Consider the following 93,029-nt stretch of genomic DNA (forward strand, 5'->3'; position numbering starts at 1 on the left):
CACCGCCTTCACCAGCTCGGCGAACCGATCCATCCGCAAGCCCGTGAACGTCTCCACCCAGACCGGCTCAGCCCGCAACACCCCACCCATACAGATAAAACGCCCAGAACTGAACCTTCTGCAACACCCTTTAGGCCGTGTACCGAAAGTGGATCTTGGGCAGTGAGCCTTTCCAACCTGACGGGTGGTTGGGCTGGCAGCCCCGGCGGAGGGCATGAAGAAAGCTCCTGGTAGACGGGTTCACGACCAAGATCACCAGTCCGCCAGGAGCTTTCGCGTGCTTGTCTACCCGTCCGGCATCGATCTGTCCAGCCGCACTCTGCGGCATCTTTCCGGTCTTCTCGCAGGTCACCGTCGTCGGATTGGTTCGCGCTGGCGTCGCCTGACCTGCGGCCGGCAGGCCTTGCTCGTCCTGGCCCACCTACGCTGCGGCGACACTTACGCCCGCCTTGCCGCGGGCTTCCGCATCGGGATCGCCACGGCCTACCGCTACATACGCGAGGCCGTCGACCTACTGGCCGCCCTCGCGCCCACGCTGCAACAGGCCATGACGACCGTCCGGAAGAAGGCGTACGTGATCCTCGACGGCACCGTGTGGCTTCGTTGATCTCTAGGAACAGCGTTTGTCGACCGGTTCCGGAGGCAAATGGTGACCGTCTGGCTCGCTGATGTCGATGACAAATGACGGCATTTTCGGGAAGGTTGCGGCTCAGGTGCTGCGTGCGCGGGTGGCGAGCAGGGCTGCCAGGGCGCACGGTGCGAGCAGCATTCCGAAGGCGACGCTGTATCCGACGGTGTCGGTCGAGCCGGCGCCGAGGCAGGCGTTGAGTAGGGCGGAGGAGAGGCCCAGCACTGTTATCTGTCCCAGGTTTTGGGTGGTCTGCATCGCGCTGCTGGCGTAACCCTGCCGACCGGGTGGGCTGTGGGTGAGTGACAGCACGGTGAGGGACGGGGCGTACATTCCCATGCCGACGGCCGCGACGACCATCGCCGATGCGGCGGTGTACGCGGGCGTCGCGGGGAGTGTCCCGGCAACCGCGAGCGCGACTGCCGCTGCCTGCACCAGTGCGCCCGCCACGACCAAACGGTGGCGAGGGCAGTCCTCCAGCAGACGGCCCTGCACCCAGGAGGAGCTGGCCCAGGCCAAGGCAGCTCCCGTGAAGGCCATACCGACTACTACGGGCGAAGCGCCCCGGTCGGTGATCAGCAGCAGGGGTACGTATGCCTCCAGTGTGAAGAACACGCCTGATCCCAGGCCGCACAGCAGCACCGTGGCCGGCAGGCCGCGCGCGGCACGCCAGGTACCCGGCGGCAGCAATCTTGACGCGAACACCACCAGCAGAGCGAATCCGCCCGCTGCGAAGAGCAGGTGGCGCATGTCCCAGCCCGAGACGCCGTATTGCCCCAACGCCGCGCCCAGGCTTACGGCTGTCGCGACCATCAGAGCGGGGCGCGGCAGTTTGTCTCCCGACCGTGCGGGCGCGGCCGCCCAGGAAGCGCCTCGCAGCACGGCCACCACCACCAGGGCGGGCAGCACGGTGAGAGCGGCCAGACCGAAGAACACCGCGCGCCAGGACCACCACTCGACCACCAGTCCCGCCAGCGGAGGACCGACCAGCGACGGGACAATCCAGCAGGCACTCATCAACGCCATTACGCGTGGCCGCAGATGCTCGGGGTAGGCCCGGCCGATGGCGGCGTTGATCGACACCGCGACCATCCCGCCCGCCAGCCCGTCTAGGAAGCGGCCGGCCGCCAGCTGCCAGATCGAGGTGCTGGCTCCCGAGACCAGCAGGGTGGCCACTGCCAGTACCACGCCCGCCGCGAGCGGACGTAGCGCCCCTGCGCGGTCTGCCCAATGACCACCGAGTACCCCACCGAGCAGACTCGCAGCTATGAAGCATCCCGCCACCAGGGGGAAGAGCGACACTCCATTCAGGTCTCGCGCTGCCGTCGGCAATGTGGGGACCACGGCCAGCGCGGCAAACCCGGTCAGGAACATCACCGCGGCGAAACTGGAGGTGGCGGCAGCGTATCGCCTGGAGAACAATCCCTCGGTGGGCCCGGGATGCGCCGGTAGACGATCGGCTGCCGTTGTCGAATCGTCGGAGACTGGCACGATCGGTTCCGTAGACGTTGCGGGCAAGCTACTTGGTACGCGCTTCGGATCACCAGTCACGGGCGCAAGGTAGACGGAGCGCACGGCTTCATGCCACCTGTTTGTTCGAGCTGACTCCCACCCCCCTTGGGTTCTCAACTAACCAAGCTGCCAAGGCAGGCCCAGGTTAGGTAGTAGTGACACCGACACGTTGAGGCGTTCTCACCGCCACCGGACTCAGCCGGCCTTGGCGGGTTCCTCGGCTCGTGCGCGGGTGCTGGCGAGGCGGTAGGAGTCGGTGCCGGTCTCGATGATGGTGCCGTTGAAGGTGAGGCGGTCCACGATGGCCGCGCAGAGGCGGGGGTCGGTGAAGGTCTTGGTCCAGCCGCCGAAGGACTCGTTGGAGGCGATGGCGACGCTGTTCTTCTCCTCGCGTTCGGTCAGGACCTGGAAGAGGAGTTCGGCGCCGCGGCGGTCGAGTTCCATGTAGCCCAGCTCATCGATGCAGAGGAGGTCGACTCGGCCGTAGCGGGCGATGGTCTTGTTCAGATGCTTCTCGTCGGCGGCCTCGACGAGCTCGTTCACCAGTTTCGTGGCGGGGGTGTAGCGGACGCGGTAGCCCTTCATGGCGGCTTCGGTGCCGAGGGCGATGAGCATGTGGGACTTGCCGGTGCCGGAGTCACCGATCAGGCAGAGCGGCTGACTCTTCTTGATCCATTCACAGCTGGCCAGGGTGTGGATGGTCGCGGCGTCGACGTTGGGGTTCGCGTCGAAGTCGAAGGCCCGCAGCGACTTCTCCCGCGGGAATCCTGCTGCCTTGATACGTCGCTCCGAGCGGCGGCGGGACCGGTCGTCGCACTCGGTCATCAGGAGTTCGGCAAGGAAGCCGCGGTAGGTCATCTGGTCCTTCAGCGCCCGGTCCGGCGATGTCAGAGAACTCGTTGCGGATCGACGGCAGCCGCAGAAGCCGGCAGGCGCTGTCGATGGCGGCGTCGGCGGCCTGCTCGGTCAAGCCTCGCTGGCGGAGCAGGGTCACTGTGCTTCTCCCTTACGGTGATCGCTGTCGCTGGTGCGGCGGCGTCGGAGCAGTTGGTCGTAGGGGGCCACCGAGGGCAGCGGTCTGGTGTCCGCAGGAAGGTGTGCGAGCCGCCACTCGTGCAGAGACATCACCGTCGCCGACGGTTCGCCGGAAACCAGCCGGTCCGCTGCGGGGGCGGGCTCGGTCTCCGCCTGGGCAGCCTTGCGGGCTTCCAGAGCGACGGCGTCTGCGGTCATCGCCCCTGCCCGCAGAGCCGCAGCCAAGCCGGCCACGACATGTTCATGAAGCAGGTGCCGACCCAGCAGGAGCACCTCGATCAGAGCCCGGGTGCCGTCCCGCTCACCGTGGATCTTGCGGGCCTGATCCCACCAGGCATCGTGGACCGGGGTGAATCTGCCTGCCGAGCGGGCCTGTTCGAGGGCTGTGGAGCCAGGGAAGGCGCCGGGCTTGCGGACCAAGACTTCCAGGTAGTGGTCCAGGTCTAGGCGGACGGCGCCTTTCGCGATCAGCCGTTCGTGCCGGGCGACTTCCACGTTCTGGTCATAAACCACCAGGTGAGAGGCGTGCAGCACGACGCGCACGCGTTTACCGATCAGCCGGGTCGGGACTGAGTAGCGGTTGGTGCGGACCGGGATCTGGCTGTAGCGGTCGACTCGAGGGATGAACAGTCGGCCCGTCTCGAACGGTTCCTCGGGCAGTGGCATCAGCAGCGGTTGTTCGAGTGCGAAGTACTCCGCGACCGTCTTGGGTCTGGAGCCGATGCGGCGGGCGTCGTCCTGCCGGTCCCACTGTTCGACCATCTCGTTCAGTTCGGCGAACGAGGCGACCTCGGGGACAGGGACGAAGTGGTTGCGTCGGAAGTAGCCGATCATCCCTTCGACTCCGCCCTTCTCGTGGGCGCCTTCGATGCCGGGTCGGCAGTAGAAACTTTCGATGCCGAAGGCGAGCGGAAGGCGACCCATCTGTCGGCCTCGACTCTTCCCCTGTTCTGCCCCAGCACCCTGGCGACGGCGGCCTTCAGGTTGTCGTATCGGACCTTGGTGCGTGGGACCACGCCCAGGGCCCGCAGTGCGTGGACGTAGCCTTCGAAGAAGGCTTCCTGGCCGCAGGAGGCGAATACGCGGTGGACTGCCTTGCCCGAGTACGACAGCCGGAAGGAGAACAGGCAGCAGGTCACCAGCTCGCCGCCCAGCCGCACAGTTACGTCACCGAAGTCGACCTCGGCTTCGTGACCGGGCAGGTGGGTCTGCGGGACGAACGCCTGCAGCGGTGCCTTGCCCGACTCGACCAGGATTTCGGGCTTCCGACTGGCGATGTAGTAGCGCACCACTCCGTAGGTGACGTCCGCCCCGTGCTCCTCGATCAGCCGGTGAAAGATCTGGGTGACCGTGTGCCGCTGCTTGCGCGGTGCGTCCAGATCTGCCCGCAGGATCCCGTCGATCACCGGCTTGTACGGGTCCAGCGTGGTGGCTCGGGGAGGCAACTTCTTACGAGGCTCGGGCCAGGACGAGTCCAATGCCTTCCGCACCGTTCGCCAGGTCACTCCGTGCTTGCGCTCAAGCTCCCGCATCGACATGCCGCCGCGATGGTCACGCCGGATCGCCGCGTACAGCTCGACCTTCGACATTCGCGGCATGACCAGGACCTTTCACCAGGAGCATCCCGATGCTGCCCTGGCAAGAACCCCAGTGCCTCCCGAACTCATCAACATCACCCGACCGTGGTTCTGGGCGCCTCCCAAACCCGTCGAGAAGTGACGTCACTACTGCTCGATAAAGCCAACCGTGCTACCCATCGACCGTATTGCCGCCGACCAGCCGTACTACTCCGGGAAGAAGAAGCACCACGGGATGAACGTGCAAGTCCTCGCCGATCCCGCCGGGCGCCTGATCTGGGCCTCGGACGCACTGCCGGGAGCCACACACGACCTGACCGCGGCCCGGAACCACGGCATACCCGCCGCCCTCGCCGTAGACGACATCAAGTGCTGGGCCGACAAGGCGTACCAGGGCGCCGACCCTGCGCTCCGTGTCCCGATCCGTGGCAAGCACCTCCGCGGCTGGCGCCGACACCACAACCGCGATCACGCCAAGATTCGCAGCCTCGGCGAACGCGCCATGGCCATACTCAAGTCCTGGCGGCTCTTGCGGAAGCTCCGCTGCAGCACCCCCCGGATCACAGCCGCCGTCCGTGCCGTCGTCGCCCTCGTACTCGCCACCTGATCAAGATGGAAAAGGCTCAGTGCCTTCTCTGTTGAGGCAGAGCCGGGTGATGGCCGTCTACTCGGGCCTCGGACGCCCACTATCCCAGGGACTTTTCAGGGACTTTCAGCTCTGCCGGAGGGACTTTTCAGGGACGATCCGCCAGCTAGACAGGAAAGACCGTGACAGAGCTGAAAGATGAGAAACCCCTGATCAGAGCAGGTTTCCTCAGCACTCGATGATGTTCACCGCGAGCCCGCCCCGGGCCGTCTCCTTGTACTTGACCGACATGTCGGCGCCGGTCTCCTTCATCGTCTTGATGACCTTGTCCAGGGAGACCTTGTGGCTGCCGTCCCCGCGCAGCGCCATCTTCGCCGCCGTGACCGCCTTCACCGCCGCCATGCCGTTGCGTTCGATGCACGGGATCTGGACCAGGCCGCCGACCGGGTCGCAGGTCAGGCCCAGGTTGTGTTCCATGCCGATCTCGGCCGCGTTCTCGACCTGTTCCGCGCTGCCGCCCAGGACCTCGGCGAGGGCGCCCGCCGCCATGGAGCAGGCCGAGCCGACCTCGCCCTGGCAGCCGACCTCGGCGCCGGAGATGGAGGCGTTCTCCTTGAAGAGCATGCCGATGGCGCCGGCCGCGAGGAGGAAGCGGATCACGTTCTCGTCCTTCTCCGCCGCCGTCGCGCCGCCCGCCGCGAAGTTCATGTAGTAGTGCAGGACGGCCGGGATGATGCCCGCCGCGCCGTTCGTCGGGGCGGTGACGACCCGGCCGCCCGCCGCGTTCTCCTCGTTCACGGCCATCGCGTACAGCGTGATCCACTCCATCGCGTGGGCCTGCTGGTCGCCCTCGGCGCGCAGTTGGCGGGCCGAGTGGGCGGCGCGGCGGCGGACCTTGAGGCCGCCGGGGAGGATGCCCTCGCGGGACATGCCCCGGGTGACGCACGCCTGCATGACCTGCCAGATCTCCAGCAGCCCGGCGCGGATCTCGTCCTCCGTGCGCCATGCCTTCTCGTTCTCCAGCATCAGCGCGGAGATCGACAGGCCCGTGTCGGCGGAGAGCCGCAGCAGTTCGTCCCCGGTGCGGAAGGGGTGTTTCAGTACGGTGTCGTCCAGTTTGATGCGGTCCTCGCCCGCAGCGCCTTCGTCGAGCAGGGACTCGTCGACGACGAAGCCGCCGCCCACCGAGTAGTACGTCTTCTCCAGCAGCGGGGCGCCCCCGGCGTCGTACGCGGACACCGTCATGCCGTTGGCGTGGTACGGCAGGGCCTTGCGGCGGTGCAGGACCAGGTCCGTGTCGCTGTCGAAGGCGATCTCGTGCACGCCGAGCAGGCTGAGCCGGCCGGCCTCGCGGATGCGGGCCACCTGGTCGTCGGCGTTCTCCACGTCGACGGTGCGCGGGGAGTTGCCCTCCAGGCCCAGGAGGACGGCCTTCGGGGTGCCGTGGCCGTGCCCGGTCGCGCCGAGCGAGCCGTACAGCTCGCACCGTACGGACGCCGTGTGGGCGAGCAGGCCCTCGTTCTTGAGGCGGCGCGCGAACAGGCCCGCCGCGCGCATCGGGCCGACCGTGTGGGAACTGGAGGGGCCGATGCCGACCGAGAACAGGTCGAAGACCGAGATGGCCACGGTGGTGACTCCTTACAAGGTGTCGTACGGCGAGGAGGCCGTACGTGGGACGGGGCACCGCGCCGCACGGACCGGGGGTGGTGGTCCGGTGTGCGCGGTGCCCCGGCGTACTCGGGACGGGATTACAGGCCCGGGTACAGCGGGTGCTTCGCGGCGAGCGCGGTGACCCGGCCCGCCAGTGCCTCGCGGTCGAACTCCGGCTTCAGCGCCGCCGCGATGATGTCGGCGACCTCGGTGAAGTCCTCCGCGGTGAAGCCGCGGGTGGCGAGCGCCGGGGTGCCGATCCGCAGGCCCGAGGTGACCATCGGGGGGCGCGGGTCGTTCGGGACGGCGTTGCGGTTGACGGTGATGCCGACCTCGTGGAGCCGGTCCTCGGCCTGCTGGCCGTCCAGCTCCGAGTTGCGCAGGTCGACCAGGACCAGGTGCACGTCCGTACCGCCGGAGAGGACGGAGACGCCCACCTCGGTCACGTCCGGCTGCACCAGCCGCTCGGCGAGGATCCGGGCGCCGTCCAGGGTGCGCTGCTGGCGCTCCTTGAACTCGTCCGTGGCCGCCACCTTGAAGGAGACCGCCTTGCCCGCGATGACATGCTCCAGCGGGCCGCCCTGCTGGCCGGGGAAGACCGCGGAGTTGATCTTCTTCGCCAGTTCCTTGGTGGAGAGGATCACGCCGCCGCGCGGACCGCCGAGGGTCTTGTGCGTGGTCGTGGTGACGACGTGGGCGTGCGGCACCGGGTTGGGGTGCAGCCCGGCGGCGACCAGACCGGCGAAGTGCGCCATGTCGACCATCAGGTAGGCGCCGACCTCGTCGGCGATCCGGCGGAAGGCCGCGAAGTCGAGCTGACGTGGGTACGCGGACCAGCCGGCCACGATCAGCTTCGGGCGGGACTCCTTGGCGAGCCGCTCGACCTCGGCCATGTCGATCTGGCCGGTCTCGCCGTCGACGTGGTACGCGACGACGTTGTAGAGCTTGCCGGAGAAGTTGATCTTCATGCCGTGGGTGAGGTGCCCGCCGTGCGCGAGGTTCAGACCCATGATCGTGTCGCCGGGGGAGAGCAGCGCGAACATCGCGGCGGCGTTCGCCTGGGCGCCCGAGTGCGGCTGTACGTTCGCGTGCTCGGCGCCGAAGAGCGCCTTCACCCGGTCGATGGCGATCTGCTCGACCACGTCGACGTGCTCACAGCCGCCGTAGTAACGGCGGCCCGGGTAGCCCTCGGCGTACTTGTTGGTCAGTACGGAGCCCTGGGCCTCCATGACCGCGACCGGGGCGAAGTTCTCCGAGGCGATCATTTCGAGGGTGGACTGCTGGCGGTGGAGTTCGGCGTCGACAGCGGCGGCGACGTCGGGGTCCAGCTCGTGGAGTGAGGCGTTCAGAAGCGACTTCGAAGACATCACGGTCCCTGGGGTGTCTTGGTGCGGGGTCGGCCGGGTGAGCTGCGTCACGTCAGTTGCCGGAGAACTCTGCGTATTCGTCCGCGGTGAGCAGGTCCTTCGGCTCCTCCGTGACGCGTACCTTGAACAGCCAGCCGCCCTCGAAGGGCGCGGAGTTCACCAGTGAGGGGTCGTCGACGACGTCCTGGTTCGTCTCGGTGACCTCGCCGGTCACCGGGGCGTACAGATCGCTGACGGACTTGGTGGACTCCAGCTCTCCACAGGTCTCGCCCGCGGTCACCGTCTCACCGACCTCGGGAAGCTGGGCGTACACGACATCGCCGAGGGCGTTGGCCGCGTACTCCGTGATACCGACCGTCGACACGCCGTTCTCGGCGGCCGTCAGCCACTCGTGCTCCTTGCTGTAGCGAAGCTGCTGGGGGTTGCTCATGACCTGAATTCTCCTGTACGCGGGGGTGTGGTGCGGAACCGCTGTCTTACGGATCGAGACGGTACGGACCGAGACGGTACGGAACGAACGGGCGGGGCGGGCGCCGTGGTGCCGAATGCCGTCCGTATCACTTCCGGCGCTTGTAGAACGGCAGCGCCACGACCTCGTACGGCTCCTGGGAGCCCCGGATGTCCACGCCGACCCCCGCCGTACCGGGCGCGGCGTGCGCGGCGTCCACGTACGCCATCGCGATCGGCCGGCCCAGCGTCGGCGACGGGGCGCCCGAGGTGACCTCGCCCACGACGGCGCCGCCGGCGACCACCGGGTACCCGGAGCGCGGGACGCGGCGGCCCTCGGCGATCAGGCCGACCAGCTTGCGCGGCGGGGCGGACGCGGCGCGCTCGGCCGCCGCCTCCAGCGCCGCGCGGCCGACGAAGTCGCCGCCGTTCGAGGTCTTGTCGAACTTCACGACCCGGCCGAGGCCCGCGTCGAACGGGGTCAGCGCGGTGGACAGCTCGTTCCCGTACAGCGGCATGCCCGCTTCGAGCCGGAGGGTGTCACGGCAGGAGAGCCCGCAGGGCACCAGCCCGACCCCCGCGCCGGCCTCGGTGAGCGCCTTCCACAGCTCCTCCGCGTGCCGGGGCTCGACGAAGAGCTCGAAGCCGTCCTCACCGGTGTAGCCGGTCCGCGCGATCAGGGCGGGAACCCCGGCGACGGTGCCCGGCAGGCCCGCGTAGTACTTGAGCCCGTCGAGGTCGGCGTCGGTCAGCGCCTTCAGGATGCCGGGGGACTCCGGGCCCTGGACGGCGAGCAGCGCGTACGCGTCGCGGTCGTCCCGTACGGCGGCGTCGAACCCCGTGGCGCGGGCGGTGAGCGCGTCCAGGACGGTCTCCGCGTTGGAGGCGTTGGCGACGACCATGTACGTGTCCTCGCCGAGGCGGTAGACGATCAGGTCGTCCAGGATGCCGCCGTCCTCCCGGCAGATCATCGTGTAGCGGGCCCGGCCCACGGCCACGGCGCCGATGTTGCCGACGAGCGCGTGGTCGAGGAACCGTCCGGCGTCCGGCCCCGTGACGGTGATCTCGCCCATGTGGGAGAGGTCGAAGAGCCCGGCGCGGGTGCGGACGGCGGTGTGCTCGTCGCGCTCACTGCCGTAGCGCAGCGGCATGTCCCAGCCCGCGAAGTCGGTCATGGTCGCGCCCAGCGCGCGGTGCGTGGCGTCGAGGGCGGTACGACGGGGGGTGCTGCTCGGGGGGACATGGCTCATCGGTGTGGCTCCCAGGGCATGACGGCGAGGACGATCCTCCCCATCTGTCATCGGAACCTGAGAGGTTCATCACGACCCCGCGTAAAGGAGGTCATGACTTGCACCTTGGGTGGAGCCGCGACAAGGCGGCCCGCTTTTCAGATCTGCCTCATCCACGCGGTACGGGGCCTGAGAGATTCAAGGGAGGTACTTGCTCCTTCGGCGCCCGGCGCACACGGTGACCGGGACTCTCCCGCGCGGATTCAAACGGCCGGTATGCAGTTGGCGGGCACATCATCGCACGGGCCGCCGCGGAGCGGTGCGGCCGGTCGGCACGCCGTCGCGCGGATGGCCGGGCGCGTCGCGGGTACGAGTGAGAAGCTTGCGGGACATTACCAAGTCTTTACACTTCATGGGCAAGAGTCATGGGCCAGACGCGCTGAGCTGATACGCACTGAGCTGACACGGACTGAGCTGACAGGGGGACGGCGATGATCTCGCAGGGGTCCGGCACATGTGCCACGACCGCGGGTGTGCCCGCACAGCAGGGCGTGAGCGCGGTCGGTGACGGCCCGGTGGGGGCGGGACCGCAGATCGCGTCGGCCGCGCCCGCCGCGCCGGGCCCGCAGATCGCGCCCGCCGCGCCGGCCGTGCGCGATCTGCGGGGGCTGGGGCAGGGCGGCGGGCCCGACGGGCTGGTCTTCGACACCGGGGACCTGGTGGTCGTCTCCGGGCTGCCCGGCAGCGGCAAGTCCACGCTGATCCGGCGGGCCGCGGAGGGCCGCGGCATCGACTCCCAGGACGCGCGGGACCGCTGGGCGCGGCTGATGCCGCCCGCGCTGCCCTACGCCGTCTACCGTCCCCTCGTACGGACGGCGCACTACGCGGGGCTCCGGCGCGCGCTGCGCTCCGGCGCGAGCCTTGTCGTGCACGACTGCGGTACGCAGACGTGGGTACGGCGCTGGCTCGCCCGGGAGGCCGTCGCGCGCGGACGCCGGCTGCACCTGCTCCTGCTGGACGTGGCGCCCGAGACCGCCCGGGAGGGCCAGCGTGAGCGCGGCCGGGGCGTCTCGGGGTACGCCTTCGCGCGCCACCGCGGCGCGGTCGGCCGGCTGCTCACGGACGCACAGGCGGGCCGGCTCCCGGAAGGGTGCGCCTCCACCGTGCTGCTGGACCGGGACGCGGCGGGCGCGCTGGAGCGGATCGCCTTCTTAGAGGCACCGGGCACGGAGTGACCCACGCACCGGAGCGACCGGCGCGGCGCACCCCGCGGCCTGCGGCGTTAGGGTGCTGCGGCAGGGTCCTGGGCGGACGGGGTGGAGAGGTGCACAGTGGTGAACACAGCATGGCCGGGCAACGAGCTGGAAGAGGTGCTCACCGCCTCGCTCGGCAATGACGCCGCGGGCGGACGGCTCGTCGAGGTGCTCGGACGCAGCGAGGTCTGGGTGCCGCTGCCCAACGGGGGCGGCCCCGACAGCCCCGACCTCGATCTGCCGACGGTGGAGATCGACGGCGCCGCGTACGTCCCGGTCTTCAGCTCGCACCAGCAGTTCCTCAGTTGCGTCGGCGACCACATGGCGTTCACCGTCGCGCCGGCCCGCGACTTCGCCCGCGGACTGCCCCCGCAGCTCGGCATCGCGATCAACCCCGGCGGCGCGGTCGGGGCGCCGCTGCCGCCGCTCGCCGTCGCCGAGCTGTGCCGGGTGGGGCGTACGCCGCTCGACGGACCGGCCAGCGGCGGCCGGGTCAGGCTCTTCCAGCCGGACTGGAAGGAGGACCCGGTCGACTTCCTCTCCGCCGCCGCCGCCGAGTTCGGGGCGACGGGCACGGTGGCCACCGCCCGCCGCGCGCTCGCCAGCGTCGAGGGCGAGCCGCCGGTGCTCTTCATCGGCGTCCAGCTCTCCTCCTGGGAGGCCGCCGACCGTAACGCGCCGATGGACGCGCTCGGCCGCGCGCTCGGCCGGGTACCGGTGGCCTGGCCGGTCAACCTCCTGCTGCTGGACCTGACCCAGGATCCGGTCGGCGAGTGGATGCTGGCGAAGGTCAGGCCCTTCTACGAGCGGGCGTAGACGGGACGGCCGGACGGGGGGTTCCTCCGTTCGGCCCCCGTTCGGCCCCCGTACGGCCCCCGTTCGGCCCCTGTACGGCCCCGGCCCCTGTACGGCCCTCCGTACGAACCCGCGTGCGAACCTCCGTGCGGCCGTCCGTCGTATCCCTCCGTCGTATCCCATCCGGGGGTACGACGGAGGGATACGACCGGCCGGGGCGGGTATGACCCGTAGTCGCGGGCATGTCGCCGCCACGGCGACGAGGCGGTTCGCGAGGCGTTTCACGGGGCGGAACAACGGGGCGGGCGCATTCCCGACACGGTCCGGCGCGCCACGGGTCAGGGCAGGGGGCATATGCGGCCGGAATCAGCCGTACCGCACCTCTCCGCCTATGCGGCACGCACACCGGCCGTCAAGTCGGTGTCAGGCCAGCCGCCTAAGCTGGTTTGATGGCCGGGCCGGCGCACCGCGCGGCGCCGGGGAGCGGGACGAGTGGTGGAACTAAGAGGGGCGGGACCCAGAGTGAGCGCGTCAGGCACCGCGGCGGCCGGGCAGGTCGAGCACATGCTGCGCCAGGTGACGCCGGGACGGTACGACGCGTACGAGGCGCTGCTCCAGGCCCTCGCCGACGACAGCGTCTGGATGCTGCTCTGGCACGGCCAGGCCGGTTCGCCCGACGCCCAGTACGGCAACATGGAGGTCGACGGGCTGGGCTACGCGCCCTGTGTCACCTCCGCGCAGGAGCTGTCCGCCAGCGGCTGGACCCGGGCGCACGAGGTGGTTTCCGGCCGTGACATCGCCCGCGCCCTCTACCCGGACCGCTGGGGGATCTGGCTCAATCCGCACGCCCCCGGCGGCGGCCTCGGCATCCCGTGGCTGGACCTGCGCCGGATCGCCACCGGCCTCGACCGGATGCCCGCGGGCCCGCTGCGGCTCTCCGAGCCCGCCATCCAACTCCCGCAGTTCTACGCCCTGCTCACCCAGAACGCGCACCGCACGCCCGCCGTGCGCTCGCTGCGCCGGGCGTGGGTGCAGCCGGCGCTGGGCGCCCCGTACCTGGCGATCGGCCTCGACCTGTACGACACGAGCCCGGCCTCCGTCGACTCCGTACGCGCGATGATGCGTCAGTCGATCGGCGCCGTCCCCGAGGGGCTGCCGGTCTCCACGGTCGCGATGTCCGACGAGTACGACCCGGTCACGATGTGGCTGCGCGTCAACTCCCGCCCGTTCTACGACCGGGAGGCGCACGCGGCGCAGGCGGCGCCCGTCCAGTCCACCGGATACGGCTATCCGCCCCCCGCCTCTCGCGCATACTGAACGTTCCACGGGGGAGGAACGGGTGTGTCAGGCATGCCCGTTCTGGTGGATTCTGACGGATTGGTGATCTGTCTCGTCCGTTGAGGCCAAAGTCGTGTCCGTATAACGGTAACCCTCTGATCGCATCACGGTTGAGCAAACATTCCCCGATGGGGCTGGCGGGTGATCGCGATAGGGCTGAAGACTCCCTCCAGCAGGTGGCATCGGCACGTATGTGCGACTGATGTGTGGGCGACGCGCTGACAGAAGCAGATCTCCCGAACCGGGGGGACCACCATGCGACATCAATGAAGCGAACGAGCCGCTACAGCGGCGGTCACAGGCCGGCCACCGTCGGCCGAGAGGGGTCTCCAGCGCAATGACGGCACCTATCGAGACCACCGGGTCGGCGGCGCAAGCGCAGCCGGAAGCGGTGCTGGAAGGCGCCGGGGGCAAGCAGATCGAGGGCCGTTCGCTCGGCCGGATCGCGTGGACGCGTTTCAAACGGGACAAGGTCGCCATGGCGGGCGGCGTCATCGTGATCCTGCTGGTCCTTGTCGCCGTACTCTCCAAACCGCTCCAGTCCTTCTTCGGTCTTGACCCCAACGCCTTCAACCAGGACCTGGTCGACCCCACCCTGCTCGCACCCAAGGGCAGTTTCGGCGGTATGAGCTGGGACCACCCCCTGGGCGTCGAACCGCAGACCGGCCGGGACATCCTGGCCCGCATCATCGAGGGCTCCTGGGTCTCCCTGGTCGTCGCGGCCGGGTCCACGCTGCTCTCCGTCGTCATCGGCGTCGTGATGGGCGTCGTGGCCGGCTTCTACGGCGGCTGGGTCGACAGCGCCATCAGCCGCATGATGGACACCTTCCTCGCCTTCCCTCTGCTCCTCTTCGCGATCTCCATCTCCGCGTCGCTCCAGGGCGAGGTGTTCGGGCTGGAAGGGCTCTCGCTGCGCATCGCCGTACTGATCTTCGTGATCGGCTTCTTCAGTTGGCCGTACATCGGCCGGATCGTGCGCGCGCAGACGCTCAGCCTGCGTGAGCGGGAGTTCGTGGAGGCGGCCAGGTCGCTGGGCGCCCGCGGTCCGTTCATCCTCTTCCGGGAGCTGCTGCCGAACCTGATCGCGCCGATCCTCGTCTACGCGACGCTGCTGATCCCCACCAACATCCTCTTCGAGGCTTCCCTGAGCTTCCTCGGCGTCGGTATCGCCCCGCCGCAGTCCTCGTGGGGCGGCATGCTGTCCACCGCGGTCGACCTGTACCAGGTTGACCCGATGTTCATGGTCATTCCTGGCATGGCGATCTTCATCACCGTGCTGGCCTTCAATCTGCTGGGGGACGGTCTGCGTGACGCACTCGACCCCCGTGGCAAGTAATCGCGGCCCGGCCGCACCATCGATCGAGGGGGCTTTCCTCAGGTGAACAGCAGAAAGACAGCATCGGCCATCGCCGCCACGCTGGCGTTGGCACTCGGTGCTACCGCCTGCGGCAGCGGCGACAGCGACAGCAAGGACGGCAGTGGGGGCGGCAACGCGAAGGCCGATGCCGGACTGAGCAGCATCGTCAACGCCAGCACCAAGAAGGGGGGGACGGTCACGTACGAGCACTCCAGTGGCCCGGACTCCCTGGACCCGGGCAACACGTACTACGGCTGGGTGCAGAACTTCTCCCGCATGTACGCCCGTTCCCTGGTGTCGTTCAAGCCCGCCGCCGGCAAGGAGGGCCTCACGGTCGTTCCCGACCTGGCGACCTCCCTCGGCAAGGCCAGCCCCGACGCCAAGACCTGGACGTACACGCTCCGTAAGGGCGTCAAGTTCCAGGACGGCACGGAGATCACCTCGGCGGACGTCAAGTACGCCATCGAGCGCTCCAACTTCGCGCCCGAGGCCATCTCCAACGGCCCGACGTACTTCAAGTCGTACCTGGAGGGTGGCGACAAGTACAAGGGTCCGTACAAGGACAAGTCGCCCGACGGTCTCAAGTCCATCGAGACGCCGGACAAGTACACGATCACGTTCAAGCTGAACAAGCCGTTCGCGGACATGGACTACCTGGCCGCGTTCTCGCAGACGGCCCCGGTCCCGCAGAAGGCCGACACGGGCGCCGAGTACGTCCAGAAGATCGTGTCCTCGGGCCCGTACAAGTTCGACTCGTACAGCGAGAGCCGCGGCGCGACGTTCTCCCGGAACCCCGAGTGGGACCCGGCGACGGACCCGATCCGCAAGGCGCTGCCGGACAAGATCGAGCTGAAGTTCAACGTCAACGCCTCGACGGTCGACGAGCACCTGCTCAGCGACACCATCACGGCGGACATCGCCGGCACCGGCCTGCAGTCGAAGACGCAGCCGAAGGTGCTCGTCAAGCCGGCCGAGAAGGCCCGGACGGACAACCCCTACGCCGGCGCGCTCGCCTACCTGGCGATGAACGTCAACGTGAAGCCGTTCGACAACATCGAGTGCCGCAAGGCCGTGCAGTACGCCGTGGACAAGGCCGGTGTGGTCGACGCCGTCGGCGGCTCGGTCAAGGGTGACCCCGCCTCCACGATGATCCCGCCGTCGGTCGCCGGCTACAAGAAGTTCGACCTGTACCCGACCGCGGGCAACAAGGGCGACGCGGCCAAGGCCAAGGAACAGCTCACCAAGTGCGGTCAGCCGAAGGGCTTCAAGACCTCGCTGACGGCGCGCTCCGACCGTCCCGACGAGGTCCAGGCCGCCACGCAGATCCAGCAGAGCCTGAAGGCGATCGGCATCGAGGCCGACATCAAGCAGTTCCCGGCCGACAAGTACTTCACGGACTTCGCGGGCTCCCCCAAGTGGGTCCACGACAACAAGGCCGGCCTGATGATGATGGCCTGGGGTGCTGACTGGCCCACGGGTTACGGCTTCCTCGACTCGATCGTGAACGGCTCGGCCATCAAGCCGTCCGGTGGCACGAACCTGATGGAGCTGAACGACCCGAAGATCAACAAGGCGCTGACCGACGGCATCGGCACCCTCGACGCCACCGCTCGCGGTGAGAAGTGGGCCGAGGTCGACAAGCTGGTCCTGGAGAACGCGTCCGCCGTGCCGCTCTTCTACAAGAAGAACCTGCTCTACCGCCCGGACTCGGCGACCAACGTCACCGTCGCCGAGTCGTACCTCGGTATGTACGACTACGTGCTGATGGGCTCGTCCAAGTAAGTCCGTAGGACCGTTCCGAGCGGGCTCGGCACAGACTCCGAGCCCGCTCGGCAACACATTCAGTAACACCTGTTACATCAATCAGCACCCCCCGAAAGGCAGGTGAAGGTGCCGGATCGTACGGGCGCACCCCGCCCGGACGCCCTGGCACCGTACGGCTGTGGCTGCGTACATCATCCGACGCGTATTCGCCGCGGTGTTGCTGCTGCTGGTGGTCAGCGCAGTCACGTTCGCGATCTTCTTCCTGGTGCCCCGGCTGGGCGGCCAGACGACCGACTCACTGGCCGCCCAGTACGTCGGTAAGGGCGCCGATCCCGCCGCCATCGCCGCGATCAAGGCGAACCTGGGACTCGACGACCCCCTCTACCTCCAGTACTGGCACTTCATCAAGGCCATCGTGGTCGGCGCCGAGTACAACCTCGGCCCCAACCCCTCGGTGTGCAACGCGCCGTGCTTCGGCTACTCCTTCAAGACGCACGTCGAGGTCTGGCCCGAGATCGTCCAGCGCATTCCGGTCACCTTCTCGCTGGCCATCGGCGCGGCGGTCATCTGGGTCGTCTCCGGTGTCGCCATCGGCGTCCTCTCCGCGCTCAAGCGGGGCTCGATCTTCGACCGTCTGACCATGGGCATCGCCCTGGCCGGCGTCTCGCTGCCGATGTTCTTCACCGGCCTGGTCTCCCTCGCGCTGTTCAGCTTCCACTGGACGATCTGGGAGGAGCTGGAGTTCGTGCCCTTCTCCGAGAGCCCCGGTGACTGGGCGTGGAACCTCATCCTTCCCTGGTGCACCCTCGCCTTCCTGTACTCCGCCCTCTACGCGCGGCTCACCCGCGCCGGGATGCTGGAGACCATGGGCGAGGACTACATCAGAACCGCGCGGGCCAAGGGTCTGCGGGAGCGCCAGGTGGTCGTCAAGCACGGCCTGCGCGCCGCGCTGACCCCGCTCATCACCATCTTCGGCATGGACTTCGCGCTGCTCCTGGGCGGCGCGGTCATCACGGAGCGCGTCTTCTCCTTCCAGGGGATGGGCGCGTACGCCATCCAGGGCGTGACCCGCAGCGACCTGCCCATCGTGATGGGTGTGACGCTGGTCGCCGCCTTCTTCATCGTTCTCTGCAATCTGCTGGTGGACCTCGTGTACGCCGCGATCGACCCCCGGGTGAGGCTCTCATGAGCGACGTGAGCAAGACGCAGGACGCGTTCCTCTCCGTACGGGACCTCCGTATCCACTTCGACACCGACGACGGCCTCGTGAAGTCCGTCGACGGCGTCAGCTTCGACCTCCAGGCGGGCAAGACCCTCGGCATCGTCGGCGAGTCCGGCTCCGGGAAGTCCGTGACCTCCCTGGGCATCATGGGGCTGCACAACTCCGAGCGCGCCCGGATCTCCGGCGAGATCTGGCTGGACGGCGAGGAGCTGATCGGCGCGGGCCCCGAGCGGGTGCGTGCGCTGCGCGGCCACAAGATGGCGATGATCTTCCAGGACCCGCTGTCCGCGCTGCACCCGTACTACAGCATCGGCGCGCAGATCGTGGAGGCGTACCGCGTCCACAACAAGGTCGACAAGAAGACCGCCAAGAAGCGGGCCGTCGAGATGCTCGACCGGGTCGGCATCCCCGAGCCGGCCCGCCGCTACAACGACTACCCGCACCAGTTCTCCGGCGGTATGCGCCAGCGCGCGATGATCGCGATGTCGCTGGTGAACAACCCCGAGCTGCTGATCGCCGACGAGCCGACGACCGCCCTCGACGTGACCGTCCAGGCGCAGATCCTCGACCTCATCCGGGACCTCCAGAAGGAGTTCCACTCGGCGGTCGTCATCATCACCCACGACCTCGGCGTCGTCGCCGAGATCGCGGACGAACTGCTCGTGATGTACGCGGGGCGCTGCATCGAGCGCGGCTCGTCGGAGAAGGTCTTCTACCAGCCGCAGCACCCCTACACCTGGGGCCTGCTGGGCTCGATGCCCCGTATCGACCGTGAGCAGACCGACCGGCTGGTGCCGGTCAAGGGGACCCCGCCCAGCCTGATCAACGTCCCGTCCGGCTGTGCCTTCAACCCGCGCTGCCCGTACGCCGACGTCCCCAAGGACGACCTCGCCCGTACGGTCCGTCCCGACCTGCGGGAGATCACCGACGGGCACTTCTCCGCCTGCCACATGTCGCGTGCGGAGCGGGAAAAGATCTGGACCGAAGAGATTGCGCCGAAGCTGTGACTGAGCTGACGAAGAAGATTCCGGAGCAGGTCGCGGCGGGTGGGGCCGCTACGGGCGGTCCGTCGGACGGTGTCGAGCCGATCCTCAGGGTCACCGGCCTGGTCAAGCACTTCCCGATCACCAAAGGGCTGCTGAAACGCAAGGTCGGCGCCGTCCAGGCGGTCGACGGGCTCTCCTTCGACGTACGTCCCGGGGAGACCCTGGGCGTCGTCGGCGAGTCCGGCTGCGGCAAGTCGACGATGGGCCGGCTGATCACACGGCTGCTCGAACCGACCGGTGGCAAGGTCGAGTTCGAGGGCAAGGACATCACCCACATGTCCGCGGGCGCGCTGCGCCCGATGCGCCGCGACATCCAGATGATCTTCCAGGACCCGTACGGGTCGCTGAACCCGCGCCACACCATCGGCGGGATCGTCTCCACCCCCTTCAAGCTCCAGGGCATCGAGCCCGAGGGCGGCGTGAAGAAGGAGGTGCAGCGGCTGCTGGAGCTGGTGGGCCTGAGCCCCGAGCACTACAACCGCTACCCGCACGAGTTCTCCGGCGGACAGCGCCAGCGCATCGGCATCGCGCGGGCGCTGGCCCTCAACCCGAAGCTGGTCGTCGCCGACGAGCCGGTCTCGGCGCTGGACGTGTCGATCCAGGCCCAGGTGGTGAACCTGCTGGACGACCTCCAGGAGGAGCTGGGGCTGACGTACGTGATCATCGCGCACGACCTCTCCGTCATCCGCCATGTGTCGGACCGGATCGCGGTGATGTACCTCGGCAAGATCGTCGAGCTGGCGGACCGCACGTCGCTGTACGAGTCGCCCAAGCACCCGTACACGAAGGCGCTGCTGTCGGCCGTGCCGGTGCCCGACCCGAGCCGGCGCGGCGGCAAGAGCGACCGGATCCTGCTCAAGGGCGATGTGCCGTCGCCGATCTCGCCGCCGAGCGGCTGCCGGTTCCACACCCGGTGCTGGAAGGCGACGGAGATCTGCAAGACGACCGAGCCGCCGCTGATCCAGCTCGGACCGGGCCACCAGGCGGCCTGCCACCACCCGGAGAACGCCCCGGACCAGCGTCCGCAGGACACGGTCTCGGTGGCGGCGCGGGAGACGATCGAGCTGGCGGACGGCGCGGGCGAGGCCGCGGCGAAGGCGGTCAAGGAGAGCGGCGGGACCGGCGGGGCTTCCAAGGAGTAGCCCGCGCTGGGCCGGGTTGGGCCACATCGGGTCGGGGTCGCGGCTGGGCCGTGGCACCGGCCCGGTGGCCGGGATCTGGTGGCTGGGGTCCGGCGGGCTTCCGCCGGAGCTCGGACGGATGCCCGGGACATCGGTCGGCCGCGGCCTCGGTCCGGTCCGGTGGCCGGGGTTCGCCCGTATGTGCGGATACCGGCACACTGTCCGGGTGCTCCACGACCTTTTCACGCCCTCCGTCCAGCATGCGCTCGACCTCGTCGGGATCTTCGTCTTCGCGATCTCCGGCGCCCTGCTCGCCGTACGGAAGAACTTCGACGTCTTCGGTATGGCGGTGCTGGCCGAGATCACCGCGCTGGGCGGAGGGCTGCTCCGTGATCTGATCATCGGGGCGGTGCCGCCCGCCGCCTTCACCGATCTCGGCTACTTCTCCATGCCGCTGGTGGCGACCGCGCTGGTCTTCTTCCTCCACCCCCACGTCGAGCGGATCCAGGGCGCGGTCAACGTCTTCGACGCGGCCGGGCTCGGCCTCTTCTGCGTCACGGGGACCACCAAGGCGTACGAGTACGGGCTCGGCCTGACCTCCTCGGTCGTCCTCGGCATGGCCACGGCCGTCGGCGGCGGTGTGCTGCGCGACGTCCTCGCCAACGAGGTGCCCTCGCTGCTGCGCTGGGACCGCGACCTCTACGCCGTGCCCGCCATCGTCGGCGCCACGATGGTGGCGCTCTGCATCCGCTTCGACGTGCTCAACGGCCTCACCAGCGGGGTCGCCGTACTGACGGCGTTCGTGCTGCGGCTGCTCGCGATGCGCTTCCACTGGCGGGCGCCGCGTGCCTGGAACCGCCGCTCGGCGGCGGAGGAGCCCGCGTGAGGGCCGTACGGCGGCTCCGGCCCCGGCCCCGGCCGCTGTGCCCATCTTCTTAAGCTACCGCTTAGTACGGACGTGTTGTACGGTTGCGTCCCATGGCACAGGTATCCATCGGTGACAGCGAGTTCGACCGCGAGACGGCCGTCTCCCTCCGCGCCCCCGGCGTCTACGACACCCGGCTCTTCCCGGGCTGGACCGTCATGAACATCGTCAACGGCGGCTATCTGCTGGCCGTCATGGGCCGCGCGCTCGGCGACGCACTGCCGCACTCCGACCCGTTCGCCGTGTCCGCCCACTACCTCACGCCCTCGGCGCCGGGCCCCGCCGTCGTACGGACCGAGACACTGCGCACCGGCCGTACGCTCTCCACCGGCCAGGCGTCCCTCTTCCAGACCGGGGAGGACGGCACCGAGGTGGAGCGGATCCGGTTCCTCGCCTCGTACGGCGACCTGGACGCCCTCCCCGACGACGTACGGACCGCCGCCAAGCCGCCCGAGATACCGCCGCGGGAGCGGTGCGTCGGCACCGCCGACGGACCGGCGCCGGAGGGCGACTTCACCATCCTCGACCGGCTCGCCATGCGGATCGACCCCGCCACGGTCGGCTGGGCGGTCGGTGAGCCCTCGGGGCGGGGCGAGATGCGCGCCTGGTTCGAGCTCGCGGACGGCCGCGCCCCCGACCCGCTCTCGCTGCTGTTCACCGTCGACGCGCTGCCGCCGACCTCCTTCGACCTGGGCCTGCGGGGCTGGACGCCGACCGTCGAACTGACCGTCCACGTCCGCTGCCGCCCGGCGCCGGGGCCGCTGCGGGTCGCCATCACCACCCGTAACCTGGCCGGCGGCTTCCTGGAGGAGGACGCGGAGGTCTGGGACAGCGCGGACCGGCTGGTGGCCCAGTCCCGTCAACTGGCCCGCGCGCCCCGCGACTGACGCCCGCGTCCAGCGGGGTGCCGTCACCGGCGCCCGTCCGCGCTCGTAGAATCGGGCCCACCATGGCTTACCTCGACCACGCCGCGACCACTCCGATGCTGCCGGAGGCGATCGAGGCGATGACCGCCCAGTTCGGCCTCGCCGGCAACGCCTCCTCGCTCCACGCCGCCGGGCGCCGGGCCCGCCGTACCGTCGAGGAGGCCCGTGAGACGTTCGCGGAGGCCCTCGGCGCGCGCCCCAGCGAGGTGGTCTTCACCTCGGGGGGTACGGAGGCCGACAACCTCGCAGTGAAGGGCCTGTACTGGTCCCGCCGCGACGCCGACCCGGCCAGGACCAGGGTGCTCGCCAGCCCCGTGGAGCACCACGCGGTCCTCGACGCCGTCGAATGGCTCGGCGCACATGAGGGCGCGACCGTCGAATACCTCCCCGTCGATCCCTACGGGCGGGTCCTGCCCGGCGCGCTGCGCGAGGCGATCGAACGGAACCCGCTCGATGTCGCCCTCGCCACCGTCATGTGGGCCAACAACGAGATCGGGACGATCCTGCCGGTCCCGGAACTGGCCGAGGTGGCGGCGGAGTTCGACATTCCGCTGCACTCCGACGCGGTCCAGGCGTTCGGCCAGACCGAGCTGGACTTCGGCGCCTCGGGGCTCGCCGCGATGACCGTCTCCAGCCACAAGATCGGCGGCCCTTACGGCATCGGCGCCCTGCTGCTCGGCCGCGAACACACCCCCGTGCCCGTGCTGCACGGCGGCGGCCAGGAGCGCCATGTCCGCTCGGGCACCCTCGACGTGCCCGCCGTCGCCGCCTTCGCCGTCGCGGGCCGGCTCGCCGCCGAACGGCGCGAGGAGTTCGCCCGCGAGATCGGCGCCCTGCGGGACGAACTGATCACGGCGGTACGGGCCGCCGTCCCCGACGCGATCCTCGGCGGCGACCCCGACCACCGCCTCGCCGCCAACGCGCACTTCAGCTTCCCCGGCTGCGAGGGCGACTCCCTGCTCCTGCTGCTCGACGCGCAGGGCATCGCGTGCTCGACCGGCTCCGCCTGTACGGCGGGGGTGGCCCAGCCCAGCCATGTCCTGCTGGCCACCGGCAGCGACCCGGACCTGGCCAGGGGCACCCTGCGCTTCTCGCTCGGCCACACGTCCACGGCGGAGGACGTGGCGGCGGTCGCCCGGGCCATCGGCCCGGCGGTCGACCGCGCGCGCCACGCCGGCCTGAGCTGACCGCTCACGCCGCGCGGGCCACCGCTCACGCCGCGCGGGCCACCGCTCACGCCGCGCGGGCCACCGCTCACGCCGCGCGGGCCACGGCCTCCGTCGCCGGGACGCGCAGGGCGCCGCGCGCCGTGCCCAGGGTGGTGAGCAGCGTCGCACCGGCGGCGACCGCCACGACCCCCAGCCAGATCCCGGGGCCCTGGTCCGGCAGCACCGCCTCGGTACGGACCAGGCTGAACGGCAGGATCCCGGCGAGCCCCGCGACCGTACCGAAGAACACGCCGGTCACCGTCAGCACCAGGGACTCCGCCCCGACCGTCCCGAGGACCTGCCCCGGCGTCGCCCCGGCGAGGCGCTGGGTGCCGAACTCGGCGCGCCGGTACGAGGTCGCCGCGTACAGGGTGTTGATCAGCGTCACGCAGGCGAAGGCCACGACGATCCCGACGACCACCAGGTTCACCGTCTCCAGATTCCGGTCCTCGACCGACCGGGCGAGGCCGGACGCCTCGATCGCGCCGGTCTCCAGGGTCTGCATGTAGAGCGTCCCCGTCGCGATCCCCGTGAACAGGGTCAGCGGCATCAGCACCGTCGCGAGCCGCGGCGCCCGCTCCCGCAGCGTGTGGACGGTCAGCCAGCCGCTCGCGCCCGCGACCGCGCCGACCGGCCGCGCCAGCCGCTCCAGCGCCCCGCGCAGCAGGTCCGGGGCGAGGAGCGCGAAGCCGACGGAGAGCAGGATCGCGCCGCAGGCCGGCGCCGCCATCAGCGCGGGCTCCGCCGCGTCGATCGCGAAGGTGGCGCACACCCCGGCCGTACCGGCGGCGAGCGCGGCGCAGGCGGCCACCCCCCGCAGCCGGCGGCGGGGAACGGGCGGCTTCGCCGACGCGGCGCGCGTCGCCCGCCGTACCGCGAGGAACGCCGCGCCCACCGAGGCCAGCAGCGTGACGCCCGCGCCCGCCCCCAGCCCCACAGGACCGAAGGCGTACGCCACTGACCCGGCGACCTGACCGGTGTCCTGGAACATCCCCAGCAGCACCCGCCCGCCCAGCATCGCGGGCCCCACCGCGAGCAGCGTGCCCAGCAGCCCCACGGCCACCGCCTCGCCCACCACCATCCGCGTGATCTGCGCCGGGGTGGCCCCCGTACTGCGCAGCAGGGCGATCTCGGCGCCGCGCTGCGTCACGTTCACGGTCAGGGTGGAGGCGACGGCGAAGAACACCAGCAGCGCCCCGTACCCGCCGACCACCCCGCCCACCAGACCGAGGGTCTCCGCGTCGGCGGGGCCGACGTCGTTCGCGCCCGCCGTGTCGTGCAGCGAGTTGAACGCCATGAGGATCGCCGCCCCCAGAAAGGCGGAGAGCAGGGTGGCGAGGAAACGCCCGGGACGGTGCCGCACGGAGCGCATGGAGAGAAGGAACATGGCTCAGACCCCCGCCCGCGTGCCGTTGCCCACCGCGTCACCGAGGTGCGCGAGCCGCTCGGCGACCGCGTCCGCCGTCGGCGCGTCGAGCCGCCCGGCGAGCCTGCCGTCCGCCAGGAAGACCACGGAGTCGGCGTACGAGGCGGCCACCGGGTCGTGCGTCACCATCACCACCGTCCTGCCGTGCACCCGTACCGCCTCCTGGAGCAGCCGCAGCACCTCCCGCGCGCTCCGGGTGTCCAGCGCGCCCGTCGGCTCGTCCGCGAAGATCACGGCGGGCCCGGTGACCAGCGCCCTGGCGATGGCGACGCGCTGCCGCTGGCCGCCGGACAGCTCCGCGGGCCGGTGGCAGAGCCGGTCGCCCAGACCGACCTGGGTGAGGATCCGGCGGGCACCGTCCCGGTCCACGGCCCGCCCGGCCAGCCGCAGCGGCAGGACGGTGTTCTGCTCCACGGTGAGCGAGGGCAGCAGGTTGTACTGCTGGAAGACGAAACCGATCCGGCGCCGCCGGAACCGCGTCAGCGCCGCCTCGTCGCCGCCCGTCAGCTCCGCGCCGTCGACCACGACACGACCCCCGTCCGGCAGGTCGAGCCCGGCCGCGCACTGGAGCAGGGTGGACTTGCCGGAGCCGGAGGGCCCCATGACCGCGGTGAAGGACCCGGCGGACAGGCTCAGCGTCACATCGTCCAGCGCCGTCACGGCGTTCCCCGCGCCGGCCGACCCGTACACCTTCCGCACCCCGACCAGCCGCAGCGCCTCCGCGCCCCTGACGCCCCCGGCCGCGCCGCCCGCGCTGTCCCTCGTCGCTGTCCTCGTCCTCGTACGACTGCTACGACGAAACATGTCCTGCCCTCCCCGTTGCCGGCGCCCGTCGCGCCGCCGGGGACGACGCTACGGACGCGCGGGGACGGGCACACGGGGCGTGGACACCAGGTGCGGAGGTGGCGCTGGGTGCACCCCGCGCGGGGCCTACGCGCCGATCACGCCCCCCGAGCGGACACCGAGGGCGAGGGGGTGGGCTCGACCGGCTCCGCCTCCCGTACCAGCTTCAGATAGCGGGCCCAGTCCCAGAGCGGCCCCGGATCCGTGTGGTCCGTCCCCGGGACCTCCACGTGCCCGACTATGTGCGCGCGGTCGATCGGTATCGCGTACCGCTTGCATATGTCGGCCGTCAGCCGCGCCGACGAGCGGTACATCGCGTCCGTGAACGACTCCGGCCTGTCCACGTAGCCCTCGTGCTCGATACCGATGGAGCGCTCGTTGTAGCTCCTGTTCCCCGCGTGGTACGCCACGTCCAGCTCGCGGATCATCTGCGCCACATGGCCGTCCTTGCGCACCACGTAGTGCGACGCCGCGCCGTGCCCCGGGTCGCGGAAGACCTTCAGCGCCACGTCGTAGCTGCCCTGGACGACATGGACGACCACCCGGTCGATCCGGAAGTCCTCGGGGCGGTCGGCCCGCCGCCAGTTCGCCGACGAGGCCGCCACCCACTCCGAGGGGGCGTAATCCAGCTCACCCTCCTTGCGCGGCTTCTCGACGCCCGGCACCTGCCACCAGAACCGAGCCAGCTCGTCGCGCGCCAGCACACCGCCGCCGACCACGGCGGCGGCGCCGCCGATCAGCACCGCTCTGCGGCCGATCCTCTTCCCGTCCCGGGGCGCGGGCGCCCGGCGGCTGCCCCTCGTGCCGCTGCCTGCCGTGCCCTGCTCGTTCTCGCCCATATGATCGTCAACGCATATCCGCGCGACTGTGGTTCCCTCGGGCCGTACCCTGGTTGAGCTATGACTCAGAATTCCCAGCGCCCCCTGCGCGTACTCGCCGCCATGTCGGGCGGCGTGGACTCCGCCGTCGCCGCCGCCCGCGCCGCCGAGGCGGGACACGACGTCACCGGCGTGCACCTCGCGCTCTCCGCGAACCCGCAGTCCTTCCGCACCGGCGCGCGCGGTTGCTGCACCATCGAGGACTCCCGTGACGCGCGCCGCGCCGCCGATGTGATCGGTATCCCCTTCTACGTGTGGGATCTCGCGGAACGTTTCCGTGAGGACGTCGTGGACGACTTCGTCGCGGAGTACGAGGCGGGCCGCACCCCCAACCCGTGTCTGCGCTGCAACGAGAAGATCAAATTCGCGGCGCTGCTGGACAAGGCGCTCGCGCTGGGTTTCGACGCGGTGTGCACGGGCCATTACGCGACGGTCGTCACCGCCCCCGACGGCACGCGCGAACTGCACCGCGCCAGCGACATGGCCAAGGACCAGTCGTACGTGCTCGGCGTCCTGGACGAGCGGCAGCTCGCCCACGCGATGTTCCCCCTCGGCGACACGCTCACCACCAAGGACGAGATCCGCGCCGAGGCCGAGCGCCGCGGCCTGGCCGTGGCGAAGAAGCCCGACAGCCACGACATCTGCTTCATCGCGGACGGCGACACCCAGGGCTTCCTCGCGGACCGCCTGGGCCGGGCCGAGGGCGACATCGTCGACGAGTCCGGTACGAAGGTCGGCAGCCACGACGGCGCGTTCGGCTTCACCATCGGCCAGCGCAAGGGCCTGCGCATCGGCCACCCGGCCGCCGACGGCAAGCCGCGCTACGTCCTGGACATCTCCCCGGTCGACAACCGCGTCACGGTCGGCCCCGCCGCCTCCCTCGACGTCACGGCCCTCACGGCCCTCAAGCCCCGCTGGTGCGGCACCGCCCCCACCGGCCCCGGCGACTACACGGCCCAGCTCCGCGCCCACGGCGGCGAGACCCCGGTGACCGCCGAACTGGCCGACGGCACCCTCCACGTCCGCTTCGGCGAACCGGTCCGCGGCGTGGCCCCCGGCCAGGCGATCGTGCTGTACGACGGCCCGCGCGTCGTCGGCTCGGCGACGATCGCGACGACGGAGCGCCGCACGGGGGCCCTGGCGGGCTGACCGCCCGCCCGCGGCCCTGGAAGGGCCCGTCACGCCGCGAAGAACTCCTCCAGGACCGGCGCCAGCACATGCGGCGCCACCTCGTGCGTCTGGCCCGTCAGGGTGCGGTGCCTGCCGCGGGGAAGCGCCTCGGCCGCCGCGCGGGCCGCGTCGCGTACCAGGGCGGGGCTGGCGCCGCCGTCCACGACCATCGCGCGGGTCCTGACCGCCGACAGACGGCGGGCCGGGATCAGCCCCTCGCCCAGTACCTGGTTGTCGTACGCGAGGGTGTGGGCCACCGCCGCCAGCTCCGGCCAGAGCGAGGACCGGCGCATCACCGCGATCGTCGCCGGGTGCAGCTCCATGGCCGACAGGAACAGCTCCACCGCCTCGTCCCGCTCCCCGCGCGCCAGCAGCTCCGTCAGCCGCTCCGTGTACGCGGCCTTCGCCGGCAGGGCGGCCGGGTCGGTGGCGTACGGCGGCTCGTACACCGCGAACTGGGTGACCGGCAGACCCGCCGCCACCGCCTCCAGGACCAGCGCCCCGCCCGAGGACACCCCGTACAGCGCCGCGCTGCCCCCGACCGCGGCGAGCAGCGCCGCGAGGTCCTCGATCTCCCGCTCCACGGCGTACGGGGCCCGGTCGCCGCTGGCGCCCCGGCCCCGCCGGTCATAGGTGATCGTGGTGAAGCGCGGCGCGAGCAGCCGGGCGAGCGGCGCCTCCGACTCCGCCGTGCTGAACGCGCCCCCCACCAGAATCACCGGCGGCCCCTCGCCCGACCGCCGGTAAGCGATCGGGGTGCCGTCCCCCGACTTCACCTTGCACACGTTGTCCATGGAGAGTCTGACCGGCGGGCCGCGCCCAACTCATCGCTCCATGAAGGAAGTTTTTTCACGCCCGCCTTCTTAGTGCCTTCTCAGGGCCTCCGTCCGGCCGTCTCAGGCGGCCACCACCTCGGTGTCGTAGAAGCAGAAGTGGTCCTTGACCTGGGCCACTTCAGCTTTCGGGGTGGCGTAGGCCCAGACCAGGTCCGGCGCGTCCGGCAGCGACCAGTAGGACGCGTCGCCCTTGAACGGACAGTGGGTCGTCGTGTTCGAGGGCGTCAGCAGCTCCGTCCGTACGTCCTGCGGCGGCAGGTAGTAGCGGACCGGACAGCCCGTCTCGCGCAGCACCAGCGGGGCGCGGCTCTCCGCGAGGACCTGCCCGTCCCGTACGACGCGAACGTGCTCCGTGCCCTGCTCGACGGTGATGGTGTGTCCTGCGGTCATCGTGATCGGTCCCTTCGGGGGTGTCGGTATTGCCTCTCTCGTTCAGCAACGTCGCACACCCCCCTCTTCCCGGCCCGTACCGTTTACGCCATGGATATCTGTGTCTTCCTCTCCGCCGCCGACCTCGACGAGCGCTACACCCGCCCCGCCCGCGAATTCGCCGAACTGATCGGCAAGGGCGGCCACACCCTCGTCTGGGGCGGCTCCGACAGCGGGCTGATGAAGGTCGTCGCCGACGGGGTGCAGGAGGGCGGCGGCCGGCTGGTCGGGGTCTCGGTGGACTTCCTCCATGCCGTGGCCCGGCCGAACGCCGACGAGATGGTGATCGCGAAGGACCTCGCGGAGCGCAAGGCCCTGCTGCTCGCCAAGTCCGACGCCGTGGTGGTCATGGTCGGCGGTACGGGGACGCTGGACGAGGCCACCGAGATCCTGGAGCTGAAGAAGCACGGCATGCACTCCCACCCCGTGGTGCTGCTCAACACGGCCGGCTTCTACGACGGGCTGAAGGAGCAGTTCCGGCGGATGGAGGACGAGGGCTTCCTGCCGCTGCCCCTCACCGACCTGGTCTTCTTCGCCGAGGACGGGGTCGGCGCCCTCGCCTACCTGGAGGAGGCGCTCGGCGTTCAGTGAGCGCGGTTCAGTGATCGCCGAGCGCGTGCGGTCATCGGGTCGTCGTGATGCGACGATGACCGCATGGCTACCCATCTCCTCACCGGTGCGGGCTCGGGCATCGGCGCCGCCGTCGCGCGCCGACTGCACGAACGCGGCGACGACCTGATCCTTTTCGCACGCGACGCCGGCCGCGCCAGAGAGCTCGCGCAGGGCCTGCCCGGCGCCCGTACCCTCGTCGGCGACCTCGCCAACCCCGACCGGCTCTCCTGGGCGCTCGGTCAGCAGGAACTCCCCGACCGGCTCGACTCGCTCCTGCACATCGCGGGCGTCGTCGAGCTGGGCGAGGTCGGGGAACTGACCCCCAAGACATGGCACAACCAGCTCACCGTGAACCTGATCTCCCCGGCGGAGCTGACCCGGCTGCTCCTGCCGCAGCTCCGCGCCTCCCACGGGCAGATCGTCTTCGTCAACTCGGGCGCCGGGCTGCGCGCCCACGCCCGGTGGAGCGCGTACGCCGCCTCCAAGCACGGACTGAAGGCGCTGGCCGACGCGGTGCGCGACGAGGAGCGGCCGAACGGCGTACGGGTCACCTCCGTGTACCCGGGCCGTACCGCGAGCCCCATGCAGGCCAAGGTGCACCAGCAGGAGGGCAAGGAGTACGACGCGTCCCGCTGGATCGACCCCGAGTCGGTCGCGACGACGATCCTGGCCGCGCTCGACCTGCCGCGCGACGCACAGATCGACGACGTGACCGTACGGCCGGGCCGATGAGCGGGCCGGCCGACAGCCCCCAGGAGGAGGCCGCACCCGCCGCGCCGCTCCGGGGGCCCGCCACCGGCGTCGGCTCCATGCCGGGCGGCGACGCGCGGGAGGCCGCCCGCGCCGTCACCGGGACCTTCGAGGAGTTCCCGTACCTCGCCGAACTCCCCGCGCGGGGACCGGGCGCCGACATGATCGGCCGTACCACCGGACTCCTCGCGGAGATCTACGCGCGCGTCGAGCCCAGCGGCTGGCGGATCGGGGACCGCCCGGGGCGGGACACCAAACGGGCGAGGTCCTGGCTGGGGGAGGACCTCGACGCGCTGGAGGAGTTCACCCAAGGGTACGAGGGACCGCTCAAGGTCCAGGTCGTCGGGCCATGGACCCTGGCCGCGGCCCTGGAACTGCGCGGCGGCGAGTCCGCCCTCGGCGACCCCGGCGCCTGCCGGGACCTGACCGCGTCCCTGGTGGAGGGGGTGAGCGCACACCTCGCCGACGTACGGCGCCGGGTGCCGGGCGCCTCGGTCGTACTCCAGATCGACGAACCGTCCCTCACCGCCGTCCTGCGCGGACACGTCAGGACCGCGAGCGGCTACCGCACCCACCGGGCCGTGGACCGGCAGGTCGTGGAAGGCGCGCTGCGCGAGCTGACGGCGCTGGCGCCCGGGGCCTCGGTCGTGCACTCCTGCGCGCCGGACGTGCCCTTCGCGCTGCTGCGGCGGGCGGGCGCGGCGGCCGTTTCGTTCGATTTCGGTCTGCTCACCGAGCGTGACGAGGAGACGATCGGGGAGGCCGTCGAGGCCGGCACGAAGCTGTTCGCGGGAATCGTGGCGGGCACGGACGGCCCGTTGTCAGACCCTGCCGGTAGCGTCATGGGTGTCAGGACGCTGTGGCGCAGGCTGGGGCTCGATCCGGGGACTCTGACGGAGTCCGTGGTGCTCACGCCGACATGCGGGCTCGCGGGTGCCTCACCCGCGTACGCGCACGCCGCGACAGCGCACTGCGTCAGGGCCGCGAGATCCCTCGCGGACAACCCTGAGTGACGGTCCCGGACGACCGGGCCAAGGTGATCGGGAGGACGAGACGGTGGCTGGCGAACAGCAGAGTGTGGTGCCCGCTGAGGTACGGGAGCGGCATGCCCTCCTCGCCGAGCAGATCGAGGAGCACCGCTTCCGGTACTACGTGAAGGACCAGCCGATCGTCAGCGACGGCGAGTTCGACCGGCTGCTGCGCACCCTGGAGGCGCTGGAGGAGGCGCACGCGGAGCTGCGTACGCCCGACTCGCCGACGCAGAAGGTCGCGGGGGCGTACGCGACGGACTTCACCGCGGTCCAGCACCGCGAGCGGATGCTCTCCCTCGACAACGCCTTCGACGACGAGGAGCTGGGGGCCTGGGCCGACCGCGTCGCCAAGGACGTGGGCACACCGGACTTCCACTACCTGTGCGAGCTGAAGGTCGACGGGCTCGCGGTCAACCTGACGTACGAGCACGGCAGGCTGACCCGCGCCGCCACCCGGGGCGACGGCCGGACGGGCGAGGACATCACGCCCAACGTCCGCACGATCGCGGAGATCCCGCACCGCCTCGAAGGGGAGCGCATCCCCGAACTGGTGGAGATCCGCGGCGAGGTCTACTTCCCGATGGACGCCTTCCAGGAGCTGAACGCCCGTCTGGTGGAGGCCGGCGACAAGCCCTTCGCCAACCCGCGCAACGCGGCGGCGGGTTCGCTGCGCCAGAAGGACCCGAAGGTCACCGCGACGCGCCCGCTGCACATGGTGGTGCACGGCATCGGGGCCCGCGAGGGCTTCGACATCGACCGCCTCTCGCACGCCTACGGGCTGCTGCGCGAGTGGGGGCTGCCGACCGCCCGTCACAACAAGGTGGTCGGATCGGTCGCGGAGGTCAGGGAGTTCATCGCGTACTTCGGGAAGAACCGCCACTCCGTGGAGCACGAGATCGACGGCGTCGTCGTCAAGCTCGACGAGATCCCGCTCCAGGGCCGGCTGGGCTCCACCTCGCGCGCGCCGCGCTGGGCCATCGCCTGGAAGTACGCGCCGGAAGAGGTCAACACGAAACTGGTGAACATCCGGGTCGGCGTGGGCCGTACGGGGCGGGTCACGCCCTACGCCCAGGTCGAGCCGGTCACGGTGGCGGGCTCCGAGGTCGAGTTCGCCACCCTGCACAACCAGGACGTGGTGCGGGCCAAGGGCGTCTGGATCGGCGACACGGTCGTGCTGCGCAAGGCCGGTGACGTCATCCCGGAGATCCTCGGCCCGGTCGTCGACCTGCGGCCCGCGGACGCCCATGAGTTCGTGATGCCGACCGAGTGCCCCGAGTGCGGTACGCCGCTGCGCGCGATGAAGGAGGGGGACATCGACATCCGGTGTCCCAACGCGCGCACCTGCCCCGCCCAGTTGCGCGAGCGGCTGTTCTATCTCGCGGGCCGCAAGTGCCTGGACATCGAGAACTTCGGCTATGTCGCCGCCGCGGCCCTGACCAAGCCGCTGGAACCGGCCATTCCTCCGCTGCTGGACGAGGGCGATCTCTTCGACCTCACCGTCGAACGGCTGCTGCCCATCACGGCGTACGTCCTCGACCAGGACAGCGGTCTGCCCAAGCGCGACCCGAAGACCGGCGAGGAGAAAATCGCCACCGTCTTCGCCAACCAGGCGGGCGAGCCGCGGAAGAACGCCCTCGCGATGCTGGAGAACATCGCGGCGGCCAAGGAGCGCCCGCTCGCCCGGATCATCGCCGGACTCTCCGTCCGCCATGTGGGGCCGGTCGCCTCCGAGGCGCTGGCCAGGGAGTTCCGCTCGATCGACCGGATCGACGAGGCGACGGAGGAGGAACTGGCGGACGTCACGGGCGTCGGACCGATCATCGCGGCCTCGCTCAAGGAGTGGTTGGCGGTCGACTGGCACCGCGAGATCCTGCGCAAGTGGCGGGCGGCGGGCGTCCGGATGGAGGAGGAAGGCTCGGGCGAGGACGACGGACCCCGGCCGCTGGAAGGGCTCACGGTCGTGGTGACGGGCACGCTGGAGCAGTACACGCGGGATGGCGCGAAAGAGGCGTTGCAGAGCCAGGGAGCGAAGGTGACCGGCTCGGTTTCGAAGAAGACCGCCTTCGTGGTGGTCGGTGAGAACCCCGGGTCGAAGTACGACAAGGCGATGCAGTTGAAGGTGCCCGTCCTGGACGGAGAAGGGCTCACCGTCCTGCTCGAACAGGGCCCGGACGCCGCCAGGGAGGTCGCGCTCACCCCCGAAGAGCCCGCCGCCACCGGGGAAGAGGCGTCGTCGTCCTCCGAAGAGGTCCGCGCGAACCCCGAGGAGGTCCCGGCCGCACCGGAGGAGTGAGGCGCCCCGCCCTCGCGGTGCGCGACTTCACACCGTCGATTTCGGGCCGTCAAGCTCACCCGTTCGGCGCATACCAGATGGATAGGGATGGGCCGGTCGCATTCGGGCAACAGATGTAGAGCGCTGCCCGTCGAGGCCCTTCGCGGCCTACTGTTGAGATGTGCGCCTGTCGAACACGGCTCAGTAGTCCGATTCCAGCCGTGTTGCACGACAACGTGCCATCGCGTGGCATCGGCTCCGCCGGCTGTGAGAGGGACGGGAATGAAACCGACCGAGAGCGCTGCCCCGGTCACACCCCCGCGCGGTTTCGCGGGATTTGGGGGCATGGTCGCCAGAACGCCCGTTCTGGTGGTGGGACTCGCCGTGGTCGTTCTGGTGACCGGCGTGGTGTGGACACTGCGGGACGGCCACGCGCTGTTCCCCGACTCCGACGCCGGCTGGGCGCTGGCCGTCCTCACCGGCGTCATCGTCGGCCATCTCGTCGCCCTCGGCCGCGACCGCTGGTGGGGCGGGACCGGCTCGGGCGCGGCCCTCACCCTCGCCGTGCTGCTGCTGTACGGCTGGGTCGCGGCCGGACTGGTCAGCCTCGCCGTCGTCGTCCTGGTCGGCGTGGCCCGCAGGCACCGCTGGCGCCAGGGCGTCCTGCACGGCGCGGCCGACCTGCTGGGGACCGGGGCCGCCGCGCTCGCCCTGGCGCTGTTCGGCGTGGTCCCCACCGTCGAGCACCCCTGGCAGCCGCTCGACTGGACCATCGGCGACGTCCCGGAGATCGTGCTCGCTGCGGGCGCCCAACTCACGGTCACCCGGCTGCTGCTCTGGTACGCGCTGGCCCCGCAGGGCCCGGGGCTGCCGGCCGCCGCCCGTACGGCCCTCTACCGGCAGGGCCTCGTCGCGGTCGCCCTGCTCGGCATCGCCCCGCTGATCTGCGTCGTCGCGATGTCGCAGCCGGTCCTCCTGCCGCTCTTCGCCATCCCGCTCATAGCCCTCGACTCCACCCTCTGGATCGCCAGGGCGCGCGCCGAGGAACAGCTCCGCGACCCGCTGACCAAACTCCCCAACCGGCAGTGGCTGCTGGAGCGCACCTGGTCGGCGCTGGAGGAGGCGGAGGGCCAGGGCGCCAGAGCGGCGCTGGTCCTGATCGACCTGGACCGGTTCCGTTCCGTCAACGACACGCTCGGCCACCTGGCGGGGGACCGGCTGCTGCTGCAGATAGCGGACCGGCTCCGGCTGGCCCTGCCGCGCGGGGCCGAGGCCGCGCGGCTCGGCGGCGACGAGTTCGCCGTACTGCTCCCGACGTGCGACTCCACCACCAGCGCGCAGCGCGTCGCCCGTCACCTCGTGGCCGACCTCTCCTCCTCACTGGACCTCGACGGCCTCACCCTCGTCCTGGAGGCGAGCGCCGGGGTCGCCGTCTACCCCGAGCACGCGCTCGACGCGGAGGGGCTGCTCCAGCGGGCGGACGTCGCCATGTACCAGGCGAAGCGGGACCGTACGGGCGTGGAGGTCTACGAGTCCAAGCGGGACTCCAACACCCCCGACCGCCTCGGACTCCTCGGCGATCTGCGCCGCGCGCTGGACGCGCGGGAGGTGGAGCTGCACTACCAGCCGAAGGTCCGCTTCGACGGCCAGGTCGCCGGCCTGGAGGCGCTGGTGCGCTGGGTGCACCCCGAGCGCGGCCGCGTCCCTCCGGACGAGTTCATCGCGATCGCCGAGTCCTCCGGTCTGATGCCTCACCTCACGGAGTACGTACTGGACACCGCTCTCGCTCAGGTCGCCCGCTGGCGGGCGCAGGGACTGATGGTGCCGGTCGCCGTCAATGTCTCGCCGCGGGACGTGCACACCCCCGGGTTCGCGGGCTCGGTGGCGGCGCGGCTGGCCCGGCACGGCGTCCCGGCCTGCTCCCTCCAGTTGGAGATAACGGAACACGTCCTCCTGGAGGATCCCCAGCGCGCCGCCGACACCCTCGCCGGTCTCACCGGGCACGGGGTGAAGATGTCGCTCGACGACTTCGGTACGGGGTACTCCTCGCTGGTCCATCTCCGGCGGCTGCCGGTGAGCGAGCTGAAGATCGACCGCTCCTTCGTGGCCCGTCTCGCGGTCGACACCGAGGACGCGGAGATCGTCCGCTGCACGGTCGACCTGGCGCACTCCCTGGGCCTGCTGGTCGTCGCCGAGGGCGTCGAGGACGACGAGACCTGGGAGCGCCTGCGGGACCTGGGCTGCGACGCCGTACAGGGCTGGCTGGTGGCCGCGGCGATGCCGCCCCACGAGGCGACGGCCTGGCTGCTGGCCAGGGGCGAGCACGGCTGGCAGCGTCCGGCCGAGCTGAAGGCTGCGCGGGCCCGTGAACAGTCGGGCCAGGCGGTGACGTAGTCCGGGCCGCGACGTGGGCCAGGCGGTGACGTAACCCCCGACGGGGGTGGGGTGGGACGGTCCGGGCGGACCCTCGACCGGGGTCGCCCGGGGTTCCGTCCCCGGGGCGGAGCTCCGGGGCGGACCGGCCGTTTCGTGAGCAGGGGTGCCCGCCCATAGGATTGGGCGAAAACCCAATCACACTCACCCCTGAGGATCGCTGCATGCCTGGCATCACGCGCGAGGAGGTCGCCCACCTCGCCCGGCTGGCGCGTCTGGAGCTGAAGGCCGAAGAGCTCGACCACTTCGCCGGACAGCTCGACGACATCATCGGCGCGGTCGCCCGCGTATCCGAGGTAGCCGACCAAGACGTTCCGCCGACCTCCCACCCGCTGCCGCTGACGAACGTCATGCGCGCGGACGAGGTCCGCCCGTCGCTCACCCCCGAGCAGGCGCTTTCCGGCGCCCCTGCCCAGGAGCAGCAGCGTTTCAAGGTGCCGCAGATCCTGGGGGAGGACTAAACAGTCATGACCGACACCGTCAAGACGGACATCATCAAGCTCACCGCCGCCGAGATCGCCGCGAGGATCGCCTCCGGTGACCTCACGGCCGTCGAGGTCACCGAGGCGCACCTCGCGAGGATCGAGGCCGTCGACGAGAAGGTGCACGCCTTCCTGTACGTCGACCGCGAGGGCGCGCTGGCGCAGGCGCGCGCCGTGGACGCGAAGCGGGCGGCGGGCGAGAAGCTCGGCCCGCTGGCCGGCGTCCCGGTCGCGCTGAAGGACATCTTCACCACCGAGGGCATGCCGACCACGGTCGGCTCCAAGATCCTCGAAGGCTGGCTCCCGCCGTACGACGCGACGCTCACCAAGAAGCTCAAGGCCGCGGACGTCGTCATCATCGGCAAGACCAACATGGACGAGTTCGCCATGGGGTCCTCCACGGAGAACAGCGCGTACGGCCCGACCGGCAACCCCTGGGACCTCACCAAGATCCCCGGCGGCTCCGGCGGCGGCTCGTCCGCCTCGCTCGCCTCGTACCAGGCGCCGCTGGCCATCGGCACGGACACCGGCGGCTCCATCCGCCAGCCCGCCGCGCTCACCGGCACGGTCGGCGTCAAGCCGACGTACGGCGGCGTCTCGCGCTACGGCATGGTCGCCTTCTCGTCCTCCCTCGACCAGGGTGGCCCGTGCGCCCGTACGGTGCTGGACACCGCGCTGCTGCACGAGGTCATCGCGGGCCACGACCCGCTCGACTCGACCTCCATCGACGCACCGGTCCCGCCGGTCGTCGAGGCCGCCCGCAACGGCTCGGTGGCCGGGATGCGCGTCGGCGTCGTCCAGCAGTTCAGGGGCGAGGGGTACCAGGCGGGCGTCCTCCAGCGCTTCGACGAGTCGGTCGAGCTGCTGAGGGAGCTGGGCGCCGAGATCGTCGAGCTGGACTGCCCGTCCTTCGATCTCAGCCTGGCCGCGTACTACCTGATCGCGCCGTCCGAGTGCTCCTCGAACCTCGCGCGCTTCGACGCCATGCGCTACGGCCTGCGCGTCGGCGACGACGGCACCCGCTCCGCCGAGGACGTCACCGCCCTCACCCGCGAGGCGGGCTTCGGCGACGAGGTCAAGCGCCGCGTCATCCTGGGCACGTACGCGCTCAGCTCCGGCTACTACGACGCGTACTACGGCTCGGCCCAGAAGGTCCGCACCCTCATCACCCGGGACTTCGAGAGGGCCTTCGAGCAGGTCGACGTGATCGTCTCCCCGACGTCCCCGACCACCGCCTTCGGTATCGGTGAGCGCACCGACGACCCGATGGCGATGTACCTCGCGGACCTGTGCACCATCCCCGTCAACATGGCGGGCAACGCGGCCATGTCGCTGCCCTGCGGCCTCGCGCCGGAGGACGGCCTCCCGGTCGGTCTGCAGATCGTCGCCCCCGCCATGAAGGACGACCGGCTCTACAAGGTCGGTGCCGCCGTCGAAGCGGCCTTCGTGGAAAGGTGGGGACACCCGTTGCTGGAGGAGGCACCGTCACTGTGACCAGTGCAATGAGCAAGGCCAAGGGCTTCAAGAAGTCCAAGACCGGTACATACCTGTCCATCGGCAGCACCGCGCTCGGCGCCTTCGGCGTCGTGAAGCAGGCCAAGCTGGCCCGCAAGGAGAACGACACGCTCCGGCTGGTCGACGCGGCGGTCTCCGCGGTGGCCATCGTCACGGGCCTGGCGATCCTGTACCGCGAGCTGAAGCGCCTGGGCGACGACGACGTCCTGCTGGGCTGACCGCACGGGTTGCCGGGGCCTTCGCGGGCCCCGGCACCCGCACCGCGGCGTACCGCCGCCGCTGTTGCCACCGTTGCCACGGAAGGAGGTGACCTGGTGATCACCCGCATCGAGATCGACGGCTTCAAGTCGTTCGTCGGCTTCGCCCTGGACGTACGCCCCTGCACCGTGCTGATGGGTGTCAACGGCGCGGGCAAGTCGAACCTCCTGGACGCCCTGGACTTCGTCCGGCGCGTGGTGACGACCGGGCTGCCGAGAGCGCTGGACGGGGACAACCCCCGGCTCGCCGCACGCGACCTCTTCCACCACGCCGACGGGGCCGGCGGCGCGTTCACCGCGCCCGACCTGACGATCAAGATCGGCATGATCGTGCCGAGCGCGTACGGACCGCTCCCGCTGGTCGTACGGCTCGCCGTCGACCGGCTGGGCGCCCCGCCCGGACCGGTGAAGGCCACCTGGCGCGGCGGGCGGGTGTGGGTGAGCAGCCTCACCCGTACGGAGTGGATGGACCGGCTGGCGGTCCCGGCGCCGCTGCGCGCGGCGCTCGCCGCGGCGAGAACGTCGTTCGTGGAGCGCAACGGGGCGGACTGGGCCCCGCTCAGCGGCAGGGACTCCACCAACAGCGGACCCACGACGCAGGCGGCCCAGGAACTCCTCGGGCACCTCGCGAGCGAGACGGCGACCTGGGAGCGGATCGCCCTCGATCCCGCCGCCATGCGCCGGCCGTTCGGCGGCAGCGACGAGCTGACGCTCCTGGCGAACGGCGGCAATCTGGCGGGCGTTCTGCACCGTCTCGGTTCCGAAGAGCTGCGCGACATGGAGGCCGACCTGGCCGCGCTGATCCCGGAGGCGTCCGGGATCAGGCCGCTCTTCGACGACCGGCGCGGCGAGTACGACTTCGACGTACGGTTCCGGCACACCGGCTGGACCTCCCCGCCGATGCTGTCCGACGGCACGATGCGCGTCCTCGCCCTGCTGGCCGCCTGGTACGACGACCGGCGGGCGGGCCTGCTGGCCGTCGAGGAGATCGAGAACGGCCTGCACCCGACCCGGATCGCCGAGCTGGTGAGGCGGTTGCGCAGGGACGTGGACGACTTCCCCGGCCTCACCGACCGGGTCACCCGGACGTACGGCTTCCGGCAACTGATCGCGACCACGCACTCTCCCGTACTGCTCTCCGCCCTGCGCGACGACGCCTCGGGAAGCCTGGTCCTCCTGGAGCAGGCGTCGCACGTCGACCCGGCGCGCACCGGCGTCTCGACCGTGACCCGGGCCCGTCCCGTCCGTACCCCCACGGCGGACGAGGGGCCGGGCGACACCGTCACGGCCGAGCAGGTGAAGCGTCTGCTGGAGTCCATGGGCCAGGTGATCGCGTGAGCCGCGTACGCCTGCTCAGGTTCGGGCTGCTCGTGGAGGGCCCGAGCGACCTGCTCTTCCTCGAACGGCTGATCATCCGGCAACTGGAGGAAACGCTGCACGCCAGGGCGTTGAAGGCCACCGAGGTGCTCACCCCCTGCGAGACGGCTCCGGTCCACACCACGGCCGAGCCGAAGGCTCTCCTCCGGGCGGCCACGGCACTGGCCGAGCGGTGCGACGTACTCTTCGTCCATCGGGACCACAAGGAGATTCCGGACGCCCACGGGCTGCTGGCGGCGCTGTCCGCGCTGCCGAAGCAGGCGGCGGCGCCCGTGCTGCTCGGTCCCCGGGTGATGACCGAGTCGTGGGTACTGGCGGACCGGGCCGCGCTGACCCGGGTACAGCCGGCCGCCGACCTGTCGGCGCATCCGCATCCCCACCCCGCCGACGTGGAACAGGGAAACCCGGCGCCCGGCCATCCCGCTCACCCGAAGCGCGTGCTGGCGAACGTACTGAAGAAGGCACGGCGGTCCGACCCCGGCGATTACTTCGCCCGCCTCGCCGACGAAGTGGATCTCTCCGTACTCGGAAAGCTGTCGTCCTACCAGCGCTGGCTGGCCGACACCGATGAAGCATTGATGAGGAAGAAGTACCTGTGACCGTCACTGAACTTGTGTCGTACGAGGACGCCCTCGCGGCGTACGACCCCGTCATGGGCCTGGAGGTCCACGTCGAGCTCGGCACCAGGACCAAGATGTTCTGCGGCTGCTCGACCGAGCTGGGCGCCGCGCCCAACTCGCAGACCTGCCCGACCTGTCTGGGCATGCCGGGATCGCTCCCGGTCGTCAACGCGATCGGCGTCGAGTCCGCCATCAAGATCGGGCTCGCGCTCAACTGCGAGATCGCCGAGTGGTGCCGCTTCGCCCGGAAGAACTACTTCTACCCGGACATGCCGAAGAACTTCCAGACCTCCCAGTACGACGAGCCGATCGCCTTCAACGGCTATCTGGACGTCCAGTTGGAGGACGGCGAGACCTTCCGCGTGCAGATCGAGCGCGCCCACATGGAGGAGGACACCGGCAAGTCGACCCACGTCGGCGGCGCCACGGGCCGGATCCACGGCGCGTCCCACTCCCTGCTCGACTACAACCGCGCCGGCATCCCGCTCATCGAGATCGTCACCAAGCCCATCGAGGGCGCCGGCGCGCGCGCCCCCGAGGTCGCCAAGGCGTACGTCGCCGAGCTGCGCGAGCTGATCAAGGCGCTCGGCGTCTCCGAGGCCCGGATGGAGATGGGCCAGATGCGCTGCGACGTGAACCTGTCCCTGCGCCCCAACGGCCGCGAGGAGTTCGGCACCCGCTCCGAGACCAAGAACGTCAACTCGCTGCGCAGCGTCGAGCGCGCCGCCCGCTTCGAGATCCAGCGCCACGCCGCGGTGCTGAACGGCGGCGGCACGATCCTCCAGGAGACCCGCCACTTCCACGAGGAGGACGGCTCCACCACCTCCGGCCGGATCAAGGACAACGCCGAGGACTACCGGTACTTCCCGGAGCCCGACCTCGTCCCCGTGGCCCCGTCCCGCGTCTGGGTGGAGGAGCTGCGCGGCACGCTTCCCGAGCTGCCGCGGGTACGCCGCAACCGGCTGCGCGAGGAGTGGGGCGTCTCCGAGCACGACATGCAGTCGATCCTCAACGCGGGGGCGATCGAGTCCATCGTCGCCACGATCGACGCGGGCGCCCCGGCCGACCAGGCCCGCAAGTGGTGGATGGGCGAGCTGGCCCGTAACGCCAACGAGTCGGGCCGCGCGCTGGACGAACTGCCCATCACCCCCGAGCAGGTCGCCCGTGTCGCCGCGCTCGTCGCGGCCGGTGACCTCAACGACAAGCTGGCCCGCCAGGTGATCGAGGGCGTGCTCGCGGGCGAGGGCGACCCGGACACCGTGGTCGAGAAGCGCGGCCTCAAGGTCGTCTCCGACGACGGCGCGCTCGGCGCCGCCGTGGACGAGGCGATCGCGGCCAACGCGGCCGTCGCCGACAAGATCCGGGCCGGCAAGGTCGCGGCGGCGGGCGCGCTCGTCGGCGCGGTCATGAAGGCCACGCGCGGCCAGGCCGACGCGGCGCGCGTGCGTGAATTGATCCTGGAGAAGCTGGGCGTCGAGGGCTGATCCCGGCCCGTACACCACACACGCAGTACGCCACTGGGGGCGGCGCACCGGAAACGGTGCGCCGCCCCCAGTGGCTTCGTACGTCGCCGGTGGCCTCGTACGCCGTACCTTCGTGCCCAGCCCAGCCCAGCCCACCCCACCCCTTCGCGAACGCGCCGGGCCGTTCCGAACCACCACGATCACGAGGCAGAGCAGATCCCAGTGAACACCGTCGCCGCCGAGATCGTCTCCGTCGCCCTGCTGCTCGCCGTGCTGGCGTTCGCCGTCGCGCGCCCGCGCGGCCTGCCCGAGGCCGTCGCCGCCGTCCCCGCGGCCCTGCTGGTCGTCGCCCTCGGGGCCGTCTCGCCGGAGGAGGCGTGGGAGCAGACGCACACCCTGCTGCCCGTCGTCGTCTTCCTCGCGGCCGTACTCGTCCTCTCCCAGCTCTGCGACGAGGAGGGGCTGTTCACCGCGGCGGGCGATCTGGTGGCGCGGCTGTGCGGCGGCAGACCGCGCACGCTGCTCGGCGGGGTGTTCGCCGTCGCCGCCGTCATCACCGCCGTACTCAGCCTGGACGCCACCGTCGTCCTGCTCACCCCGGTGGTCTTCGCGACCGCGGCGCGGGTCGGCGCCCGGCCCCGGCCGCACGTCTACGCCTGTACGCACCTCGCGAACTCCGCGTCCCTGCTGCTGCCGGTCTCCAACCTGACCAATCTGCTGGCGTTCACCGCGAGCGGGCTCTCCTTCACCCGGTTCGCCGCGCTGATGGCCCTGCCCTGGCTGGCCGCGATCGCCGTCGAGTACGTCGTCTTCCGCCGCTTCTTCGCCGCCGACCTGGCCGCCGGGGCGCACCCCCCGAAGACGGACGAACGGCGCGACCTCCCGGTCTTCACCCTGGTCGTGCTGGGGCTGACGCTGGCCGGGTTCGCCGTCACCTCCTTCGCCGGCATCGAACCGCTGTGGGCGGCCGTCGCCGGTACGGCCGTCCTCGCCGTCCGCGCCCTGCGGCAGCGGCGTACGACTCCTGTGAAGCTGGTCCGCGCCGCGTCCCCGCTCTTCTGCCTCTTCGTCCTCGCGCTCGGCGTCGTCGTCAAGGCGGTCGTCGACAACGGCCTGGACACCGGGATCTCCTGGCTGCTGCCCGGCGGCTCCTCCCTGCTCTCGCTGCTGGCGATCGCCGCGATCGCCGCCGTCCTGGCCAACGCGATCAACAACCTCCCGGCCATCCTGGCGCTGCTGCCGGTCCTCGCCCCGGCCGGCCCCGGGCCCGTCCTCGCCGCCCTGATCGGGGTCAACCTGGGCCCGAACCTGACCTATGTCGGGTCGCTCGCCACGCTGCTGTGGCGGCGCATCCTGCACGAGCACGACGCCGAGCCCCAGCTCGGTCACTTCACCCGGCTCGGACTGCTGACCGTGCCTGCCACGCTGGCCGTCTCCACCGTGGCACTCTGGGGCACGCTGCGACTGATCGGAGGCTGACCACCGTGGAGCGGACCACGCTCGTCTGGATCACCGAGTCCACCTGGGCCGCCTGTGTCGACGCGGCCCGCGACCGCGCCCCGCACGACGCCGTGGTGCTGCTCCACGTCAGCGACGCCGAGATCGCCGCCGCGGCGCACCACGCCTACACGGGGCTCCTCGGCCGGGGGCACCGTCCGGACCGCGACCCCGGCGCGCGGCTCGAAGCCCTCTCCGGTACGGCGGCGGCCGATCTGCTGGAAGCCGCCGCGCACCGGCTCGGCCGGCCCTGCGAACTCCTCGAACACCACGGCCGGGAGGAGCACGAGGTGGTACGGGCGGCGGCCGGCGCGGATCTGCTGATCTGCGCGCGCGACGGCGAGCGCGACCGTCCCGGGCCGCACAGCCTCGGCCGTGCCACGCGCTTCGTGGTCGACCACGCGACCTGCCCGGTCCTGCTGGTCTGGCCGTACGGGGCGGAAGCGGGCGAGGAGGAAGCGGGCGAGGAAGAAGCAGGCGGGTAGGCGCGGGACCCAAGAGCGGCGTGCCCCGTGGACGTTCACCTCATGGACGCGCCCGGGTCTTCCCCCTGCCATCCGCTCTCACTACCGTCCCGGACATGTCACCGGAGATGTCGCGCGGAGAGATGTCGCGCAGAAGAGTGCTCGCCCTCGGCTCGGGCGCCGCGGGCGCGGCGGCGGTCGGTTCGGTACTGCCGCCGTCCCTCCAGGCGGCGCTCGCCGCCGGTCCCGCGCCCGGTGGGCTGGGCGCGATCAAGCACGTGGTCGTGCTCATGCAGGAGAACCGGTCCTTCGACCACTACTTCGGCACCCTGCGCGGCGTACGGGGCTTCGGCGACCGCAACGCCGTCGAGCTGCCCTCCGGGAAGCCCGTGTTCGCGCAGCCGGCCCCGGCGGGCGGCACCGTCCTGCCGTTCTCCGTACGGGACGCCGCCGCGGCACAGCGCGAGGACCTCCAGTACATCGGCGCCCTCGACCACTCCTGGGACGGCGGCGCGGCGGCCTGGAACAACGGCTGGATGGACGGCTGGGTCTCCGCCAAGACGGCCGCCACCATGGCCCACTACGACCGGCGCGACATCCCGCTCCACTACGAGCTGGCGGACACGTTCACCGTCTGCGACGCCTACCACTCCTCCGTCCACACCTCCACGAGCCCCAACCGCAACCACCTCTGGAGCGGCTGGACCGGCTTCGAGGCCGACGGGCGGCGCGCCGTCGGCAACGACGCGTACGACGAGGGCACCCACCCCGGCTACCCGTGGCCGACCTACGCCGAGCGGCTGGAGAAGGCGGGCCGGAGCTGGCGCACGTACACCGAGTGGGAGAACTTCACCGACAACAACATCGAGTTCTTCACCACGTTCAAGGACGTGGCCCGTAAGGCGCTCACCCGGGCCCGCGCCCTGACCGGACCGCGCGGCGCCGCAGGCTTCACCTACATGGAGGCGTTCTACGCCGCCGTACGCGACACCGAGGACGCCACCGAGCGGGCCAGGCTGCTCGCCGCGCTGGAGGAGGGCGTCGCCGCGCTCACCGCCCCCGAACGGTCACTCTTCGAGCGGGGGCTGCGCCGGGTCGAGACCGGGACGCTCGCCGCGGCGTTCCGCGCCGACGTGGCGGCCGGGACGCTGCCCGAGGTGTCGTACCTGGTGCCCTCCGCGGTCGACTCCGAGCACCCCGGCTCCTCGTCGCCGGTGGCCAGCGCCTCCCTCGTCTACCAGGTGCTGGACGCGCTCGGCGCGCACCCGGACGTCTGGCGGCAGACCGTCGTCCTGATCAACTACGACGAGAACGACGGCTTCTTCGACCATGTGCCGCCGCCCGTGCCGCCCGTGGACGACCCCGACGAGCGCTGGCAGGGCCGCCCCACGGGGCTCGGTGTCCGGGTGCCGCTGCTGGTCGTCTCGCCCTGGACCGTGGGCGGCTACGTCTGCTCGCAGGTCTTCGACCACACATCCGTGATCCGCTTCCTGGAGCGGTGGACGGGCGTGGCGGAGCCCAACATCACCCCCTGGCGGCGCACCGTCACCGGCGATCTGACCTCGGCGTTCGACTTCCGGCGCGGGCGCGTCCAGCCCGAGGTGGAACAGCCGGGCGCGATCCCGCCGTTCACCGGCCGCTGGCAGCCCGTACCCCCGGCCGAGCAGCGGATGCCCGTACCGGAGAAGGGCGCGCGCCCGGCCAGGCCGCTGCCGTACCAGCCGGACGCGTACGGGCGGGTCGACGCGGACGGGCGGGCGTTCACGGTCGCGCTCAGCAACACGGGCCCGGCCAGCGCCCACTTCGCGCTCTACCCGTACGCCGGCGAGTTCGCGATCCCGCAGCACCGCGATGTAAGGGGCAGGGCGCAATGGACGGTACCCCTTACCGGCCGGAGCGGTGCGGAGCGCGACACCTACCGTTTCACGATCACCGGGCCGAACGGCTTCCGCCGCGAGTTCTCCGGTCCGGTCGCCGGTGACGGGCCCGAGGTCGCCTCGTCCGTCGACCACCACGACCGCGATCTGCACCTCACCCTGACCAACCGGGGCACGCGTCCTGTCACTTTCACCGTGCGGCCCCTCGGGTACGTCGACGAGGCCGACCTGGACGGCTGGACGCGCCGGATCACGGTGAAGCCGGGCCGCGACAGGCGCGTCGTGCACTCGGCGGCCGACGCGCACGGCTGGTACGACATCGAGGTCACCACCGACGCCGCCGAGGGGTCCGCCGCCCCGTTCCGCCGCCGGCTCATGGGCCATATCGAGAACGGGCGGGCGAGCGTCGCGGGTTGACACGCCCCGCGCCACGAGACGGCACCTTACTGTGAGTAAGGCCACCAATAGGACAAAGGATCACTAAGGATCTCTTTCGGCTGCGATAGTAGCTCTCCGTAGGTCACGCGTTCTTTGCGGGCTCCCCCACGGGCCGTTCCCGGTAAAGATCCATGAACCACTCAGGGAGCAGTCCTTGGCAGCCCTCGCGCGATGGTGCGTCACCCACCGGCTTCTCGCCGTCCTCCTCTGGCTGCTCGCGCTCGGCGGCGCCTCGGCCGCCGCGGGCGTGATGGGGACCTCGTACTCCAACGACTACGAGGTCCCCGGCACCGAGTCAGGACGGGCCACCCAGCTTCTCGGCGCGGCGTTCCCAGGACTCGGCGGCGACAGCAACACCATCGTCTGGCACACGGAGCGCGGCTCCGTCCGCGACGCAGGCGTCGAGCTGCGTACGGGGGAGATGCTGGGCCAGGTCGCCGGGCTGCCCGGCGTCTCCTCCGTCGTGAGCCCGTACGCGGCCGAGGGCGCCGAGCAGATCAGCGCGGACGGCCGTACCGCCTACGCGCGGGTCACCTTCGACCGGCAGGCCGACGACATCCCGCTCTCCCAGGCACGCGCGCTGGTCTCCACCGCGACCTCCGTGGAAGAGGCGCAGAAGGGCCTGGAGGTCGAGCTGGGCGGCAGCGCCGTCGCCCTCACCGAGGCCACCTCCGCGCACACCGCCGAGATCGTCGGCGTGGCCGTGGCGGCCGTCGTGCTCTTCCTCGTCTTCGGCTCGTTCGCCGCCGGACTGCTGCCCATCGCGACCGCGCTGGTCTCCGTCGGCACCGCGTACGCGGGCATCGTCCTGCTCGGCCATGTCATGACCGTCGCCGACTTCGCGCCCATGCTCGGTCTGCTCATCGGGCTCGGCGTCGGGATCGACTACGCGCTGTTCATCGTGGTAAGGCACCGCAAGGGCCTCCAGCGCGGGCTGACCGTCCCCGAGGCCGCGGCGAACGCCGTCGCCACCACCGGCCGGGCCGTCGTCTTCGCCGGAGCCACCGTCTGCATCGCCCTCCTCGGCATGCTGATCCTGCGCCTCGGCTTCCTCAACGGGGTCGCGATCGCCGCCTCGCTGACGGTCGTCCTGACCGTCGCCGCGTCCGTGACCCTGCTGCCCGCCCTGCTCTCCTTCATCGGCACCCGCGCGCTGAGCCGGCGCCAGCGCGCCCGGCTCGCCGCCCACGGGCCGCGGCCGGAACGCCCCACCGGCTTCGCCGTCCGCTGGTCCCTCTTCGTCGAACGCCACCCCAAGCTGCTGGGCGCCGTCGCGACCGTGGTGATGCTGGTCCTCGCGCTGCCCACCTTCGCGCTCCACCTCGGCACCTCCGACCAGGGCAACAACCCGGCCACGGCCACCACCCGCAAGGCGTACGACCGGCTCGCCGAAGGGTTCGGACCCGGCGTCAACGGGCCGCTGACGCTGGTCGCGCACCTCGACAGCGCCGCCGACCGGCTCGCCCTGGACCAGCTCCCCGACGCGCTCCGCACCACCGAGGGCGTCGCCTCGGTCGGCCCTGTAGTCCTCAACGGCAGCGGTGACACCGCGCTGCTCACCGTCGTACCGGAGTCGTCGCCGCAGTCACGGCACACCAGCGACCTGGTCGACCGGCTCCGTGGCGACGTCCTGCCCGCGGCGGCGACGGGCACCTCCCTCGCCGTGTACGTCGGCGGCGTCACCGCGAGCTACGACGACTTCGCGGACATCATCGTCGGCAAACTCCCGCTCTTCGTCGGGGTGGTCATCGCCCTGGGCTCCCTGCTCCTGCTGCTGGCGTTCCGCTCCGTGGGCATCCCCCTCAAGGCCGCGCTGATGAACGTGGCCGCCGTCGCCTCGTCCTTCGGAGTCGTCGTCGCGATCTTCCAGTGGGGGTGGGGGAGCGAGCTGCTAGGGCTCGGCAGCGCGGGCCCGATCGAACCCTTCCTGCCCGTGATCATGGTCTCGGTGCTCTTCGGGCTCTCCATGGACTACCAGGTCTTCCTGGTCAGCCGGATGTACGAGGAGTGGCTGGCGACCGGTGACAACGCGCGGGCCGTGCGCGTGGGGCTCTCCGAGACCGGCCGGGTGATCAACTCGGCGGCGGTCATCATGATCTCGGTCTTCCTCGCCTTCGTGCTGAGCGGCGACCGCGTCATCGCCATGTTCGGCATCGCGCTGGCCACGGCGGTCGCGCTGGACGCCTTCGTGCTCCGTACGCTCCTGGTCCCCGCCCTGATGCATCTGCTCGGCGGCGCCAACTGGTGGCTGCCCCGTGCGGTGGACCGCCGGCTCCCGCGCATCAGCATCGAGGCGCCGGAATCCGGCGAAATTGAGGCGCCGGACTCCCCCGAAGGTGCGAAGATCCCCGTGCCGCGCGAGCACACACCGCTCGCCCGGTGAACCATCACGAGACGCACCGCACGGGGGAAACATCATGTTCGCTGTACCGCTGGGTGACGAGGCCCGCCTGCGCCCGCTGGAGAGCTGGCAGGCCGAGGAGTTCCTGACCCACATGGACCGCGCCAGGGACCTGGTGGACGAGCACATCCAGCTCGCCCGGGCCGTCACGGACCTGGAGTCCGCGCGGGCGCTGCTCACCTCGTACGCGCAGAAGCAGGCGGCCGACACCGGACGCATCTACGGGATCTGGCTCGGCCCCACCCTCGTCGGCGGCGTGCTCTTCCGTATCTTCGACGCGCCCGCGGGGACCTGCGAGGTCGGCTGCTGGCTGGAGCCCGCGGCGACGGGGCGCGGCCTGGTCACCCGCGCCGCCCGGGTCCTCATCGACTGGGCGGTCGAGGAGCGCGGGATGCACCGCGTCGAATGGCGGGTCTCCTCCGAGAACGCGGCCAGCATCCGGGTCGCCCAGCGGCTCGGGATGACCCGGGACGGGGTGCTGCGGCAGAACTACCCGTACCGGGGCGTACGCCAGGACACGGAGGTCTGGTCGGTCCTCGCCCCGGAGTGGCGCGAACGGTCCGGTACGCCGAGCTGATCAACCGCTGATCACGATACGGGTGTGCGCGGGAGTGAATTTCCGCGTTCTCAGGAAGTTCTCAGAAATGGCCCCTAGCGTGCGACGTATGAAGTCCACCCCCGAGACCCAGACCCCCGAGCCGGAGACGGCCGAGGCCCCCACCACCAAGGCGGCCGAGTCCAAGGCCGACCTGAAGAAGAGCGACACCCCGGGTGACACCCCGAGCGAGACCGTGAGCGACGTCCCGGGCGACACCCCGGCCGCCGGCGCCGCCCCCACCGGCGCCGCCCCGGCCGCCGACCTCGACGAGGACGAGGCGGCCGGCGAGGACGACGAGCTGGACCTCCTCGACGGCGCCCCCGCCGCGTCGTCCGGTCTCGGCGCCGCCGCGGCGGCCGTCGTCGCCGTCTGCCTCGGCATCGTGGCCCTCACCGGCACCTGGACCAGCAAGGTCCTCGCCGAGCGCCAGGGCCTCGTAGGACAGCTCAAGACCGGCCAGTCCGCCACCGCCGAACAGCAGATCTCCGCGATCTACGGCGACGCCTGGCACGTCACGGCCGCCGTCAACGGCGGAGTCGCCCTGGTGGCCCTGCTCCTCGGCGTGATCGTGCTGACGCTGCCCCGGCGCGAGGGATGGGTACGGCCCTTCGCGCTCGCCGGCGCCGTACTCGGCTTCCTGGGGCTGCTGATCTCCACGGCCATGTACTTCGACCTCTTCGCGGCCCTGCCGGCCACCGGCGCCTGAGGCCGCTTCCCCCCACGTCCCTCCGCCCCCCCACTCGGTCTAAGGTCTGAGCGGCTTCCGCCGCCGGGGCCTTAGGCCGTACGTATGTCCGGCCCCGCTTTCTAAGGCCCCGGGACCCGCCAAGATGCGGCACTCTCCCGATGCGGCCCCCTCCCCTGGGAGACGAAGGTAGAGGCATCACCAGATGCCCCACCGCCTTCGCTTCCAGGGAGCCCCGATGTTCGAGTACGAACTCCAGAAGATCCACGCCGCCGAACTGATCCGCAGGGCCGAGCACGAGCGGCTCGTCCGGGAGGCCGGCGCGGCCCGCCGCTGGGCCCGGCGAAACGCCGGCAACGCCCCGGAGGGGCGGGTGAGACAACTCCGCGGCCGGTTCGACCGCGCCGCCTGACCCCGCCCCTCGTTCGACCGCCCGACCGCCCGACCGACAAGCGGCCCGCCCGCCCGACCGCCGCCCGGCAGGCCGCCCCGCCCGATAACAAGTGCCGCGATGTCAGAGGGCTGTGCGATGCTCAGCGATGTGGAGACCAGGTCGCTCAGTCCGGTGTTCGTCGGCAGGTCGGCCGAGCTCACCGCCCTCACGTCAGCGCTCGCCCGCGCCACCGCGGGCGAGCCCCAGGCCGTGCTCGTCGGCGGCGAGGCGGGCGTCGGCAAGACCCGCCTCGTCGAGGAGCTGCACCGGGCGGCCTGCGGCGAGAAGGCCGTCGTCGCGATCGGTGGATGCGTCGAGATCGGCGCGGACGGACTGCCGTTCGCGCCCTTCTCGACCGCCCTGCGCTCGCTGCGCCGCCGGCTGCCCGACGAGCTGATGGCCGCGGCCGAGGGCCAGCACGACGAACTGGCGAGGATCCTCCCCGAGTTGGGTCACTCCGACCGGGGCGCGCTGGGCGAGGACGGCACCGCCCGGCTCTTCGAGCTCACCGCACGCCTCCTGGAGCGGCTCGCCGCCGACCGTACGATCGTGCTCATCCTGGAGGACCTGCACTGGGCGGACGCCTCCACCCGCCATCTCCTCGCCTATCTCTTCCGCTCCCTGCGCCGCGGCCGGCTCGTCGTGATCGGCACCTACCGCGCCGACGACCTGCACCGCCGCCACCCGCTGCGCCCGCTCCTCGCCGAGCTGGACCGGCTGCGCTCCGTCCGCCGTATCGAACTGCCCCGCTTCAACCGCGCCGAGGTACGCAGCCAGCTCACCGGCATCCTCGCCGCCGAGCCGGGCCCCGACCTGCTGGAGCAGATCTTCGAACGCTCCGACGGCAACGCGTTCTTCGTGGAGGAGCTGGCCTGCTCCATCGGGTCGGGCTGCCGCACCGGGCTCAGCGACTCCCTGCGCGATCTGCTGCTCGTACGGGTCGAGACGCTGCCCGAGGACGCCCAGCGGGTCGCCAGGATCGTCGCCGAGGGCGGCACCACCGTCGAGTACCGGCTGCTGCTCGCCGTCGCCGGACTCCCCGAGGACGAGCTGATCGAGGCGCTGCGGGCCGCCGTCGGCGCCAGCATCCTGCTGCCGACGGCGGACGGGGACGGCTACCGCTTCCGCCACTCCCTCGTCCGCGAGGCCGTCAGCGACGACCTGCTGCCCGGCGAGCGCTCCCGGCTCAACCGGAGATACGCGGAAGTGCTGGAGGCCGGCCCCTCGCTCGTCAGGGCCGACGAGCGGACGACCCGCCTCGCCAGCCACTGGTACCACGCGCACGACCCGGCGAAGGCGCTGCCCGCCGTCCTCCTCGCCTCCGTGGAGGCCCGCGAGCGGTACGCGCACGCCGAGCAACTGCGCCTGCTCGAACGGGCCATGGAGCTGTGGGACGACGCCTCACGGGAGGTACGGGCCACCCTGCGCCCGCCGGACGACATCGAGGTCTACCCGCCCTGCGGCGGCCCCACCGAGGCGTCCCCGCTGCGCTATCTCGACCTGATGGCCGAGGCGACGGTCGCCGCGCGCTCCAGCGGCGAGCGCGAACGCGCCCTGGCGATAGCCAAGAAGGCCATGCGCCTCCTGAAGGGCGAGTCGGAGGGGAAGGACCCGCTGCGCGCCGCCTGGTTCTGGATCCAGCGCTCCCGGCTCGTCCAGGACCTCACCCGTGGCGACGGCTGGAGCGAACTGGCGAGCGCCCAGGAGCTGGTGCGCGGACTCCAGCCCTCCGCCGTGCACGCGGAGGTCCTCGCCAATGTCGCGTCCTGGGGCGCCCTGCACCGGCCGGGCCCCGAGAGCCTGGCCGCCGCCGACCGGGCCGTGGAGTACGCCCGGCTGGTCGGCGCCGAGCACACCGAACTGCACGCCCGGCTCACCCGGGGCTGGCTCACCGCCGACGCGGGCGGCGTCGAGGAGGGCATCGCCGAGATCTACGCGGCGCGCGACCGGGCCGCCGAGCTGGGCGCCGTCGCCATCCTGGGCCGCGCCAGCAACAACCTGCCGTCCACGCTGGAGAGCATGGGCCGCTCGGAGGAGGCGGTGACGACCGCCCGCGAGGGCATCGCCTTCAGCCACCGGCGCGGACTCACCGACACGGAGGCGTGGGTCCGTACGAATCTGGCCCAGTCCCTCTTCTCCCTGGGCCGCTGGCCGGAGGCGGACACCGTCCTCGACGAGACCGTGGAGCTGGCGCGGTCCAACAAGGCACGCGCCCTGCTCGCCGTACGCCGCGCGGAACTCGCCGTGTGCAGGGGCGACTTCGACGAGGCGGAGCGCCAGGTGGAGCTGAACCGCGGCTTCCTGGGCACCCACGACCTCCAGCCGCAGCACATCATCACCCCGGCCCGGCTGACGATGGTCGTGGCGGCCCGGCGCGGCGCGCTGACCGAGGCGCGGGCCGAGTTCGAGCGGATGGCCACGGGCGGCTTCCCGATCGGCACCCACCGCTACGCGCTGCCGCTGCTCTGTACGGCGGCGGCCATCGAGGCGGACGCCAGAGGGCTGCCCGGCGCCGAGGAGGGCCGTGCGCGGGTGCTGGCGACGGTCCGTACCCACGCCAAGCGGCTGCCGACGCTGGTGCCCGTCTGGGCGGCGTACGGGCTCATGCTGGAGGCCGAACTCGCGCGCGCGGAAGGCCGGCAGGAGCCGAAGCTCTGGGCGCGCGCGGTGGCCGCCTTCCACGACGTGGACCGCCCCTACGAGCTGGCGCTCACCCGGCTGCGCTGGGCGGCGGCCCTGCTCGACTCGGGCGCCGACCGTACGGAAGCGGCGGCCCTGCTCGACCTGGCGCACACCACCGCTGCGGAGCTCGGCGCGCGCCCGCTGGCCGAGGAGATCACCCTCCTCGCCGGACGGGCCAGGATCGGCCTCGGCGCGGCCTCCCCGGGCGGTACGGGGCGGACCTCCGGGCGCGTACCGGAAACCCGGCGCGGCGGGGGAGGCCGGGACGCCACGGCCGATCCGCTGCGCGAGCTGGGGCTCACCCGCCGCGAGCAGGACGTCCTGCGACTGGTCTCGGCCGGGCACAGCAACCGCAGGATCGCCGAGGAGCTGTACATCTCCCCGAAGACCGCCAGCGTCCACGTCTCCAACATCCTGGCCAAACTGGGGGTGTCGGGCCGTACGGAGGCGGCGGCGCTCGCCCACCGGCTGCGCCTCTTCCCGGACCTGGCGGCCTGAATACGGACGGCTATTCCGCGCCGTCCGCCGCTGCCGCGGATTCGCCAGGGACTCTTATCGTGACCTTTCCCGAGGAGAGGTCTATCGGTCCCCGGCCCGGGTCGTTGTCGTCGACATCCACCCTGCTCAGTTCCAGTCGTTTCTGTTCTTCGTGCGTGTGCTTGCGGCCCGGGGCGAAAATCTCCTCGATCATGTTGAACACAGCATGCTCACCCTCTTGATACGCACTGCTACGAAACTACGAGACCTCCAGCAGAAGGATCCGGTCGTCCCCCGCCCGAGGCGTGCCCCGGTCGTCGGTCTCGCTGGTCACGAGCCACATCCGGTCGCCACCGGCGGCGAGCACCGTACGCAGACGGCCGTATTCCCCCTCCAGGAACGCCTGGGGGTCGGCCGAGGATTCCCGGCCCGCCAGCGGAATCCGCCAGAGGCGCTCCCCGCGCAGCCCCGCCATCCAGATCGAGCCCTCCGCGTACGCGATACCGCTGGGCGACGCCTCACTCGTCCTCCACTGTTCCACCGGGTCGACGTAGCCCGCCTTCCCTGCCTTCCCCTCGGCAACCGGCCAGCCGTAATTCTTTCCCGGCTCGATCAGATTCAGCTCGTCCCAGGTGTTCTGCCCGAATTCCGCGGCCCACAGCCGTTTCTCGGAATCCCAGGCCAGGCCCTGCACATTGCGGTGCCCCAGCGAATACACCAGGGAATCCGCCTCCGGATTACCGTGCACGGGCTCGCCGTCCGGCGTCATCCGCAGGATCTTTCCGGCCAGCGACTCCTTGTCCTGGGCGAGCCCCGTGTCCCCCGTCTCGCCGGTGCCCGCGTAGAGCATCTTGTCCGGCCCGAAGGCGATCCGGCCGCCGTTGTGGATGGTGCCCTTGGGGATGCCCCGCAGCACCGTGTCGGGCGCGCCCAACTGCTGCCCGGCGGGCTTCTTCGTGTCGTGGAACATCCGCGCGATGCGGTTGTCCCCCGCGGTGGTGAAGTAGGCGTAGACCAACTGGTCCGAGGCGTACGTGGGGGAGACCGCGATCCCCAGCAGACCGCCCTCCCCGGCCGGGGCGACCCCCGGCACCGAACCGATCAGGGTCTTCCCGCCCGTCCCGGCGTCGACCCGGGTGATCGTCCCCTCGTCGCGCGAGGAGACCAGCAGATCGCCGTCCGGCAGCGTCGCCAGCCCCCACGGCGAGGCGAGCCCCTCGGTGACCGTCGACACCACCTTCACCGAGCCCTTCGCGGGCGCGGGGGACGCGCTGGGCGCCGCTTCCCGTGAGGCCGAGGCCGAGGCGGACGCCGCCGACGAGGGGCCGCGCTCGAACGCCGGGCCCACCCCCTCGTCGGAGGAGCACCCCGTCGCCAGGAGAAGGGCGGCGGCGGCCCCCACGGCCGTCCTTGCTGAACGCTTCACGGTGCCGGTCCCTTCGAAGGCTGCGGTTCTACCTGTTCTTACACCGCGTGCCCCCGCGAAGTTCCCCAACTCGTGGACCGATGTCGCCGATCCGGGCCGGCGGCCCCGTACCGTCCGCCGGTACGGGCCTACTCCCAGGAGGCCCGTACCGGCGGCAGGGCCGCTATTTCGGCCACGTCCCGCGCCGTCAGCGCCAGCTCGGCCGCCCGCGCGTTCTCCACCGCCCACGGCTCCCGCTTCGCCCCCGGCACCGGCACCACATGCCGCCCCCGCCCCAGCACCCACGCCAGCGCCACCTGCGCCGGCGTCGCCCCGTACCGCCGCGCCACCCGCCGCAACCCCACCAGCAGTGGCTGGTTCGCGGCCATCATCTCCGCCGTGAACCGCGGATGCCGGGCCCGCACGTCGTCCGGCTCGAACCCCTGCCCCGGGGTGAGCGTGCCCGTCAGAAAACCGTTGCCCAGCGGCATCGCCGCGAGGAAGCCGATGCCGCGCGCCTCGCACCACGGCAGCAGCCGCTCCAGCGCCTCCGGCGACCACACCGACAGCTCCGCCTCCACCGCGCTCACCGGGAACACCTGCTGCACGCGCTCCAACTGACGAATCGTTCCCGCGTGCAGATCCTCGCCGGGCCCGCGGCGCGCCACCCGCGCCCCCGCGCCGGCCGCCCGCGCACCCACCGCGCACAGCCCCAGCGCCCGCACCTTCCCCGCGCCCACCAGCTCGGCCATCGCCCCCCACGTCTCCTCGACGGGTATCTCGGGATCGGCGCGGTGGAGCTGGTAGAGATCGATCACATCGGTCTGGAGCCGCCGCAGCGAGGCGTCACAGGCCCGCCGTACGTACTTCGGGTGACCGTTGGCCACGATGTGCTGATCACCCACGAGCAGCCCGCACTTGGTGGAGACGAACGCGTCCGGGCGCCGCTGCCCGAGCACCCGCCCCAGCAGCAGCTCATTGGTGAACGGGCCGTACATGTCGGCGGTGTCGAGCAGGCTCGTACCGGCGTCCAGCGCCGCGTGCACCGTGCGCAGCGAGCGGTCGCCGTGCTGCTGGGAGGTGGTGTAGGCCCAGTGCATCGGCATGCAGCCGAGCCCGACCGCGCCCACTTCGAGCGCCGCCGCACCGATTGTCCTGCGCTCCAACGCCAAGTCCCCCCTTCGTGCCGCCTTCAAGCTAACCCCATCGACCTGCGGGTCCCGCCTCCAGGACCCGCCCGAAGATCTTCCCCGGGACCCGCCGCCGGTTCCGTTCCGGGGGCGTCGCATAGCCTCCTGACCATGACTCCTGACGTATGGCTCCCGATTCCGGCCGAGACGATCGAGGGACTCCCCGAGGGGCCCCGGTACCTCCACTGGGACGGCCAGGACGCGTTCCCCGCCGACCCCGCGGAGTGCGCCTTCTACGTGGTGCCGTACATGCGGCCCCCGGAGGTCTCGATACGGCCGCTCGCCGCGATGACGTCCGTACGCGTCGTCCAGACGCTCTCCGCCGGCATCGACCACGTGGCGCCCGCGCTCGGCGCGCTGCCCGCCGGGGTACGGCTGTGCAACGCCAAGGGCGTCCACGAGGCCAGCACGGCCGAACTCGCCCTCACGCTCACCCTCGCCTCCCTGCGCGGCGTTCCCGGCTACGTACGGGGCCAGGACCGCGAGGAGTGGCGCTCCGGCTTCCGCCCGGCGCTCGCCGACCGGTCCGTGCTGATCGTCGGCTACGGCTCGATCGGCGCCGCCATCGAGGACCGGCTCACGCCGTTCGAGTGCGCGCGGGTGGTACGCGTCGCGCGCTCCGCACGCACCACGGAGCGCGGGGCGGTGCACGCGTTCACCGAACTGCCCGAGCTGCTCCCCGACGCCGATGTCGTGATTCTCTCCACGCCGCTCACCGAAGGGACGAAGGGCCTGGTGGGAGCGGAGTTCCTGGCCCGGATGAAGGACGGCGCCCTGCTGGTGAACGTCGCGCGCGGCGCCGTCGTCGACACCAAGGCGCTCCTCGCGGAGCTGGAGAGTGGCCGGATCGAGGCGGCCCTCGATGTGACCGATCCGGAACCGCTGCCCGCGGGACATCCCCTCTGGCATGCTCCGGGTGTCCTCATCAGCCCCCACGTCGGCGGACCCACCTCGGCCTTCCTGCCCCGCGCCAAGCGTCTGCTGGTCGGCCAGCTCACCCGGTTCGTCGCCGGGGAGGAGCCGCGGAACGTCGTCCTCACGACGGAAGGACCGACCGGATCACCCGCCGCCTGACCCGCCGCACGAGCGCCCCGCAACCACGCTCCGCACCCGTCCGGACACCCTCGATACCGACAACTCCGCTGGTCGTCACGGAGAGTAGAAGAACTATGGCCCTGAGTGACGAGTCTGGTGTATCGTCCCGATCTGGGGGCTGTACCGCGTGTGGGGCGGCGCAGCAGGGTGACAGGAATCCGAGGGGGGCGACGGGCTATGTACGGCCAATGGACGAACGATCCGACGCGGCAAGGGTGTCGGCGGCGACGACCTCCGGACACTCCGGCGCGCGACCCGCGCCCGCCGGTCGTGACGGAGACACACGCCATGACGGAGGCGCGCGTCGTGACAGAGGCACGCGTCGTGACGGTGGCACGCCCCGGAGCGATCCGGTGAGCGCCGAGGGCGTGTTCGTGAGCGGGCGCCAGGTCTCCGGCGGGAGCACGGGGCTGGTCGCCCAGCTCCTCCTCGCCCTGATCTGCGGCGGTTACGCGGCCGGTGCGGCGCTGGGCTGGGGGTCCGAGAAACTCGCCCTGATCATGGGCGACTTCGGACTGAGCCTCGCCGCGCTGATCGCCGCGGTCTCCTGCTTCTTCTACGCACGCGGCCACACCAGCCGCTTCCGGCCCGCGTGGCTGCTGTTCTCCTTCTCCTCCGCGATGGCCTCCGCGGGCAACGCGGTCTGGGGCTGGTACGAGGTCATCCTCGAAAAGCCCGTCCCCAGCCCCTGCCTCGCCGATCTCTTCTTCCTCTGCTTCGCGCCACCCGCCATCGTGGGCCTGCTCGTCCTCGCCAAGCGGCCGGTCAGCAGGGCCGGCTGGGTCTGCCTCGCGCTGGACTCCTGGCTGATCGGCGGCTCGCTGCTCACGCTCTCCTGGAGCCTCGCCCTCGCCCGCACCGCGCAGTTCCAGGGCGAGAGCGTCACCCAGGCCGCGCTCTCCCTCGCCTATCCGCTGCTGGACATCGTCCTCGTCAGCATGGTGCTCGCCCTGCACTTCCGTAAGGCCGCGGGCAGCCGCTCCGCGGTCAACACCGCCATCGCCGCGCTCGCCCTGACGGTGCTGTGCGACGCCCTGTTCACCTCGCCGCTGCTGCGCGAGACCTACCGCTCGGGACAGCTCCTGGACGCGGGCTGGTTCGCCGGGTCGCTGCTCCTCGCGTACGCGCCCTGGGGCGTCCGGCGCGTCCCCGAGCCCAGCACCCCCGCCCCGCCCCGCGAGGACCGCCAGACCCGGCACTCCACGCCGATCGCGGGCTCCCTGGCCGCGCTCACGCCGTATCTCGCCGCCGCCGTGTGCACGCTGGGGATCCTGTACAACGTCACCGAGGACCGCAAGGTCGACCGGGTCGTCGTCCTCACGGGCTGCACGGTCGTGCTCGCCCTGGTCGTACGGCAGGGCATCATGCTCGTCGACAACATCGCCCTCACCCATGAACTGGCGCACAAGGAGAGCCACTTCCGCTCCCTGGTCCAGGGTTCCAGCGACGTCATCATGATCGCCGCGCCCTCCGGGATACTCCGCTACGTCAGCCCCGCCGCCACCGGCGTCTACGGGCGCGAGGCCGAGGATCTCGTCGGCGCCGAACTCGCCTCGATCATCCACCCCGACGACCTCGGCCGGGTCGTCCACGAAGTGCGCCGCTTCCTGGCCACCCCTCCCACCGAGGAGCCCACGACCCGTATCGAGTGCCGCTTCCGCTCCGGCACCGGCGACTGGCTCAACGTGGAGTCCACCGTCAACCGCCACCAGGGCGGACTGATCTTCAACAGCCGGGACGTCACCGAACGGGTCCGCCTCCAGGCACAGCTCCAGCACAACGCCGAACACGACCCGCTCACCGATCTGCCCAACCGGGCGCTGTTCACCCAGCGGGTCAGGCAGGCCCTCTCCGGCCGCCGTACGACCGATCCCGGCACGGCGGTGCTCTTCATCGACCTCGACGGTTTCAAGGGCGTCAACGACCGCCTGGGGCATCAGGTGGGGGACGAACTCCTGATCCTCGCCGCCCACCGGCTCCAGGACTCCGTCAGGGCGGGCGACACCGCCGCCCGGCTCGGCGGCGACGAGTTCGCCGCCATCGTCCTCGGCGACGGCTCCGGCGACCAGGCCGCCCGGGAGTACCAGGTCCACGAGATCGCCGACCGGCTGCGCCTCAAGCTCTCCCAGCCCTACAAGATCGACGGCAACGACGTCCGGGTCGCCGCCTCCATCGGCGTCGCCTTCGCCGAGCCCGGCATAACCCCCACCGACCTCATGCGCAACGCGGACCTCGCCATGTACCGCGCCAAGGCGGGCGGCAAGAACCGCGTCGAGATGTACGCGCCCCAGATGCAGGCCGACGTGGTCCGCAGGACCGAGCTGGCGGCCAGACTGCGCACCGCGCTCCACGACGGCGAGTTCACGCTGCTCCACCAGCCCGTGGTCCACCTCACCTCGGGCCGGGTCTCCGCAGTCGCCGCCCAGGCCCGCTGGCGCTCCGCCCAGGGCATCCTCTTCACCCCGGCCGAGTTCCTGCGCGGCTCCGACGACGGCGACCGCACCTCGGAGCTGGGCCGCTGGCTCCTCGAAGAGGCCGTCAAGCAGGCCGCCGAGCGCGCCGGGCTGGGCTACTCCGCGCCCGTCTCCGTACGGATCCCGGCCCGCAGACTGCTCGACAAGTCCCTGCCCCTCAGCTCCGTGGAAGCCCTGCTGATGCGGCACGGGCTGCCCTCGGGGGCCCTGATGATCGAGCTGTCCGACAACGACCCGCGCGCCTCCCTGGACGAGCTGGAGCACCGCCTCGTCGCGCTGCGCCGGCTCGGCGTACGGATCGCGCTGGACGGCTTCGGCAGCGGTTACGCGGCGATAAACGCCCTGCGCCGCCTCCCCGTCGACGTACTGAAACTGGACCGCGGTCTGGTCGAGGGCGTCGTGGAGTCCGGGCGGCTGCACAAGATCACCGCGGGGCTGCTGCGGATCGCCTGCGACCTCGGCATGCAGTCCGTCGCCGAGGGGGTGGACCTGCCCGAACAGGTGACCGCCCTGCGCGCCATGGGGTGCACCCACGGCCAGGGCATGGCCTTCTCCGGGCCGCTCGACGAGTACCGGCTGCGCCGCGCCCTGGTGGCCGGTTCCTACCCCATGCCGGGCACCAACGCCCTGCCCGTCCTCGCCGGCACCGGTGGCTCGCTGCCCGTACGGCGGCCCCGGCAGCCCGTCTCCGACCGGATTCCCCGGCCGTCCATCCGCTCAAATAATGAGACTCCCGTCCCACCCACTTGACAGCCGGGGCGCGCCGGAGGGAGGGTCATTTCCATGCGCACCCGAATTCTCGTACTTGGACAGCGCGTCGGCTGACGCAGAGCCTCCTTCCCGCTCTGCAGACCGCACCGACGCGCTCCCCTCGCCTGCCTCACGGCACGAGGGGTTTTTTGTTGCACCGGCGCACCACAAAACTCGCAAAAACCCTCAGCTTCGAGAAGAGAATGCCGATGTCCGAGCAGGCCACCGGGGCCCACCATCCGCAGCCGCGGGCCCGTAACGGCGGACCGTCCTCCGCCTCAGTCGAGCACGTCACGGGCGCGCAGTCGCTCATCCGGTCTCTTGAAGAGGTGGGGGCCGAGATCGTATTCGGCATCCCCGGCGGCGCCATCCTCCCCGCGTACGACCCGATGATGGACTCCACCCGCGTCCGGCACGTCCTCGTCCGCCACGAGCAGGGCGCGGGTCACGCCGCGACCGGTTACGCCCAGGCCACCGGCAAGGTCGGCGTCTGCATGGCCACCTCGGGACCCGGCGCCACCAACCTGGTCACCCCGATCGCCGACGCGCACATGGACTCCGTGCCGCTCGTCGCGATCACCGGCCAGGTGGCGAGCAAGGCCATCGGCACGGACGCCTTCCAGGAGGCGGACATCTGCGGCATCACGATGCCGATCACCAAGCACAACTTCCTGGTCACGAAGGCCGAGGACATCCCGCGGACCATCGCGGAGGCGTTCCACATCGCCTCCACGGGCCGCCCGGGCCCCGTCCTGGTCGACATCGCCAAGGACGCCCTCCAGGCCCGTACGTCCTTCTCCTGGCCGCCCACCCACGACCTGCCCGGCTACCGCCCGGTGACCAAGCCGCACGCCAAGCAGATCCGCGAGGCCGCCCGGCTGATCACCCAGGCCGAGCGCCCCGTCCTGTACGTCGGCGGCGGCGTCATCAAGGCCGGCGCCACCGCCGAGCTGAAGGTCCTCGCCGAGCTGACCAGCGCCCCCGTCACCACCACTCTGATGGCGCTGGGCGCCTTCCCCGACAGCCACCCGCTGCACGTGGGGATGCCGGGCATGCACGGTTCGGTCACCGCCGTCACCGCGCTCCAGAAGGCCGACCTGATCGTCGCCCTCGGCGCCCGCTTCGACGACCGCGTCACCGGCAAGCTGGACAGCTTCGCGCCGCACGCCAAGATCGTCCACGCGGACATCGACCCCGCCGAGATCGGCAAGAACCGCATCGCGGACGTGCCGATCGTCGGGGACGCCCGCGAGGTCCTCGCCGACCTCGTCCAGGCCGTCCAGGCCGAGCACACCGAGGGCCACGTCGGCGAGGCCGCCAAGGCCGGGTACACCGCCTGGTGGCGGGACCTCAACCGCTGGCGCGAGACCTACCCCCTCGGCTACGAGCAGCCCGGGGACGGCTCGCTCTCCCCGCAGCAGGTCATCCAGCGCGTCGGCCAGATGGCCCCCGAGGACACGATCTTCGCCGCGGGCGTCGGCCAGCACCAGATGTGGGCCGCGCACTTCATCGAGTACGAGAAGCCCGCCACCTGGCTGAACTCCGGCGGCGCCGGGACCATGGGGTACGCCGTGCCGGCCGCCATGGGCGCCAAGGCGGGGCAGCCGGACCGTACCGTCTGGGCGATCGACGGCGACGGCTGCTTCCAGATGACCAACCAGGAACTCACCACCTGCGCGCTCAACAACATCCCGATCAAGGTCGCGATCATCAACAACGGGGCGCTCGGGATGGTCCGCCAGTGGCAGACCCTCTTCTACAACCAGCGCTACTCCAACACCGTCCTGCACTCGGGACAGGACAACGGCGGCGGCCCCAGCGGCGGCACCCGCGTCCCGGACTTCGTCAAGCTGTCCGAGGCCATGGGCTGTGTCGCCCTGCGCTGCGAGTCCCCGGACGATCTCGACGCGGTCATCGCCAAGGCCAACGCCATCAACGACCGCCCCGTCGTGGTCGACTTCATCGTCCACGAGGACGCCCAGGTGTGGCCGATGGTCGCCGCAGGCACCTCCAACGACGAGGTCATGGCCGCCCGGGGCATCCGCCCCGACTTCGGCGACAGCGCCGACGACTGAGCCGCGAGAACGAGAGAAGAGACCGACACATGACCAGGCACACGCTCTCCGTTCTGGTGGAGAACACCCCCGGCATCCTCGCCCGGATCGCCGCGCTGTTCTCCCGCCGCGGTTTCAACATCGACTCGCTCGCCGTCGGTGTCACGGAACACCCCGACATCTCCCGCATCACCATTGTGGTCAATGTCGAGGAACTGCCCCTGGAGCAGGTGACGAAGCAGCTCAACAAGCTGGTGAACGTCCTGAAGATCGTCGAACTCGAGCCCGGCGCTGCGATCCAGCGCGAGCTCGTCCTGGTGAAGGTCCGCGCCGACAACGAGACCCGCTCCCAGATCGTCGAGATCGTCCAGCTCTTCCGCGCCAAGACCGTCGACGTGTCACCCGACGCCGTGACGATCGAGGCCACCGGATCGAGTGACAAGCTCGACGCCATGCTCAAGATGCTGGAGCAGTTCGGCGTCAAGGAGCTGGTGCAGTCCGGGACGATCGCCATAGGGCGTGGCGCGCGGTCCATCACGGACCGCAGCCTGCGGGCCCTGGACCGCAGCGCCTGACGCCCCTCACCACGAGAGGCGAACAGGACCCCGCCCGGTCCGGTTCGAATACCGAGACCGGGAGACCGGCTTCGCCCATCCCGCCGTACGGTGGGACGCAAGCTGCGACATTTCACAGAAGTGCACACCAAGGAGAAGACCCAGTGGCCGAGCTGTTCTACGACGACGATGCCGACCTGTCCATCATCCAGAACCGCAAGGTCGCGGTCATCGGTTACGGCAGCCAGGGCCACGCCCACGCGCTGTCGCTCCGTGACTCGGGTGTCGACGTCCGCGTCGGCCTGCACGAGGGCTCCAAGTCCAAGGCCAAGGCCGAGGAGCAGGGTCTGCGCGTCGTGACGCCCGCCGAGGCCGCCGCCGAGGCCGACGTCATCATGATCCTGGTGCCGGACCCGATCCAGGCCCAGGTGTACGAGGAGTCCATCAAGGACCACCTGAAGGACGGCGACGCGCTGTTCTTCGGTCACGGCCTCAACATCCGCTACGGCTTCATCAAGCCGCCGGCCAATGTCGACGTCGCGATGGTCGCCCCCAAGGGCCCGGGCCACCTGGTGCGCCGCCAGTACGAGGAGGGCCGCGGCGTTCCGTGTATCGCCGCCGTCGAGCAGGACTTCTCCGGCAAGGCGTTCGCGCTGGCCCTCTCGTACGCGAAGGGAATCGGCGGCACCCGCGCCGGCGTCATCAAGACGACCTTCACCGAGGAGACCGAGACCGACCTGTTCGGTGAGCAGGCCGTGCTCTGCGGCGGTACCGCCGCGCTGGTCAAGGCGGGCTTCGAGACGCTGACCGAGGCCGGCTACCAGCCGGAGATCGCGTACTTCGAGTGCCTCCACGAGCTGAAGCTGATCGTGGACCTCATGTACGAGGGCGGCCTGGAGAAGATGCGCTGGTCGGTCTCCGAGACCGCCGAGTGGGGCGACTACGTCAGCGGCCCGCGCGTCATCAACGACCAGACCAAGGTCGAGATGAAGAAGATCCTGGCCGAGATCCAGGACGGTACGTTCGCCAAGAACTGGATGGACGAGTACCACGGCGGTCTGAAGAAGTACAACGAGTACAAGAAGGCCGACAGCGACAGCCTGCTGGCGACGACCGGCGCCGAGCTGCGCAAGCTCATGAGCTGGGTCGACGACGAGGACGCGTAACACCGTGGGCGGGCGGCCCCGGCACCGCTCCTGATCCCCTGGAATCCCGGAAGGGACGAGGGGGACGGGACCGGACCGGGGCCGCCCGCCCATCCGCGACGCACGGCACGCCACCGCCTGGCCGCACGTATGAGTGATCCTGCCGCGCGGGCGGTAACGCAGCCCGGCTCAGCATTACACTGCTCAACACATACGCGTCAGGCCCACAGCGTCGTGCGTCTTTCACGCGGTTAGGGCGCGCTCCGCCCTAGGACCCCTCCACCGCATGCGGCCGTCGGGACGGCCGTCCGCAATGGGACTTGTGAGGACTCACGTGAGCTCGAAACCTGTCGTACTCATCGCTGAAGAGCTTTCGCCCGCCACCGTCGACGCGCTCGGTCCGGATTTCGAGATCCGGCACTGCAACGGCGCCGACCGCGCGGAGCTGCTTCCGGCCATCGCCGACGTGGACGCGATTCTCGTCCGCTCCGCGACCAAGGTCGACGCCGAGGCCGTGGCCGCGGCCAAGAAGCTGAAGGTCGTCGCCCGCGCCGGGGTCGGCCTCGACAACGTCGACGTCTCCGCCGCCACCAAGGCCGGCGTGATGGTCGTCAACGCGCCGACGTCGAACATCGTCACCGCCGCCGAGCTGGCCTGCGGTCTGCTCGTGGCCACCGCACGCCACATCCCGCAGGCCAACACCGCGCTCAAGAACGGCGAGTGGAAGCGCTCCAAGTACACGGGCGTCGAGCTGAGCGAGAAGACCCTCGGCGTCGTCGGCCTCGGCCGGATCGGCGTGCTCGTCGCGCAGCGCATGTCCGCCTTCGGCATGAAGATCGTCGCGTACGACCCCTATGTGCAGCCGGCCCGCGCCGCGCAGATGGGCGTCAAGCTGCTGACGCTGGACGAGCTGCTGGAGGTGTCGGACTTCATCACCGTGCACCTGCCCAAGACGCCGGAGACCATCGGCCTCATCGGCGACGACGCGCTCCACAAGGTCAAGCCGTCGGTCCGGATCGTCAACGCCGCGCGTGGTGGGATCGTCGACGAGGCGGCGCTCGCCTCCGCCCTCAAGGAGGGCCGGGTCGCCGGCGCCGGTCTCGACGTGTACGCGAAGGAGCCCTGCACGGACTCCCCGCTCTTCGAGTTCGACCAGGTCGTCTGCACGCCGCACCTCGGCGCCTCCACCGACGAGGCGCAGGAGAAGGCGGGCGTCGCGGTCGCGCGTTCCGTACGGCTCGCGCTCGCCGGTGAGCTGGTCCCCGACGCGGTCAACGTCCAGGGCGGGGTCATCGCCGAGGACGTACGCCCGGGTCTGCCGCTCGCCGAGAAGCTCGGCCGGATCTTCACCGCCCTCGCGGGCGAGGTCGCGGCCCGGCTCGACGTCGAGGTCTACGGCGAGATCACCCAGCACGACGTGAAGGTGCTCGAACTCTCGGCGCTCAAGGGCGTGTTCGAGGATGTCGTCGCGGAGACCGTCTCGTACGTGAACGCGCCGCTGTTCGCGCAGGAGCGCGGGGTCGAGGTCCGCCTCACCACCTCCAGCGAGTCCCCGAACCACCGCAACGTGGTGACGGTGCGCGGCACGCTCTCCGGCGGCGAGGAGGTCTCGGTCTCCGGCACGCTGGCCGGACCCAAGCACCTGCTGAAGATCGTCGCGATCGGCGAGTACGACGTGGACCTGGCGCTGGCCGAGCACATGGTCGTGCTGCGGTACGAGGACCGCCCCGGCGTCGTCGGCACGGTCGGCCGGATCCTCGGCGAGGCCGGGCTGAACATCGCGGGCATGCAGGTCTCCCGCGCGGAGGAGGGCGGCGAGGCGCTGGTCGTCCTCACCGTCGACGACACGGTCCCGCAGACCGTGCTCACGGAGATCGCCGCCGAGATCGGCGCGGTCTCGGCCCGCTCGGTGAACCTCACGGACTGAGCGGACCGACCGTCCCGGTCCGGCCGAGGCCGGCCCGGATCGTTCCCGACCGAAGGGCCCGGTGGCATCCCACCGGGCCCTTCGGCCGTTCTCCGGGCCGGCGCGGTACCGGCTGCCGTCCCGTCCTGCGGTCGGTCAGATCGGCGCCGGTGCGCCGGAGGGCGGGCCGGATGCCGCGGTGTGCTGTTCCAAGCCGCAGAGGATGAGCGCGAGGCCCGCCTCGAATGCCGCCTCGTGATCGAGTACCGGGACGTCGTCCGGCAGGTCCTCGGCGGCCGGTGAATCCGTATCCGCCTGCTCCTCAAGCACGCAGCCGACCGTGTAGCGGCCCGTGGCCAGCATCGCCATCTGCGCCTCCCGCTCGGGCACGCCGGAGGAGACCAGGAAGGCCATCTTGCGGCGGATCCGGTCGAGGTCGCCGGTCGGAGTGGTGCCGGCGTGCAGCCGGGCACCGTCCCGGCGCATCAGCAGCGTGCGACGGAAGCTGCGGGAGTTCTCCAGGAACCACGCGCGCCAGTCGTCCCCGGGGGAGGGCAGCGGCGCGTTGGCGTGCGGGGCCATGGCCGCCTCCGCCATGGCGGCGAGGAGATCCTTCTTGGTCCGGAAGTGGTAGTAGAGCGACGGCTGCTCGACGCCGAGCCGCTTGGCCAGCCGCCTGGTGCTGACCGTTTCCAGGCCGACGTCGTCCAGCAGATCCAGCGCCTCCGTGACGACGGTCTTGCGATTCATCTTGGTCACGTTGACATTCTATCGCTGATAGAAGACTGTGAATGGAATCAATCACTGATAGATTCTGGAGTGGCCGGACGTGAAGAACACGATCGCGAAGCGTTCGCTGCGGATCCTCGTCGCCGGAGGTGGCGTCGCCGGGCAGGCGCTGGCCTTCTGGCTCACCCGAGGCGGTCACCAGGTGACGGTCGTCGAGCGCTTCCCGGCGCTGCGCGCCTCGGGCGCCCAGGTCGACCTGCGCGGACAGGGCATCGAGGCGGTCGCGCGCATGGGCCTGCTGGAGACCGTGCGCAGGCATCTGGTGGACGAGGCGGGCGTCGCCTTCGTCGACTCCCGCGGCAGGCCGAAGGCGACGATCATGGCGAACACCTCCGGCAGGGGACGTCAGACCCTGACCTCGGAGTACGAGATCATGCGCGGCGACCTCGTCCGTATCCTGCACGAGGCGACCAGGAACGACACCGAGTACGTCTTCGACCGGGGCGTCGACGGCTTCGACCAGGACGCGGACCGGGTCACCGCGAACTTCTCGGACGGGACCTCCGGCGAGTACGACCTGCTGATCGGCGCCGACGGGCAGGGCTCGCGCACCCGGCGGGCGCTGCTGCCGGAGGGCTTCGACCCGTACTGGCGGGTGGGCATCCACATGGCCTACTGGTTCGTGCCGCGCATCGCCTCCGACACCGGCATCCGCGACACCTGCATGGTCCCGGGCGGCCGGCAGATCATGCGGCGCAGCCACAACGCCACGGAGACCCAGGTGTACTTCGTGATGCGCGAGGAGTCGGCGGCAGCGTCCGCGATCCACCGCGCTCCCGTTGAGCAGCAGCAGAGGTTCTGGGCCGAGCGGTTCCGGGACGCCGGATGGCAGACCGACCGGTTCGTCGAGGGCATGAAGGGCAGCCCGTTCTTCCACTCCCAGGAGATCGCCCAGGTGCGCATCGACAACTGGTCCCAGGGCCGGGTGGTCCTGGCCGGAGACGCCGCGCACTGCGCGTCCCCCTACAGCGGTATGGGGATCTCCGGCGGCCTGGTCGGCGCCTACGTCCTGGCCGGGGAGATCAACCGGCACGCGGACGACCTGCCGACCGCGCTGGCGCACTACGACCGCGTCCTGCGGCCCTTCGTCGCCGAGATCCAGGGCGCGGTCAATCCCCGCATCCTGCGCGTAGGCATGCCCATGAACAAGCACGCCATCAGCGCCTTCCAGAACGCCACCGCGCTGGCCTGCTTCTTCCGCATCCCCGACCTTGCCGCGCGGTTCGCCACGGAGGACCGCGGCGGCGACTGGCGGCTGCCGGCCTACGCCGACGCGCACGCCGCCTGAGCCGTATCCGCGCCGGGCCCGGGGGCGCCGGCCCACGGTGTGAGGCGGACCGGTCGGCGGGCGGGAGCGGCCAGGTGTCCTACCCCTCGGGGATGGCTCCCTGCCGCGCCGGTACTGCAACCGCACTACGGGCGGGTGTCCGCAGATGCGGGACGACTCCGCGGCCGATGTTGCCAACGATGGGGACGAAGCCGCGGACCGCCTGCGCCTCGTGTGGCGTACGGCATGGCCGCGGCACCCTCCCTCTCCTCTTCGACTGGAGTGCCTCGTCATGGCTTCCTTGCTCTATCGGCTCGGCCGGTTGTCCTTCCGGCAGCGCCGCTACGTCGCTCTCCTGTGGGTGGCGATCCTGGCGGCGTGTTCCTTCGCCGCTCTCAGTGCCCCGGCCGCGGAAGAGGACGGGTTCTCCATGCCGGGCACCGAGTCGCAGAAGGCGTTCGACCTGCTCGACAAGCGCTTCCCCGGGGACAACGCGGAGGGCGCGGACGCACGCGTCGTCTTCGCCGCGCCCGACGGGCAGAAGGTGACCGCTCGCGAGAACCGGGCGGCTGTCGAGAAGGTCGTCGACACCATCGCGCGCGGCTCGCAGGTGAAGGACACCTCACGTCCCTTCGCGCCGGAAGCCGTCAGCAAGGACGCCACCACCGCGTTCGCGACCATCACCTACACCGTCTCCGGCGACGACCTGAGCGAGGCCACGTCCGCCGCGCTCATGGACGCCGTCGAAGACGGCCGCGCGGCGGGGCTGACCGTGGAGGTCGGAGGCTCGGCCGTCGACGGCGGCCCTGAACTCGGCGGCGTCACCGAACTGATCGGCATCGCCGTCGCCGCGCTCGTGCTGTTCCTCACCTTCCGCGCGATGGTCGCCGCCGGGCTTCCTCTGGTCACCGCCCTCATCGGTCTGGGCGCCGGAGTCTGCGCGATCATCGCCGCGGGCATGTCCACCACGACGATCACCCTGGCCCTGATGCTGGGCCTGGCCGTGGGTATCGACTACGCCCTGTTCATCGTCTCCCGCTACCGCGCCGAACGGGCCGCGGGGCACGTGCCGCAGGAGTCCGCCGGCCGGGCGGTGGGCACCGCCGGATCCGCAGTCGTCTTCGCCGGCGCCACCGTCGTCATCGCACTGGCCGGGCTCTCGGTGGCCGGCGTGCCGATGCTGACCGACATGGGGCTGGCCGCCGCCGGAACCGTCGTCATCGCCGTGCTCGTCGCCCTGACGCTGCTGCCCGCCCTGCTCGGCTTCTTCCCCCAGGCCGTCCTGCCGCGCGCCCAGCGCCGCGGCACCACCACCGCCGTACACACGAAGGAGCCCGCGGGCAGCCGGTGGGCCCGCTTGGTCATCCGCCGGCCTCTGGCGACGCTGCTGCTGAGCGTGGCGGGTCTCGGCGTCGTCGCCGTCCCCGCACTGGATCTCCAGCTCAGCCTGCCCGGTGACGAGGCGCAGCCCACTTCGACCACTCAGCGCCGTGCCTACGACGCGCTCGCCGACGGGTTCGGCCCCGGCTTCAACGGGCCCTTGACCATCGTCATCGACGCCAGGGGCGCCGACGACGCGAAGGCCGTCGCAGCACAGGCCCGCACGGCCCTGACTGCCACTGAGGGCGTCGTGGACGTCTCACCGGCCACCTTCAACCAGGCCGGCGACACCGCGATCATCGGCGCCGTGCCCAGCACCGGCCCGAGCGCCGGCGCGACCAAGGACCTCGTCAAGCGGATCCGCGCCGAGGCCGCTGAGCTGAGGACGACCTCCGGCGCCTCCCTGCTGGTGACCGGTCAGACCGCGATGAACATCGACGTCTCGAACAAGGTCACCGCCGCCCTCATCCCCTACCTCGCGGTTGTCGTAGGACTCGCCGTCCTGCTCCTGATGATCGTCTTCCGTTCGATCCTCGTCCCGCTCAAGGCGGCCCTCGGCTTCCTGCTCTCGGTCGCCGCGGCCTTCGGCGTGATCGTCGCGGTCTTCCAGTGGGGCTGGCTCGCCGACCAGCTCGGCGTCGCCCAGACCGGACCGGTGATGAGCATGATGCCGATCTTCCTGATCGGCGTGGTCTTCGGCCTGGCCATGGACTACGAGGTCTTCCTCGTGACCCGCATCCGCGAAGCCCACGTCCACGGCGAACCTCCCGCGCAGGCCATCGTCACCGGCTTCCGGCACAGCGCCCGCGTCGTCGTGGCCGCCGCCGTCATCATGATCGCTGTCTTCGCCGGTTTCATCGGCATGACCGACTCCATGATCAAGATGCTCGGTCTGGGGCTGGCCGCCGCCGTCCTCTTCGACGCGTTCATCGTTCGCATGACCATCGTCCCGGCCGCTCTCGCGCTCCTGGGGCAGGCGGCGTGGCGGCTGCCCAGGTGGCTGGACCGGCTGCTGCCCGACCTGGACATCGAAGGCGAGCAACTCGCCCGCACCCTCGCGGTCGCGCACCCCGTCCCGGCGGCGCCCTCGGCACGGGAGGAATCGATGAGCGCCTGACCCACCGCCGCCCCGGGGGCCCCGCCAACCCGCGGGCCTCCGGGGTGTCCTCGTATGCGCAGGGGGCCGCCCGCCCCGATCGTCCACGGACGACAACCGCCGAGCACACCCGTAAAGAAGGAGGGCGCGTGATCGCCACCATCCGTTCTTGGGCCCGCCGCCACCCCAGAGCTTTCGACGCCGCGATGGCGGCCGCCCTGTGCGCCCTCGCGGTGCTCTCCACCACGATGGCGCAGCCGCCCCGCATCGTGCGCTGGCCGCCGCCGGCCGCCGCCGGCGTCGCTGTCCTGGCCTGCGCGGCGCTGCTGCTGCGCCGCGACCGCCCGCGCCTGACCGTGATCACCACGACCGCGTGCACCGCCGTCCTCGGCGCCATGAGCCCCTCCTTCGGTTACGAGTTCGGCTCCGCCCTCACCGGCGCTGTCATGGCGGCGCTCGCATCACTGGCCTGGCGAACCGACAGTCGTACCGCCGCCCGCTACACCGCCACTGCCGCCCTGGCCCTGCTCGCCGCCTCCGCCCTGTCGTCGCCGACCGGGCCGCAGCTGCGGCCCGACCAGGTGGGACTGGCCGCGTTCACCCTCGTCGCCCCGGCCGTGGCCGACTCCCTGCGCAGTCGCCGCGACTACGTCACCGCGGTGGAAGCACGCGCGGAGATGGCCGAGCACACCCGCGAGGAAGAGGCCCGCCGGCGCGTCGGCGCCGAACGGATGCGCATCGCCCGCGAACTGCACGACGTCGTGGCCCACCACATCACGCTCGCCCATGCCCAGGCCGCCACCGCCGACTACCTGCTGGCCGATCGGCCCGACACGGCACAGCAGGTCATGCAGAACCTCACCGCCACCCTCAACTCGGCGCTGGGCGAGCTGAGAGCGACCGTGGGCCTGCTGCGTGAACGCGACGAGTCCCCGGACCCTTCGACCGACCCCGCCCCCGGCCTGGCGCGACTGACGGAGCTGATCGCCTCGTTCGACCAGGTCGGCCTCACCGTCACCCTCACCCAGGACGGCGCCGCGCGATCGCTGTCACTCGGCGTCGATCTCACCGCCTACCGCATCACGCAAGAAGCACTCACCAACGTCTCCAAGCACGCACTGACCACCACGGCCTCCGTCCACCTCCACTACACCGACAACCTGCTGACCCTGACGGTCACCGACGACGGCCCGCCCGTACCGGTCCGCGACGCCGCCGGATACGGCCTCATCGGCATGCGCGAGCGGGCCCACGCGGTCGGTGGACACCTGCACGCCCGCCCCCGGGACGACGCCGGATTCGAGGTGACGGCCGAGCTGCCCACCCTCGCGTACTCGCCGGCCGGCCGCCCCGCCGCCCACGACAAGGACACCCCGTGACCATCCGCGTGCTGCTCGCCGACGACCAAGCCCTCCTCACCGCGACGTTCCAGGTCCTCATCGACGCCACCGACGACCTTGAAGTCATCGCCACGGCGGCCGACGGCGACCAGGCCGTACAACTGGCTCGCTCCACCGCACCGGACGTCGTGGTCATGGACATCCGCATGCCACATCAGGACGGCCTGTCCGCCGCCGCGCGGATCACCGCCGATCCCCAGCTCCGCGGCACCCGCGTCCTCATCCTGACCACCTTCGAGACCGACGACCACATCACCCGGGCCCTGCGCGCGGGCGTCAGCGGCTTCCTCGGCAAAGGCGTCGGACCCGCCGAGTTCCTCGCCGCCATCCGCACCGTCGCGGCCGGCGACATGGTGCTCTCCCCGCTGGCCACCCACGCCGTGGTCACCCGTTACCTCGCCGCTTCCGGCCCCGACCGCCCGCATGCCACCCCCCGCGAGATGGACCACCTCACTCCCCGCGAGCAGGAAGTCCTGCTCTGCGCGGCAGAAGGGCTCACCAACGACGAGATCGCCGAGCGCCTGTACGTCAGCCCGTTGACCGTCCGCACCTTCGTCCAGCGCATCATGCACAAGCTCGGTGCCCACCACCGGGCCCAGCTCGTAGCCCTCGCCTACCGGACCGGCTTCGCCCGCGTTCCGCAGCCGCCCCCCCCCGCACGCCCCTGCGGCGGGCGCGGTCCCTGATCGTCGACAACCGGTCAGAGGCGCGCCGCCTTCAGCGCCATGTGGAGCAGCAGCCGGTCCTCGCCCTCCGCCAGGTCCAGGCCCGTGAGCTGTTCGATCCGGGAGAGCCGGTAGTAGAGCGTCTGGCGGTGGATGCCGAGCGCCGCGGCCGTACGGCCCGCCTGGCCCGCGTGGTCGAGGAAGACCTCCGCGGTGTGGGCCAGTTCGCCGTGGGCGGGGGAGAGCAGGGTCAGGACCGCCGGGTCGGGCGCCGTGGGCAGCGCCGTCAGCAGGCGGTACGCGCCCATCGACGCCCACCGCGCCACCGGGCCGAGCCGGGGCTGGGCCACCGAGGCGCGGGCCGCGCCCACCGCCTCGCGCCAGGCGTCCGGCAGCTCCGTCAGCCCCCGGCGCGGGGCGCAGACCCCGGCCCCGGCGCCCGGGCCCGCCGCCTCGCGCAGCCGCGCAGCGGCCGTCAGGACGGGGGCTTCCGCGTCCGCCGAGCGCAGCCGTACGAGCAGGGCCAGCGCCCCGTCGCCGTTCGCGCCGCGGGTCCCGTCCGCCCCGTACGGCGCGGGGAGCGGCAGGGTGCAGAGCGCCGCCGTGCCCGGCACGGCCCGGACCGGCGGCTCCTCGGCGCCCCACGGCGCCACGCAGAGCAGGAGGTGCGTGCCGTCCGCGCTCGGGCCCAGCGCCGCACGCAGCGCGGCCGACGCTGTCTCCCGCTGCCAGCCGGGGCCCGCGGCGAGGACGGCCCGCAGCTCCCTGGCGAGGTCGGTGCCCGCCTTCGCCTCGTCGGCGAGGAGTTCACCGATCCGCTCCGTCACCTCCATGGCCGCGGCGAGCGCCGCGCCGCCCGGCCCGGGGTCGGAGTCGTCGAGCAGCCAGACGTAGCCGAGGACCCGGCCCCGGTGGCGTACGGGCAGACAGATGCGGCCCCGGAACACCCCCGCGTCCGGCGCCGCCGGGATCCGGACGGGTCCGGACGCGTGGGTGATGCCGAAGTCCTCGAACCAGGCGCGCACGGCGGGCGTGGAGCGCCGCGTCAGGATCGAACGCGTCCTGACAGGGTCCACCGCCGTGTCGTCCTCGCTGTCGTGCACCCCGAAGGCGATCAGTCCGAAGTCCCGGTTCTCCAGGGTCGCCGGGACGCCGAGCAGCGCCGAGATCTCGTCGACCAGTTCCTGGTAATCGTCCTTCACCCGGACATTCTCCCACCGCCTTCAGACATCTGTCTGAGATCCGGGCCACGGATGCGTGACAGGTGTCGATGGCAGAGGATCGGAGCGATCCCTAGGTTTCACAGTGGTTCTCCTGCCGTTCCCCTGCCGCACCGTTCGATCCACCGTGGAGGTCCCTGTGCTGGGTCCCGTGATCCTTGCCGCATCGCGCAGCGACGCCCTGCGCCGCACCCTGTCGGCCGCCCCGGTCACCAGGCCCGTGGTGAACCGTTTCATCGCCGGCGAGTCCGTCGAGGAGACCGCCCCCGTCGTCCGGTCCCTCGCCGACCAGGGCCTGGAGGTCACCCTCGACGTCCTCGGCGAGGACATCACGGACCCCGCCGCGGCGCTCGCCGCCCGGGACGCGTATCTGCGGCTGATCGAGGCCCTGGCACCGCTGGAGCTGGGCGCCCGCGCCGAGATGTCGGTGAAGCTCTCCTCCTTCGGACAGGCGCTGCCCGGCGGGCACGACCTCGCCCTGAAGAACGTCACCGCCGTCGTCGAGGCCGCCGCCGCGGCCGGCACCACGGTCACCCTCGACGCCGAGGACCACACCACCATCGACTCGACGCTCGCCGTCCACGCCGAGCTGCGCGCACGCTTCCCGGAGACCGGCGCCGTCGTCCAGTCGTACCTCTTCCGTACCGAGGAGGACTGCCGCGTCCTGTCCGCGGCCGGCTCGCGCGTACGCCTCGTCAAGGGCGCCTACAAGGAGCCCGCCTCCGTCGCGTACCAGGACAAGGCCGAGGTCGACCGGGCGTACATCCGCTGTCTGCGGATTCTGATGGACGGCTCCGGGTACCCGATGGTCGGCACCCACGACCCGCGCATCGTCGCCATCGCCCAGGACCTCGCCCGGCGCGCCGGACGCAAGCCCGACGAGTACGAGTTCCAGATGCTGTACGGCATCCGGGAGGCCGAGCAGTTCCGGCTGGCCGCCGAGGGACACCGGATGCGCGTCTACATCGCGTACGGCACCGACTGGTACGGATATTTCATGCGCCGCCTCGCCGAGCGCCCCGCCAACCTCACGTTCTTCCTGCGTTCGCTGGTCAGCCGCGGCTGACCCCACGCGCCCCACCGACCGCCGAAGAAGAGCAGACTTGCAGACAGAAGGAGATGCGGCCCCCATGGACGCTGTGACCCAGGTTCCCGCGCCGGTCAACGAGCCGGTACACGGCTACGCCCCCGGCTCGCCCGAGCTGGCCCGGCTGGAGGTGCGGCTCAAGGAGCTGGCCGAGAACCCCGTCGACCTGCCGATGACCATCGGCGGCGAGAAGCGGATGGGCGGCGGCGAACGTGTCGACGTCGTCCAGCCGCACAACCACGGAGCCGTGCTCGGTACGTTCGCCGCCGCGACCCGGCAGGACGCCCAGGACGCGGTCGACGCCGCGCTGGCCGCCGCCCCTGCCTGGCGCGCGATGGCGTTCGACGACCGCGCCGCGATCATCCTGCGCGCCGCCGAACTGCTCGCGGGACCGTGGCGCGAGAAGCTCGCCGCCGCGACGATGCTCGGCCAGTCCAAGACGGCCCAGCAGGCCGAGATCGACTGTCCGTGCGAGCTGGTCGACTTCTGGCGCTTCAATGTCAAGTACGCCCGTGACCTGCTCGCCGAGCAGCCGCCCGCCAACTCCCCGGGCGTCTGGAACCGGCTCGACCACCGCCCCCTCGAAGGCTTCGTCTACGCGATCACGCCCTTCAACTTCTCGGCGATCGCCGGAAACCTGCCCACCGCGCCCGCCCTCATGGGCAACGTGGTGGTCTGGAAGCCGTCCCCGACCCAGACCCTCGCCGCGGTGCTCCTCATGGAGCTGCTGGAGGAGGCGGGCCTGCCCAAGGGCGTCATCAACCTCGTGACGGGCGACGGCATCGCCGTCTCCGACGTGGCCCTCACCCACCCCGAGCTGGCGGGCATCCACTTCACCGGCTCGACCAGGACCTTCCAGCACCTGTGGAAGACGGTCGGCGCCAACATCGAGACGTACCGCTCCTACCCGCGGATCGTCGGCGAGACCGGCGGCAAGGACTTCGTCGTCGCCCACCCGAGCGCCGACCGGGCCGTCCTCAAGACGGCGCTGACCCGGGGCTCCTTCGAGTACCAGGGCCAGAAGTGCTCCGCGTCGTCGCGCGCGTACGTCCCCGCGTCCATCTGGAACGACGGCTTCCAGGAGGAGTTCGCGGCCGAGGTCGACGGGATCGCCATGGGCGACGTCACCGACCTGACGAACTTCATCGGCGCCGTCATCGACGAGCGCTCCTTCGCCAAGAACAAGGCCGCCATCGACCGCGCCGCCGCCGACCCGAGCTGCACGATCGTCGCGGGCGGCACGTACGACGACTCCGTCGGCTACTTCGTCCGGCCCACCGTCATCGTCTGCACCGACCCCGAGAACGAGGTCTTCACGACCGAGTACTTCGGCCCGATCCTCGCGGTGCACGTCTACGACGACGCCGACTACGACGCCGTGCTCGACCAGATGGAGTCCGTCTCGGCGTACGCCCTGACCGGCTCGGTCATCGCGGGCGACCGCGCCGCCGCCGCGCACACGATGGAGAAGCTGCGCTACGCGGCCGGCAACTTCTACATCAACGACAAGTCGACCGGCGCGGTCGTCGGCCAGCAGCCCTTCGGCGGCGGCCGGGCCTCCGGCACCAACGACAAGGCGGGCGCCCCCCAGAACCTGATGCGCTGGACGCTGACCCGCGCCATCAAGGAGACGCTGGTCCCGCCGACGGACTACCGCTACCCGCACATGGGCTGACACCACACCCACATGGGCTGACACCACCCCCGGGGCTCCGCGCCCCGTCACCCCTCCGGGATCCCGCCCTCGTACCGGTCACCACACCCCTCCGGTACGAGGGCGGCGCCACGCCTGCCGCGCCGCGTACGTCAGACCCTGCGCCAGCGGGCCATCGCCCAGGAGAAGAGCCCGAACAGCATCAGCCCCACCGCGACCAGCGCCAGCAGCCAGGGCCCCGCCGAGGTCTCGGTGAACGAGCGCAGCGTGTCGTCGACCCCCTTCGCCCGGTCCGGCTCGTACGCGACCGCCGCCAGCACCACGAAGACCCCCGCCACCGTGAACAGGGCACCGCGCGCCGTGCCGCCGCCGACGCCCGTCACATCGACGAACCGCCTGGCCGGCCGGGACATCTCCGCCAGCTTCAGATGCTTGTGGTACTTACGGAGCACCGCGCGGACGCCGATCCACAGGCCCGCCGCCGCGATGGCCGCCCCGGCGACGCCCACGATCCACCGGCCGCCGGGCAGCTCCAGCGCCCTGGCCGTGATGTCCCGGGACTCCTGGTCGCTCGATCCGCTTCCGCTGCCCTCGTCACCGGCGGCGAACGCCAGCACCGAGTAGGCGGTGAACCCGTAGAAGACGGCGCGCCCCGCGGACAGCAGCCGCTTGCCCGCCTTGTGCCCGTCGGGCCCCGCCGCGCCGAACAGCGCCTCGGAGAGCCGCCACAGCGCCATGCCCACCAGCCCGGCCCCGAGGGCCCAGAGCAGCACGGCGCCCATCGGTTTCGCCGCTATCTCCGCGAGCGCGCCGCCCCGGTCGGCCTGCTGACCGCCCCCGCCGCTGCCGCCACCGAACGCGACGCGCAGCGCGAGCACCCCGACGAGCAGATAGATCGCCCCGCGCGCGACGAAGCCCCAGCGGGCCGCCGCATCCATGGCCTTGCTGTTGGCCGCCTGCTCAGCGGTACCGCGTCCTTTGTCCGTCAACGTCCGTGCGTTCATGAGTAGCCTCCGCCGCACCGGGTTCCCCCGCCCGGGGCGAGGAAACGGCGACGGCCGGGCCCGGCGCCGCGCTCGGTCCGCCACGCGCCGTTGGCAGCGGCGTAGGAGCCACCGTCTCAGATAGTAGGAAGTCCGAGTAATCGTGAGGACAGACCGGCCTTCCTCGCTTAGCTTGGAATGAGCCGAACGTCTCGCTCCATCCAGCGAATGGCGGCCGTTGGCACGCGCCCTCACGCAGGCAACCCCTGCCGCGTATGCCCCCGCCCCTTCCGGCGCCTCGCAGATGCATCACGCGGCCCTGCCGCGTGGCTGAGCTATCTCAAGGAGTCGATCACCATGGCCGAGACCACTGTCCGCCGCCGCGTCCGTCACACCCCGCGTACCAGCGAGTCCGAGCGCAAGAACGCCGCCGCCGCCCTCCAGCGCGCGCTCGACCGGAGGGACAACGGCGGCGCGACCGGCCACTGACACGACGGGCCACTGACACGACCGGCCGTTGACGCGCGACCGGCCGTTGACCCGCGACCGGGACACCGGCCGGAGCTGCGGCGTCAGCGCGTGATCGTGAAGTGGTCCACCCGGTGGCCCGTCTCCGCGAGCGCCGAGACCGTGAGCGCCGGGCGCGCTCCGGGCACCACCTCGACGGCCAGGAACGAGAACCCGGTGTAGCGCACGCGCGACCACTCCACCGTCTCGGTGGCCTTCGCGCCGCCCTTCGCCCAGTGGTACGAGGGGACGGACTCCACGTCGGCGACCCGGCCCTCGTAACTGTCCGGTACGGGGAAGTCGTACAGCGCCTTGCCCGCGCCGCCCGCCGTCACGTACACGATGCCGTCCCGTACGGAGCTGACGGACTCGCCGATCGGGACCTTGCGCCCGACCGCGCCGCCGCGCAGCGCGTCCGTCCGCTCGTACACATGGTTGTGGCCGTTGATCACCAGATCCACCCGGTGCTTGTCGAAGAGCGGCACCCACGCGTCGCGCACCCCGCCGTCCGACGCGTGCGCGTTCGTCGTGGAGAAGGCGCAGTGGTGGAAGAAGACCACGACGAAGTCGATGTCCTTGTCCGCGCGCAGCTCGCCCAGGCGCCGGTCCAGCCAGCGCGTCTGGGCGCCGTCCGTGTACCCGGTGTTGGCGCGGATCTCGTTCGACACGTCGTTGGCGTCCAGCGCCACCACCCCCACGGTGCCGTACGTGAACGAGTAGACGCCCGGCGACTTCTCCGCGTCCGGGCCGTCGCCCGGCAGGGTCCAGCGCGCGTTCTGCCCGCCGTAGCCGTTCGGCGAGTACCACGCCTCCATGTCGTGGTTGCCGGTGGTCACCATCCACGGCACCCGCGAGGCCACCGACTCCGTCTGCGCGAGGAACTGGTCCCACACCCGCGCGTCATAGGTGTCCGCCGCCTGTCCCTGGCCGCTGCTGTCCGCGTAGCAGATGTCCCCCGCGTGCAGGTGGAAGGCCGGGTTCTGGCCCAGGATCACCTGGTCGTTGGCGAGCGCGTCGTACGAGACGCCCTGGTCGCCGAAGGCCGTGAAGACGAACGCACCGGAGTGGGACGGGGCCGTACGGAACGTCCCCACCGTCGAGAGATTGCGCCCGTCCGCCGGGTCGAAACCGGCGTGGCCGACGCCGTAGTAGTACGTCGTGCCGGGGCGCAGCCGCTCCAGCGAGGCGTGCAGGTAGTACTGGTCCACGGCGGGCAGCTTCGCCGAGAGCGACGGCGTGTGCAGCGGCCGGACCTCGGCCCTGATCCTCTGGCTCAGGTCCCAGGGCTTCAGCCCCACCCGCAGATACGGGTCCTTCACCGGCAGTGGCACCTGCCAGGACACCCACATCATGGTCCTCGGGTCCGCGCCGAAGGCGAGATGGCGGCCGAAGGGGGCGACCAGCGCCCCGTCCACCCGGGTGGCGGCCGACGACGGCAGGAAGCCGGGGGCCGAGGCCGTGGCCCCGGCGGTGGCGGCGCTGGAACCCAGCAGCCCGGCGCCGGCCACGGTGGACGCGGCCACGGCCCCGGCGCGCAGCAGGCCGCGCCGGCCGATCGTGGCCCGCAGGTACTCGTGCTGCTCCGGCATGGTCATGCGGGAGGCGAGATGGTCGGGAATCCCGACGCGGGGAGTGTCCATGGACCGACCGTGACACCGGCCGGTGGCGGATGCGTGGAGCAAAGGCGTACAAAGGGCGACCGGTTCGCAATGTGTCCACAGAATGGACGCACCGTGTCAAGCGCTGGGACGCGGAGTAGGGTGCCGACATGTCTCGCAGCCTCAATCTCGCAGTGATCCCCGGTGACGGCATCGGCCAGGAGGTCGTGGCTCAGGGCCTCAAGGTCCTGAGTGCGGTTCTCCCGCAGGATGTGAAGCTGGAGACCAAGGAGTACGACCTCGGCGCCCGCCGCTGGCACCGTACCGGGGAAACCCTCCCCGACACGGAGCTGGAGGCCCTGAAGGCGCACGACGCCATCCTTCTCGGCGCGATCGGTGACCCGTCCGTGCCGTCCGGCGTCCTGGAGCGCGGGCTGCTGCTCAAGCTGCGCTTCGCCTTCGACCACTACGTGAACCTGCGTCCGTCGAAGCTCTTCCCCAACACGGACACCCCGCTGGCCGGCCGCCCGGACATCGACTTCGTCGTCGTCCGCGAGGGCACCGAGGGCCCCTACACCGGCAACGGCGGCTCGCTGCGCACCGGTACGCCCGCCGAGGTGGCCACCGAGGTGAGCCTCAATACGGCGTACGGCGTCGAGCGGGTCGTCCGTGACGCGTACGAGCGGGCCAACTCCCGTCCCCGCAAGAAGCTGACGCTGGTCCACAAGAACAACGTCCTCGTCTACGCGGGCCACCTGTGGAAGAACATCTTCGACCGGGTGGGCCAGGAGTACCCCGAGGTCACCACCGACTACCTGCACGTCGACGCCGCGACGATCTTCTTCGTCACCCAGCCGGACCGCTTCGACGTGATCGTCACCGACAACCTCTTCGGTGACATCCTCACCGACCTCGCCGCTGCCGTGACCGGCGGCATCGGCCTGGCCGCGTCCGCGAACATCAATCCGGACCGTACGTTCCCGTCCATGTTCGAGCCGGTCCACGGATCGGCCCCGGACATCGCGGGCCAGGGCAAGGCCGACCCCACGGCCACCGTCCTCTCCGTCGCCCTCCTGCTGAGGCACCTCGGTTTCGACGCCGAGGCCGTCCGGATCGAGGAGGCCGTCGCGGCCGACCTCGCCGGGCGCGACGGTACGGCGTCCCCGCGCACCACCGACGAGATCGGCGACGCGCTCGCGGTACGCGTAGCGAGCTGACCCGTCGACTTCTTACGCAGCCGCCGGGTCCAACGCCCGGCGGCTGCTTCGTGCTGTGCGGCCACCGGGTACCGGGTACCGGCACCAGTTCCCGGATCGCACTCACCCTCATTTCCCGCGCCACCCCACCCGAGTGATAATCGCTGTGGGCCGCGGCATGCGGGAATGCTCGGACGTCCTATCAGCAGTAGCGGCGTGAGCGCGGTCCGTCACAACCAAACGTGAAGGACGAGTATTCATGACCACGCCCACGCACACGCCCACGATCGAACTGAAGCCCTCCTCGCACCCGCTGTCCGACGCGGAGCGCGAGGCCCTGATGGCCGACCCCGGCTTCGGCCGTCACTTCACCGACCACATGGTGACGATCCGGTGGACCGAGGGCAGGGGCTGGCACGACGCGCAGCTCGTCCCGTACGGGCCGCTCTCGCTCGACCCGGCCAACATGACGCTGCACTACGCGCAGGAGATCTTCGAGGGGCTCAAGGCATACCGGCTGCCCGACGGCTCGGTCGCCACCTTCCGCCCCGAGGCCAACGCGGCCCGCTTCCAGCGCTCGGCCCGCCGCATCGCCATGCCGGAGCTGCCCACCGAGACCTTCCTCGCGGCGTGCGACGCGCTGGTCCAGCAGGACAAGGCGTGGGTCCCCGCGCACGGCGGTGAGGAATCCCTCTATCTGCGCCCGTTCATGATCGCGACCGAGGTCGGCCTCGGCGTGCGCCCGGCCAACGAGTACCTGTTCCTGGTCATCGCCTCGCCCGCCGGCGCGTACTTCCCCGGCGGCGTTCAGCCGGTCTCCGTCTGGCTCTCGGAGAACTACGTCCGCGCCGTCCCCGGCGGCATCGGCGACGCCAAGACCGGCGGCAACTACGCGGCCTCCCTGCTCGCCCAGGCCGAGGCGGCGGAGAAGGGCTGCGCCCAGGTGGTCTGGCTCGACGCGCTGGAGCACCGCTGGGTCGAGGAGATGGGCGGCATGAACCTGTACTTCGTGTACGGCGACCACATCGTCACCCCCCAGCTCAACGGTTCGCTCCTGGCGGGGATCACCCGTGACTCGCTCCTCACGCTGGCGTCCGACCTCGGCTACACCTCCGAGGAGGGGCGCATCTCCACGGAGGACTGGCGCCGCGACACCGAGAACGGCACCCTGACGGAGGTCTTCGCCTGCGGTACGGCCGCGGTGATCACCCCGGTCGGCACCGTCAAGTCGGCGAGCGGCGAGTGGACGCAGTCGGGCGGCGAGCCCGGCGAGGTCACCATGAAGCTGCGCGGGGCGCTGCTCGACATCCAGCGGGGCATCACGCCCGACCTGCACGGCTGGATGCACCGGCTCGGCTGACGTACGGGGCTTTCGTACGAGGGTTTCGTCCCAGGCCGGTCGTACCAGGCCGGTCGTACGGGGCCGGTTGTACCAGGCCGGCCGCACCAGGCCGGTCGTACGGACCCCCTCGTACGGGGCCGGTCGTACGAGGGGGTCCGCGCCCGCGGCGCACGGGCGCGGACCCCGCGCGTTCCCCCCGGTCCCACGGGCTCTGGCTCGTATCGTGAGACGGGTCTTTCCGGACGAGCGAGACATGCGAAAATCGGCCCGTGCTCTCGTTCGCCATCATTATCGGCAGCAAGCGCGCCGGTCCGCAGTGACCGCCCCGTACCACCCCGTACGGCGCGGCCATCGTGCCCCAGACCCGCGCGCAGACCTCTCGCACCCGCGAGGGGTTTTTTCGTTTTCCGGCCCCACCCCGGCCGAAAACGAGCGGCACGCGATGATGGGGGCAAGTGGAGCCAGACCTTCCACTCGACAGGAGCAGGACACCATGACCACAGAGTCCACGGCGGCCGACGACAGTTTCCATGTCTTCGACACGACGCTGCGCGACGGGGCGCAGCGCGAGGGCATCAATCTGACCGTCGCCGACAAGCTGGCCATCGCCCGGTATCTGGACGACTTCGGCGTGGGCTTCATCGAGGGCGGCTGGCCCGGCGCCAACCCGCGCGACACCGAGTTCTTCGCCCGTGCGCGGCAGGAGATCGACTTCCGGCACGCCCAGCTCGTCGCCTTCGGCTCCACCCGCCGCCCCGGGGCGAAAGCCTCCGAGGATCCTCAGGTCAGAGCCCTCGTGGAGTCCGGCGCCCCGGTGGTGACCCTCGTCGCCAAGTCGCACGACCGCCATGTCGAGCTGGCCCTGCGCACCACGCTGGACGAGAACGTCGCGATGGTCCGCGACACCGTCTCGTACCTGCGTGAGCAGGGCCGCCGCGTCTTCGTCGACTGCGAACACTTCTTCGACGGTTACCGCGCCAACCCCGAGTACGCCAAGTCCGTCGTCCGCGCCGCCGCCGAGTCCGGCGCCGACGTGGTCATCCTCTGTGACACCAACGGCGGCATGCTGCCCGCGCAGATCCAGGCCGTCGTCGCCACCGTCCTCGCCGACACCGGCGCCCGCCTCGGCATCCACGCCCAGGACGACACCGGCTGCGCCGTCGCCAACACCCTCGCCGCCGTCGACGCCGGCGCCACCCATGTCCAGTGCACGGCCAACGGCTACGGCGAGCGCGTCGGAAACGCCAACCTCTTCCCGGTCGTCGCCGCGCTGGAGCTGAAGTACGACAAGCGCGTCCTGCCCGAGGGCTCGCTCGCCGAGATGACCCGGATCTCGCACGCCATCGCCGAGATCGTCAACCTCGCCCCCTCCACCCACCAGCCGTACGTCGGCGTCTCGGCCTTCGCGCACAAGGGCGGGCTCCACGCCTCAGCGATCAAGGTCGACCCCGACCTCTACCAGCACATCGCCCCCGAGCAGGTCGGCAACACCATGCGGATGCTCGTCTCCGACATGGCGGGCCGCGCCTCCGTCGAGCTGAAGGGCAAGGAGCTGGGCATCGACCTCGGCGGCGACCGCGACCTGGTCGGCCGGGTCGTCGGCCGGGTCAAGGAGCAGGAGCTGAAGGGGTACACGTACGAGGCCGCCGACGCCTCCTTCGAGCTGATGCTCCGTGAGGAGGTCGAGGGCCGGCCGCGCCAGTACTTCCGTACGGAGTCCTGGCGCGCGATCGTCGAGGACCGCCCCGACGGCACCCACGCCAACGAGGCGACGGTGAAGCTGTGGGCCAAGGGCGAGCGCATCGTCGCCACCGCAGAGGGCAACGGCCCCGTCAACGCGCTGGACCGGTCCATGCGGTCGGGTCTTGAGCGCATCTACCCGCAGCTCGCCAAGTTGGAGCTGGTGGACTACAAGGTCCGCATCCTGGAGGGCCGGCACGGTACCGAGTCCACCACCCGCGTGCTGATCACCACGAGCGACGGCACGGGCGAGTGGTCGACCGTGGGGGTCGGCGAGAACGTGATCGCCGCGTCCTGGCAGGCGCTGGAGGACGCGTACACGTACGGACTGCTCCGCGCCGGGATCGAGCCGGCGGAGTAGCGGGGGCGACCGGGCGGAGCGGGCCGATCAGGCAGGAGGGCGCGGCGCGTCGGGCGAATGCCGCCCCGCCTGGTTCTCGCTCCGCCCCTCCGCCGCCCGTCCGGTATTGCCCCGCTTCGGGTAGCGTCGATGTATGAGGTCGAGGCTGATTTTCCTTCTGTCCGGGCTGCTTCTCGCCCTGTCGGCCGCCGCCTTCGGGGCGGCCCCCGGCGCGCTGGCGGCCACCACGGGGCCCGAGACCGTGGCCGAGGCCCTGAAGAAGGGCCCGGTCTATGTGGATCCGGGGGCCAGGGACCAGCTCTCGGCCGCCCAGGCCGATGCCCTGACGAAGAAGATCAAGGACGCCGACAAGCCGCTCTTCGTGGCGGTCCTGCCGGACAACGCGCAGTTCCCGGCGGCCAGCGTGCTGCGTACCGTACGGACCGACACCGGGGTGACGGGGCTGTACGCGATCCGCCTCGGCGACCGGTTCAACGCGGGCGCCGACCCGTCCGTCCTCTCCCGGCAGGCCGTCTCGAACCTGGTCGCCGGGGTCAAGGCGGGCGGTGGAACCGTCGACGCCGCCACCCAGCTCACCGACTTCGTGGACCAGGCGCTCCCGCAGACCCGGGGCCGGGCGCCGGCCTCCTGGGGCGGTGGCTCGGGGGACGGCGGTGGCAGCTCGTCCGCCGGACTGATCGTGCTCGGCTCGGTGGTCGTGGTGGGCGGCGTGGGCGCCTACGCCGTGGTGCGCAGGAACCGCCGCAAGCAACTGGAGCGCGAGCAGGCGGCCCTGGACAAGCTGCGGGTCGTCGTGGACGAGGACATCACCGCGTTCGGCGAGGAGCTGGACCGGCTCGACTTCCACCCCTCGGAACCGGGCGCCGACGACGCCATGCGCGGCGACTACGCGCACTCGCTGGACGCCTACGAACAGGCGAAGTCCCTCATGGGCTCGGCCCGGCGCCCCGACGACGTACGCGGGGTGACCCGGACGCTGGAGGACGGCCGCTTCTCGCTGGCGACGCTGGCCGCGCGCCGGGAACGCGCCCCGCTGCCGGAGCGCCGCTCGCCGTGCTTCTTCGACCCGCGCCACGGCCCGTCGACCACGGACGCGCAGTGGTCCCCGCCCGAAGGGGCTCGGCGTACGGTGCCGGTCTGCGCGGCGGACGCGGCGCGGCTGGCGGACGGCGAGGACCCGATGATCCGTACGGTCAGGACCGACCAGGGGCCGCGCCCGTACTGGGACGCCGGCCCGGCGTACGGACCGTGGGCCGGCGGCTACTTCGGCGGCGGGCTGCTGCCGGGCCTGCTGGTGGGCACAATGCTCGGCTCGATGATGGCGAGCCCCGCCTACGGCGCGGACTTCGGCGGTGACGGCTCCGGCTTCGCGGGCGGCGACCAGTCGGGCGCCGACTTCAACCCGGACGATTTCGGGGGCGGCGGTTTCGGCGGGGGAGGGGACTTCGGCGGGGGTGGCGACTTCGGGGGCGGCGGCGACTTCGGCGGAGGCGGCTTCTAGCGCGGGGAGGGGCAACTGCGCGGGGAGGGCACGACTCCTACCGCCGTCCGGCCTCCCCGCGCCGCCGCCGTACCCTCGTCCCGCCGGCCGCCGTATCCGCGTCCCCACGGCTGTCGTCCGTGGCCTCAGGCGGCCTCGGGGCCCTGCTTGATCGCGGAGATGTCGAAGCCCAGCTTCACCTTGTCGCTGACCATCACGCCGCCGGTCTCCAGCGCCGCGTTCCAGGTCAGGCCCCAGTCGGAGCGCAGGATCGTCGCGCTGCCCTCGAAGCCGACGCGCTCGTTGCCGTACACGTCGGTGGCGGAGCCGTGGAACTCCAGGTCGATGGAGAGCGGCCGGGTGACGTCCTTGATCGTCAGGTCGCCGGTGATGCGGTACGTCTCCGCGTCGATCTGCTCGGCGGCGGTGGAGCGGAAGGTCATCGCCGGGAACGTCTCGGCGTCGAAGAAGTCGGCGCTGCGCAGGTGACCATCGCGGTCGGGCGCGCCGGTGTCGATGCTGGCGATCGAGACGTCGATGGCGGCCGTGGACTTCGCCGGGTCCGAGCCGTCCAGGTGGAGCGAGCCCTCGTGCTCGGTGAAGGTGCCCCGCACGTTGGTCACCATGGCGTGGCGAACGGTGAAGCTGATCGTGCTGTGCGCGGGGTCGATGGTGTACGCGCCGGTGAGCGCGGCCAGGGCCGGGTCCGCCTCGATGGTGGCGGTCGGGGCGGTGCTGTCGTTCTTACGGCCGAAGAGAGCCATGATTCCTCCAGATGCGGGGTTGTTTAAGCTTCAACGAGTCCCACCATAGACCTATCTCGTTCAAGGTTCAACAACATCGCGATATTCACACGAAAGGGCGATGCGGATCCTCTGGCGGACGCGCGTAGACATCGGGCAGGATCAGCCCCGCACCACACCGCCCCCGCACCGCCTGCTCCACCGCACCGCCTACCCCACGACGCCACGGTCTTCAGCAGGAGGCATTCCCCCCATGAAAATCCGCTCCGTCCTCAGCGCCCTCGCCCTGGTCCTCGGCGCTCTCCTCGCCCCCGGCTTCGGTGTGTTCAGCTCCGCCACCGAAGCCCAGGCGGCCACGAAGATCACGCACGCCACCGCAGCCTCGATGTTCAACTCCTCCGGCATCGCCTGGGTCTCCACCGGCGGCTGCTCGGACCGGAACAACGCAAGCTGCACCTCGTTCGACCAGCTCAACCTGGACACCGCCAAGGGGGCGCAGACGCTGAAGAGCGCCACGGGCTGCGCCCTCACCATCACCGGAGGCACGGAGACCGGGCACGCGAGCGGCACGTACTCGCACTGGAACGGCTACAAGCTCGACTTCCGCCCGACCACCTGTCTCACCAACTACATCAAGAACACGTTCACGTACATCGGGGTACGCGGTGACGGCGCCCCGCAGTGGCAGTCCGGCTCCGGCAACGTCTACGCCGACGAGGGCAACCACTGGGACGTCACGTACCACAACTGCGGCGGCTGCTGACCCCGGCACAGCGCCGACCCCAGCCCCGCGTCGGCCCTCGCACAGCGCGGTGCCCCGCACTCTCCGTCCGTCACCGGGGGAGAGGCGGGGCACCGTCGTGTGGTGCGGCGGCCGTGGTCAGGAGCCGACCGAGACCGTCCAGCGGCGCGGGTTGCCGTCGTGCGCCGCGCCCGAGACGTCGGGCTGGCCGTCCGCCTGGACGTCGTCGTACGGGAACGCGTACCCGACCGGGTTGTTGTCGTGCACGATCCGGGCGAAGTGGTTGGTCACCGGGTCCCGGTAGTAGTCCGCCGCCGTGAGCCCGTTCGGCGTCCGGGTGTGGGTGAGCAGGGTCGAGCGGTTGAAGGCCGCCGCGAGCCGGGCGAGCAGCCCCTTCTTGTCGTCCGAGTCGCCGGGGTTGTTGGCGAACGGGCCGCTGTTGCAGGTGAAGATGTCCATCGAGGTCGGCTTGGCGAAGGTGTGGCCGCCGTTGAAGGTGAGCGTGTCGCCGCTGACCCGGCCGGTGAAGACGCCCCGGCCGCCCTGGAGGTCGATGGTCAGATCGGTGGTGCGGTACTTCTCCCAGACCTGGTCCGCGTAACCCTCGAAGACACCGCCGAACCCCGCCTGACCGGGCAGGTTCTGCGGCGAGATGACCCGCAGCACCTTCCCGTCCGGGTTGCGCAGGACCAGCTTGTCCCACGGGTGGCCGTCCTTCGCCGCCTGGGCGGTGAGCCCGTCAGCGATCCGCTCCAGCGCGCCCTCGGGCAGCGGGGCGACGGTGTGGGTGTCGTCGCCCTCCAGCGAGATGCCGATGGGCAGCGCCGTCACCAGGTCGACATAGCTGATGTTGGAGAAGAGCTGGTCCTGGTTGAAGGTGAACTCGCAGAACGACCAGGTGCGGCCGTAGTTGGGGTCCGCCTCGGTCGCGAACGCCGGCTCGACCAGCGCCGGGCCCGGGTTGAGGAAGAAGTCCAGCTTGTCGTCGCGTACGAAGTAGACGCGGGCGCCGAACATCTGGGGCAGCCTCAGGACGACGGGCGCGCCGCCCGCCGGGTTCAGCGGGATCGCGCAGTCCACCGGCAGCGGCGTCTGCGGGGCACCGACGGACTCCGGCCGGTAGATGCTGCCGTCGGCGCGCAGCAGGACCCAGCCGCCCTGGTCGTGGCCGGTGACATAGGCGTTGACCGAACCGGGCAGCGACGTGTTCTGGAGGGCGAGTTCGCAGGTCTCCGGGGCTGCCGAGGCTTGCGGGCTGAGAGCGCTTCCCCAGACGGGGTAGGTGAGCGCCGTCGCCGTGGCGGCCGTGCCGGTGAGGAACAGTCGGCGGGATATCACGGAAGTACTCCTGATATGTGGGGGTGCACGAGGGCGCGGCGGGTGGGAGGAGGCGCCCAGCGTGGCCCCCCAGCCTCGCGTCGGGTGGGGAACGAGTCAAGAGTTGAGGCTGAGAGCGCTCTCACACTCGCCGCCGGGATGACCGGGCGTCACCCCAGGTGGCCGGGCCCGGAGTTGACGGACCGGCGGCGCTCCCCGTTGAAAGCCGACCCCGGCGGTGCTAGACCAACGGGCAGCCGGTCGCCCATGTTCGCTCCGGAGGTCACCCGTGTCGCTGCCGCCCGCCTGGAACCGCCGTACCGTGCTCACCGCCCTGGCCGCCACCGGCGCCGGCTCCCTCCCGTACGTGCCCGCCCATGCCGCCGAGCCCGCCGCCCGTACCCCTGTCGCCGGACCGGCCGCCCCCGTCGCCGGACCGGCCGCCGAGCCCGCCGACGCGTTCGAGGAGCTGCGGCTGCGCTGGGTGGAGCTCGCGCTCGGCAGCGGCTACGACCCGGCCGCCGAGCCGTACGCCTCCCGTCTCGCCGAGACCGGTGAGCTGGCCGCCCGCTTCCGGCGGACCATGGCCCCGGCCGCCGCCTCCCTCTGGCCCGACCACCCGTACGACCCGCCCGCCGGTATCACCCAGAGCTACGGCAGGCTCTGGACGATGACCCGCGCGTACGCCCAGCCGGGCACCGGGCTCACCGGCGACGCCGGTCTTCTCGACGCCGTGCTCCAGGGGCTCGACCACCTCGCCGCGACCGTCTACCACCCCGCGACCACCCCGTACGGCAACTGGTGGGAGTGGCAGATCGGCAGCCCCCGGCCGCTCATGGACATCACCGCCGTCCTGTACGACCGGCTCGGCGCCGCGCGGCACGCCGCGGCGGCCGCCGCCGTCGACCACTTCATCCCCGACACCCTGCTCACCGAGTACACGGGCACCAGCACCGGCGCCAACCGTGTCGACCTCTGCCGCTCCGTCGCCCTGCGCGGCGTCCTCGGCCGGGCGCCCGACCGGATCGCGCTCGCCCGCGACGCGCTCTCGCCCGTCTTCCCGTACGTCACGAAGGGCGACGGGCTCTACGCCGACGGATCGTTCGTCCAGCACACCTGGGTCGCCTACTCCGGGACGTACGGACAGGTCATGCTGGACGGTCTCGGCCGGCTCCTCACCCTGCTCGCCGGGTCGCCGTGGGCCGTCACCGACCCGGAGCGGCAGAACGTCCTCGACAGCGTGGAGCGCGCGTACGCCCCGCTGATCTACCAGGGGCTGATGATGGACAGCGTCAACGGGCGCGCCGTCAGCCGCGGTTACCTCAAGTCCGACGAGCGGCAGGTGATGCGGAGCGACCACTTCCACGGCCAGGGGGTGATCGCCGCCGTCGCCCTCCTCGCGGGCGCTGCGGGCGCCGCCGAGCGCGCGCGCTGGACCGCGCTGCTCAAGGGGTGGATCGAACGGGACACGGTCTCGCCCGTCCTCACCGCCCGCCAGTTCGACGTCGCGGATCTCGCCCGGCTGCGCGCCGTCGCCGCGTCGGAGGTGCCCGCCGCCCCCGAACCGACCGGCCACACCCTCTTCGCCGCCATGGACCGGGCGGTGCACCGCCGCCCGGGATGGGCCGCCAACATCGCCATGGCCTCCGACCGGATCGCGCACTACGAGTGCGGTAACGGCGAGAACCCGCGCGGCTGGCACACCGGCGCGGGGATGCTCCTGTGGTGGTGTGCGGACCGGGGCGACGTTCGGTCCACCGACCAGTACACGGACTGGTTCTGGCCCACGGTCGACCCGTACCGGCTGCCCGGTACGACGGTCTCCACCCGGCGGCTGCCGGACCGCGCCGGCGGCGAGTGGGGCGAGCCGAAACCGGCCGTACGGTGGGTCGGCGGCGCGACCGACGGGACGTACGCCGCCGTCGGGCAGCACCTCAAGGGGCTCGGCTCCACGCTGGAGGCCCGGAAGTCCTGGTTCTGCCTCGCGGACACCGTCGTCTGCCTCGGCGCCGGGATCAGCGCCACGGACGGGGTGCCCGTCGAGACGATCGTCGACAACCGCAATCTGGGGGAGCGGCCGGGGACCTCCTTCACGCTCGGTCCCGGCGGGCCCAGGACCGGCTGGGCCCATCTCGCCGGCCACGGCGGCTGGGTCTTTCCCGGGGGCGCGCGGGTACGGACCCTCGCGGAGGCGCGCACCGGCGCGTGGAGCGACATCAACACCACCAGCTCACCCGAACGCCGTACCCGCCACTACAGGAGTCTCCTGCTCGACCACGGCACCGACCCGGTGGCCGCCTCGTACGCGTATCTGCTGATGCCCGGCGCGTCCCGGCGTACCGTCGCCGCCCGCGCCGCCGACCGGCACTGGCTGGAGATCCTGGCCAACACGGACACCGCGCAGGCCGTGGCGGTCCGCTCGCTGGGCTGCGCCGCCGCGAACTTCTGGCGCCCGGGGACGGCCGGGCCGCTCACCGCGACCGCCCCCGCGAGCGTCCTCGCCGTGGAACGGGGCCGTACCGCCACCCTCCACATCAGCGAACCTCCCCGGACGGGGGAACCCCTGGAAGTCGTCTGGGACCGGCCGCACCGCCCGGTACGGCGCGTCACGGCCCATGACCCGTCCGTCGAGGTCCTCGCCGCGGGCCGTACGGTACGGCTGAGGCTCACCCCGGGAACGGCCGGCGCCACGCACGGCTGCACCCTGGAGCTCCACTGAGGACCACCCGGCCTCGTAGGCCCCTCACGACGCTCCTCGTAGGCCCCGAACCACTAGGGGGATCCCTACAACGGCCAGGGGTACGGTGCTGTGCGGTGACTCCGTAACGGGCCGGCTTCTGTCCATGCCCACCAGGAATACCGCCGGGAGACTGTGCGGAGTCGACGGCGCGCATTCCTTGGTGGTCTTCGTAGGGTTGGCACATGACCGTAGTGGACGAGACGCCGAGCGAGCCCACCGACGCCCGGGGCCGTGTGGCAGAACTGCACGCGCTGCGCGAGGCGGCCCGCCGAGGCCCCAGCGACCGCGCGACCGAGGCCCAGCGTGCCAAGGGCAAGCTCACCGCCCGTGAGCGCATCGAGCTGCTGCTCGACGAGGGATCGTTCAAGGAGGTCGAGCAGCTTCGCAGGCACCGGGCGACCGGCTTCGGCCTGGAGGCGAAGAAGCCGTACACCGACGGTGTGATCACCGGATGGGGCACGGTGGAGGGCCGTACGGTCTTCGTCTACGCCCACGACTTCCGGATCTTCGGCGGCGCCCTCGGTGAGGCGCACGCCACGAAGATCCACAAGATCATGGACATGGCCATCTCGGCCGGTGCCCCGCTGGTCTCGCTGAACGACGGCGCCGGCGCCCGTATCCAGGAGGGCGTCTCCGCGCTCGCCGGGTACGGCGGCATCTTCCAGCGCAACACCCGCGCCTCCGGTGTCATCCCGCAGATCAGCGTGATGCTCGGCCCGTGCGCGGGCGGCGCGGCCTACAGCCCCGCCCTCACGGACTTCGTGTTCATGGTCCGCGAGACCTCGCAGATGTTCATCACGGGCCCCGACGTGGTCAAGGCCGTGACCGGCGAGGAGATCACCCAGAACGGCCTGGGCGGCGCGGACGTGCACGCCGAGACCTCGGGCGTCGCGCACTTCGCGTACGACGACGAGGAGACCTGCATCGCCGAGGTCCGCTACCTCCTGTCGATGCTCCCGCAGAACAACCGCGAGAACCCGCCCACGGTCGTCTCCGAGGACCCGGCGGACCGCCGCTCCGACGTGCTGCTCGATCTGGTGCCCGCCGACGGCAACCGCCCGTACGACATGCACAAGGTCATCGAGGAACTGGTCGACGACGGCGACTTCCTGGAGATCCACGAGCGCTGGGCCCGCAACATCATCTGCGCGCTGGCCCGGGTCGACGGCCAGGTCGTCGGTATCGTCGCCAACCAGCCGCAGTCCCTGGCCGGGGTGCTGGACATCGAGGCATCGGAGAAAGCTGCACGCTTTGTCCAGATGTGTGATGCTTTTAACATTCCGATCGTTACGTTGCTGGACGTTCCCGGGTTCCTCCCGGGCGTCGACCAGGAGCACGGCGGAATCATCCGGCACGGTGCCAAACTGCTCTACGCCTACTGCAACGCGACCGTGCCGAGGATCTCCCTGATCCTGCGCAAGGCGTACGGAGGCGCGTACATCGTCATGGACTCCCAGTCCATCGGGGCCGACCTCACCTATGCCTGGCCCACCAACGAGATCGCGGTGATGGGCGCCGAAGGTGCCGCCAACGTCATCTTCCGCAAGCAGATCGCCGAGGCCGAGGACTCCGAGGCCATGCGAGCCCGCATGGTCAAGGAGTACAAGGCCGAGCTGATGCATCCCTACTACGCCGCGGAGCGCGGCCTCGTCGATGACGTCATCGACCCCGCCGAGACCCGCGAGGTCCTCGCGGGCGCACTCGCGATGCTCCGTACCAAGCACGCGGACCTGCCGTCCCGCAAGCACGGCAACCCCCCGCAGTGACGCGGCGCCCCGCGCGCCCCGCCGTCCCTGCCGAGACCAACGGAGACACGACTCCATGAGCGATGCCACGAACGAGTCCCTGCTGCGCGTCGAGAAGGGCCACGCCGACCCCGAGGAGCTGGCGGCCATCACCGCCATCCTGATGGCCCGCGCGGCGGCCAGGCCCGAGGCCCCGGCGCACCGGGGCCGCTCCACCGCCGGCTGGCGCCGTCTGGAGCGCACCCCCGGCTTCCGCGCCCCGCACAGTTGGCAGGGCTGAGCCCGCCGCCGTACCGCGTACACGACGAAGCCCCCGCACTCGGTGAGAGTGCGGGGGCTTCGTCGTGTACGGATCCGGGCCGGGGGGGGGGGGGCCCCCCCCCCCCGCCCCCCCCCCCCCCCCAAACACAAATGTGTAATGCGTGGGTGGCAAAGTGGGGGGGGTGGGGGTGGGGTTGGTGGGGGGGTTGGG

Annotated in this window: 71 protein-coding genes, 5 pseudogenes and 1 riboswitch; of the genes and pseudogenes, 54 read left to right on the top strand and 22 right to left on the bottom strand. The window is 71.3% G+C overall.

What is annotated here, in order from left to right:
* Positions 1–90 (bottom strand): annotated as a pseudogene (locus ACIO3P_RS37295) (IS5/IS1182 family transposase); the annotation flags it as partial.
* Between the two features lie 187 nt (positions 91–277).
* Here ACIO3P_RS37295 and ACIO3P_RS37300 point away from each other — a divergent pair.
* Positions 278–595, top strand: a pseudogene (locus ACIO3P_RS37300) (transposase family protein); the annotation flags it as partial.
* A gap of 114 nt (positions 596–709) precedes the next feature.
* Here ACIO3P_RS37300 and ACIO3P_RS37305 read toward each other — a convergent pair.
* From ACIO3P_RS37305 to istA, 3 genes and pseudogenes are all read right to left on the bottom strand, one after another.
* On the bottom strand, positions 710–2,002 hold the full coding sequence (locus ACIO3P_RS37305; protein ID WP_401855600.1) for an MFS transporter: 1,293 nt from the start codon (positions 2,000–2,002) through the stop codon (positions 710–712).
* A gap of 333 nt (positions 2,003–2,335) precedes the next feature.
* Positions 2,336–3,134, bottom strand: a pseudogene (gene istB, locus ACIO3P_RS37310) (IS21-like element helper ATPase IstB).
* A pseudogene (gene istA / locus ACIO3P_RS37315) lies at positions 3,131–4,773 on the bottom strand (IS21 family transposase). Before istA ends, istB begins: the two co-directional pseudogenes overlap by 4 nt.
* A gap of 145 nt (positions 4,774–4,918) precedes the next feature.
* On the opposite strand from istA, the pseudogene ACIO3P_RS37320 reads away from it, so the two are divergent.
* Positions 4,919–5,359, top strand: a pseudogene (locus tag ACIO3P_RS37320) (transposase family protein); the annotation flags it as partial.
* 207 nt (positions 5,360–5,566) lie between these two features.
* Here ACIO3P_RS37320 and ACIO3P_RS37325 read toward each other — a convergent pair.
* The 4 genes from ACIO3P_RS37325 to gcvT form a co-directional block, all read right to left on the bottom strand.
* Positions 5,567–6,964, bottom strand: coding sequence for an L-serine ammonia-lyase (locus tag ACIO3P_RS37325; RefSeq protein ID WP_329822083.1), 1,398 nt, complete (start codon positions 6,962–6,964; stop codon positions 5,567–5,569).
* Between the two features lie 122 nt (positions 6,965–7,086).
* On the bottom strand, positions 7,087–8,355 hold the full coding sequence (gene glyA / locus ACIO3P_RS37330) for a serine hydroxymethyltransferase (protein ID WP_401791097.1): 1,269 nt from the start codon (positions 8,353–8,355) through the stop codon (positions 7,087–7,089).
* A 52-nt stretch (positions 8,356–8,407) separates the two neighbouring features.
* Positions 8,408–8,785, bottom strand: a complete 378-nt coding sequence (gene gcvH, locus ACIO3P_RS37335; protein ID WP_329822085.1) for a glycine cleavage system protein GcvH — start codon at positions 8,783–8,785, stop codon at positions 8,408–8,410.
* A gap of 127 nt (positions 8,786–8,912) precedes the next feature.
* Positions 8,913–10,052: a glycine cleavage system aminomethyltransferase GcvT gene (gcvT, locus tag ACIO3P_RS37340; protein ID WP_401855596.1), complete on the bottom strand. Its 1,140-nt coding sequence runs from the start codon at positions 10,050–10,052 to the stop codon at positions 8,913–8,915.
* Between the two features lie 147 nt (positions 10,053–10,199).
* A riboswitch (glycine riboswitch) is annotated at positions 10,200–10,297 on the bottom strand.
* 225 nt (positions 10,298–10,522) lie between these two features.
* On the opposite strand from gcvT, the gene ACIO3P_RS37345 reads away from it, so the two are divergent.
* From ACIO3P_RS37345 to ACIO3P_RS37395, 11 genes are all read left to right on the top strand, one after another.
* Positions 10,523–11,266 carry an AAA family ATPase gene (locus ACIO3P_RS37345; RefSeq protein ID WP_401855593.1) on the top strand — a complete coding sequence of 248 codons (744 nt, stop codon included), beginning with the start codon at positions 10,523–10,525 and terminating at the stop codon, positions 11,264–11,266.
* Between the two features lie 99 nt (positions 11,267–11,365).
* The gene (locus tag ACIO3P_RS37350; RefSeq protein WP_329822088.1) at positions 11,366–12,100 is read left to right on the top strand and encodes an enhanced serine sensitivity protein SseB; all 735 of its coding nucleotides are present in this window, start codon (positions 11,366–11,368) and stop codon (positions 12,098–12,100) included.
* Positions 12,101–12,601: 501 nt separating this feature from the next.
* Positions 12,602–13,396 carry an enhanced serine sensitivity protein SseB C-terminal domain-containing protein gene (locus tag ACIO3P_RS37355; RefSeq protein WP_329822089.1) on the top strand — a complete coding sequence of 265 codons (795 nt, stop codon included), beginning with the start codon at positions 12,602–12,604 and terminating at the stop codon, positions 13,394–13,396.
* Positions 13,397–13,754: 358 nt separating this feature from the next.
* Complete coding sequence (locus ACIO3P_RS37360; RefSeq protein WP_329822090.1) at positions 13,755–14,753, top strand: ABC transporter permease; 999 nt, start codon at positions 13,755–13,757, stop codon at positions 14,751–14,753.
* Between the two features lie 42 nt (positions 14,754–14,795).
* Positions 14,796–16,556, top strand: coding sequence for an ABC transporter substrate-binding protein (locus ACIO3P_RS37365; RefSeq protein ID WP_401791090.1), 1,761 nt, complete (start codon positions 14,796–14,798; stop codon positions 16,554–16,556).
* Between the two features lie 160 nt (positions 16,557–16,716).
* A complete protein-coding gene (locus tag ACIO3P_RS37370) occupies positions 16,717–17,727 on the top strand; it encodes an ABC transporter permease (RefSeq protein ID WP_329822092.1) in 1,011 nt (336 codons plus the stop codon).
* Positions 17,724–18,767 (top strand): ABC transporter ATP-binding protein, encoded by a 1,044-nt coding sequence (locus ACIO3P_RS37375; RefSeq protein WP_401791088.1) that lies wholly within the window; start codon positions 17,724–17,726, stop codon positions 18,765–18,767. The genes ACIO3P_RS37370 and ACIO3P_RS37375 overlap by 4 nt, the downstream gene beginning before the upstream one ends.
* Positions 18,764–19,948 (top strand): ABC transporter ATP-binding protein, encoded by a 1,185-nt coding sequence (locus ACIO3P_RS37380; RefSeq protein ID WP_401855592.1) that lies wholly within the window; start codon positions 18,764–18,766, stop codon positions 19,946–19,948. Before ACIO3P_RS37375 ends, ACIO3P_RS37380 begins: the two co-directional genes overlap by 4 nt.
* Positions 19,949–20,153: 205 nt before the next feature.
* Complete coding sequence (locus ACIO3P_RS37385; RefSeq protein WP_329822094.1) at positions 20,154–20,813, top strand: trimeric intracellular cation channel family protein; 660 nt, start codon at positions 20,154–20,156, stop codon at positions 20,811–20,813.
* A 92-nt stretch (positions 20,814–20,905) separates the two neighbouring features.
* Positions 20,906–21,739, top strand: a complete 834-nt coding sequence (locus ACIO3P_RS37390) for a thioesterase family protein (RefSeq protein ID WP_329822095.1) — start codon at positions 20,906–20,908, stop codon at positions 21,737–21,739.
* A 62-nt stretch (positions 21,740–21,801) separates the two neighbouring features.
* Complete coding sequence (locus tag ACIO3P_RS37395) at positions 21,802–22,965, top strand: cysteine desulfurase family protein (RefSeq protein WP_401855590.1); 1,164 nt, start codon at positions 21,802–21,804, stop codon at positions 22,963–22,965.
* A gap of 67 nt (positions 22,966–23,032) precedes the next feature.
* On the opposite strand, the gene ACIO3P_RS37400 is transcribed toward ACIO3P_RS37395, so the two are convergent.
* From ACIO3P_RS37400 to ACIO3P_RS37410, 3 genes are all read right to left on the bottom strand, one after another.
* Positions 23,033–24,373, bottom strand: a complete 1,341-nt coding sequence (locus tag ACIO3P_RS37400) for an FtsX-like permease family protein (protein WP_401855589.1) — start codon at positions 24,371–24,373, stop codon at positions 23,033–23,035.
* Positions 24,374–24,376: 3 nt separating this feature from the next.
* The gene (locus ACIO3P_RS37405) at positions 24,377–25,216 is read right to left on the bottom strand and encodes an ABC transporter ATP-binding protein (RefSeq protein WP_401855586.1); all 840 of its coding nucleotides are present in this window, start codon (positions 25,214–25,216) and stop codon (positions 24,377–24,379) included.
* A gap of 137 nt (positions 25,217–25,353) precedes the next feature.
* Positions 25,354–26,094 (bottom strand): N-acetylmuramoyl-L-alanine amidase, encoded by a 741-nt coding sequence (locus ACIO3P_RS37410; RefSeq protein ID WP_401855583.1) that lies wholly within the window; start codon positions 26,092–26,094, stop codon positions 25,354–25,356.
* A 60-nt stretch (positions 26,095–26,154) separates the two neighbouring features.
* Here ACIO3P_RS37410 and mnmA point away from each other — a divergent pair, with 60 nt between their 5' ends.
* Positions 26,155–27,282, top strand: coding sequence for a tRNA 2-thiouridine(34) synthase MnmA (gene mnmA / locus ACIO3P_RS37415; protein ID WP_329822100.1), 1,128 nt, complete (start codon positions 26,155–26,157; stop codon positions 27,280–27,282).
* Positions 27,283–27,311: 29 nt separating this feature from the next.
* Here the strand turns inward: mnmA and ACIO3P_RS37420 are convergent, their stop codons facing one another.
* On the bottom strand, positions 27,312–28,088 hold the full coding sequence (locus ACIO3P_RS37420) for an alpha/beta fold hydrolase (protein ID WP_329822147.1): 777 nt from the start codon (positions 28,086–28,088) through the stop codon (positions 27,312–27,314).
* 111 nt (positions 28,089–28,199) lie between these two features.
* Positions 28,200–28,529: a DUF427 domain-containing protein gene (locus ACIO3P_RS37425; protein ID WP_401855580.1), complete on the bottom strand. Its 330-nt coding sequence runs from the start codon at positions 28,527–28,529 to the stop codon at positions 28,200–28,202.
* A gap of 90 nt (positions 28,530–28,619) precedes the next feature.
* Here ACIO3P_RS37425 and ACIO3P_RS37430 point away from each other — a divergent pair, with 90 nt between their 5' ends.
* The 19 genes from ACIO3P_RS37430 (at position 28,620) to ACIO3P_RS37520 (ending at position 52,953) form a co-directional block, all read left to right on the top strand.
* Entirely contained in the window at positions 28,620–29,159 is a 540-nt protein-coding gene (locus ACIO3P_RS37430) for a TIGR00730 family Rossman fold protein (protein WP_329822101.1), read from the top strand.
* A gap of 63 nt (positions 29,160–29,222) precedes the next feature.
* Entirely contained in the window at positions 29,223–29,912 is a 690-nt protein-coding gene (locus ACIO3P_RS37435) for an SDR family oxidoreductase (protein ID WP_329822102.1), read from the top strand.
* Complete coding sequence (locus ACIO3P_RS37440; protein WP_401855578.1) at positions 29,909–30,943, top strand: methionine synthase; 1,035 nt, start codon at positions 29,909–29,911, stop codon at positions 30,941–30,943. Before ACIO3P_RS37435 ends, ACIO3P_RS37440 begins: the two co-directional genes overlap by 4 nt.
* Before the next feature lie 43 nt (positions 30,944–30,986).
* Complete coding sequence (ligA, locus tag ACIO3P_RS37445) at positions 30,987–33,254, top strand: NAD-dependent DNA ligase LigA (RefSeq protein WP_401855575.1); 2,268 nt, start codon at positions 30,987–30,989, stop codon at positions 33,252–33,254.
* A gap of 261 nt (positions 33,255–33,515) precedes the next feature.
* Positions 33,516–35,627, top strand: a complete 2,112-nt coding sequence (locus ACIO3P_RS37450) for a putative bifunctional diguanylate cyclase/phosphodiesterase (RefSeq protein WP_401791070.1) — start codon at positions 33,516–33,518, stop codon at positions 35,625–35,627.
* Positions 35,628–35,830: 203 nt separating this feature from the next.
* On the top strand, positions 35,831–36,127 hold the full coding sequence (gatC, locus tag ACIO3P_RS37455) for an Asp-tRNA(Asn)/Glu-tRNA(Gln) amidotransferase subunit GatC (protein ID WP_010984178.1): 297 nt from the start codon (positions 35,831–35,833) through the stop codon (positions 36,125–36,127).
* A 6-nt stretch (positions 36,128–36,133) separates the two neighbouring features.
* Positions 36,134–37,642 (top strand): Asp-tRNA(Asn)/Glu-tRNA(Gln) amidotransferase subunit GatA, encoded by a 1,509-nt coding sequence (gene gatA / locus ACIO3P_RS37460; RefSeq protein WP_329822106.1) that lies wholly within the window; start codon positions 36,134–36,136, stop codon positions 37,640–37,642.
* A gap of 8 nt (positions 37,643–37,650) precedes the next feature.
* Positions 37,651–37,881 (top strand): hypothetical protein, encoded by a 231-nt coding sequence (locus tag ACIO3P_RS37465; RefSeq protein WP_399301022.1) that lies wholly within the window; start codon positions 37,651–37,653, stop codon positions 37,879–37,881.
* 96 nt (positions 37,882–37,977) lie between these two features.
* The gene (locus ACIO3P_RS37470) at positions 37,978–39,258 is read left to right on the top strand and encodes an ATP-binding protein (protein ID WP_329822108.1); all 1,281 of its coding nucleotides are present in this window, start codon (positions 37,978–37,980) and stop codon (positions 39,256–39,258) included.
* Entirely contained in the window at positions 39,255–39,896 is a 642-nt protein-coding gene (locus ACIO3P_RS37475; protein ID WP_401855573.1) for a hypothetical protein, read from the top strand. The genes ACIO3P_RS37470 and ACIO3P_RS37475 overlap by 4 nt, the downstream gene beginning before the upstream one ends.
* The gene (gatB, locus tag ACIO3P_RS37480; RefSeq protein WP_329822110.1) at positions 39,893–41,401 is read left to right on the top strand and encodes an Asp-tRNA(Asn)/Glu-tRNA(Gln) amidotransferase subunit GatB; all 1,509 of its coding nucleotides are present in this window, start codon (positions 39,893–39,895) and stop codon (positions 41,399–41,401) included. Before ACIO3P_RS37475 ends, gatB begins: the two co-directional genes overlap by 4 nt.
* A 201-nt stretch (positions 41,402–41,602) precedes the next feature.
* Entirely contained in the window at positions 41,603–42,859 is a 1,257-nt protein-coding gene (locus ACIO3P_RS37485; RefSeq protein ID WP_329822111.1) for an SLC13 family permease, read from the top strand.
* A gap of 5 nt (positions 42,860–42,864) precedes the next feature.
* Positions 42,865–43,362 (top strand): universal stress protein, encoded by a 498-nt coding sequence (locus ACIO3P_RS37490; RefSeq protein ID WP_329822112.1) that lies wholly within the window; start codon positions 42,865–42,867, stop codon positions 43,360–43,362.
* 95 nt (positions 43,363–43,457) lie between these two features.
* A complete protein-coding gene (locus tag ACIO3P_RS37495; protein ID WP_329822113.1) occupies positions 43,458–45,635 on the top strand; it encodes a phosphocholine-specific phospholipase C in 2,178 nt (725 codons plus the stop codon).
* Between the two features lie 175 nt (positions 45,636–45,810).
* Positions 45,811–48,039: an MMPL family transporter gene (locus ACIO3P_RS37500; protein WP_401855569.1), complete on the top strand. Its 2,229-nt coding sequence runs from the start codon at positions 45,811–45,813 to the stop codon at positions 48,037–48,039.
* A gap of 34 nt (positions 48,040–48,073) precedes the next feature.
* Positions 48,074–48,634, top strand: a complete 561-nt coding sequence (locus tag ACIO3P_RS37505; protein WP_329822115.1) for a GNAT family protein — start codon at positions 48,074–48,076, stop codon at positions 48,632–48,634.
* Between the two features lie 88 nt (positions 48,635–48,722).
* Positions 48,723–49,361 carry a hypothetical protein gene (locus ACIO3P_RS37510; protein ID WP_401855568.1) on the top strand — a complete coding sequence of 213 codons (639 nt, stop codon included), beginning with the start codon at positions 48,723–48,725 and terminating at the stop codon, positions 49,359–49,361.
* A gap of 217 nt (positions 49,362–49,578) precedes the next feature.
* A complete protein-coding gene (locus ACIO3P_RS37515; RefSeq protein WP_329822117.1) occupies positions 49,579–49,752 on the top strand; it encodes a hypothetical protein in 174 nt (57 codons plus the stop codon).
* A gap of 117 nt (positions 49,753–49,869) precedes the next feature.
* The gene (locus ACIO3P_RS37520) at positions 49,870–52,953 is read left to right on the top strand and encodes an AAA family ATPase (RefSeq protein ID WP_401855566.1); all 3,084 of its coding nucleotides are present in this window, start codon (positions 49,870–49,872) and stop codon (positions 52,951–52,953) included.
* Positions 52,954–52,963: 10 nt separating this feature from the next.
* Here ACIO3P_RS37520 and ACIO3P_RS37525 read toward each other — a convergent pair whose 3' ends face one another.
* The 3 genes from ACIO3P_RS37525 to ACIO3P_RS37535 form a co-directional block, all read right to left on the bottom strand.
* Positions 52,964–53,146 (bottom strand): DUF6191 domain-containing protein, encoded by a 183-nt coding sequence (locus tag ACIO3P_RS37525; RefSeq protein ID WP_329822149.1) that lies wholly within the window; start codon positions 53,144–53,146, stop codon positions 52,964–52,966.
* Between the two features lie 45 nt (positions 53,147–53,191).
* A complete protein-coding gene (locus tag ACIO3P_RS37530; RefSeq protein WP_401855563.1) occupies positions 53,192–54,358 on the bottom strand; it encodes a PQQ-dependent sugar dehydrogenase in 1,167 nt (388 codons plus the stop codon).
* A 128-nt stretch (positions 54,359–54,486) separates the two neighbouring features.
* Positions 54,487–55,503 (bottom strand): aldo/keto reductase, encoded by a 1,017-nt coding sequence (locus tag ACIO3P_RS37535; protein WP_329822120.1) that lies wholly within the window; start codon positions 55,501–55,503, stop codon positions 54,487–54,489.
* 135 nt (positions 55,504–55,638) lie between these two features.
* Here ACIO3P_RS37535 and ACIO3P_RS37540 point away from each other — a divergent pair, with 135 nt between their 5' ends.
* The 6 genes from ACIO3P_RS37540 to serA all read left to right on the top strand — a co-directional run bounded on the left by ACIO3P_RS37540 (position 55,639) and on the right by serA (position 65,526).
* The gene (locus tag ACIO3P_RS37540; RefSeq protein WP_401791059.1) at positions 55,639–56,601 is read left to right on the top strand and encodes a 2-hydroxyacid dehydrogenase; all 963 of its coding nucleotides are present in this window, start codon (positions 55,639–55,641) and stop codon (positions 56,599–56,601) included.
* 374 nt (positions 56,602–56,975) lie between these two features.
* On the top strand, positions 56,976–59,846 hold the full coding sequence (locus tag ACIO3P_RS37545; protein WP_329822122.1) for an EAL domain-containing protein: 2,871 nt from the start codon (positions 56,976–56,978) through the stop codon (positions 59,844–59,846).
* 209 nt (positions 59,847–60,055) lie between these two features.
* Positions 60,056–61,921, top strand: coding sequence for an acetolactate synthase large subunit (locus ACIO3P_RS37550; protein ID WP_329822123.1), 1,866 nt, complete (start codon positions 60,056–60,058; stop codon positions 61,919–61,921).
* Positions 61,922–61,950: 29 nt separating this feature from the next.
* A complete protein-coding gene (ilvN, locus tag ACIO3P_RS37555; protein ID WP_329822124.1) occupies positions 61,951–62,475 on the top strand; it encodes an acetolactate synthase small subunit in 525 nt (174 codons plus the stop codon).
* A gap of 77 nt (positions 62,476–62,552) precedes the next feature.
* Entirely contained in the window at positions 62,553–63,620 is a 1,068-nt protein-coding gene (gene ilvC / locus ACIO3P_RS37560; protein ID WP_329822150.1) for a ketol-acid reductoisomerase, read from the top strand.
* 313 nt (positions 63,621–63,933) lie between these two features.
* Positions 63,934–65,526: a phosphoglycerate dehydrogenase gene (gene serA, locus ACIO3P_RS37565; RefSeq protein ID WP_329822125.1), complete on the top strand. Its 1,593-nt coding sequence runs from the start codon at positions 63,934–63,936 to the stop codon at positions 65,524–65,526.
* Positions 65,527–65,661: 135 nt separating this feature from the next.
* Here the strand turns inward: serA and ACIO3P_RS37570 are convergent, their stop codons facing one another.
* On the bottom strand, positions 65,662–66,255 hold the full coding sequence (locus ACIO3P_RS37570) for a TetR/AcrR family transcriptional regulator C-terminal domain-containing protein (RefSeq protein ID WP_329822151.1): 594 nt from the start codon (positions 66,253–66,255) through the stop codon (positions 65,662–65,664).
* Between the two features lie 79 nt (positions 66,256–66,334).
* On the opposite strand from ACIO3P_RS37570, the gene ACIO3P_RS37575 reads away from it, so the two are divergent.
* The 4 genes from ACIO3P_RS37575 (at position 66,335) to ACIO3P_RS37590 (ending at position 72,123) form a co-directional block, all read left to right on the top strand.
* Entirely contained in the window at positions 66,335–67,582 is a 1,248-nt protein-coding gene (locus ACIO3P_RS37575; protein WP_401855560.1) for an FAD-dependent monooxygenase, read from the top strand.
* A 271-nt stretch (positions 67,583–67,853) separates the two neighbouring features.
* Complete coding sequence (locus ACIO3P_RS37580; RefSeq protein ID WP_329822127.1) at positions 67,854–70,058, top strand: MMPL family transporter; 2,205 nt, start codon at positions 67,854–67,856, stop codon at positions 70,056–70,058.
* 128 nt (positions 70,059–70,186) lie between these two features.
* The gene (locus ACIO3P_RS37585; protein WP_329822128.1) at positions 70,187–71,416 is read left to right on the top strand and encodes a sensor histidine kinase; all 1,230 of its coding nucleotides are present in this window, start codon (positions 70,187–70,189) and stop codon (positions 71,414–71,416) included.
* Complete coding sequence (locus ACIO3P_RS37590) at positions 71,413–72,123, top strand: response regulator (protein WP_401855556.1); 711 nt, start codon at positions 71,413–71,415, stop codon at positions 72,121–72,123. Before ACIO3P_RS37585 ends, ACIO3P_RS37590 begins: the two co-directional genes overlap by 4 nt.
* A 14-nt stretch (positions 72,124–72,137) precedes the next feature.
* On the opposite strand, the gene ACIO3P_RS37595 is transcribed toward ACIO3P_RS37590, so the two are convergent.
* Positions 72,138–73,304, bottom strand: coding sequence for a PucR family transcriptional regulator (locus ACIO3P_RS37595; RefSeq protein WP_401855553.1), 1,167 nt, complete (start codon positions 73,302–73,304; stop codon positions 72,138–72,140).
* Between the two features lie 157 nt (positions 73,305–73,461).
* On the opposite strand from ACIO3P_RS37595, the gene ACIO3P_RS37600 reads away from it, so the two are divergent.
* Positions 73,462–74,388: a proline dehydrogenase family protein gene (locus ACIO3P_RS37600; RefSeq protein WP_329822131.1), complete on the top strand. Its 927-nt coding sequence runs from the start codon at positions 73,462–73,464 to the stop codon at positions 74,386–74,388.
* Positions 74,389–74,452: 64 nt separating this feature from the next.
* Positions 74,453–76,084: an L-glutamate gamma-semialdehyde dehydrogenase gene (gene pruA / locus ACIO3P_RS37605; protein ID WP_329822132.1), complete on the top strand. Its 1,632-nt coding sequence runs from the start codon at positions 74,453–74,455 to the stop codon at positions 76,082–76,084.
* Positions 76,085–76,215: 131 nt separating this feature from the next.
* Here the strand turns inward: pruA and ACIO3P_RS37610 are convergent, their stop codons facing one another.
* Positions 76,216–77,067 carry a DUF1206 domain-containing protein gene (locus ACIO3P_RS37610; RefSeq protein ID WP_329822133.1) on the bottom strand — a complete coding sequence of 284 codons (852 nt, stop codon included), beginning with the start codon at positions 77,065–77,067 and terminating at the stop codon, positions 76,216–76,218.
* 336 nt (positions 77,068–77,403) lie between these two features.
* Between ACIO3P_RS37610 and ACIO3P_RS37615 the strand changes: the two genes are divergently transcribed.
* On the top strand, positions 77,404–77,535 hold the full coding sequence (locus ACIO3P_RS37615) for a hypothetical protein (RefSeq protein ID WP_329822134.1): 132 nt from the start codon (positions 77,404–77,406) through the stop codon (positions 77,533–77,535).
* A gap of 83 nt (positions 77,536–77,618) precedes the next feature.
* Here the strand turns inward: ACIO3P_RS37615 and ACIO3P_RS37620 are convergent, their stop codons facing one another.
* Entirely contained in the window at positions 77,619–79,193 is a 1,575-nt protein-coding gene (locus ACIO3P_RS37620) for a purple acid phosphatase family protein (RefSeq protein ID WP_401855549.1), read from the bottom strand.
* 128 nt (positions 79,194–79,321) lie between these two features.
* Here ACIO3P_RS37620 and ACIO3P_RS37625 point away from each other — a divergent pair, with 128 nt between their 5' ends.
* The 4 genes from ACIO3P_RS37625 to ACIO3P_RS37640 all read left to right on the top strand — a co-directional run bounded on the left by ACIO3P_RS37625 (position 79,322) and on the right by ACIO3P_RS37640 (position 85,291).
* Positions 79,322–80,368 (top strand): 3-isopropylmalate dehydrogenase, encoded by a 1,047-nt coding sequence (locus ACIO3P_RS37625; RefSeq protein WP_329822136.1) that lies wholly within the window; start codon positions 79,322–79,324, stop codon positions 80,366–80,368.
* 238 nt (positions 80,369–80,606) lie between these two features.
* Positions 80,607–81,707, top strand: a complete 1,101-nt coding sequence (locus ACIO3P_RS37630; protein ID WP_329822137.1) for a branched-chain amino acid aminotransferase — start codon at positions 80,607–80,609, stop codon at positions 81,705–81,707.
* 475 nt (positions 81,708–82,182) lie between these two features.
* Positions 82,183–83,790 carry a citramalate synthase gene (gene cimA, locus ACIO3P_RS37635; RefSeq protein WP_329822138.1) on the top strand — a complete coding sequence of 536 codons (1,608 nt, stop codon included), beginning with the start codon at positions 82,183–82,185 and terminating at the stop codon, positions 83,788–83,790.
* 133 nt (positions 83,791–83,923) lie between these two features.
* Positions 83,924–85,291 (top strand): hypothetical protein, encoded by a 1,368-nt coding sequence (locus ACIO3P_RS37640; protein ID WP_401791049.1) that lies wholly within the window; start codon positions 83,924–83,926, stop codon positions 85,289–85,291.
* A 125-nt stretch (positions 85,292–85,416) separates the two neighbouring features.
* Here the strand turns inward: ACIO3P_RS37640 and ACIO3P_RS37645 are convergent, their stop codons facing one another.
* On the bottom strand, positions 85,417–86,034 hold the full coding sequence (locus ACIO3P_RS37645) for a YceI family protein (protein WP_329822140.1): 618 nt from the start codon (positions 86,032–86,034) through the stop codon (positions 85,417–85,419).
* A gap of 232 nt (positions 86,035–86,266) precedes the next feature.
* On the opposite strand from ACIO3P_RS37645, the gene ACIO3P_RS37650 reads away from it, so the two are divergent.
* Positions 86,267–86,776, top strand: coding sequence for a hypothetical protein (locus ACIO3P_RS37650; protein WP_401855546.1), 510 nt, complete (start codon positions 86,267–86,269; stop codon positions 86,774–86,776).
* 117 nt (positions 86,777–86,893) lie between these two features.
* On the opposite strand, the gene ACIO3P_RS37655 is transcribed toward ACIO3P_RS37650, so the two are convergent.
* Complete coding sequence (locus tag ACIO3P_RS37655; RefSeq protein ID WP_329822142.1) at positions 86,894–88,093, bottom strand: glycoside hydrolase family 64 protein; 1,200 nt, start codon at positions 88,091–88,093, stop codon at positions 86,894–86,896.
* A 313-nt stretch (positions 88,094–88,406) separates the two neighbouring features.
* Here ACIO3P_RS37655 and ACIO3P_RS37660 point away from each other — a divergent pair, with 313 nt between their 5' ends.
* The 3 genes from ACIO3P_RS37660 to ACIO3P_RS37670 all read left to right on the top strand — a co-directional run bounded on the left by ACIO3P_RS37660 (position 88,407) and on the right by ACIO3P_RS37670 (position 92,837).
* The gene (locus ACIO3P_RS37660; RefSeq protein ID WP_401855598.1) at positions 88,407–90,791 is read left to right on the top strand and encodes a polysaccharide lyase 8 family protein; all 2,385 of its coding nucleotides are present in this window, start codon (positions 88,407–88,409) and stop codon (positions 90,789–90,791) included.
* Between the two features lie 203 nt (positions 90,792–90,994).
* Positions 90,995–92,578 (top strand): acyl-CoA carboxylase subunit beta, encoded by a 1,584-nt coding sequence (locus ACIO3P_RS37665; protein WP_329822144.1) that lies wholly within the window; start codon positions 90,995–90,997, stop codon positions 92,576–92,578.
* A 55-nt stretch (positions 92,579–92,633) separates the two neighbouring features.
* A complete protein-coding gene (locus ACIO3P_RS37670) occupies positions 92,634–92,837 on the top strand; it encodes an acyl-CoA carboxylase subunit epsilon (protein WP_329822145.1) in 204 nt (67 codons plus the stop codon).
* Positions 92,838–93,029: the final 192 nt, after the last annotated feature.

Origin of the sequence: Streptomyces sp. NPDC087310, from assembly GCF_044744405.1 — a bacterium.
In the GTDB taxonomy this organism is placed as follows: domain Bacteria; phylum Actinomycetota; class Actinomycetes; order Streptomycetales; family Streptomycetaceae; genus Streptomyces.

Excerpts from the sequence above, each read along its gene's own strand:
- ACIO3P_RS37305 (WP_401855600.1), bottom strand. The coding sequence starts at position 2,002 with ATGTTCCTGACCGGGTTTGCCGCGCTGGCCGTGGTCCCCACATTGCCG.
- glyA (WP_401791097.1), bottom strand. The coding sequence starts at position 8,355 with ATGTCTTCGAAGTCGCTTCTGAACGCCTCACTCCACGAGCTGGACCCC.
- gcvH (WP_329822085.1), bottom strand. The coding sequence starts at position 8,785 with ATGAGCAACCCCCAGCAGCTTCGCTACAGCAAGGAGCACGAGTGGCTG.
- gcvT (WP_401855596.1), bottom strand. The coding sequence starts at position 10,052 with ATGAGCCATGTCCCCCCGAGCAGCACCCCCCGTCGTACCGCCCTCGAC.
- ACIO3P_RS37345 (WP_401855593.1), top strand. The coding sequence starts at position 10,523 with ATGATCTCGCAGGGGTCCGGCACATGTGCCACGACCGCGGGTGTGCCC.
- ACIO3P_RS37360 (WP_329822090.1), top strand. The coding sequence starts at position 13,755 with ATGACGGCACCTATCGAGACCACCGGGTCGGCGGCGCAAGCGCAGCCG.
- ACIO3P_RS37375 (WP_401791088.1), top strand. The coding sequence starts at position 17,724 with ATGAGCGACGTGAGCAAGACGCAGGACGCGTTCCTCTCCGTACGGGAC.
- ACIO3P_RS37390 (WP_329822095.1), top strand. The coding sequence starts at position 20,906 with ATGGCACAGGTATCCATCGGTGACAGCGAGTTCGACCGCGAGACGGCC.
- ACIO3P_RS37395 (WP_401855590.1), top strand. The coding sequence starts at position 21,802 with ATGGCTTACCTCGACCACGCCGCGACCACTCCGATGCTGCCGGAGGCG.
- ACIO3P_RS37400 (WP_401855589.1), bottom strand. The coding sequence starts at position 24,373 with ATGTTCCTTCTCTCCATGCGCTCCGTGCGGCACCGTCCCGGGCGTTTC.
- ACIO3P_RS37405 (WP_401855586.1), bottom strand. The coding sequence starts at position 25,216 with ATGTTTCGTCGTAGCAGTCGTACGAGGACGAGGACAGCGACGAGGGAC.
- ACIO3P_RS37410 (WP_401855583.1), bottom strand. The coding sequence starts at position 26,094 with ATGGGCGAGAACGAGCAGGGCACGGCAGGCAGCGGCACGAGGGGCAGC.
- mnmA (WP_329822100.1), top strand. The coding sequence starts at position 26,155 with ATGACTCAGAATTCCCAGCGCCCCCTGCGCGTACTCGCCGCCATGTCG.
- ACIO3P_RS37425 (WP_401855580.1), bottom strand. The coding sequence starts at position 28,529 with ATGACCGCAGGACACACCATCACCGTCGAGCAGGGCACGGAGCACGTT.
- ACIO3P_RS37430 (WP_329822101.1), top strand. The coding sequence starts at position 28,620 with ATGGATATCTGTGTCTTCCTCTCCGCCGCCGACCTCGACGAGCGCTAC.
- ACIO3P_RS37435 (WP_329822102.1), top strand. The coding sequence starts at position 29,223 with ATGGCTACCCATCTCCTCACCGGTGCGGGCTCGGGCATCGGCGCCGCC.
- ACIO3P_RS37440 (WP_401855578.1), top strand. The coding sequence starts at position 29,909 with ATGAGCGGGCCGGCCGACAGCCCCCAGGAGGAGGCCGCACCCGCCGCG.
- ACIO3P_RS37450 (WP_401791070.1), top strand. The coding sequence starts at position 33,516 with ATGAAACCGACCGAGAGCGCTGCCCCGGTCACACCCCCGCGCGGTTTC.
- gatC (WP_010984178.1), top strand. The coding sequence starts at position 35,831 with ATGCCTGGCATCACGCGCGAGGAGGTCGCCCACCTCGCCCGGCTGGCG.
- gatA (WP_329822106.1), top strand. The coding sequence starts at position 36,134 with ATGACCGACACCGTCAAGACGGACATCATCAAGCTCACCGCCGCCGAG.
- ACIO3P_RS37465 (WP_399301022.1), top strand. The coding sequence starts at position 37,651 with ATGAGCAAGGCCAAGGGCTTCAAGAAGTCCAAGACCGGTACATACCTG.
- ACIO3P_RS37495 (WP_329822113.1), top strand. The coding sequence starts at position 43,458 with ATGTCACCGGAGATGTCGCGCGGAGAGATGTCGCGCAGAAGAGTGCTC.
- ACIO3P_RS37505 (WP_329822115.1), top strand. The coding sequence starts at position 48,074 with ATGTTCGCTGTACCGCTGGGTGACGAGGCCCGCCTGCGCCCGCTGGAG.
- ACIO3P_RS37510 (WP_401855568.1), top strand. The coding sequence starts at position 48,723 with ATGAAGTCCACCCCCGAGACCCAGACCCCCGAGCCGGAGACGGCCGAG.
- ACIO3P_RS37515 (WP_329822117.1), top strand. The coding sequence starts at position 49,579 with ATGTTCGAGTACGAACTCCAGAAGATCCACGCCGCCGAACTGATCCGC.
- ACIO3P_RS37520 (WP_401855566.1), top strand. The coding sequence starts at position 49,870 with ATGCTCAGCGATGTGGAGACCAGGTCGCTCAGTCCGGTGTTCGTCGGC.
- ACIO3P_RS37525 (WP_329822149.1), bottom strand. The coding sequence starts at position 53,146 with ATGATCGAGGAGATTTTCGCCCCGGGCCGCAAGCACACGCACGAAGAA.
- ACIO3P_RS37540 (WP_401791059.1), top strand. The coding sequence starts at position 55,639 with ATGACTCCTGACGTATGGCTCCCGATTCCGGCCGAGACGATCGAGGGA.
- ACIO3P_RS37550 (WP_329822123.1), top strand. The coding sequence starts at position 60,056 with ATGTCCGAGCAGGCCACCGGGGCCCACCATCCGCAGCCGCGGGCCCGT.
- ilvN (WP_329822124.1), top strand. The coding sequence starts at position 61,951 with ATGACCAGGCACACGCTCTCCGTTCTGGTGGAGAACACCCCCGGCATC.
- ACIO3P_RS37570 (WP_329822151.1), bottom strand. The coding sequence starts at position 66,255 with ATGAATCGCAAGACCGTCGTCACGGAGGCGCTGGATCTGCTGGACGAC.
- ACIO3P_RS37580 (WP_329822127.1), top strand. The coding sequence starts at position 67,854 with ATGGCTTCCTTGCTCTATCGGCTCGGCCGGTTGTCCTTCCGGCAGCGC.
- pruA (WP_329822132.1), top strand. The coding sequence starts at position 74,453 with ATGGACGCTGTGACCCAGGTTCCCGCGCCGGTCAACGAGCCGGTACAC.
- ACIO3P_RS37610 (WP_329822133.1), bottom strand. The coding sequence starts at position 77,067 with ATGAACGCACGGACGTTGACGGACAAAGGACGCGGTACCGCTGAGCAG.
- ACIO3P_RS37615 (WP_329822134.1), top strand. The coding sequence starts at position 77,404 with ATGGCCGAGACCACTGTCCGCCGCCGCGTCCGTCACACCCCGCGTACC.
- ACIO3P_RS37620 (WP_401855549.1), bottom strand. The coding sequence starts at position 79,193 with ATGGACACTCCCCGCGTCGGGATTCCCGACCATCTCGCCTCCCGCATG.
- ACIO3P_RS37625 (WP_329822136.1), top strand. The coding sequence starts at position 79,322 with ATGTCTCGCAGCCTCAATCTCGCAGTGATCCCCGGTGACGGCATCGGC.
- ACIO3P_RS37630 (WP_329822137.1), top strand. The coding sequence starts at position 80,607 with ATGACCACGCCCACGCACACGCCCACGATCGAACTGAAGCCCTCCTCG.
- cimA (WP_329822138.1), top strand. The coding sequence starts at position 82,183 with ATGACCACAGAGTCCACGGCGGCCGACGACAGTTTCCATGTCTTCGAC.
- ACIO3P_RS37640 (WP_401791049.1), top strand. The coding sequence starts at position 83,924 with ATGAGGTCGAGGCTGATTTTCCTTCTGTCCGGGCTGCTTCTCGCCCTG.
- ACIO3P_RS37645 (WP_329822140.1), bottom strand. The coding sequence starts at position 86,034 with ATGGCTCTCTTCGGCCGTAAGAACGACAGCACCGCCCCGACCGCCACC.
- ACIO3P_RS37650 (WP_401855546.1), top strand. The coding sequence starts at position 86,267 with ATGAAAATCCGCTCCGTCCTCAGCGCCCTCGCCCTGGTCCTCGGCGCT.
- ACIO3P_RS37665 (WP_329822144.1), top strand. The coding sequence starts at position 90,995 with ATGACCGTAGTGGACGAGACGCCGAGCGAGCCCACCGACGCCCGGGGC.
- ACIO3P_RS37670 (WP_329822145.1), top strand. The coding sequence starts at position 92,634 with ATGAGCGATGCCACGAACGAGTCCCTGCTGCGCGTCGAGAAGGGCCAC.